Source organism: Limobrevibacterium gyesilva, assembly GCF_025989185.1.
In the GTDB taxonomy this organism is placed as follows: Bacteria; Pseudomonadota; Alphaproteobacteria; order Acetobacterales; family Acetobacteraceae; genus Limobrevibacterium; species Limobrevibacterium gyesilva.
In genome coordinates this window covers 230687-341920 of sequence record NZ_JAPDNT010000002.1, presented here as the reverse complement: position 1 = coordinate 341920, position 111234 = coordinate 230687, and the positions used below count along the sequence as shown (strand labels likewise).

Sequence of the window (111234 nt, the reverse complement as noted above, 5' to 3'; positions counted from 1 at the left end):
CGGCGAGCAGAACGACGGCAGCGGCGAATTGCAGCAGCAGATGCGGCAGGCCGGTGCCAAGTGCGTTGACGATGCCGCCGAACAGGCTCGGATCAGAGGGGTTCATGTGTACTCCGCGTATGTCAGGAGAGGGCGACCGAAGGCAGGGTCAGGGCGGCAGGATTGATGTCGATGCCCGCATGGATGTCGACCCAGGCCTGGCCGCCCTCGTCGACGGCGCTGACCAGGATGTATTCGCGCGCCGGCGCCGGGCTCGCGACCCCTGTCGGACCCATGTAGAGCATCGAGTCCAGCTCGCGGCTGGACGTGCCCTTGAGATCCTGAATCGTCTCCTTCAGCGCGCGCGGCTCGATCCGCCCGCCGCCGGGTACCCAGGCACGATCGTAGAGCTTGCCGTCCTTGGTCTGGAATTGCGGCCAGCCGATCATGCCCTGTGCCGGGTCGAGCCAGGCGCCCCATTCTTCCTGGCTGGCCGGCGTGACCTGATCGATGCGGGAGAAATAGCGGCACTCGTCGGGCTTGCCGTCGGCGCCGAGATGGAGCTGGAAAAACGCGTCGCGGCCCGGCAGATAGAGCCGGTTGAGCGGAATGGTGCCGTCCATCAGCACGCCCACTGCCTCCACGCTGATCATGCCACCGCCGTCGAGCGGCCGGATCTTGGTCGCACCAGCCGCCAATACGAATGGGGTGGGGTCAACGGGAATGGTCATGCCGACGCGAAAGCGTGTCAGCGTGCTGCCTGCCAGGGCCGCGGGGACGGGCGGGATCGCAGCGGTCGCACTGGCCTGGCGGCGCCAATACCAGAGTGTCGCAAACGTCGCGCCCAGCAACAGCACGACGATAATCGGCGTGATTCCTCCACTGCCCGATCGTGCGGCCGGGGGCGGTGGGGCGCCGGGTTGGCGTGGCTGCCCCTGCATCTGCGCCAACCGCTGGTCGAGTTCCGCCAGCCGCGCCTGCACTGCGGGGTCAGTGCTGGCGGCGCGTTGCGCCTCGGCGCGCCATTGCTGGTACGCCGGGCTGTTCTGGTTGTTGTAGAAGAAGTCGGCATGGCCGGGCGCCGAGAGCGAATTGAGCAGGCTCCAGAGCATGAGTCCGTCCCAGACGCCGAAGCTGCGGCCCTGCTGGGCCCAGCCGTAAGCGGGCGGCGCGTAAACCGGGGCCCAGGAACGCGGTTGGGCATAGCCGCCATAGCCGCCGCCGGGGCCACCCGAACCGTTATAGCCATAGGTCGACGGCCGCCGGTCCTGTGTACCGCCGTAGCCAGCCTGTGGCGCGGCGGGTGACGGGGCCTGGCCGGCGCGGTAGCTCCTGAGCGCCTGGCCGGAGGATTGCCGCGAGATCGCGGCGTCGCCGCCAGAGCTTGGCGCCGAGCTGTATCCTGTCGAGGGCCGCCGCGTTGGCGCCGCATAGCCGCCCGAACTGCCCCTGGCGGAGGGGGCAGCATACGAGGGGCTGGACGATGGCCGGCTGTAGCCGCCGCTCGATGGGGCGCGCGCCGAGGCTGTGTCGAGCCCGGGGGCGCAAGCGAGCACGAGGGCCAGCAGCAGGCTCGGCAAGGGCCGGAACATCGTCACTCCTGGAAGCTTCGATTTGGGCCAGGCAATATACCGTAGTTCCGTAGTGGGGCGCATTCCGGGACACCGGAGTCAACTCTACGGGCGCAGGTCATGGATCGAACGTCAGAACGGCTCCAGCCCGGTCAGGCAGCCGATCGCGTCCGCCGCCTCAACGATCGTGTCCAGGAACGGCATGTCCGCCCTGATGCCGGAACTCCCGCCGGTGACGATCGCCACCTTGTCCCGCAGCCGCATCATCGCAGGAACCCGGTGGAGAACCAGGGAACGGCGGCAACGGCCAGCAGCCCCACCAGTAACGCCCCGAGATAGGGCCAGATGCGCTTCATGCCCATGTCGGGGTCCACCCGGCCGATGACACAGGCGGCGTAATAGCCCACGCCCAAAGGCGGCGCGAACAGCCCGATGCCCATGGCGAGGACGACGACCATGGCATAGTGCACCTCGTTGATCCCCACGGTGTGGGCGATCGGGAACAGCAACGGGCCGAACAGCACGATGGCGGGAATGCCCTCCAGCACGCTGCCCAGCACCACGAAGGCCGCGATGGAGATCAGCAGGAAGCCGAAACCGCCACCCGGCACGCTGGCCATGGCGTGGGCCAACTGGCGCGAAAAGCCGGACTGCGTCAGCGCCCAGCCCATGGCGGTGGCCGTGCCGATGATCAGCAGGATCGCCCCGGACAGCGCCGCCGTCTCCAGCAGCATCGGATAGATCCGCCGCAGATCGAACTGCCGGTAGACAACGATGCCCACCACCACGGCATAGGCGATGCCGATGGTCGAAACCTCCGTGGCGGTGGCGATGCCTTCCACGACCGCGGTGCGGATGACGAAAGGCAGCAGCAGCGCGGGCAGGGCGATGACCAGCGTGCGCCGTATCTCCTTGCCGCTGGCGCGGCTGCCCACCGCCTCGTGCCGGGAACGGTGCCACGCCACCAGCGCCAGCGCCAATGCCAGCACCAGCCCCGGTACCAGCCCGCCGGTGAACAGCGCCGCGATGGACACGCCGGTGACCGAGCCGATGGTGATCAGCACCAGGCTGGGCGGGATCGTCTCGCTCATGGCGCCCGAGGCCGACAGGATCGCCACCAGCTCGCCTTCGTGCGCGCCGCGCCGCTTCATCTCCGGGAACAGCACCGGCGCCACCGCCGCCATGTCGGCGGCCTTCGAGCCGGAGATGCCGCTCACCAGGTACATCGCTCCCAGCAGCACGTAGTACAGCCCGCCGCGCACATGCCCGAGCAGCCCGGCCAGGAACGCCACCATGGCGCGCGCCATGCCGGTCATCTCGATCAGCAGCCCCAGGAACACGAACAGCGGCACCGCCAGCAGCACCAGCGTGCTCATGCCCTCGTCCATGCGCGAGACCACGATGGTCAGCGGCGCATTGGTCACGCAGATCAGGAACGCCACAGTGGCGGCGCCGAAGGCGAAGCCGATCGGCACGCCCAGCAGCACGCCGGCCGCCAGCAGCAGCACGAAGAAGAAGCAGAGGTTCCAGTTGCCGAGCGCCTTCAGCGCCGGTGCGGCCAGATGCAGCGCCACCACCAGCACCGCCAGCACCGCCGCCACCTCGATCAGTTCGCGCAGGCGAAAGCGCAGCAGCCGCAGGACGCAGCCCGCCAGCATGATGGCGCAGCCCACCGGAATGGCGCCGGCGCGCACGATGTTCGACCAGCCGAGGGCCGGGGTCTCGATGAACCACTCGTCCTCGGCATAGTCGCGGGCGTAGGGAAGCACGATCAGCAGGAACAGCGCCGGCACCGCGACGGCCAGCACCTGCGCGCGCTCCCGCCACGGCGCGCCCATGCCGGCGACGATGGCGGTCATGCGCATGTGCTGGCCGCGCTGCAGCGCCACCACTGCGCCCAGCATGGCCAGCCACAGGAACAGGATCGAGGCGAGTTCGTCGCTCCACACGAACGGGTGGTGGAACACGAAGCGGCTCACCACGCCGGCCAGCAGCACGCCGATCTCCACCAGCACCAGTATGGCGGTCGGCAGCTCAACGGCATGGCGCAGCACGGTCTCGATGCGCGCGATGACGCCACCGCCGTCCTGCGGCCGCACGGCGGCGTCCATCGCGGCGCCCGTCAGGCCAGGCTGCCGACGGCGGCTTCCAGCGCGCCCCACGCCTCGGCGCCGAACTTCTCGCGCCACTCGGCGTAGAATCCGGCTTTCTTCAGGGCGGCGCGGAAGGCGGTGGCGTCTGTGTCGATGAACTCCATGCCTCTCGCCTTCAGCGATCCTTGCAACGTGGCGTTCAACTTCGCCACGTCCTCGCGCTCGGCCAGGGCGGAGGCGTTGAACTCGGCCTCGACGGTCTGGCGGATATCGGCCGGCAGCGCCTCGAAGGCGCGGCGGTTGGCCAGGAACCAGAACCCGTCCCACATGTGGTTGGTGACCGAGAGGTATTTCTGCACCTCGTACAACTTCGCCGTGTCGATGATCGCCAGCGGATTTTCCTGGCCGTCGACGATACGGGTCTGCAACGCGGAGTAGGTCTCGCTGAAATTGATGCTGGTGGGCGAGGCGCCGAACGCCTTGAACAGGCTGGTCCAGAGCGGGCTGGGCGGAACCCGGATCTTGAAGCCGTTAAGGTCCTCGGGCGTGCGGATCGGCCTGGTGGAGCTGGTGATCTGCCGGTAGCCGTTGTCCCATTGCCTGGCGAAGGCATAGAGGCCGCGCTTGGCGACCTCGCCGCGCACATGCGCGCCCAGCGGCCCGTCCATGGCCGGCCACACCTGGCCGTAATCCTTGAAGGCAAAGCCCACGCCGTTGATGGACGCCGTCGGCACCAGGGTGGACAGGATCAGCCCGGACAGGGTGAAGAATTCCACGGCCCCCGAGCGCAGCTGGCTCAGCGTGTCGGTGTCGGAGCCGAGCTGGTTGTTGGGGAAGATCTGGATCTCCAGCCGCCCGCCGGTCTTCTCCTTGACCCGTGACGCGGCCTCAGCGGCACGGGCGTTCATGGGGTGGGACAGTGGCAGGTTGTTGGCATATTTGTAGCTGAACTCGGCGGCATGGGCCGGCCGGGTGCGGATGGCGAACAGCGGCACGGCGGCGCCGGCGGCCAGCATGCTGCGGCGGGTCAGGCGGGTCATCGCTGCATATCCTCCGGGGTGCGGGCCCGTCCTGATGGTATCTTGGGCCGTCTTGTTGCGTCTTGCGCAGACCGGATTGTCGCGATCCTCGGCGATCGTGCAACGGTCTTTATCGGCGATGTTTGAGGGAGGGGCCTGATGGCGGAAGACGGGCGGCCGGTGGCGGTGCTGCTGGCGGGGGGGCTCGCACGGCGGATGGGGGGCGGCGACAAGCCGCTGCGCCTGCTGCACGGGCGGCCGCTGCTGGACCATGTGATCGACCGCATCACCCCGCAGGTGTGCGCTGTTGTGCTGAACGCCAACGGCGACCCCGAGCGTTTCCGCCCCTGGGGCCTGCCGGTGGTGGCCGATCCGCTGCCGGATTTTCCCGGTCCCCTGGCCGGCGTGCTCGCCGGCATGCGCTGGGCTCGCGCGCAGTATCCCGGCGCGCGCGACGTGCTTTCCGTGCCGACCGACACGCCGTTCCTGCCGGCAGACCTGGTGACGCGTCTGCAGGCGGCGCGGGTCGCCTCGGGCCAGCCGATCGCCTGCGCCGCCTCCGCCGGGCGGACGCATCCGGTGGTGGCGCTGTGGCCGGTGGCGCTGGCCGACGCGCTGGAGGCGTCGCTCCTGGCGGGGATGCGCCGGATCGACGCCTGGACCGCTCAGCACGGCGTGGCCGAGGCGGCGTTCGATGACGCGCCTTACGACCCGTTCTTCAACGTCAACCGGCCTGAGGAACTAGAGGAAGCCGACCGCCTGCTCGGTTCATGATGTCAGCGACCACCGGGCGGCTTCGCTGCTCATCCATCGTCGTCCCGCGATCCCTTGCGGCTGGCGCCCTCGGCCACATGCTCGGCCGGATCGGCATCGAAGCGCAGCCGCCCGGCGCCGGAGACGCAGATGAAGCGCTTGCCTTTCGCCCGGCCGATCAGCGTCAGCCCGGCCTGCTGGGCAAGCTCCACGCCCCAGGCGGTGAAGCCGCTGCGGCTGACCAGGATGGGGATTTCCATCTGCACGCATTTGATGACCATTTCGGAGGTCAGCCGTCCCGTCGTGTAGAACAGCTTGTCCGCCGGCCCCACGCCGTTCAGGTGCATCCAGCCGGCGATCTTGTCGATCGCGTTGTGCCGGCCGACATCCTCCATATAGACGAGCGGCCGATCCGCCTCGCACAGCACGCAGCCATGGATGGCGCCGGCCGCCAGATACAGGCTCGGCTGCGTATTGATCTTGCGCGACAGCGCATACAGCCAGGAGGTGCGAAGTTGCGCATCTTCATCAAGCCGCACGCCCTCGAACCGCTCCAGCATATTGCCGAACGCCGTGCCCTGCGCGCAGCCGGAGGTGAGCGTGCGCCGCTTCAGCTTCTCCTCGTAGTTCGTTCGCCGCGGCGTGCGCACCACCACCACGTCCAGCTCCGCATCGAACTCCACCGCGTCGATCGCGTCGTCGCGGCTCAGCATGTTCTGGTTCAGCAGATAGCCCACCGCCAGGCAGTCCGGCCGGTCGCCGATCGTCATCATGGTGACGATTTCCTGGCTGTTGAGGAACAGCGTCAGCGGCCGTTCCACCGGCACGCGCGTGGCCACCGTGGCGCCCGTGTGGTCGATGCCCACGACCTCCCGCGACAACGCGGGATCATCCGGGTCCGGCGCGACCAGGAACTCATCCATGCAGCAGCCCCATGGGAATGCACGGCGCCACATCGCCTGGCGCCAACTCGGTCATGTCCTCGGGCAGTTCCATCAGCGCGTCGCTCTCGGTCAGCGAGGTGATGATCCCGGCCCCTTCCTTCGGATAGCGCCTGGCGATGCCGTCCGCGCCGATCTGCACGCGCACATATTCGCGTCGCCCCGCCTTCTTGCGATAGGCGAAACCACTGGCGACGGCGAAGCGGGACGGAGGCGCATAGACCGCGCCCGCCAGCCGGTCGAGCAGCGGCCGGCCCAGCGCCGCGAACGTGACCAGCGCTGCCACCGGATTGCCGGGCAGGCCCAGCAGCGGCGTGCCCGCGACCTCGCCCAGCGCCACCGGCCGCCCGGGCTTGATGGCCACGCGCCAGAAGGCGAGGGACCCGGCCGCCGCGATCGCGGCACGCACATGGTCCTCCTCGCCGGTCGATACGCCGCCCGAGGTCAGCATCAGATCCGCCCGTCCGGCCGCCGCCGCCAACGCCTCCTGCGTGGCGCGCCTGTCGTCCGGCAGGATGCCGCCGTCCAGCACGCTGGCGCCCAGGCGGCGCAGCAGGGCGGCGAGCATGAAGCGGTTGGCGTCGTAGACCCGGCCGGGCGCGAGCGGCGCCGGCGGGTCGATGATCTCGTCCCCGGTCGAGAACAGCGCCACGCGCAACGGCGTCCGCACCGTCACGCGGCCCATCCCCAAGGCGGCGAGCAGGCCGATATCCGGCGGCATCAATCTCCGCCCGCCCGGCAGCGCCATGGCGCCGCGCGCCACATCCTCCCCGGCCGGGCGACGATTGGCGCCACGGCGGATGCCAGGCTGCACCACCACGCCAGCATCGGTGGCCTCGCAATCCTCCTGCATCATCACGGTGTCCGGTCCCTCGGGCATCACCGCGCCGGTGAAGATGCGGCTGGCATGGCCGCGCGGCACCGGACCGGCGGGTGCGTGGCCGGCCGCGGTGCGCCCGAACAGCGGCAGCAGGGTCGGGCGGTCCGCCAGCAGGTCGGCGTGGGTGACCGCATAGCCGTCCACCGCCGAGTTGGTCTGCGGCGGCAGGTCGATCGGGGCGATGAAATCCGCCGCCAGGATGCGGCCTGTCGCCGCTTCAAGGGCGACTTCCTCGCGGCCGGCCACACAGGCATGCAGGGCTGCGACCCGCGCCTGCGCGTCATCAAGCGGCAGAAGGGCACCGCCGAAGGCGAAGCAGTCGTCGCTCAACTGCGCCATAAGGGCCTCGCGCGTGCCGTCATCGCCTCTGAGTCGTGCGTCGGGCCGCGGCTGTCAAGCGCCACCGGACCCGCCTACGGGTCGATCGCGTCGGCGCAGGCATCGGTCGGCGCGGCGGCGGTGTGGCCGACATAGGGAAAGATCTTCAACACCGCCGAGCCGACCCGGCACGGTGCGGCGGCCAGACCGCAGCCGGACAACAAGGGCAGCGCCGCCACCAGCGTCGCCCGCAGCAGCGCCGTCATCGACTCTCGACCTCCTCGCGCAGAAGCTCCAGCTCCAGCCAGCGTTCTTCCGCCTGCGCCAGTTCCGTCTCGGCGTTGGCCAGCGCGTCGGTGGCGCGCTGGAATATCTTCGGGTCGCGTGCGTACAGATCCGGGTCGGCCAGCGCGCCGCGCAGTTTCGCGATGGTCGCCTGCAGCTTGTCGATCTGCGCCGGCAGCGTGTCCAGCGCGTGCTTCTCCTTGAACGACAGTTTCCGTGCGGGGCCGGCCGGCGCCGATGCCGACCCCTGGGCCGGACGCGGCCGGCCGGGCGCGGCCGGCACAGCCGCCGGCACATTCACGATCGGGCCGCGCTGCGCCAGCATGTCCGAATAGCCGCCGGCATAGTCGATCCAGCGCCCGTTGCCCTCGGCGTTGATCACGCTGGTGCACACGCGGTCCAGGAAGTCGCGGTCGTGGCTGACCAGCAGCACGGTTCCGGCATAGTCCGCCAGCAGTTCCTGCAGCAGTTCCAGCGTCTCCAGGTCGAGGTCGTTGGTCGGCTCGTCCAGCACCAGCAGGTTGCTCGGTCGCGCCAACGCCACCGCCAGCGCCAGCCGCCCGCGCTCGCCGCCGGACAGAACGCCGACCGGCGTGCGCGCCTGCTCGGGCGCGAACAGGAAGTCCTTCATGTAGCCGATGACATGCCGGGACTGGCCATTCACCACCACGCTGTCGCCATGCCCGCCGGTCAGCGTGTCCGCCAGCGTGGCGCCGGGGTCCAGGCTTTCCCGCCGCTGATCCAGCGCCACCATCTGCAGCCCCGCGCCCAGCCTGATCTCGCCCTCGTCCGCCGCGAGCTGCCCGGTCAGCAGCGACAGCAGCGTGGTCTTGCCGGCGCCGTTCGGCCCGACGATGCCGACGCGGTCGCCGCGCAGCACCCGCGTGGTCAGGTCGCGGATGACCGGCCTGCCGCCGAACGCCTTCCCGACGCCTTTGGCCACCACCACCAGCTTGCCGGACAGCTCCCCCTCGGCGGCCGCCAGCTTCAGCCCGCCGGTGTTGCCGCGCTGCTGGCGGCGCTGGACCCGCAGCGCGTGCAGATTGGCCAGCCGCTTCACGTTGCGCTTGCGCCGCGCGGTCACGCCATAGCGAAGCCAGTCCTCCTCCATCGCCAGCTTGCGGCCCAGCTTGTGCTGCTCGCGCTCCTCCTGCTCCAGCGTCTCGTCGCGCCAGGCCTCGAAATGCGCGAAGCCGCGGTCGAGTCTGCGCGTGATGCCGCGGTCGAGCCAGACGATCGTGCGCGACAGCGCTTCCAGCAGGCGGCGGTCATGGCTGATCAGCACCATGGCCGAGCGCAGCGACGCCAGCTCCGCCTCCAGCCAGGCGATGGCAGGCAGGTCGAGGTGGTTGGTGGGCTCGTCCAGCAGCAGGATATCGGGCGACGGCGCCAGCGCACGGGCCAGTGCGGCGCGGCGGGCCTCGCCGCCGGACAGGACGGCCGGGTTCTCGCCGCCGGTCAACCCCAGCTCGCCGAGCAGATAGGCCGCCCGGTGCGCGTCGTCTCCCGGACCGAGTCCCGCTTCGACATAGGCAAGCGTCGTCGGGAATCCTGTCAAGTCCGGCTCCTGCGGCAGGTAGCGTACGGTGACACCGGGTTGCAGGAAGCGCACGCCGGCATCGGGCTGCAGTGTGCCTGCCGCAATCCTGAGCAATGTTGATTTTCCCGAGCCGTTCCGCCCGACCAGACACAGCCTGTCGCCAGGGCTGACTGCCAATTCGGCACCTTCCAGAAGCGGTGCGGTGCCAAGGGTGAGCCGGATATCTTGCAGGGTGAGCAGAGGAGGTGCCATGGCCGCGCTTCTAGCACGCGGCGCCGCCGCTGCACGTCGCACGCCGATGATGTCTCCCCTTGCCTCTGCGCCGGGCGAGATGCAGGCTTGCCTTGGCGGCATGACACATTCATGGTTCGCCTCAGTGGTACAGTCCGTTACACGCCTGCGCCACCAAGACTGCAAAACAGGGAGATAAGAAACACATGCTAACGCGTCGTTCCGCCTTTAAGGCCGCCGCCGGCATCGCGGCCACCGCTACCTTCGGCGTCACCCAGGGCGCGTATGCGGCCGACATGGTCGTCAAGGTCGGTATCAACCTGTCTTACACCGGTGCGGATTCGGAGTCCGCGACCCGCGTCGCCAATGGCGGCATCCTGGCCTTCGAGGAGGCCAACAAATACAAGGAAGTCAAAGGTGTCACCTTCGAGCCGGTGAAGCTCGACGACGGCACCGCCACCGCCGGCCAGTACGACCCCGCCCAGGCCGCCACCAACGCCCGCAAGATGGTGTCGGACAAGGGCTACATCGCGGCACTCGGCCCGCAGATGTCGGGCGCCGGCAAAGCGATGTCGCCGATCCTCAGCGCCGGCAACCTCGCCACGATCACCCCGTCCTCGACGAACCCGGACATCACCGATCCGAAGTTCGCCGCCCAGTACCGCCCGAACGGCAAGGCGATCTACTTCCGCACGGTCGCGACGGACGCCTATCAGGGCCCGAACATGGCCAACTACATGGCCGATGTGCTGAAGGTGAAGTCGGTCTTCGTCCTCGACGACTCAGGCGCCTACGGCGTTGGCATCGCCGATTCCTTCCAGGCCCAGGCGGAGAAGAAGGGGATCAAGGTGCTCGGCCGCGACCGGCTGGATCCGAAGGCCGTCGACTACGCGACCATCCTGACCAAGATCAAGTCGATGAACCCGGATGCGCTGTACTATGGCGGCGTGGGCCAGGCCGGCGTGAAACTGGCGAAGCAGGCCTACGAAATCATCCCGAACGTGATCAAGGCCGGCGGCGACGGCATGCAGAGCGCCGACCTGCTGAAGGGCGCCGGCTTCCCGGCGGTCGAGGGCTGGTATGCCACCGTGGCCTCGCCGCATGTCACCGACGACCCGAAGACCAAGGACTTCAGTGACCGCTACTTCGCCCGCTTCAATCTTCGTCCCGACGACTACACGGTCACTTGCTACACCGGTGCCCGGGTCATCATTGAGGCGGTGAAGATGCTGGTGAACGCCGGCAAGCCGGTGAACCGCGACACCGTGCGCGACGCCATCCAGGCGACCAAGATCTCGAACACCCTGCAGGGCCCCGTGGAGTTCGACGAGAACGGCGACCTGAAGAACAAGGTCATCAGCGTCTTCCAGATCAAGAAGGACACGACGAAGCCGCTGGACGATCCGGACGCCCAATACAAGTACGTCGGCGTGGCGCCCATGGCCTGATGCGATCGAGCTAGGGACCGGGGGACAGGGCATGACGACAGCCGATCTCTTCCTGCAACAGGCGATCAATGGCCTGAGTCTGGGCGCCATGTATTCATTGCTGGCGCTCGGATTCACCCTCGTCTATGGCATCATGGAGCTCATCAACTTCTCGCACTTCAACGTGTTCATGGTCGGCTCGTTCGTCGCCATGGTCACGTTGCAGATGTTCGGCCTGTCCGGTCAGGACACCATCCTGACCGGATTGCCGCTGGTGGGAGTTATGCTGGTGGCCTTTCTGGCCTCCATGACGCTCTGTGGCGCCATAGGCGTGGCGATCGAGCGCTTCCTGCTGCGTCCGTTGCGCGCAGTGAAGGGTCCGGCCGCGATGATCACCACGATCGGCGTGTCGTATGTCCTGTTCAACGCCGTCCTGCTGTCGATCGGCGCGGATTCGAAGAATTTCCCGAATCCGCTGCCGCCGCTCACGTTTGCCATCGGCGGCGCGGTGCTGCGCCTGCGCGAGATCCTGATCTGGATCATCTCGCTCGTGCTGATGGGCGGGCTGACCTATTTCGTGCAGTTCACCCGGCTGGGCAAGGCCATGCGCGCCACCGCCCAGGACCCCGAAGCCGCCAGGATGATGGGCGTCGAGGTCGATCGGGTGGTGATGACCGCGTTCTTCGTCGGCTCCGCGCTCGCCGGCGCGTCCGGGATGATCTTCGGCCTCTACTACAACCTCAGCAAGGTCGATATCGGCTTTGCTGCGGGCCTGCGCGCCTTCACCGCCGCGGTGCTGGGCGGGATCGGCAACGTGCCGGGCGCCATGGTGGGCGGGGTGCTGATCGGTCTGATCGAGGCGCTCAGCGGGCAGGTCGTCGGCACCGCCTGGACCGACGTGATCATCTTCGGAATTCTCGTGCTGGTTCTCGTGTTCAAGCCGGTCGGCCTGATGGGCCGCGTGGCCCCGAACAAGTCCTGAAGGGAGCCGAGCCATGTATGCCACTGCCGTGAACCTGCTCGGCCGCCCCTTCGCAAGCCTCCCGCCGGAGCGCCGCCGCCTGCTGGCCCTGCTCGTGCTGGCCGCCGCCTTCGCGCTGTTGCCCCTGGTGATGGACAACGACGCGAACACCGACGCCATGGCCAATGCCATGTCGTATGCGACGCTGGCGCTGGGCCTCAACATCGTGGTCGGTTTCGCCGGCCTGCTCGACCTCGGCTACGCCGCGTTCTTCGCCATCGGCGCCTACTACTACGGCATCTTCACCAGCTTCCAGGTGATGCCGCTCTGGAGCGACGCCTGGGCCCCCTTCGCCTTCCTGGGGCTGGTGCAGAAGATCAACCAGGGCGGTCCCGACCTGGTGCACTTCACCTTGTCGTTCTGGCTCGCGCTGCCCACGGCAGCACTGGTGACCGCATTCTTCGGCGTGCTGTTCGGCGCGCCCACGTTGCGGCTGCGCGGCGACTACCTGGCCATCGTAACCCTCGGCTTCGGCGAGATCGTGCCGATCGTGGCACGCAACGTGGACTCGGTCACCAACGGCGCGGCCGGGCTGAACGGCGTGCAGGCGCCGCGGATCCTGGGCTACAGCTTCGGCGTCGATGCGTTGCCCTACTACTATGTCGGCATGCTGCTGGTGGCGTTCCTGATCTTCGTCTCGATCCGGCTGCGTGATTCCCGAATAGGCCGGGCCTGGATGGCGATCCGCGAGGACGAGACGGCGGCCAGCGCGATGGGCGTGAATCTCGTCCACTTCAAGCTGCTGGCATTCGCCATCGGCGCCGCCTTCGCCGGCATGACCGGCGTTTACTATATCGCCAAGCTGCAGACCGCGACGCCGGAGATGTTCAGCTTCTCGGTTTCCTCCATGCTGCTGGTCATGGTGGTGCTGGGCGGCATGGGCAGTGTCTGGGGCGTGGTGGTGGGCGCCTGCCTGCTGCAGCTCATGCAGTCTTGGTTCCTGCCGGAGTCCACCAACGTGGTGCGCGCGTTCGGCGAGATGGTCGGCAGCCCGTGGCTGATGAGCGTCGATCTCGTGCATTGGACGCAGATGCTGTTCGGCCTCATCCTGGTGCTGATGATGCTGTTCCGCCGCGACGGCCTGATCCCGGCCACGCGCGCCATCCCCGCCCTGTCGTTCGAGGCGCAGCACGCCGAGGTGCGGCGTGGCGGCTTCGTCAATCTCGACCGCATCCCGCACTGGGAGTCCACCCCCGGCAATGCGCTGGAGATCCGCGGCGTCACCGTGAAGTTCGGCGGCCTGACGGCCCTGAACAACGTGGACCTGACGGTGCCCGCCGGCGGCGTGGTTGCGGTGATCGGGCCCAACGGCTCGGGGAAGTCGACGCTGTTCAATGCGATCACCGGCCTGGTGCAGGCCCACAGCGGCAGCATCAAGTTCCACGGCGCCGAGCTGCTGGGGCTGGCGCCGCACGAGGTGCTGGAGCGCGGGGTGGCCCGCACCTTCCAGAACATCCGCCTGTTTCCCAACCTCACGGTGCTGGAAAACGTGCTGATCGGCCAGCATTCCCGGCTGCGCACCGGCCCGTTCGCCGCAGTGTTCCATCCGCCCTGGACGAAAGCCGAGGAGGAAGGGGCGCGCAAATGGGCGCTCGACATCATCGGCCTGTTCGGCAACCGGCTGACGCCACGTGCCAACCAGACGGTGAGCGGCCTGTCCTATGCCAATCGCCGGCGCGTGGAGATCTCGCGCGCACTGGCCTCCAAACCGAAGATCCTGCTGCTCGACGAGCCGACGGCAGGCATGAACCCCAACGAGACGCTGGAACTCGCCGAGCAGATCAAGAGCCTGCACGAAATGGGCCTGACCATCCTGCTGATCGAACACAAGCTGGACGTGGTGACCAAGCTGGCGGACACGGTGGTCGTGCTCGACCACGGCGACAAGATCGCCGAGGGCAGGCCCGACGAAGTCCGCCGCAACGAGGAGGTGTTGACCGCCTATCTCGGGCGTGCCGCGCGCGCAGCCCTTGCGGAGACCGGAAATGTCGCGTGACGGTTCACTGCTGCTGGAATTCACCAACGTCAACACCTACTACGGCGACCTGCACGCCCTGAAGAACGTCAACTACACGATCGGCAAGGGCGAGATCGTCAGCCTGCTGGGCGGCAATGCCTGCGGCAAGTCGACGACCATGAAGACCATCATGGGCATCGTACGACCTGCCACCGGCACCGTGATCTTCGACGGCAAGCCGATCGAGAAGCTGCCGACCAGCGAACGGGTGAAATTGGGCATCGCCCCGGTGCTGGAGGCGCGGCGCCTGTTCCCGCGCATGACCGTCTACGAGAACCTGGAAATGGGCGCCTACACGCAGCCGCGCGGGGCCCGGTTCAGCGAGGACCTCGAGCGTGTCTACAGCCTGTTCCCCCGCGTGAAGGAGCGCCGCAACCAGCTTGGCGGCACGCTGTCGGGCGGCGAGCAGCAGATGGTGGCGATCGGGCGCGCGCTGATGGCGCGCCCCCGGCTGATCTGCATGGACGAGCCGTCGATGGGCCTGTCGCCGCTGTATGTGGAGCAGGTGTTCGACATCATCCAGGAGATCAACAAGCAGGGCACCACCATCTTCATGGTGGAGCAGAACGCCAACATGGCGCTGTCGATCGCGCATCGCGCCTATGTGCTGCAGACCGGAGCGGTGGTGCTGTCGGGCACGGCGGCGGAACTGCGGGTGAACCCGTTGATCCGCGAGGCGTATCTCGGCGAGCTCAAGGTGGACGTCGCCGCCTGACCCACGCCATGACAACGTCGGCGCCGAATGGCGCCGTCACACTGCGCTTCTTCGGACGGGACCGCCGCATCGCCGGCGGTCCTTTCGACTCGTACGCACCGCCGGCCATCGGGGTGTGCCTCGAAGCCGGCTCCGCGAAGGCCCCGCTGGCGGATCTGCGGATCGACATCCCCGATTTCCAGCCGCCCACCGAGGCGCAGCTTCGCCTCGGCCTGGCGCGGCTGCTGGTGCTGATGCGGCAACGTCCGGACGACCCGGTCTATGTCGGCTGCCGCGCGGGCTTCGGCCGCACCGGCACCATCATCGCGGCGCTGGCGAAGCTCGCGGGCATGCCCGACCCCGTCGCGTGGACCCGAGCACAGTACCATCCGCATGCCGTGGAGACGGCGGCCCAGGAACAGGCGGTCAGGCAATCCGATACGGATGCGGTCTGGCGCATGTATGATGCGTTGCGAACGAACAATGAGGAGCGTGATGCTTAGCCTGTACTACTACCCCGGCAATGCCAGCCTGTTCCCGCACATGCTGCTGCGCGAGCTCGGCGCGGCGTTCGAGCTGCGGCTGGTCGACCGTACGCGCGACGCGCAGAAAAGCCCCGAGTACCTCAAGCTCAATCCGCACGGACGCATTCCCGTGCTGGTGGACGGCGACCTCGTGCTGTACGAGACGGCGGCGATCGCGCTGTATCTGGTGGACCGCCATCCCGAAGCCGGCCTGGCGCCGCCGGTGGGCACGCCCGAGCGGGCGCAGTTCTACAAATGGATGGTCCACCTCACCAACACGCCCCAGGCCGAATATCACGCCTGGTTCTACCCGCACGAGCACGTTCTCGATCCCGCAGCCGCCGCCACGGTGCAGGCCGCCGCCGGGCAGCGCCTGAACGGCATGTTCGACCGGATCGCGGGCGCGCTGGGCGACGGCCCGTTCCTGCTGGGCCGGACTTTCTCCGCCGCTGACCTGTTTCTGCTGATGCTGCTCCGCTGGGGCCGGGGCATGCCGCGGCCACCGCGCACGCTGCCGGCGCTGGGCGCCTTCGCCGAACGGGTGCTGGCACGCCCCGCGGTGCAGGCCACTTTTGCCGCCGAAGGGTTGGCCGCACCGCTCGTCTGATACCAACGGCCTTCTGGCCGGGCGCCGGGAACTGTGGCAAGTGGACGCGATCGATGCGGGGGAGGGATATCATGCATTTGGGCAGACGGGCCTGTCTGGGCCTGATGGCGGCGGCGCTCACGGCAAGAGGCGCACGTGCCGCGGAGACGATTCGCCTTGGCCTGCTGCACACGGTCTCCCCGGCGCCGTTCTACCTCGCGCAGGAGCGTGGCTACTTCACCCAGGCGGGGCTCGACGTCCAGTTCCGTTTCTTCGAGGCCGCCCAGCCGATCGCCGCGGCGGCGGTCGCGGGCGACATCGACGTCGGCATCACCGCGCTCACCGGCGGCTTCTTCAGCCTGGCCGGCAAGGGCGCGCTGAAGGTGATCGGCGGCGGCCTGCACGAGCAGAAGGGCTATGACCTCACCGCCGTACTGGTCTCGAAGAAAGCCTACGACGCCGGGCTGACTTCGCTCGACAAGCTGGCCGGGCACAGCTTCGCCATCACCCAGTACGGCAGCTCGTTCCACTACATGATCGGCCGCCTCGCCGACGTCGCGGGCTTCGACCTCAAGACCGTCACGCTGCGGCCGTTGCAGCAGATCAGCAACATGGTCGCGGCCGTCCGCACCGGCCAGGTGGACGCCACCATGGCCATCGCCTCCATGGCCCGCCCGGCCGCCGCCAGCGGCGAGGCGCACATCATCGGCTGGGTCGGCGACCACGTGCCCTATCAGATTACCGCGCTGTTCACCACGCGCGCGGTCATCGCCGAACGCGCCGCCGCATTGAAGGCTTTCTGCGGCGCCTACCAGCGCGGCGTCGCCGACTACCGCGAGGCCTTCCTGCGCTTCGACGCCCAGCACAAGCCGATCGTCGACGCCAAGACCGACGCCGCGATCCCGGCCATCGCGAAATACGTCTTCATCGGCGACCCGAATGCCGCCGAGAAGATCAAGGCCGGCATCGGCTGGTACGACGAGGGCGCGGCGCTCGATGTGCAGGACGTGCGGGCCCAGATCGCCTGGTTCCAGGCACAGGGCATGGTGAAGGGCCCGATCGACCCCGCCGACATCGTCGACACCGGCTTTCTGCCGACGCGATGACGGCCTCGTCCATCCGGCTGGAGGCGCGGGGCATTCGCCACGCCTATCGCGGCCTGTCGGTGCTGGAAGGGATCGACCTCAGCGTGCCGCCCGGCGAGGTGCTGGTGCTGGTCGGCCCTTCCGGCTGCGGCAAGTCCACGCTGCTCGGCATCCTCGGCGGCATGCTCGCCCCGGATGGCGGCAGCGTGCGGTTGGACGGCGAGGTGGCGCCGGACTGCCTCAACCCGCTGACCTACGTGTTCCAGGATTTCGCGCTGCTGCCGTGGCGCACCGTCGCGGGCAACATTTCGCTCGCGCTGGAAGACACCGCCTTGCCGCCGGCCGCGCGCCGCGCCCGGGTGGCGGAGATGCTGGAGCTGACCGGGCTGTCCCGGTTCGCCGATGCCTGGCCGAAGCAGCTGTCCGGCGGCATGCGCCAGCGCGTCGGCATCGCCCGGGCGCTCGCGGTGCGCCCTGCCGTGCTGTTGATGGACGAACCGCTCTCCGCGCTCGACGCGCAGACGCGCGGGTTGCTGCAGGACGAGCTGGCCGCGATCATCGCCCGCTCCGGCGTCACCGTCGCCTACGTCACCCACAACCTCGCGGAAGCAGCTCTGCTCGGCCAGCAGATCGTGGTGCTGTCGCGCCGCCCCGGCCGCGTGCGCGAGATCCTGCGCATCGATCGCCCGATCGCCGGCCGCACTGCCACCGATCCCGACCTGCTGGCCGTCGAGACACGACTGTGGGACCTGATCCGCGCCGATGCCGCCGAAGCCGACCGGGAGCTGGAGCGTGCCTAGGCTGTCCGGACCGATCCCCTTCCGGGCCCGCGGCTTCGCCCCGCGCGACGTGCCCGCGGCCGGCGTGGCGACGCTGGTCGCGCTGCTGGCGCTGTGGCAGCTGGCGGCCTCGCTGGGCTGGATCTCCACGATCTTCCTGTCCACGCCTGCGGGAATCGCCGGCGCCATCCGCGACCTCGCGCTCAGCGGCGAGCTGTGGATGCATCTCGGTGCATCCTTGCAACGGCTGGCGATCGGCTGGCTGGCGGGAACCGTCGCCGGGCTGGTCGTGGGCTTCGCCATCGGCCTGTTCACGCTGGCGCGGTCCCCGGGGATGGCGGTGGTATCGGCATTCTTCCCGATTCCCAAGATCGCACTGGTGCCGCTGTTCATCATCTGGTTCGGCATCGGCGAGGGATCGAAGATCGCCACGCTGGCCTTCGGCGTGTTCTTTCCCACCGTCATCAACACCATGGCCGGGGTGGACGGCGTGCCGCGCGGGCTGATCCGCATGGGCCAGTCCTTCGGCCTGCCCTGGCGCTCCATCGTCCGCAAGATCGTGCTGCCCGGCGCGCTGCCGGCGATCCTGTCGGGCTTCCGCATCACCACCTCGATCGCCATCGTCCTGCTGGTGGCCGCCGAGATGATCGGCGCGGAAAAGGGCATCGGCGCCTTCGTCCTTTCGGCCGGCAACCTCTACGACGTGGACAATCTGATGGCCGGCATCGTCGTGCTCAGCGCGATCGGCCTCGCCGCATCCTGGCTGATCGGCCGCATCGAGCGGGCGCTGCTGGGCTGGCGGTAGGCCGGTCCGCGGCCCCCGTCACCCCGCGAGATTGATGCCGCGGATCGCCTCGCACATCGCCCGCGTCACCTCCTTGGTCGTCGCCTTGCCGCCGAGGTCCGGCGTCAGGATGCCGGCCGCGCAGACCTGCTCGACGGCGGTCATCAGCGCGGCGGCGGCGCGGGCCTCGCCCAGATGCTCCAGCATCATCGACGCCGTCCAGAAGCTCGCCACCGGATTGGCGATGCCCTTGCCGGTGATGTCGAAGGCCGAGCCATGGATCGGCTCGAACATCGAGGGATAACGGCGCTGCGGATCGACATTGCCGGTCGGCGCCACGCCCAGGCTGCCGGCCAGTGCCGCGGCAAGGTCGGACAGGATGTCCGCATGCAGGTTGGTCGCCACCACCGTGTCGATCGTCTGTGGCTTGCGCACCATGCGCATGGTCATGGCGTCCACCAGTTCCTTGTCCCAGGTCACGTCCGGATAATCCGCCGCGACCAGGGCCGCGATCTCGTCCCAGAACACCATGCCGTGGCGCTGCGCGTTCGACTTCGTCACCACGGTCAGCAATTTGCGCGGCCGCTTGCGGGCGCAGTCGAAGGCGAAGCGCATGATCCGCTCCACGCCGACGCGGGTGAAGATCGCGACCTCGGTGGCCACTTCCTCCGGCAGGCCGCGATGGGCGCGCCCGCCATGGCCGGCGTACTCGCCCTCGCTGTTCTCGCGCACGATCAGCCAGTCGAGATCCTCGGGCCCGGCATCGCGCAACGGCGACGTCACGCCGGGCAGGATGCGGGTGGGCCGCACATTGGCGTACTGATCGAAGCCCTGGCAGATCGGCAGGCGCAGGCCCCACAGCGTCACGTGATCGGGGATGTCGGGCGCGCCGACCGCCCCGAAATAGATCGCGTCCGCGCCCTTCAGCCGCTCCAGCCCGTCCGCCGGCATCAGCACGCCGTGCTTGCGGTAGTAGTCCGACCCCCAATCGTAATGATCGACCGCCAGCGAGAACCCGCCATCGCGCGCCGCCAGCGCATCCAGCACCTCCAGCCCGGCGCCGATCACCTCCGGCCCGATGCCGTCGGCGGGAATGGAGGCGATCCGGTACTGGCGCATGCGGGAGATCCTGTGGAGGGGGCGAGGGCGGCAGAGTGCCCCCGCCCACGCGCGACCGTCCAGCCCCGGCCGCCTATCGCAGTTCTGCCAACAGGATGCAGGTCTCGGAATGGGTCACCGCCGGGATCGTGCGGATGTGCGTCAGCACCTGGTCCAGCGCCGCCAGGTCGTGGGCCTGGATCTCCACCACCAGGTCCCAGCGCCCGCTGGTCGAGTGGATCCGGCTCACCTCGGGATTGCGCTTCAGCGCAGCGACCACGTTGCGGTTGTCGGTCGAGCGGACTTCCAGCGAGGTGATGGCACGCACCATCCCGGTCTCGACGTCGCCGCGCAGCCGCACCGTGAAGCCCACCAGGATGCCGCTTGCCACCAGCCGGTCGATCCGGTTCTGCACCGTACCACGCGACACGCCGAGCTGCCGGGCGAGCGTGGCCGTCGGGATGCGGCTGTTGTCGCGCAGCCTGGCGATCAACGCGCGGTCGGTCTCGTCGAGTTCGGCTTCGGTCTGCTGTTTCGCCATTTATGCCTGACGCTTTGCCCGGTTCCTGCCGGAAATATAGCATATCGCTGCCTTTTTGTTAGCAGCGCCATCCGTCATCCTCTCGGGCGACCCGCACCCGAAGGACCACCCCGCATGACCCCTGGCCGCCCCACGCACCTGTCCTTGCTGGGCATCCCGCTGGAGCTCGGCGCCGGGGAGCCGGGCGCGATCATGGGCCCGGCCGCCTTGCGCACCGCCGGCCTGCCGGGCCTGCTCGCCGGGCTCGGCCACCATGTGGTCGACCATGGCGACATGGCGCCGCCGGCGCCGGTCGCGGCCAGCCTGCCCGCGGCCGCCGCCGCCTGCCGCAATGCCGGCGGCATCGCCGCCTGGACCCGCGCCATCCACGACCGCGCGTTCGCGCTCGCACAGGGCGGCGGCGTGCCGATCTTCCTCGGCGGCGACCACAGCCTGTCCATGGGCACCGTCAGCGGCATCGCCCGGCATTGCCGCGCCGCCGGCCGCAAGCTGGTCGTGCTCTGGATCGACGCTCATGCCGACTTCAACACGCCGGCGACCAGCCCTTCCGGCAACATGCACGGGATGTCCACGGCCTTCCTCTGCGGCGACCCCACCCTCCGCCCGCTGCTCGGCGACCGTCCGTTCGTGCCGGTCGCCCCCGTCGACATCCACCTGCTCGGCCTGCGCTCCGTCGACGCCGGCGAGCGCCAGGCGCTGGCGGCGCACGGCGTCAACCGCATCGACATGCGCCTGATCGACGCGTTCGGCGTGCCCGCGCTGCTGCAGCGCATCCTGGCTGACATCGACGGCCCGGACACCCATCTGCATGTCAGCCTGGACGTCGATTTCCTCGACCCGTCGCTGGCCCCCGGCGTCGGCACCACCGTTCCCGGCGGTGCCAGCGACCGCGAGGCGCATCTGGTGATGGAGATGCTGCACGACAGCGGCCTCGTCGGCTCGCTCGACGTGGTCGAGCTCAACCCCTTCCTCGACGAACGCGGCAAAAGCGCCCGCCTGCTCACCGAACTCACCGGCAGCCTGTTCGGCAGCTCGGTCGTCGAGCGCCCGGCCCGCACGCCCCATTTGCAGGAGACCGCAGCATGAACGCTCCCGTCCTGAACGCACCCGTCGCGAACGCGCCCGCCATGAGCAGCGCCGGCGCCGACCTGATCGCCATCGAGCATTCCCTCGGCGCCCACAACTACAAGCCGCTCGACGTCGTGCTCACGCGCGGGGAGGGGGTGTGGGTATGGGACGTGGAGGGCAGGCGCTACCTCGATTGCCTGTCCGCCTATTCGGCGGTGAACCAGGGCCACTGCCACCCGAAGATCCTGGCCGCCATGATCGCGCAGGCGCAGAAACTCACGCTCACCTCGCGCGCCTTCCGCAACGACCAGCTCGCCTTGTTCTACGAGGAGCTCGCCGCCCTCACCAACACCCACAAGATCCTGCCGATGAACAGCGGCGCCGAAGCGGTGGAATCCGCCATCAAGGCGGTGCGCAAATGGGGCTACGAGGTGAAGGGCGTGCCGGAGGGACAGGCGGAGATCATCGTCTGCGCCGACAATTTCCACGGCCGCACCATCGGCATCGTCGGCTTCAGCACGGACCCGGATGCACGCGGCGGCTTCGGCCCCTTCGCCCCCGGCTTCAAGGTGATCCCGTTCGGTGATGCCGCGGCGCTGGCGGCGGCGATCACCCCCAACACGGTCGCCTTCCTGGTCGAGCCGATCCAGGGCGAGGCCGGCGTGATCATCCCGCCCGCCGGCTATTTCCGGAAGGTTCGCGATCTGTGCACCGCCAACAACGTGACCCTGATCCTCGACGAGATCCAGACCGGCCTGGGCCGCACCGGCGCGCTGCTGGCCGAGGCGCATGAGGGCATCGAGGCCGACGTCACGCTGATCGGCAAGGCGCTGTCCGGCGGGTTCTATCCCGTCTCCGCCGTGCTCTCGAACTCCGAGGTGCTCGGCGTGCTCAAGCCCGGCCAGCACGGCAGCACCTTCGGCGGCAACCCGCTGGCCTGCGCCGTCGCCCGCGCCGCCCTGCGCGTGCTGACCGAGGAGGGCATGATCGAGAACGCCGCCAACATCGGCGGCTATTTCAAGGAGCTGCTCCAGGGCATGCGCAGCAACCTCGTGCGCGAGGTGCGCGGGCGTGGCCTGATGCTGGCCGTGGAACTGCACCCCGAGGCCGGCGGCGCGCGCCGCTTCTGCGAGGCGTTGCGCCAGCGCGGCCTGCTCGCCAAGGACACGCACGGCCACACCATCCGCCTCGCCCCGCCGCTGGTGATCACGCGCGACCAGATCGACTGGGCCATGGAGCGGATCGAGCCGGTGCTGACCGGCCGCGCCGCCTGACCACGCTCACCCGTCGCCAGCCGGCCGCAGCCGCTGATACAGCGCCATCCAGCGCCGATCGATCCGGTCCTTCCACAGCCAGGCCAGCCGGCCGTTCAGCGTCCAGCGGCCCCGCCACGCCACCGCCCGCGCGCCCCCGAGCCCGAGGATCACCAAGGCGTCGTGCTGCGGCCGCCACGGGCGCAGCTTCCGCCCTGCCGCGGCCCGGCGGAGATTCGCGGCCAGCAGCGGCCCGGCCCGCACCGCCCAGACCCCGGCTTTCGGGCGCCGATTGCCCTCGATCGCCGCGCAGTCGCCGGCCGCGAACACCCGGGCGTCGCTGACGCTGCGCAAGGTCGCGTCCACCCGGATGCACCCGGCTGCGTCGCAGGCCAGGCCCGACTTCGCCAGGAAAGGCTGCGCCACGGCGCCGATCGCCCATAACGCGCCGGCCGCCTTCAGCCCGCTGCCGTCGGACAGCGCCAGCGTGCCGTCGGCGAACACCCCGGCCGAGACATTGCCAAGGAACGCGACCCCCAGCTCCGCCAGCGCCCGGCGCACCACGCGCTGCGCAGAAGCCGGGGCGGACGCGATCGGCTCGGCGTCGCGGCTCACCAGGGCGATGCGCGCCCGCCCGGCGAAGCGGTGGGCCAGGGCCAGCGCCAGTTCGGTTCCGCCCGCGCCGCCACCCACCACGGCGACCCGGTCGCCGGGCGCCAGCCGCGCCTCCAGCGCCGCCAACTGATCGAGGAACCGCCCGATCGGCTTCACCGCAATGCCGCCGCCCGCCGGCATGTCCGGCACCCCGCCCACATCGACCGACAGCAGATCGAACGCGACCCGTGACCCTCCCATCAGCGCCACCTGCCCGGCGGCCAAGTCGATGCCGGCGGCCTCGGCCAGGATCAGCCGCGCGCCGGCGGCGGCAGCAAGCTTCGCACAGGCGATATGCGCGTCCTCGAAACGGTATTCGCCGCGGATCAGTCCCGGCAGCATGCCGGAATACGGCGTGTCCGCCTCGCGCGCGACCAGCGTGTAGCGAATGCCGGGCCGGGGGCGCATGGCCGCCTGACGCAGCACCTCCACATGCGCATGGCCGGCGCCGAGCAGAACGATATCGGTGATGGCGGGCGGGCGCGGGGGCATGCGGGCAGCCTGGTGCTTGCGAAAGCGCGTTCGGCGGGGTTGCCGCCGGCCGACAGACCGGCTGTGATCGCGCCATGACATGGTCCATCCTCGTGCGCGATCCCGCAACCGGCGCCCTCGGTGCCGCCGTTGCCACCCGTTTCTTCGCCGTCGGCGCCCTCTGCATCCATGTGGAGGGCGAGGTGGCGGCGCTGGCCACCCAGGCGCTGATCAACCCGATGTACGGCCTGAATGGCATGGCCCGGCTGCGCGGCGGCGAGGCCCCCGCCGCCGTCGCCGCCGCCCTGCTGGCCGAGGATGCCGGGCGAGGGCACCGGCAGTTGCACATCCTGGATGCCCAGGGCCGCATGGCCCAGCACACCGGCGCGGACTGCGTCGCCTGGTGCGGCCATGCCGCCGGCCACGACGTCTCGGTTGCCGGCAACATGCTGGCCGGGCCGGCGGTGGTCGAACGCACGCTCGCGGCCTGGACCGCCGGCACGGGCGACATGGCCGAGCGCCTGCTCACCGCGCTGGAAGCCGGCGAGGCGGCGGGCGGCGACTGGCGCGGCAAGCAGTCGGCGGCGCTGAAGATCTGCACCAGGGACCCGTACCCGGACCTGGACATCCGCACCGACGACCATCCCGACCCGCTGGCCGAGCTGCGCCGCCTCCTCGCCGTCAGCCGCGAGCGTTATGCTATCTTCCGCCGCTTCCTGCCGGGGCGGGACAACGCCAGCGGCGTATTCGACCGCGCCGAGATCGAAGCCGCCATCGCCCGCGCCGAGGCCGAGCGGAGCGGCTGACATCGGGCGCAAACATGCCGGCGGCCTTGTCAAACCGACCCGCCGGCGGCAGAAACATGACATAACAGCAACACCCGGGGGTTTCAGCCGATGCGTCATATCCTGCTCGTCGCCACGGCCACGGCGGCGATCCTGTCCCCCGCCATGGCGCCGCGCGCGATGGCCGAGGAGCTGCCGACCCTGCGCATCGGCCTCGCCGACGATGCCGACCTGCTGGACCCCACCGTGGCGCGCACCTTCGTCGGCCGCATCGTCTTTGCCGGGTTGTGCGACAAGCTGTTCGACATCAACGAAAAGCTGGAAATCGTCCCCCAGCTCGCCACCGGCTATGAATGGGCGGACAGCAAGACCCTGATCATCAACCTGCGCAGCGGCGTGACGTTCCACGACGGCACGCCGATGGACGCCGCCGCGGTGAAGTACAGCCTGGAGCGGCACCTGACCATGCAAGGCAGCAGCCGCCGCGGCGAGATCGCGGGCATGGAGCGCGTGGAGGTCGTCAACCCCACCACCGTGCGCATCGTCTTGAAGGCGCCGAGTGCGCCCTTCCTGTCCCAGCTGACCGACCGCGCCGGCATGATCGTCTCGCCGAAGGCCGCCGAGGCCGCCGGCAAGGATTTCGCCCTGCACCCGGTCTGCGCCGGCCCGTTCAAGTTCACCGAGCGCGTGCCGCAGGATCGGATCGTGCTCGACCGCTTCCCCGGCTACTGGAACGCGCCGGCCATCCAGCTGGGCCGCATCGTCTACCGCCCGATTCCCGACAGCTCGGTGCGGCTGGCCAATCTGCAGGCCGGCGCGCTCGACATGGCCGAGCGCATCGCGCCGAACGACGTCGAGACCGTCCGCAAGGACCCGAAGCTGAAAATCACGATGTACGACGGCCTCGGCTACCAGAGCATCAACCTCAACATCGCCCACGGCCCCCGTGCGCAGACGCCGCTCGGTCAGGATGCGCGCGTGCGCAAGGCGTTCGAGCTGTCGATCGACCGCGAGGCGCTGGTGCAGGTCGTCTACAACGGCATGTTCACGCCGGTCGCCCAGGCGGTCCCGCCGGCCAGCCCGTTCTATGCGCCCGACGTGAAGCCGCGGCCGCGCGACGTGGCCGAGGCGAAGCGGCTGCTGAAAGAGGCCGGCGTGAAGCTGCCGGTGACGGTCACGCTCACCGTGGCCAACATGCCCGACACGCGCCAGACCGGCGAGGTGATCCAGTCGATGGCCACCGAGGCCGGCTTCGACGTGAAGATCCAGTCGGTCGAATTCGCCTCCGGCCTCGACGCCGCGGACCGCGGCGACTTCGAGGCCTATCTGGTCGGCTGGTCCGGCCGTGCCGACGCCGACGGCAATCTCTGGAACTTCCTGCATACCGGCGCGCCGCTGAACTATCCCGGCTACAGCAACAAGGATGTCGACACGTGGCTGGAACAGGCGCGTGGCGTGACCGACGTCGCCGCCCGGCGCGCGCTTTATGCCAAGGTCGCCGCGCAGTCCGCGCAGGACCTGTCGATCATGTATCTGTACATTCCCAAGACCATCGTGGGCATGAGCGCGAAGCTGGCGGGCTTCAAGCCGGTGCCTGACGGCATCCTGCGTCCGCAGGGCATGACCCTGCAGAAGTGATGACAGGAGTCGAAAGCGCCGTGTCCACCGCAGCGGAGGGCCTGGCTTCGTGAAGAGCCATCTGGGGACGCGCATCCTGCAGGTCGTGCCGACATTGCTGCTGGTCAGCATCATCGTGTTCGGCCTGCAGCAGCTCATGCCCGGCGATCCCGCGCTGGTGCTGGCCGGCGAGGAGCGCGACCCCGCCGTGCTGGCGCAGATCCGTGCCGAGCTGTGGCTCGACCGGCCGTTGCCGGTCCAGTATTTCCACTGGATCGGCAACGTGCTGCACGGCGATCTCGGCTTCTCCTGGCGCATCCGCCAGCCGGTGGCGCAGCTGGTGCTGGAGAAGCTGCCGGTCACCCTGCAGCTCGGCCTGATGGCCTTCGTGATCGCGCTGTCCATCGGCATTCCGATGGGCATCCTGTCGGCGGTGAAGAAGAATACGTTCTGGGACTACGTTGCCAACGGCGTCGGGCTGGCCGGCCTGTCCACGCCGAATTTCTGGCTCGGCATCATGCTGATCCTGCTGGTGTCGGTGAAGCTCGGCTGGCTGCCGCCCTCGGGCTACGTGTCGCTGTTCGAGGACTGGCGGCAATCCCTGGCCACCACGATCATGCCGGCCTTCGTGCTGGGCAACGCCATCGCGGCGGTGCTGATGCGCCACACCCGCAGCGCCATGCTGACGGCGCTGGAGCAGGACTATGTGCGCACCGCCCGGGCCAAGGGCCTGCGGGAATATATCGTGGTGCTGCGCCATGCGCTGCGCAACGCGCTGGTGCCGGTGGTCACGCTCGGCGCGCTGGAGCTGGGCACGCTGCTGTCCGGCGCGGTGCTGACCGAGCAGGTGTTCAGCATCCCCGGTTTCGGCAAGCTGATCGTCGACGCCGTGTTCAACCGCGACTATCCGGTGGTGCAGGGTGTCGTCCTGGTGACCGCCACCGTCTACGTCGCGCTGAACCTGCTGGCGGATGTGCTCTACGTCCTCATCAACCCGAAACTGAGAAGCGCATGAGTGCGACCACCGCCGCCCCGTCGGCCCGCGCGGCCGTCGCCGTCGTCTCGCAGAGTCCGGCGCGCCTGGCCTGGCGCCGCTTCTGCCGCCGCCCCGCTGCTGTGGCGGGGCTCGTGGTGGTGATGCTGTTCATTGTCGTTGCCGCGTTCGCGCCGCTGATCGCGCCGGTCGATCCGGTGAAGACCAGCTGGTCGCTGATCCGCAAGGCGCCGAGCTGGGCCAACTGGATGGGCACCGACGAGAACGGCCGCGACGTGCTCAGCCGCGTCATCTTCGGCGCCCGCGCCAGCATGCTGGCCGGCGTGATCTCGGTCACCATCGCTGCCGGCATCGGCGTGCCCGTGGGCCTGCTGGCCGGTTTCGCCGGCGGCAAGGTCGACGCGGTGATCAGCCGCATCGTCGATGCGATGCTGGCCTGCCCGTTCCTGATCCTTGCCATCGCGCTGGCGGCCTTTCTTGGCCCGAGCCTGCAGAACGCGATGATCGCCATCGGCGTCACCGCGGCCCCGGTGTTCATGCGCATCTCCCGCGGCGCCACGATGGATGCCGCCACCAACGAGTATGTCGAGGCCGCCCGCGCCCTCGGCAACCCGCCCTGGCGCGTGGCCGTCCGCCACATTCTGCCGAACATCGTCCCGCCGGTGATGGTGCAGGCGACCCTGGCCATCGCGACGGCCATCATCGCCGAGGCCAGCCTGTCCTTTCTCGGCCTGGGCCAGCAGCCCCCGGCCCCGTCCTGGGGCAGCATGCTGAACTCGGCCCAGCGGTTCCTGACCCAGGCGCCGTGGCTCGCGGTGTTCCCGGGCGCGGCGATCTTCCTCGCGGTGCTGAGCTTCAACCTCGTCGGCGACGGCCTGCGCGACGCGCTGGACCCGCGCGCGAAATAGTGCGCGGCAACGGCGCCGGCGGCATCGCAACGATGCGCCGGGCCATTCCCATGGCAGTCGGCGGTTGCCAATCATATTGCGGTCCCGTATTGCTTGGGCCGTAGGCGGCTCGGGCGCGCCCGGTACGCGGAAGAATTCAGGTCACACGCAGCACTTGCATGTCCGCAGCCGATCTCGCCCCCTGGAATGGTGCTGCCGGCGCTGATTTCGACTCGTGCCCGAAAGTCCCCGCGCTCTCGATCGTCGCCCCCTGTTTCAACGAAGAAGCATGCCTGGCCGAGTTCGTCAGGCGGGTGACCGCCGCGGCGCAGGCCGTCGTCGGCACGGACTTCGAGATCGTGCTCGTGGACGACGGTTCGCGCGATCGGACCTGGGCACTGATGGCCGGTTTGGCGGCGGCGGACTCGCGGCTGACCGCCATCCGGCTGGCGCGCAACTTCGGCCACCAGCGCGCGCTCGCGGCAGGCTTGTACTCCTGTCGCGGCGATCGTGTCCTGGTCATCGACGCCGATCTGCAGGACCCGCCGGAATTGCTGGCGGACATGATGGCACTGATGGATGCCGGCGCCGATGTCGTCTACGGCCAAAGGCGCCATCGGGCCGGCGAGAGCCGGTTCAAGAGCATCTCGGCGCGGCTGTTCTACCGGCTGCTCACCCGCCTGGCCGATGTCGATATCCCCGTCGATACCGGCGACTTCCGGCTGATGAACCGCCGCGTGCTCGACGTGTTCCGATCGATGCCCGAGGAGTTCCAGTTCATACGGGGAATGATCAGCTGGATCGGCATGACGCAGGTGCCGTTGCAGTATGATCGTGAACCGCGCCTGGCCGGCGAAACCGGCTACTCGCTTATGCAGATGCTGCGGCTGGCGCTGGATGCCCTGACCGGCTTCTCCGTCCTGCCGCTGCGCATTGCCTCCTATGTGGGCATGCTGACCGGCATCACCAGCGTCATGCTGCTGGCCTACAGCATCGGCAGCTGGCTGCTCGGAAAGACGGTCGACGGATGGACCAGCCTCGCGTCGATCGTGCTGATACTCGGCAGCGTCCAGTTGCTGGTGCTCGGCGTTCTCGGCGAGTATCTCGGCCGCCTGTTCATGGCAAGCAAGCGCCGCCCCCGCTTCGTCGTGCAAGAGGTCTGCCGCGTGCCGGAGCCCCGGCCCGGTTCAACTGCGCCCGCCGCTACGCAGAATGTCGGCTGAGTTGCGCCGGGCCTCGCGGCTCATGCTGCCGGCCCTGGTCATCATCCTTCTGATCCCGCTGGCAGTGACCGAAATTCCGCCGCTGGTCGACTATCCCAATCATCTCGCGCGCATGTTCGTGCTGGCCTCCGGCGCCAGCGACCCGTTCCTGTCGCGCGTGTACGCGCAACACTGGAGCATCATCCCCAACATCGCCATCGACGTCGTCGTGCCGCCTCTGCTGGCGGTGATGCCCCTGGATGTCGCCGGGCGGGCCATGCTCGCAGCCGCCCTGCTGCTGCCGGTATTCGGCACCATCGCCTACAGCCGCGCCACGCTGCGCGCCCCGTCGCCATGGCCGCTGGCCTCCGGATTGGTTGCGTACAACTTCGCCTTCCTCATGGGCTTCGTGAATTTCCTGGCCGGGATCGGCGCCGCCTTGCTGGCAGCCGCCTGCTGGATCAGATGGCGCGGGTCCCGTCCGGTTGCCGCGTGGGTGCTGCTGGCGTGCCTGGCGCTCGTGATCTTCTTCGTCCACATCTTCGGCGTCCTGTTCCTCGGGCTGTTGATCGCAGCACATGAACTGGTTGCACTCTGGGGCGAATGGCGGTCCGGTGCGCCGGTCCTGCGGCGCGCCGCCCGTCGTGCGGCGTTCTCGGCATCGGTGTTTGCCGCCCCGGCGGCGCTGTTCCTGCAGTCCCGGTTGGCGAGTATCGCCGAACAGTCGACCGCCACGGATCCCTATTGGAAGCTGGTTCGCCTGTTCGGGCCATTCCTGAACTACGACCTGACCTTCGATCGTGCCACCGCCGCACTCGTGGCCGTCTTCGTCATCGCCTGCATTCTCGGCCGCCGCGCCGCCGTGTCGGCGGAGGCCGTGATCGCCGGGGGCGTGCTGCTCGCCCTGTATCCGTTCACGCCGGGCATCGTCAAAGGCACCGCCTTCATCGATGCGCGCCTTCCGGTCATGGCCGGATTCCTGCTGTTCGGCGGATTCGCCCCACGCGGCCTGCCGCCGGGACTGCGTGTCGGCGCGACGGCGGCATTCTGCGCCCTCTTCCTGGCCCGCATGGCGTTCCTGACCCAGGTCTGGCTCGGCCAGGGCAGCGACCTCGCGGATTTCCGCCGCGTCATCGCGCGCATCGAACCAGGCAGCCGCGTGTTGGAGACGATGGTCACCAGACGGGACAACCCGGCCTTCTGGAACGCGATGCCGTATCGTCGGGTGATATCGGGCGGCGATCCCACGTTCACCCATCTCGCCGCCCTCGTGGTGACGGAGCGCGGCTCGATGTGGCCGCTGCTGTTCACCAACCCGACGAAGCAGCCCCTCACGGTCCGACCGGCCTACCTGCCGATGACCGAGCCTGAGGGCGTCGTGCCGGATTACCGCCTCCTCGCCAGCGACCGGCCGCCGGAGGCCGGGCGAAGGGTGGGCGCCTATCTCGAGGACTGGCCGGCGAAATTCGACTACGTGCTGGTGATGGCAGCCGGCGGCGCCAAGGACCTCGCGACCTTCCGGACCGACCGGCTGGAACTGGTGGAACAGACCGAATTCGCCGCCCTGATGCGCGTCCGCCGTCCGGCTGCGCAAGGCGCACCACCCTGAGGCATCCCGCGCTACGCCGTGAAGCGGCGCCGCCTCGGCAACACCAGCACGCTCGCCGCCACCTGCAGCGCCACGCATAGCAGCAGCGCCGGTCCATACCCGCCGGCAGCGTCGTGCACCACGCCGGCCAACGACGGCGCGAAGGCATAGGCGACCTGGCCCACCGCCGTCGACAGTCCCACCAGCAGGCCGAAGCTGGCGGCCGCGAACTCGCGCTGCACGATCAGCGAGGGCAGGGTGATGACATTGCCCACCGACAGCCCGAAGCCGATGCAGCCGGCATATTGCGCGGCCGGCACGTCCGGCAGCGCCAGCAGCAGCAGGATCGCCGCCGCCTGGCTGGCGAAGCTCGCAGCCGAAACCCGCCGCTGATCCAGTCGGTCGATCGTCAGCCCCAGCCCGATCCGTCCCAGCACGGCCATGACGCTGACCAGCGCGAGCGCCACCGCGGCGCCCTTCGGCCCCACCCGCGGCACCATCACGGCCACCAGATGCACCAGGATCGCCACCTGCGCCATCAGCGCCAGCGCGAACGGGGCGGCGACGTGCCAGAACCGCGCATCGCGCAGGGCCTCGGCCCGGGTCGCCAGCACCGGCCGCGCATCCGCAGCGTCGAGGCGGGGCAGGGTGGCCGGCAGGCTCCGCCGCGGCCGCGCCATGCCGAGCAGCACGATCGGCGCCTGCAGCAGGAACAGGCCCAGCGCCACCGCGGGAACGGCGGCCGGCAGGCCCACCGCCTGGCCCAGCCCGACCAGCACCGGCGCCACCGTGAAGCCGCCGGCGCTGGCGCCGTTCAAAGCGAGGCTGATCGCCAGCCCGCGCTGATGGTCGAACCACAGCGCCAGGGTGGTGGCGATGGCCGTGGTGCTGGTGCAGGCCCAGCCCAGCGCCATCACGACACTGCCCGCGAACAACTGCCACGGCGCCGCCGCGTTCGCGACCACGGACGCCCCGGCCCCCATCACCGCGGCCCCACCGATCAGCACCGCGCGAGGCCCCAGCCGCGTCACCGCGCGCGGCGTGCAGGTAAGCAGCACCGCGCCCACGAGGTAGTACAGCGTGCTGGCGGACGACACCAAGGTGGCCGACCAGCCCCGTGTGGCCTGCAGGTCCGCGACATAGACCGCCTGGCCATACAGCCCGAAGCCCCAGCCGAACACCGCGGTCACGAAGCAGGCCAGCACCGCCGGCCAGCCCTGCCGCAGCTCCTGTTCCGGTTCGGCGCGCACCTAGTCCGGCTGCGTCGCCTTGTGCGCGAGCAAGGCCATCAGGCGCCGGTCGCGCCATTCCAGCCGCGCCGCGTGATCCTCCATCGGCAGGATGTCACGCCGCGCCCGGTCGACGTCGTCCACCAGCTCGGGCGTCAGGTCGCACGGCGTCATCTCCCGCTGCACCTCGGCATACAGGCCGCCATAGCGGTCGCAGTAGTCCGACAGCCCGCCCGGGGCGTTCAGGTCGATGGTCTCGAACGGCCCCATGAACGACCAGCGCAGCCCCAGCCCATGCTTCACCGTGGCGTCGACATCCTCCACCGTGATCACGCCATCAGCCACCAGCCGGAACGCCTCGGACACCAGCGCCACCTGCAGCCGGTTCAGCACGAAGCCCGCGACCTCGCGCTTCACGGTCGCCGGCACCTGGCCCGCCCGCTGCATCAGCGCCCGCGTCCGCGCCACCGTCTCCGCCGACGTCCAGGACGCCGGGCACAATTCCACCACCGGCACCAGGTAAGGCGGGTTCACCGGATGGGCCACCAGGCAGCGGGCCCGGCCGCGCAACGGCTCGGTGAAGGCGCTGGCGGGAATGCCGCTGGTGGAGCTGGCGAGCACCGCGGATTTCGGCGCGATCTCGTCCATCTCCGCGAACAGGGCGGTCTTGGCATCCAGCCGCTCCGGCCCGTTCTCCTGGACATGCGCCGCGCCCTCCAGCGCCTGCGCCAGCGTGTCCACCGGGGTGATGCGCGCCAGCACCGCCTCCGGCGCATCGGCCAGCAACCCGGCGTCGCGCAGCTCCGGCAGCCGCTCTGCGATGTAGCCGCGCGCGGCGGCGGTCGCCGCCGGGTCCTTGTCCCAGATGGCGACCGGGAAGCCCGCGCGGGCGAACACAATCGCCCAGGCGCGGCCAATGAATCCCGCGCCCACGATGCCGATCCTGTCCATCCCGCGTCCCTCCCTGATGGCCGGGCCGATCAGACCATCCGCGCGCGGCCGCAGCAACCTTGCGCATGCGCGCGCGCCGCCGCACCTTGCCGGCCAGCAAACGAGGGGAATGCGCATGACACGGGTTGCAGTGCTCGACGACTGGCAGGGTGTGGCGGAAAGCCTGGTGGACTGGTCGGCGCTGACGGCGAAGGCCGAGGTGACCTTCTTCCGCGCCGCCTTTGCCAACGCCGACGAAGTGGTCGCGCAGCTGGCCGGCTACGACGTCATCCTGGCGATGCGCGAGCGCACGCCGCTGAGCAAGCAGGTGATCGACCGGCTGCCGAAGCTGCGCCTGATCAGCTTCACCGGCCCGCGCAACGCCGCGGTGGACGCGGCCGCCTGCACCGCCCGCGGCATCCTGGTCTGCAACACCGTGGCCACCCGCTCGTCGCACGACACGGCCGAGCTCGCCTTGGGCCTGCTGCTGGCCGCCGCCCGCCACCTGCCGCTGGGCGACGCCGAGATGCGCGCCGGCCGCTTCCAGGACCACGTGCCGCCGGGCCTCGGCCTGTTCAAGCGCACTTTGGGCCTCATCGGCCTCGGCCGCATCGGCGCCCAGGTCGCCAGCTACGGCCGGGCGCTCGGCATGGAGGTCCTGGCCTGGAGCCAGAACCTGACCGAGGAGCGCGCCCTCGAAGCCGGCGCGACCCGCGTCGGCAAGGACGAGCTGCTGGCTCGCGCCGACGCCATCAGCCTGCACCTGGTCTTGTCCGATCGCTCGCGCGGCATCATCGGCGCCGCCGACATCGCGAAGATGAAGCCGGGTGCGATCCTCGTGAACACCTCGCGCGGCCCGCTCATCGACCAGGCGGCGCTGCTGGAGGCCCTGCAGGCGCGCCGCATCGTCGCCGCCCTCGACGTCTACGACCAGGAACCCCTGCCACCGGCCCATCCGCTGCGCCGCGCGCCCAACACCGTGCTGTCGCCGCATCTCGGCTACGTCACCCGTGACAACATGGTGGATTTCTATACGGCCGCCGTCGAGAACATCGTCGCCTGGATCCAGGGCGCGCCGGTCCGTGTGGTCAACCAGGAGGTCCTCACTGCTTGACCGGAGGGGCGGGCCGGGCTCCCATTCCCCCCAACAGAAATGCTGACCGGAGGAACTGACATGCGCGCCTGGGCCGTTGTCGAGAACGAAGCGCCTTTGCAGGAGATCGAGCTGCCCACCCCGGAGCCGACCGGCACGCAGGTCCTGCTGGAGACCACCTATTGCGGCGTCTGCCATTCCGACCTGCATATCTGGGAAGGACGCTACGACCTCGGCGGCGGCAAGGTGATGAACCTCCGGGATCGCGGCCTGACCCTGCCGATCGCCATGGGGCACGAGATCGTGGGCCGCGTCGTCAAGCTCGGCCCCGATGCCACTGGCGTGAAGCCCGGCGACATCCGCATCGTCTTCCCCTGGGTCGGCTGCGGCACTTGCAGCGCCTGCCTTGCCGAAGAGGACAACATGTGCCTCGCGCCGAAAAGCCTCGGCGTCTACCAGCATGGCGGCTACGCGACCCACGTGGTCGCGCCGCATCCGCGCCATCTCGTCGATCCCGGCACGCTCGACCCGGCGGTGGCGGCGACCTATGCCTGCTCGGGCATCACCGTCTATTCCGCCATCAAGAAGGTGATGCCGCTGCCACCCGACGAGCCGGTGGTGGTGGTCGGCGCCGGCGGCCTCGGGCTGAACGCCATCGCCGTGCTGAAGGCGCTGCACCACCGCAACATCGTGGTCGTGGACATCAGCGCCGAGAAGCGCGCCGCCGCCGAGAAGGCCGGCGCCAGCAAGACCGTGGACGGGTCGGGCGAGGGGGTCACCAGGCGCATCATCGAGGCCTGCGGCGGCCAGCCCATCGCGGTCATCGACCTGGTGAACGGCACCGCCTCCGCCCGCTTCGCCTTCGACAGCCTGCGCAAGGGCGGCAAGCTGGTCCAGGTCGGCCTGTTCGGCGGCGAGCTGGCACTGCCGCTGCCGCTGATGGCGATCCGCGCGCTCACCGTCCAGGGCAGCTATGTCGGCAACCCGAAGGAGTTGCGCGAGCTGGTGCAGCTGGCGCAGCAGGGCGACCTGCAGCCGCTGCCGGTCACCACCGTGCCGCAGCACCAGGCCAACGAAGCGCTGATGCGCCTGCGCGACGGCAAGGTCACCGGCCGCCTCGTGCTCAAAGCGGAGGCGGCGTGATGGCCGACAACGTCCGCCGCTCCGTCGTGCTCCGCCGCCGCCCCGGCGGCGAGCCGCGGCACGACGATTTCGAGCTCGTCGACGACGAGGTGCCCACGCCGCAGCCGGGCCAAGTGGTCACGCGCACCATCTGGCTGTCGATCGACCCCTATATGCGCGGGCGCCTGTGGGACCGGAAATCCTATGCCCCGCCGGTGCAGATCGGCGAGCCGATGACCGGCGAGACGGTGGGCGAGGTGGTCGCTTCCGCCGATCCGGCGTTCCAGCCCGGCGACGTGGTGGCGGGCGCGCGCGGCTGGCAGTCGCACTGCGTCAGCAGGGGCACGGCGCTGACCAAGCTCACGCGCGGCGACGCCCCGTTGTCAGCCTATCTCGGCGTCCTCGGCATGCCCGGCACCACCGCCTATTCCGGCATGAAGGACATCGGCCAGCCCAAGGCCGGCGAGACCGTGGTGGTCTCCGCCGCCTCCGGCGCGGTCGGCTCGGTGGCCGGCCAGCTCGCCAAGCGGGCCGGCGCGCGCGTGGTCGGCATCGCCGGCGGGCCCGACAAGTGCCTGTGGGTGCAGGAAACGCTGCGCTTCGACGATTGCGTCGACCACCGCGTGCCGCATCTGCGCGAGGCCCTGGCCGATGCCTGCCCGAACGGCGTCGACGTCTATTTCGAGAATGTCGGCGGCGCGGTGCAGGAAGCGGCGTTCTCGCTGCTCAACCCGTTCGCCCGCGTGGTCATGTGCGGCATGGTCGCGCAGTACAACGAAAGCGAGCCGCCGCCCGGCCCGAATCTGGGCTTCGTGGTGGGCAAGCGCATCCGCATCGAGGGCATGATCGTCTCCGACAAGCCCGAGCGCTTCGCCGAATGGCGGGCGCTGGCCAGCCCCTGGGTCAGCGAGGGCAGCCTGCATTACCGCGAGACCGTGATCGAAGGCCTCGAGAACGCGCCCGGCGCTTTGCAGCTGCTGCTGCGCGGCGGCAATTTCGGCAAGATGCTGGTGCGCGTGGGGCCGGATCACGCCTGACCGCAGGCGCGGCCCGGCCCTTCAGCCGTCAGTTCAGCCGGCGCGGATCGGTCGCCGGCTCCAGCTCGGCGTGCTCCAGCGTGATCCGCTGCGGCGCCAGCGCGTGCGGCACAAGCTGCTCGGCCGCCGGGAAGCTGGCCGGCGTGCGCCGGGCGCGGGCTTCCGGATCGGTGGCGCGCAGCAGCGTCGCCACGAACGAACGGCCCCAGATCACCGGCGAGCGGTGCTCGATCGCCGCCCACAATGCCCGCCACCGCGCCTGGCGCTCGGCGAGGTCCATGCGCAGCGCGGTGTCCAGGGCGTCCGCCATGGCGTCGGCGTCGTGCGGGTTCACCAGCAGCGCCGCGTCCATCTGCCGCGCCGCCCCGGCGAAGCGCGACAGCACCAGCACGCCCGGGTCCTGCGGGTTCTGCGCGGCCACGTATTCCTTCGCCACCAGATTCATGCCGTCACGCAGCGGCGTCACCAGCCCCACCCGGGCGAGGCGCATATAGCCGGCGACGGCCGGGCGCACCGTGGCCCGCGAGATCATGCGCAGCGGCACCCAGTCAGCCTCGCCCAGATCGGCATTCAGCTCGCCGGCGTCGTGGTCCAGCGTGCCGCGCAACTTCTGATAGCTGCCGACATCCTTGCGCGACACCGGCGCGATCTGCAGCATCGTCACCCGTCGGCGCAGGTCCTCGTGCTTCTCCAGCAGCCGGCGGTATCCGGCCAGCCGCTGGATCAGCCCCTTGGTCGGGTCCAGCCGGTCGATGCCCAGGATCAGCCTCTGCCCCTGCAGGCTGCGCCGCAGCCGCTCGCACCCCTCGGCACGCTCCATCTCGGCGGCCATGCGGGCGAAGGCATGCGCCTCGATCTCCACCGGGAACACACCCAGCCGCACCCGCCGGCCGGAGACCATCAGCGCGGACGAAGATACCCGCACCGCCCCGGCCAGGCACTGCGCCGCGGCGGCGAAATTGGCCATGTCGTTGTCGGTCTGGAAGCCGATCAGGTCGGCGGCCAACAGGTCGCGCACCAGCCCGGCCACCTCCGGCGCGGCGCCCAGCACGTCCGGCGAGGCGAAGGGGATGTGCAGGAAGAAGCCGATCGGGTTCTTCACCCCGCGCGCCCGCAGCGCCGCCGGCAGCAGCAGCAGGTGGTAGTCGTGCACCCAGATCAGGTCGGACGGGCGCAGCAGCGGCTGCAGCGACGCCGCCAGCCGGCTGTTGACGTCCTGGTAGACGCGCGCGTCGCGCCGGTCGAACCGCATCAGCTCGGGCATGGTGTGCAGCAACGGCCACAGCACGCCGTTGGAGAAGTTGTTGTAGTAGCGGTCGTGCTCTTCCTGCGTCAGGTCCACGGTGGCGTAATCGACCGCCCCCGCGCTCTCGACCCGGGCCAGCGCCGCCGTCGGGCCGTCCGAGATCGAACCGCTCCAGCCGAACCACAGCCCGCCGCGCTTCTCCATCAGCCCGTCCAGGGCAACGGCCAGTCCCCCGGCCTGCTGGCCGGACGAAGGCAGCGGAACCCGGTTCGAGACGACAACCAGGCGATTCATGGGACCTCCAACGACACTCGAAGCGTTGATGGCGGCACCATGCGGGGAAGAAGTGGCGAGATAACGGCAAACCGGGGCGGACTTCGCCATAACGTGAAAAATCTTCGCTTGCCCCGATCACGACACCGCGTGCAGGCCTTCGCGTTCCCGTTCCGCCCCACTGGCCATCGCCCCGGTTCGGTGGAATGCTGCCGGCCATGGACGCATCCCTAGCCGAAACTCTTGCCGGGTGGCGCCGGCATTTGCACGCCCACCCCGAATTGTCGTTGCAGGAGAAAAGCACCGCCGCCTTCGTCTGCGCCAAGCTCACGGAGCTGGGCATCCCCTTCGTCGCGGGCGTCGGCGGCCACGGCGTGGTCGCCACCATCGCGCGCGGCCAGTCCAACCGCAGCGTCGGCCTGCGCGCCGACATGGACGCATTGCCGATCACCGAGACCACGGGGCTGCCCTATGCCAGCACCAATCCCGGGGCCATGCATGCCTGCGGCCATGACGGCCACACCACCAGCCTGCTGGGCGCCGCCGCCCTGCTGGCGCGCGACACCTCCTGGACCGGCACCGTGCAGCTCGTGTTCCAGCCGGCCGAAGAGGGCTATGGCGGCGCCAGGTCGATGATCGACGACGGCCTGTTCACCCGATTCCCGATGGAGCGCATCTTCGGCTACCACAACTGGCCGGGGCTCGATGCCGGCACCGTCGCCGTGCATGACAGCGCCGTGATGGCCGGCGGCACGCGGCTGGCGATCACCCTGGAGGGCCATTCCGGCCACGCCGCCATGCCGCATCTGGCCCGCGACCCCATGCTCGCGGCCGGGCACCTGCTGGTGGCGCTGCAATCCGTGGTCTCGCGCAACATCGACCCGCTGCAATCCGCGGTCGTCTCGGTGTGCATGGTCGAGGGCGGAGTCGCCGCCAACCAGATCCCGTCGCAGGTGACTCTGCGCGGCACCTGCCGCACCTTCAACCAGCAGACCCGCGACGCCCTCGACGCGGCCATCCATCGCGTCACCCACGGCATTGCCGCGACCTTCGGCATGAAGGCCACGATCGACCTCCCGCCCGGCATCGGCGCCACCGTGAACAGCCGCGCCGAGGCCGATCTCGCCGCCGAGGCCTGTGCCGAGGCCGCCATCCCGGTGCGCCGCGACCTGCAGCCGGCCATGACCAGCGAGGATTTCGGCTGGTTCCTGCAGGAACGCCCGGGCGCCTTCGTGTGGATCGGCAACGGCCCGGCCGAGCCGGGGCGTGAGCTGCACAACGACGGCTACGACTTCAACGACGCCATCCTGCCGAACGCCGCGACCTACCTCGCCAGCATCGCCAGGCGTTCCCTGCGCGGCTGAGGCACCTCAGCCCGGCAGGGCGCCGAAGGCCGCCTGCAACTCCGCCGTGACCGCAAGGCACGGCGGATCGAGCAGCGCGGCCGCGCGCGCCCGCATCGCCGCCAGCCGCGCCTGCCAGCTTCCGGGCGCACCCGGCCGCACCGGCGAATCGGCGAGCGGCGCCCGGTCGCGCCACGCCAGCAGGTCGGTCCACGTCTCCCAGACCTTCGGCGCGCCGACTTTCGGTGCCCCGGGCCGCGGCATGGCCGCAACCCGCTGCACCCGCAGCCGCGTCCGGTCGCCCACGCCGGCGAACCGGCTGGACAGCGAGGACCCGTCGGCGCCGGCCCAGCCCAGCACCTCCATGCCGAGAATCCGCAGCCGCGCGCCGTCCCATCCCGCCAGCGCCATCAGGTCGAGCCGCCCGGCAATGCCGTCGGCGGCGAAGGCGATGCCGGCGATGTCGCGCCCGGCGACCGGCAGCAGCATGGCGATGCGGGCGCGTGCACCGGGCACCGTCACGGCGTCGTCGATCCCCTCGCAGCGCAACGCCATCCGGCCGGATTCGGCCGGCAGCAGCACCACCGGGCCGGGGCGGTCCGGCCGCAGCCGCGCCGCCGCCGCCGGCCGGGCCAGCAGCAGCGCGGGGGCGGTCAGGATCAGGCGCCGGGCGAGCTTCATGCGGCCCAGCATGCGCAAGTCGGGTGAATCGCGGGTTACGCACCCGGATCGGCCGTGCCAAGCTGCCCGCATCCCCATCCAGGAGCGGAACATGGCGAAACTCTCGATCGCGCTTACCTGTGCCGACTACGCCCGCATCATGCCGCTGGCCACCGGCGACGTGGTGCCGGAGGGGATCGACCTCACGATGATCCTGGGCAGCCGCGGCGCCTGGCCGGCGCGGGCCGAGATGCTGCGCCGCGCCGTGCAGGACCCGGACGTGCAGGGCGGCGAGTGGTCGATGGCGCAATATCTCTACCGCATCGACAAGGGCGACCGCAGCCATGTCGGCCTGCCGGTGTTCCCGCTGCGCAACTTCACCGCGCGCGACCTGTATGTCCGCCAGGGCAGCCCGATTCGCGCGGCGGCCGATCTCGCGGGCAAGCGCATCGGCATGTACAGCTACGCCGCCAGCGGCTCGATCTGGTACCGGCACTTCCTGCGCTTCATCGGCGTCGATCCGGGCACGGTGCAATGGTGGATCGGCGACATCGACACGCCCTGGTCGGCGCCGATGGACCTGAAGCTGCCCGCGGGCGTGAACGCGCCGCCGCAGGGAATGTCGCTGGCGCAGATGCTGATCGCGGGTGAGCTTGACGCCATCTACAGCCCGCCGCGGCCGCAGGACTACCATCCGGTCAACGGCCCGATCGCCCGGCTGTTCCCGCAATTCCGCGGCATCGAGCAGGCCTATTTCCGCGCCACCGGCGCCTTCCCGCCGCAGCACCTCATCGTGATCCGCCGCGCAGCGTGGGAGGCGAACAAATGGATCGCCCAGGCGCTGACCGACGCGTTCATCCGCTGCAACGACAATTTCACCGCGGCCCAGCGCAGCCTCCCCTACGCCTCGCCCTGGCAGGAGGCGGAACTGGAGGACACGGTCACGGTGATGGGCGAGGATTTCCATCCGTACGGCCTGGAGCGCAACCGCGCCCAGATCAACATGTTCGCCGAGGAAGCCTTCCGCCTTGGCCTGACCAGCCGGCGGATCACGGTCGAGGAGTATTTCGCCGACTTCCTGGCGTCCTGATCCGTCCGTCAGTGCCGTAGCAGCACGGGCAGCGCCACGCCGGCCAGGATGTCGTGCGTGGCGCCGCCGAGCAGCAGCTCGCGCATCCGGCTGTGGCCGAACGCGCCCATGACCAGCAGGTCCGCGCCCAGCGCCGCCGCCTCGCGCGCCAGGGCCACGCCGAGGCTGCCTTCCGGTTCGAAGCGGTGCACGACATGCGGGATGCCGGCGTGGTCCAGGTCGCGCAGCAGGATGCCGGGCGGGTGCGACGCTTCGCCATGGATGGTCGCGATCAGCACGAACACCCGCGCCGCCCGCTCCAGCAGCGGCAGGGCGGCCTCGGCGGCATGCTCGGCAGGCGGGCCGGGCCTCCAGGCGAGGGCGACATGCTCGCCCAGCGTCGCCGGGGCATGGTCCGGCACCATCAGCACAGGGGCGGCGGCATCCAGCAGCGCGCCGCGCAGCGCGTCGGGCGCATCCTCGTAGAAGGTCGGCGGGGCGTGGCCGAGCACGACGAAATCGGCCAGCAGCGCCGCCTCGGCCACCGCGGCGCGGGTCGGGCCGGCGCATTCCCGCCACACCGCATGCGGCACTCGCGCCGCGACGAAGGCGGCGTGCAGCGCCGCGGAGCGCCGCGCCGCCTCATGCGCCCGGCGTGCCCGTTCCGCCCCGGGCATCAGTTCCTCGCCGGGCACATGCGCATTGGCCCACTGCACATGCAGGGCCTCCACCGCGCCGCCCAGCCGCGCCGCCAGCAGCCCCGCCGCCCGCAACACCGCCTCGGCCGAAGCCGGACGGTTCAGCACGGCGAGGATGCGGGTCACGCCGGCGCCGTCCCCAGCCGCGCCGCGAGCATGTGCCCGGCGGTGACCGCCGCCAGGCACAGCAGCACCGACAACGCCATGTTCGCCATCGCCCCGGGCCAGTCGCCGGCGCGGACCAGCGTCAGTGTCTGCAGGCTGAACGACGAGAAGGTGGTGTAGCCGCCGCAGAACCCGACCATCACCAGCACCCGCAGATTGGCCGAGGCCGGCATCGGCCCGTCCGGCAGGGTGAGGGTCGCGAAGAAGCCGATGATGAAGCTGCCGAGCACGTTGATCGTGAGCGTGCCCCAGGGGAAGGCCTCGCCCCAGGCCCGCGCGGCCGCAAGCCCGGTCCAGTAGCGGGCGACGCTGCCGACGGCGCCGCCCAGGGCCACCCAGAGAGTCGGAATCATGCCGTAACCTCCGTGCGCCGGGATACCGCGCCCGCGCACGGCCGTCGACAGGCTTCCATTGCGGCGGCGATGCTGCTATTCGTTGTGACATGTCACAAGGTATTCCACGCGCATGTCGGTGATCGCCCGCGTCCCCGCGCCATCCAGCCTGTCCGACCAGGCGGTCGAGGCGCTGCGCGAAGAAATCCTGTCCTGCCGCCTGCCGCCGGGGGCTGCGGTCAGCGAGACGCTGATGACCGAGCGGCTGACCATGGGCCGCGCCCCCGTCCGCGCCGCGCTGGCCCGCCTGGCCGACGAGGGGCTGGTGCAGGCGGTGCCGCGCCGCGGCTGGATGGTCTCGCTGGTCACCGTGCGCGACATCCACGAAGTGTTCGACCTGCGCCTGATCCTGGAGCCGGAAGCGGCGCGCCGGGCGGCGGGGAAGGGCGACCCGGCCCGGCTGCGCCAGCTGGATGCGGTGTGCCAGCAGGGCCACCGCCCCGACGATCCCGACAGCGCGCTGCGCTTCCTGTGCGCCAACCGCGCCTTCCACGTCACCGTGGCCGAGCTCGCCGGCAACCAGCGCCTGGCCCGTCAGGTCGGCCGTCTGCTCGATGAGTCCACCCGCATGCTGGTGCTCGGCCTGTCGCAACGCGACCGCAGCGGCGAGATGGCGCATGAGCACCGTGCCCTGATCGCGGCCCTCGCCGAGGGCGACGGGCCGCGCGCCGCTGCCATCATGCACGAACAGGTTTCCGCCAGCCGCGACATGGTGCTGGCGGCGTTGACCGGTCCCCATTCATCCCTCGTGGTCTCGGAGGTCGCATGAACGCGCTCGCACCCATCGCCGTGCCGACGCCGCTGGCGCGCCTGCTGGCAGACGTAGCCGACGCCGCCCGCGTCCCGCTCGCTGCCCGCGACCGCGCGATGGCGGCGGCGCTGGCGCCTTATCTCGGCGATCCCGGCCTGCTGGAAGGGCGGGACTGTCCGTGCAACCCGGATCGCTACACCCGCCATCTGCTGCACAACGACCCCGCGTCCGGCTATGCCGTCGTCGCCATCGTCTGGGCGCCCGGGCAGATGTCGCCGGTGCATGGCCACCGCACCTGGTGCGCGTTCGGGGTGCAGCGCGGCTGGCTCACCGAGACCTTCTTTCGCCCGGACGGCGACATTGCCCTGCCGACCACCTGCCTGGCGCGGCGCCCCGGCGACGTGTGCCACGCCCCGGCCGACCCGCGCGCCATCCACCGCCTCGCCAATCTCGGCACCCAGGAGGCGGTGTCGGTGCATGTCTACGGGGTGGCGTTCGACCGCTTCGGCGACGGGGTCAATCACGTCTGGGCGGCGTGATATCATCGGATAATTATATGTGGTTATTATGATATGAAATCATACTGATGCTCCATGGTCAGATCGCTCTCGTCACCGGCGGCTCGCGTGGCATCGGGCGCGCCACGGCGCTCGCGTTCGCGCGCGAAGGGGCAGACATCGCCTTCTGCCACCTGCACGACGACGCCAAGGCCGCCGAGACCGCAGCCGAGATCGCCGCACTCGGCCGCCGCGTGCGCCAGCGCGCGGTGGACGTCGCGGACATCGCCGCCGGACGCGTCTTCGCAGACTGGGCGGCGGCGGAACTGGGGCCGGCGGACATCCTGTTCAACAACGCCGGCAGCAATGTCCGTAAACCCTTTGAAGATATGACAGAGGCGGACTTCGACGGTGTGATGGACGTGCATGTGAAGGGCATGTTCTTCATGGCCCAGGCGGTCTATCCCGCCATGCTCGCCCGTGGCCGCGGCTGCATCATCAACGTCGCCAGCCAGCTCGGCCTCAAAGGTGGCCCGAACATCGCGCCGTACTGCACTGCGAAAGCAGGAATTATCGGCTTCACCCGCGCCTTGGCGTGGGAGGCGGCGCCGAAAGGCGTGCGGGTGAATGCCATCGCCCCCGGCCCGATCGACACCGACCTGGTGCGCCGCAACAGCGCCGAATGGCGCCGCGCCTTCGAGGCCAGGTTGCCGGCCGGGCGCTTCGGCACCGCCGAGGAGATCGCTGCCACCGCCCTGCTGCTGGCGGGCCCGCATGGCGGCTTCTATGTCGGCGCCACGCTGTCCCCGAATGGCGGCGACATCATGTACTGACCGGCTCCGGGTAGTTGGTCTTACATTCCGGTAATGTTCTTGCAATGTTAGCGTTAGGTGCCGTGAACATTTCGCGTGCCGATCGCCGGTTTGGCAATGACCGGGGCGGGCCAGGAACAGGACGCGAACGTCAGCCCGGCTGCCGGCGGCCGGCGCCGACCATGACAGGCCGTCCGGCGAGCCAGCCGGCGATCCCCGAAGCCACGCAGATCACGACGGCCATGACTCCGACCATGGACCAGTCGCCGGTGAGGTCGTGCAGCGCCCCCGCCACCAGCGGCCCGGCGGCCGCGATCACGTAGCCCACGCTCTGCGACATGCTGGAGAGCTGGCTGGCGACATGGCTGTCCGCCGCGCGCTGCACGATGAACATCACCGCCTGCGCGAACGACGCGCCCATGCCCAGGCCCAGGGCGACTGCGAATCCCCATTGCCAGGACAGCGGTGCGAACAGCAGGCCGATGAAGCCGATGCCGGTCACCAGCATCGCCAGCGTCGCGGGCACGCTTTGGCTGCGCAGGCGTCCGACCAGCATCGGCACCGGAAGCGTCGCGGCAACCTGCGTCAGCACCGACACCGACGTGACCAGCCCGGCCTCGACCGCGCTGTCGCCGCGGCTGCGCAGGATCGGCGCCAGCCAGCCGAACACCACATAGGCCAGCGCCGATTGCAGCCCCATGTACAAGGTCACCTGCCACGCCACGGGGTCGCGCCACAGCCCGCGCACACGCTGCAGCGGACGCGGCGGCGCACCGGCGGAGCTGGGGCCGATGCGCGCCGCCCAGACCACCGACGCGAACCCGGCCGCGAGCGCCGCCGGCACGGCCCAGGCGGCCAGCGCCCAGGCCCAGGACTCGCCGAAGGCGTCGCGCAACGGTGCGGTCAGGCCCGCCGCCGCGGCGGCGCCCAGGCACAGCGCCATGGTGTAGCAGCCGGTCATCAGCAGCGCCCGGTCGGCGAAGTCGCGCTTCAGCAGGGCGGGGATCAGGACGTTGCCGATACCGATGCCGATGCCCGCGAGCAGCGAGCCGGCGAGCAGGGCGGGCACCGTCGCGGCCCCGCGCCACGCGGTGCCGGCGGCGACGGCGGCCAGCACCAGCAGCGCGGTTCGCTCCGGGCCGATTCGCCGCGCCAGCCACGGCGCCACCGACCCGAACAGCCCCATGCAGAACACCGGCGCGGTGGTCATGATGCTGGCCCCGGCGGCCGACAGCCCGGTGTCGCGCATGACCTCGTCGAGCACCGGCGCCAGGCTGGACAGGGCAGGGCGCAGATTGAACGCAATCAATATGATGGCGCACGCCACGGCGAACCGGCCGGGGATCGCCCGCGCCACATACCCTGTCATCCCCGGTTCCCCCGCGCTGCGCCGGCGGCTTGCGCCAGGGCCCCGTCGGCACGGGCAACAGGGCTGCCAATCCTGGGGCCTGTCAATCCGGGCGGCGTACGCTAATCCTCTGGCCGATGGACGAGACCAAGATCGCCGCCCGGGGCTGGCTGCGGCAGCAAGGCCGGCTGGCGCGCCGTGGCGGTACGCCGGTGGTGGCGTGCGGTCTGGCCGGAACGGTATTGGCGGTGGGCCAGGCCGCCTGTGCCGCCGCCGTGCTGGACGCGGCCCTGGCCCGGCAGGCGTTGCCGCTGCTCCCGCTGATCGCCTTCGCCCTGTTCGCGCTGCTGCGGGCCGGGCTCGGGGTGCTGTCCGAACGCGCCGCCTTCGATGCCGGCGCCGCCGCCCGCCGCCGGCTGCGCACCGACGCGCTGACCCGATTGCTGGCGGCCGGTCCCGCCTTGCTGCGCCGCTATCATTCCGCCGAGCTGACCACCGTGATCGTCGACCGGATCGAGGCGGTGGACGGGCTGTTCAGCCGCTGGATACCCGCCGCGGCCCTGGCGATCGCGGGCCCTGTGCTGGTGGCGCTGGCGGTGCTGCTGGCCGATCCCCTGGCCGCCGCCATCCTGGCCGGCGCCGGCGTGCTGGTGCCGGTGGCGATGGCGCTGTCCGGCATCGGCGCCGCCGCGGCTTCGCGCCGGCAGTTCGCCGCCCTGACGCATTTGCAGGCCCGCTTCCTCGACCGCGTGCGCGGCATCGCCACCATCGTGCTGGCGGGCCGGGCCGAGGACGAGGCGCGCGCGCTGGGCGGGGCCGCGGACGAGCTGCGCCGGCGCACCATGCGGGTGCTGCGCGTGGCCTTCCTGTCCTCGGCGGCGCTGGACTGCGCGGCTGCGCTGGCGCTGGTGGTGCTGGCGATCCGCTACGGCGCCCAACTCGCCGCCGGCACCCTGGAGCGGCCCGGCGAAGCATTGTTCGTGCTGCTGCTGGTGCCCGAATTCTTCGTGCCGCTGCGGGCCTTCTCCGCCGCCTACCAGGACCGCATGCACGCCTTGGGCGCGGCCGAGGCGCTGACCGGGCTGCCGCTGCCGCCGCCACCCGCGCCGGTGCTGCCGGTGCGCACAGTGGCGGCGCGTGGCGTCTCGGTGGCGTTCGACGATGTGCGGCTGACCTGGGACCCCACGCGCGGGCCGGCGCTGGACGGGCTGACCTTCCGCGTACCTGCCGGCGAAACCGTGGTGTTCGCGGGGCCGTCGGGCGCCGGCAAGTCGACCGTGATCGAGATCCTGCTGGGCTTCGTCCGCCCCGAGTCCGGCCGCGTGACCCTGAATGGCGCCGACATCGCCACCCTGGTGCCGCAGGCGCTGACGCGGCTGATCGCCTGGATCGGCCAGCGCCCGGTGCTGTTCGCCGGCAGCATCCGCGACAACATCCGCTTCGCCCGCCCGGAGGCGACCGATGCCGAAGTGACGGAGGCGGCCCGTTTCGCCCGCGTCGATGCCTTCGCCGCCGACCTGCCGCAGGGCCTGGACACGGCGGTGGGCGAGGGCGGCTATGGCCTGTCCGGCGGCCAGGCGCAGCGCGTGGCGATCGCCCGCGCCTTCCTCAAGAACGCGCCGTTGCTGCTGCTGGACGAACCGACCGCGCATCTGGACCCCGCGACCGAGGCGGAGGTGCTGGACAGCCTGCGTCGCCTGACCATCGGCCGGACGGTGATCCTGGCCAGCCACTCCGCGGCCGCGCATGCCTTCGGCGGGCGGCGCATCGACATCCGCGCCGGCCGTGTCGTGCCGGCCCGGGGGGTGGCGTGAGATGAGACCGCTGCTGCGAATCGTCGCGCTCTGGCGCGGCCGTGCCGCCCGGCTGGCGGTGGGCGCGCTGGTGTCGGTGGCGGCCCTCGGCGCGGCGGTCGCGCTGATGACCCTGTCGGCGGCGCTGGTGGCGGGGCTTGCCGCCGGCGTGGTGCTGACCGGCGCCGCCGCGCTGCAGGCGTTGGGGCCGGCGCGCGTGGTGCTGCGCTATCTCGAACGGCTGGCGACCCACGACGCCATGTTCCGCGCGCTCACCGACCTGCGGGTGTGGTTCTTCCGCGGCCTGTCCGCGCGCGCTGCCGGCGGGCTGGGCTTCCGGCGGGCCGGCGACGTGCTGGCCCGGCTGGTCAACGACGTGGAGGCGTTGGACGGGATCTATCTGCGCATCCTGGTGCCGCTGGCCGGCGCCGCGGTGCTGCTGCCGGCGTTGCTGTGGCTGATCGGGCGCGAAGACCCGCTGCTGGCGCTGGCGGTGGGGGCGCTGTTCGCGCTTGCCGCCTTCGTGCTGCCGCTGCTGGCCGCACGCACCACCGCCGCCGCCGGCGCGCGGCTGTCCGCCGCCGTCGCGGCCCTGCGCGTGGCCGCGCTGGACACGCTGACCGGCCTGCGCGAGGTGCGCGCCTTCGGGGCCGAGGGGCGCATGCTCTCTCTGGTCCAGGCGCGCGAGGCCGCCTTGCTGGCGGCCCAGCACGAGCTGTCTGGCCGCGCCGCATGGGCGGGGGCGGGGGCGTTCCTGTGCGGGCAGGCGGCGATCCTGGCAGTGCTGCTCGCGGCCGGGGTCTCGCCCGCGGGCGCTGCCATCGCCTTTCTGGCTGTCTCCGCCTTCGAGGCCGTCGCGTTGTTGCCGCGGGCCGGGGTGCTGGCGGGCCACGCCGCGGCCGCGGCGGCGCGCGTGCTGGAGGCGGCCGAAGGCCCGGTGGACCTGCCCGACCCGCCGGCGCCGGCACCGCTGCCGCGCGGCAGCGCGCTGCGCTTCGAGGGCGTGCATTTCCGCTGGCAGCCGGACCGCCCGCCGGTGTTCGACGGCCTGACCCTGGAGATCCCGGAGCGCAGCCGGGTGGCGCTGATCGGTCCCTCGGGCATCGGCAAATCGACGTTGGCGGCGCTGGCGCTGAAGGTGGTGGCGCCGCAACAGGGCTGCGTGCGGCTGGGCGGCACCGACCTCGCCGAGCTCGCCGCCGCCGACGTGCGCCAGAGGATCGGCTGGCTGAGCCAGGCCACGCACCTGTTCGACGACACCATCCGTGCCAACCTGGCGCTGGCCCGGCCCGACGCCGACGAAGCGGCGATGTGGGCGGCGCTGGAGGCGGCGCGGATCGCCGACGTGGTGCGGACGCTGCCGGACGGCCTGGACAGCTGGGTCGGCGAGGGCGGCGCGCGCTTCTCGGGCGGGCAGGGGCGGCGCCTGGCGCTGGCGCGGACGCTGCTGTCGCCGGCGCCGGTGCTGATCCTGGACGAGCCCTGCGCCGGCCTCGATGCGGACACCGAGCGGGCGTTCTTCCAGACGCTGAACGACGCGGCGGCCGACCGCACGATCGTCCTGATCGCGCACCGGCTGACCGGCGTGGAACGGCTTGACCGCATCTGGCGGCTTTCGGCCGGCCGCGCGGTCGCGGCCGCGGGGTAGCAGAGGGAGCCGCAGGAGCCGGGCGACGGGCAGGCCGCTCACGATTACGTTCTGGTGAAGTTACGACATGACGAACCCGTGAATTTCGGGACGCTTTCAACAAGATGTTATTGATTCGGTGCTTGGACGGTCCAGTCATCACGGGTTTGCAAGGGATGAGTGTAAAAGATTTCCTGGGGAATCAGGCCGGGATACCGGTGATTCGGGCCCGCAGTGTCAACTGCGCTTGACAGAGACGGCTCGGCTCTCCCCGTCATATTTCGTAACATATTGAACTGACGAAGAAACATTCCGTGGCATCAAAGCTGCACGGCGCGAGGGGCGGCGCGTGCTGCCCGAAACGCGGTCAGGCGGCCGGCGACAGACACGGGAGAGACCGACACATGACCCCTCGCAGGACGACAGGACGTCTGCTCGCGGCCGCCGGGCTCGGTGCCCTGGTGGTCGGGTTCGCGGCCCCGGCGCACGCCCAGTTGGCGGTGACCCCGGCCGGCGCGGCGCTCGGCTTCACGCTGACGAGCTTCGTCACCGGCTTTCCCAACAACGGCGTCGGGCCGCTGGGCATGGCGGTCAACAGCGACGGCAACGTGATCGTCAACTCCAGCACCGAGAACAGGAACTACGTGTTCAGCAATGTCACCAACCAGACATTGGCCAACGCGCTGAGCTCGACCGCCTTCAATGCCTTCCCGCCCGCCTATGCGGCAAGCGGCGGCGTGGTCTACGGCAGCGGCGGGTTCAGCGGCGCGAACGCGAACCAGTTCATCAGGTTCAACAACAACGGCACGGTCAACACGGTCTTCTCGAACATCGCCTCGCATAACGGCATGTGGACCAATCCGGTCGATGGCCACATCGTCTCCACCGGCAATGGCGGCCAGTTGCTGGATATCAATGTCAGCACCGCGATCCCGACCGTGCGGGTGATCAACAGCGTCGGCGGCAATTCGGATGGTCTCACCGTCTCGCCTGACGGCAGGACCGTGTACGGCGCCTTCAACGGCGTGACCGGCTGGGACTACGTCACGGGCGCACAGGTGTTCAATGCCAGCATCGCCGGCTCGGACGGCATGGGCATCATCGCCAGCAGCAACAGCCTCAACGGTGACATCGTCGTCAACACCAATTTCGGGCAAGTCGTCCTGATCGACCCCGCCACCCACGTGCAGACCATCATCGCCAGCGGCGGCAGCCGCGGCGACTACACGGCGCCGAACCCGCTCGACGGGTCGCTGTTCCTGACCCAGTCGGACCGGATCCTCGAACTGGGCTGCGGGTCCGCCTGCGGCATCGGCGTCGCGCCGCCGCCGTCGAGCGTGCCCGAGCCGGCGAGCCTGGCGCTGCTGGGGTTCGGCCTGGTCGGGCTCGGGCTGGTGCGCCGGCGCCGCTGACCCAGACCCGGACGCAGGGCCGGCCCCGTTGGAGCGGCGCCCGAGTGGGCGCCGTTTCCATGTTGCAGCCCTTCCGCCTTTACGCAGCGCAGCCGGGATATGCGCGATCGTCCGCGATGATGGTGGTTACGTCCTGTTTAAGTAAGGAAATAACAAAACAGAGAATGTGAAGTCAGATACAACGAAATGTTATCGCATCCGCCTGCAAGTCACGTAACCATCACAGATTTGTAAAGAAACGGTGTAAAGAAACCTTTACACGATTTGGCTGAAATACCAGGAAGATTGCGCAAAACTGTCAATTCTATTTGACAGTGAACTACTCATGTCCGTTTGTTGCATGTGTAACATATTGAATAGATACGCAAAACCTCTGTGGCATTGAAGATGCTTGGCGGGAGCAACGGACACTGCCCCCGGATTCCCGGACAGATGGCGGCAGGCGACCGGTGGCGTCGGCTTCACCGTTAAGCGGAACCGAAAGAGAGGACGTGATGAGAACAGTATTGTTCGGGGCGGTCGCCCTGCTTGGCCTCGCTGCGGGCCGGGCGGATGCGGCGGTGACCACCATTCCGGATTCGGCGCTGATTCCCTCGAATTTCCTGTACACCGACATCATCGGCGGCGGGATCGGCAACGTCGTCGTGACCACCGGCGGCGGCAACGCCGCCAACGTGGGCAACCCGTCCGGCCGCAATGACGACGGCTTCAGCGGGCCGATCAGTCTCGGCTTCACGCTGACTTTCTTCGGCCAGAACTACACGACGATGTTCATCAACAACAACGGCAGTGTCAGCTTCGGCAGCGGCATCTCGGCCTTCATTCCGACGGGGCCGCAGGGCGCCACCCAGCCCATCATTTCGCCCTTCTTCGGCGACGTGGACACCCGTGGCGCCGCCAGCGGCGTGGTTCACATGCGCAACGACATCCCCAACGAGCTGATCGTCACATGGGACCATGTCGGCTTCTTCAGCGAGCACACGAGCGCGCTCAATACCTTCCAGCTGGTGCTGCGCGGCCCGGACTACGTCGTTCCCTTCGGTGAGGGCGACATCGGGTTCTTCTATGGAACGATGGGGTGGAGTGCGACCGATACGAATCAGGTCGCCGCGATCGGCTTCGGCGATGGCAACGCCAACGGCGAGGTGTTGCAGGGATCGCTGGACCCCGGGCTGAACCGGATTGTCGACCACAAGAAGATCTGGTTCGACCCGAACCTGGTGGTGGTGCCGCCGACGGATGTGCCGGAACCGGCGACGCTCGCGCTGCTCGGCGCCGGGCTGGTCGGCCTCGGTGCCGTGCGCCGCCGCCGCTGACGCCTGGGCCGGCCGCCGCACCTTTGCGCAACGGCGCCCGAACGGGCGCCGTTTGCGTGCCCGGGCCCATCCAGTCGTTACGGCGTGCAACCGGGACATGCGCGATGGTCATTGACGCCACCGGGCCGGGGCGGGCACCTAGGTGCCAGGCGATGTGGTTGGGAGACTCGGCGATGCGTCGGATGGTGGTGGTGGGGCTGCTGCTCGCCCTCGGGGCCTGCACGGTCATGGAACCCGACAGCCAGCGTTACGTCGTGTTCTTCCAGGAATGGTCCGCCGACATGGACGCCACCGCCAGCGGTTCCGTTACGGCCGCGGCGGCGTGGGCGAAGCAGCACCCGAGCGCGCCGGTGATCGTATCCGGCTATGCCGATCCCGAAGGCAGCCCGCAGGCCAACAAGGACCTGTCGCGCCTGCGGGCCCAGGTGGTCGCCGACGCGCTGGTGGCCGATGGCGTCGCTCTGGCGCGCATCCAGCGTCAGGCCGTGGGCTCGGTCGATTACGTCATGAACTCGCTGGAAAGCCGCCGGGTGGAGATCGTCGTCGGCCGACGGTAAGCCGCGGGCTGACCCGATGACGATGGCCGAGGCCATGGCGATCGCGGGCGAGGCGCCCCGCGCCGTGCTGCGGCGGGTGTTCGGCTTCCCCGCCTTCCGCGGCCTTCAGGAGGAGGTGGTCGAGCACGTCGTGGCCGGCGGCGACGCGCTGGTGCTGATGCCGACCGGCGGCGGCAAGAGCGTCTGCTACCAGGTGCCGGCCCTGTGCCGCCCGGGTACGGCGATCGTGATCTCGCCGCTGATCGCGCTGATGGACGACCAGGTGGCGGCGTTGCGCCAGTTGGGCGTGGCCGCCGGCGCGTTGCATTCCGATCTTGACCCCGAGGAGCAGCGGCGCATCGGCCGCGAGCTCGATGCCGGGCACCTCGACCTCGTCTATGTCTCGCCCGAGCGGCTGCTGAGCCACGGCACGATGGAGCGGCTGCAGCGGCGCGAGATCTCGTTGCTGGCGATCGACGAGGCGCATTGCGTCAGCCAGTGGGGGCACGAGTTCCGCCCGGAATATCGCGAGCTCGCCTGCCTGCCGCAGCGCTTTCCCGGCGTGCCGCGGGTGGCGCTGACCGCGACCGCCGATCCGCGCACCCGCGCCGACATCCTGCACGCGCTGGACATGGGCGACGCGCGCATGTTCGCGGCGAGCTTCCACCGCCCGAACCTGAACATCGCCGCCGAGCCCAAGGCCGGCGAGACGGCGCAGCTGCTGGCCCTGCTGAAGCGCCATGCGGGCGATGCCGGCATCGTCTATTGCGGCAGCCGCAACAAGACCGAGCGCATCGCCGCCTGGCTGGGCGGCAAGGGCGTCTCGGCCGTCGCTTTCCATGCCGGGCTGCCCGCCGAGGAGAAGCGGGCGGCGGCGGCGCGGTTCCGCTCCGGCGAGCCGGTGGTGGTGGTGGCGACGATCGCTTTCGGCATGGGCATCGACCGGCCGGACGTGCGCTTCGTCGTGCACCTGGACATGCCCGACAGCCCCGAGGCGTATTACCAGCAGATCGGCCGCGCCGGGCGCGACGGCGACGCCAGCGAGACGCTGCTGCTGTATGGCGGGGAGGACATCGCGCGCGCCCGCTATTTCCTGCAGAGCTCGGCGGCCCCCGAGGCGCAGAAGCGTGCCATGCGCGGCCGGCTGGAGGCGATGATCTCGCTGACCGAGACGGTGGAATGCCGCACCAGGGCGCTGCTGGCCTGCTTCGGCGAGGAGCTGGCGGGGCCGTGCGGGCATTGCGACAACTGCGTCGCCCCGGTGGGCACCTTCGACGGCAGCACGGAGGCGCAGAAGGTGCTGTCGGCGGTGTATCGGACCGGGCAGCGCTTCGGGGCGATGCACGTGATCAGCGTGCTGATGGGCAAGGCAACCGATGCGATTCTGCAGCGGTCGCATGACACGCTGCCGACCTTCGGCGTCGGCGCGGATCGCAGCCAGGGCTTCTGGCGCGGGGTGATCCGCCAGCTGATCGCCAAGGGCGCGCTGAACGTCGAGACCGGCGAGTTCGCCACGCTGAGCCTGATCATGGACCGCGCCCGCCCGATCCTGCGCGGCGAGGAGAAGGTGATGCTGCGGGCGGATGCGCCGGTGGAGAAGGATCGCCGCCGCGGCTCGCCCGATCGCAACGGCCGGGTGAAGCCGGCCGCCGCCGAGGGATTGTCGGCCGAGGCCGGGTCGTTGTTCGACGCGCTGCGGCTGTGGCGCTCGTCGGAGGCGAAGGCGCAGGGGGTGCCGCCCTATGTGATCTTCCACGACGCGACGCTGCGCGAGATCGCCGCGGTGCGGCCGGCGACGCTGGACGAGCTCGGCCTGGTGAAGGGCGTGGGGGCGTCGAAGCTGGCGCGTTATGGCGCGGGGGTCCTGGAGGTGCTGCGGCAGGGGTGAGGGCCGGGGATCGTATGCCAGGGCAAACGGGCGTCCTGCCCCTGGAGCCCGCCGCGATGGCTGCATGAGCGCCTTGGCTTCGCGATCACGCGCGAGGACCGGTTCAAATTCGACATGCGGCTCGACCGTGGGCCGACGTCGTGAATGATACCAACGGCCCTTGACGATGACCCTTCCATCGTCAAGGGCCGTTGGTATCGCGCGCCGATCCGCTTGCGGCACGCAAGCGCGTGCCTGTCGCGGGCTTGGTGGGCGGCGGCGCACAAAATAACGACTCATACCAGCGGTCATTCTTCATGGCCGCTGGTATGGTTCAACGCGTTCTCCGGTCATCGGAAGAGTCTGTTTCGGCCCGGCGCTGCGCCGACAGATGAGCAGCCGGCAGATGCCAGCCATATCTGATCGCCATGAAGCGAAGGCCGAAGCACAGAACCGCTCCGGCCGGAGCCGAGACACCATAAGAAAGATCGAGTGCATCGCCGATCACGACGACAGATGCGCCAGCCAGGGCTGCGACGGCGTAAAGGTCTGAACGCAATACCTGCGGGATCTCCGCGAGAAGAACGTCGCGCGTCAGGCCGCCGCCGATGCCGGTCAACATGCCCAGAAGGGCGGCCGCCACCGGGTTAAGCCCGAACTCGATCGCCTTTTGCGCACCGGCGGCGGCGAAGAGCGACAGTCCCGCCGCGTCGAACAGGAGCACGGGGCTGCGCAGCCTGTCGACGCCAGCATACCAGAAGAAGGTGATGAGTCCGGCCAGGGCCGAAACCAACAGATATTGCCCATCGGCGAGGGCAGCCGGCGGCACCGCGCCGATCAACAGATCTCGGGTAATCCCGCCAAAATTTCCGGCAACGAAGGACAGGACGAGAATGCCGAAAATGTCGAGGCGGCGGTTGACTGCCGCCACGGCTCCGCTGATTGCAAAGACGAAGGTCCCGACCAGGTCGAGAACGTGCAAGAAGCTTTCAATGGCGATCATGTCGGCCCGCCCCGTGCAGGCTTGGCGCATCCGTCCGCAACACGTGGCGCGCCAACGGAAATGCCTGATGCGTACGCCGGAAGGGGAAGCGCTCAGGTAATTCCACGCAACACGTCCGCTCCAGGTGTTATTCAGCTCCGGCAAAAGGCGTCAGCTCGCTGCCACATCAAGCCATGCCAGCGCGCCGACGACCAGCGCCTCGACGCCTGTTTCCAGGGTCGGATGCACGACCGGCGCGAATTGCGGGCTATGATTGACCGGCAGTTCATTCAGCCTGCCCGCTGCCTTGGCCTTGGCATAAATCCCAGGATCATTGCCGCCCACGAACCAGAACACCGAAGGCACCTGCCATGCGGTGCCGAAGCACCCGAAATCCTCGCTCGCCGGCGCGGGGCCCGTGTGCTTCACCCGGTCGGCGGAAAAATAGCCGCGAAACGCCTCGGCGATGCGGTTGCTCGCGGTTTCATCATTCACATTGAGCGGGTAGCGGTCGAGCGGCGTGATCTCCGGCTTGCGCGGGGCGCCCGAGGCTTCGGCCTCGGCATTGACGATCCGCTCGATCGCAGCAAGCACATGTGTGCGCACGCCGGCGTCGAACGTCCGCACATTGAGCTTGATGACGGCATCGTCGGGAATGACGTTCTCCTTCGTGCCGGCCTGCAGCACGCCGACCGTAACCACCGCCGCGTCGGTTGCCGCAACTTCACGGGAGACGATGGTCTGGAGCCGCAGGACGATGGCTGCCGCCATGACGACAGGATCGATGCTTGCCTGCGGCATCGAGCCATGCGCGCCGCGCCCGAAAAGGCGGATTTGCAGGCTATCCGCCGCAGAGGTGATCGGCCCGGCGCTTCCGGCGACAGTGCCGGCGGGGCCGACCATGACGTGCTGGCCAAGCACAACATTTGGCGTCGGAAAGCGCTGGAGCAGGCCGTCATCGATCATGGCCCGGGCGCCTTGCGCGGTTTCCTCGCCCGGCTGGAAGACGGCCATCAAAGTGCCCTTCCAGGCATGGCGCGCCTGCGACAGCAACGTCGCCGCACCGACCAGCCAGGCGACATGCATGTCGTGGCCGCACATATGCCCCACCGGCACAACGTTCCCGCCGGCATCGGTCGCCGTGATTTTGCTGGCATAGGCAAGGCCGGTGCTCTCTGCGATGGGCAGCGCATCCATATCGGCGCGCAACATCACTGTCGGCCCCTCGCCGTTGCGAAGCAGTCCAACCACACCCGTCTGGCCTACCTCTGTCGTCACCTCGTAGCCGGCCTTACTGAGCCTGTCGGCGGCGATGCCGGCCGTTCGCTTCTCCTGCATCGATAGTTCAGGATGGGCGTGGATGTCCTTGTAAAGCGCCTCAAGATCGGGCAGCAACGGGCCCAGATTCCTCAGGATGGCGGAAGCGCCTTTGGCGGAGATGTGTTCGGCCATGATCAGCTCCTGCGCGTGCTCTGCGGATGACCTCACGGCGATGCGCTTACCATCTGAAGGCAGGGCGCTGCGCCGCCCGCAGCTGGTGAGGCATCTTGGTTGAGGCTACGCGGTGAGAGCGGCGGTTGAAAGCTGATCGTGTCTGGCTTGTGCCGGAGTGCAATATCCGAGCAGCGCGGGCCTGAGAGCCTGACCGCATAAGGGTTGAGTGATTTCAGAGGGTTGTGATTCCGTAATGCGTGCAATGCTGTCCAGCAGGCCAACTGCACCCGTCTTTTTTCAGATGCGCCGCTGGTGCTGCCTGCCGCCCGCTTCTTTGCCGCGCGCCGCATCCTCGGCAGCCTGGCATTCCGCCGCTGGCTCCAGCGGGTAGAGCGGCACGCGTCGGCGGCGGTAGGTGAACGTCGACAGGTCGGCCGTGGTGACGCCGGGGGTCGCGACCCAGATCAGCTCGCGCGCGATCGGCTCCATCGCCGGGCGGGGCGAGTGAACGCCCTTGGCGACGATGATCTTCGCGTCGCGCGGCTCGATACCCAGCGTGCGGAACTGCTGCAGGCTGGCTGAACCGCCACCATGCGTGGTCAGCACCAGCGTGTAGCCGTCGTCGGTCCGCACCGCGGCGCTCGGCCCGTCGTTGAAGAAGCGGAAGCCGCCATGCGTGGGGCCGGTCTCCTCGTAACGCCCGTCGGACAGCGCGGTGACGGCGCCGCTGATCGCGAAGGGCGCCCCGTGCCGGTCGTCCGTCTTGCCGCCCATCGCCAGCGCGATGCGTCCGCCCACGCCCGCTTCCGCGCAGGCGCGCACCGCCGCCGGGTCGCCGAGCGCCTGCAGCAGGCCGGCGATCCCCAGGCGCCGGGCCGCGTGCAGGATCAGTGTCGAATCGCCGGGACTGCCGCCGCCGACATTGTCGCCGACATCGAACAGCACCACCGGCCCGGCCGGCGCTGCCCTGGCCCGCATGAGCGCCGCATCGATCGGCGTGCCGCCGGTGTTGAGCGCGGCCCGCATCGCCCAGGCGGCCTCGGCGAGCGTGCCCGCGACATCGTCGGCCAGCGCCATGTCGTCATCGGTCACCGCAATGAACGACATGCCCATTTCGGCCACGTCGGCGTAGGGATAGCCCTCCACCACGCTGACCGACAGCACGCCGGGCCGCCGGCGCTGCTGGTCCGCGATCCGCAGCAGGTCCGACATCGGCGCGTCGCTCGTGCCCTGGCAAAGAATGTTGACCAGCAAAGGCGGCGTTCGCAGCGCGGTGCGCGGCCGGATCTCGCCGCGCACCATGCGCAGCACCAGCCGCGCGCAGAGCAGCGCCTGCTCGAACGCGTCGATGTGTGGATTGGTCTGGTACACGGTGGTGACATCGGCGTTCTCGACCATCTGCCGGGACACGTTGGCGTGCATGTCCAGGGCGAGGCCGATCGGCACGCCGGGGCCCACCGTCTCGCGCACGCGGCGCACCAGCTCCCCATCGGCATCCGGCCAGGTTTCCGAAACCGCGGCGCCATGCTGCGGCAGCAGCACGGCGTCCCAAGGCCCCTGGTCGCGGATCGCGGCAACGACGCGGTCCATGATGTGCCCGATCGCCTCGTGCGTGATCGCGCCCATCGGCGTCAGGCGCGTAAAGACCAGCGGCGTGAGCTCGACCTCCGGATCCTCGGCGGCCGCGGCGAAGAACCCGGCCAGCGTCGTCTGCGACGTCGCATATTCATTCCGGATCGCGTCGCCCTCCAGGATGCCGGAGCGCCTGAACTTGTCGAGGCTGGCCGGAACCGACGAGAAGGTGTTGGACTCGTGCTGGAAGCCGGCGGTGGCAATACGGATCATCGCGGTAGACCTCCCGGGCGAAGGGCAACATGTTGCCGCACGCCGGCCGCCTGTCCAAGCGGCCCCGTGGCCCGCGCTGCGGATGCATTTGTCGAAAGGCGGCGCGCTCCGCGCCTTGATGGCGCGGAAGGATGCAGGCTACCGTTCGCAGGGATCAGGGGGAACAGGCCATCATGTCGGACAGCAAATCCGTGGCTCCGGCGTTTGCCGCTGGACTGCCGGCCAGCGAGCACGATCTCGCGCGACGCAGTCTGCTGCGCCTCGCGCTCGCAGGCGTGGCGGTGGGCGCCAGCCCGCTTGCCTTCGCCCAGTCGGGCGGTGCGACACCCAGGCGCGGCGGCCGGCTGACGATCGGCGCGGATGCAGACCCGATCGGGCTCGATCCGAACACCCTGGCGGCGTTCTCGTCCTACGACTTCACGTCGCTGATGTATTCCGGTTTGTTGCGCTGGAACGCCGACATGAAGGTGGAGCCGGATCTGGCCACCGGCTACGAACAGCCCGACGACACCACCTATGTGTTCCGCCTGCGCAGCGGCGTGACGTTCCACAACGGGCAGGCCTTCGATGCCGAGGACGTCAAATACACCTTCGACCGCATCCTGAACCCGGCCACGGCGAGCCCGAGCGCCACGATCTTCTCCAGCATCAAGTCGGTCACCGTGATCGATCCGGCGACCGTGCGCTTCGAGCTCAAGGCGCCGAACGCCGCCTTCCTCAGCTACATGGCGACCAATCCGCTCGGCGTCATCGTGCCCCGCGGCGTCGGCGAGCTGAACACGAAGCCGGTCGGCACCGGGCCGTTCGTGTTCGAGTCCTACCAGCCGAACCAGCAGTTCACGCTGAAGGCCAATCCTGATTATTACGAGAAGGGCCAGCCTTACCTCGATTCGGTCGTGTTCCGGTTCTTCAAGGACCAGGCGTCGCTGACCTCGGCGTTGCGCTCGAAGGCGATCGACATGACCTGGTTCAAGGACCCGAAGGTCTCGGCGCAGATCGTCAGGACCTCGCCCGACCTGGTGTCCGCGCCGGGCAAGACCACCCGCACCTTCCCCGTGTGGATGAACATGAAGGCGAAGCCGCTGGACGATGTGCGCGTGCGCCGCGCGCTGAGCCTGGCGACCGACCGGCAGGCCTGCCTGCAGACCGTGCTTGGCGGCTCGGGCAAGGTCGCCGCGATGATCCCCGAGAGCCATGTCGGCGGCTACGACGGCGCCGGCGAGATGCCGTACTACAAGACCGACGTGGCCGCGGCGAAGAAGCTGCTCGCCGAGGCTGGGTATCCGAACGGCATCGACCTGGGCGACTACAACGTGGTCGCGGCCAACCCGCTGGACGTGAGCTGCGCGCAGATCCTGCAGCAGCAATGGGCCGAAGCCGGCATCAAGGTCGCGATCAAGCCGATGGAGACCGCGCCGCTGCTCGCGATGTGGGTCAAGGGCGAGTACCCGACACTGCTCTCGGTGGCGCTGAGCTGGAGCCCGGACCCGGACGCGATCGTTTCGCGCATGACCTCCACCAACCAGTACGGCAAGTCGATGGGCATGGCCGACGCGCAGCTCGATGCGATGATCGCGGAGGCCCGCACCCTGCTCGATCCCGCGAAGCGGGCCGCCGGCTACATGCAGATCCAGCGGCGGATCACCGACCAGGCCTATGTGCTCGACATCTATCAGTACCCGCTGCGCTGGGAAGCGTGGTGGAGCTACGCCAAGGGCTACGTGCCGCTGGCAGCGAACATCCGCAGCTTCGTGCGGACGACCTGGATCGACAAGTAGCAAGGTGCGAAGGCAGGGCGCGCGCGACGGCGGAGGCTGGCCGTGATCCGCATGGTGGCCGTCCGCCTCGCGCTGACACTGCCCATCCTTCTCGGCGTGTCGATCGTCGCCTTCGTGCTGATGCGCGCATTGCCGGGCGACTTCGCGCAGGCCTCGGCCGGTACCACCGCCATCTCCGCCGAGGCGCTCGACACGATCCGGCGCAATCTCGGGCTCGACCAGCCGGTCTGGCAGCAATATCTGGTCTGGCTGGACGGCGCGTTGACCGGGGATCTGGGCCGCTCCTTCGCCACCAGGCAGCCGGTGACGGGCGAGCTCCTGCCGCGGCTGACGGTGACCGCCGAACTGACGCTGATTGCGGGGCTGATGGCGCTCACGATGGGCGCATGCACCGGGCTCGCCTCCGCCCGGCTGCGCGGCACCACGGACTGGGCGGTGCGGGGGCTGAACAGCCTGCTGCTGGCAGTGCCGAATTTCGTGGTCGCCACGCTGATCGTGCTGCTGGCCGGCCTGTATTTCCCGACGGTCGGGATCTTCAACTACGTTGCCTTCGCGAGCGACCCGCTCGGCAATATCGCGAGCCTGCTGCTGCCGGCGCTGTCGCTCGCGCTGACGGTGTCGGTCACGATCTCCGAGAACACGAGGGCCGCGGTGCTCGAGGTGTCGAGCCAGGACTATGTCATGGTCGCCAGGGCCAAGGGCCTGCGTGCGTGGACCATTCTCGGCAACTACCTCGTGCGCAATGCGCTGACGCCGGTGATCACGGTGACCGGCCTGCAACTCGCGGCGCTGCTGGGCGGCAGCATCCTGATCGAGACGATCTTCACGATCCCGGGCATGGGGCAGTATCTGTTCGATTCGATCGCCAACCGCGACTATCCGGCGATCCAGGCGATCGTCCTCGTCGCCGCGACGATCGTGCTGCTGATGAACGTGGTGGTCGACATCGCCTATGCGCGGGTGGATGCGCGGGTGTCCTATGACTGACGCGCCACGACGCCTGTGGACAAAAGGGCAGGTGATGGTGGCGATCGGGTTCGTGATGCTGGCCGCACTGCTGGCGATCGTCATTCTCGGGCCGGTGATCGCGCCGTACAGTCCGTCGAAGACCTCGCCGGGCTCGCTGGCCGGGCCGAGTGCCGCGCACTGGCTCGGCACCGATTCCATCGGGCGCGACGTGCTGAGCCGGCTGATCATCGGCGGACGCGGCACGCTGCTGATCACCGTCGTCGCGGTGGCGATCGCGCTGGCGGCGGGGCTGGTCCTTGGCCTGGTGTCCGGCTATGTCGGCGGCCGCGTCGACCAGGCGATCATGCGCGTGCTGGACGTCGTGTTCGCGTTCCCCGTCTTCCTGCTGGCGATCGCCGTGGTCGCGGCGCTGGGGCCAACGCTGCAGAACCTGATCCTGACCATCGCCATCGTCTACACGCCCACGCTCGCCCGGGTGGTGCGCGGGCCGGTGCTCAGCGTCAAGCGCTGGGACCATGTCGAGGCCGCCCGCAGCGTCGGCGTCGGCGAATTCGCGATCGCCATCCGCCACGTGCTGCCGCTGGTCGTGTCGCCGATCCTGGTGCAGACCAGCCTGACGCTCGCGAACACGATCTTCACGGTGACCGCGCTGTCGTTCCTCGGCCTCGGGCCGCCGCCGCCCGATCCGAACTGGGGCAGCATGCTCGCCGAGGCGCGGCAGTTCATGGAACTCGCGCCGCTGACCGTGATCGGTCCGGCCGCGGCGATCGTGTTCGCGTCGCTGACCTTCATCGTGCTGGCCAACGGCCTGCGCGAGATGCTCGATGTCGGGAGCCGGTGATGGATGATCCCCGCGCGCTGCTGCAGGTGCGCGACCTTACCGCCCAGTTCAATCGCGATGGCGTGCCGTCGCGCGTCGTGAACGGGATCTCCTTCGACATCGCACCGGGCGAGGCCGTCGGCTTCGTCGGCGAGTCGGGCTGCGGCAAGAGCGTCACCGCGCGTGCGATCATGCGCCTCGCCCCCGAGGGCTCGTCGGTCGCGTGGGGCGGGCGCATCCTTTTCCGCGGCCGGGACCTGCTGCGGATCGAGGAGCGCGAGATGCGCGACATGCGCGGGCGGCGCATCGCGATGGTGTTCCAGGACCCGATGACCTCGCTCAACCCGGTGATGACCGTCGGCGCGCAGATCGACGACATGCTGTGCCGCCACGCCGGCCTCTCACGCCGGGCGGCGCGGCGCCGCACGGTGGAGCTGCTCGGCCTGGTCGGCATCCGCGATCCCGCGCTGCGCGCCGACGACCATCCGCACCAGTTCTCCGGCGGCATGCGCCAGCGGGTGCTGATCGCGATCGCGGTGTCGTGCCAGCCGGACCTCCTGATCGCCGACGAGCCGACAACGGCGCTGGACGTCACCGTCCAGGCGCAGATCCTGCGCCTGCTGATGCGGCTGGGCCGGGAACTCGGCATGGCGCTCATGCTGATCACCCATGATTTCGGCGTGATCGCCGGAATGGTGGAGCGGGTCTACGTCATGCATGGCGGCGACATCGTCGAATCCGGCGAGGTCGACGCGCTGTTCGCCGGGCCGCAGCATCCCTACACGCGCGCGCTGCTGGCCGCGGTGCCGCGCATCGAGACTGCGGGGCGGACCACATGAGCGCCCCTGGGCCGCTGCTGCGGGTCCGCGATCTCTGCGTGACCTTCCCGGCACGGCGCGGCCGTCCGCCGGTCCGTGCGGTGGACCACGTGTCCTTCGACATCGAGCCCGGCCAGACGCTCGGGCTGGTCGGCGAGTCGGGGTCGGGCAAGACGACCACCGGGCGCGCCATCCTGCAGCTGCAGCCGGCAAGCGGCGGCTCCGTGCGACTGCTCGGGCAGGAGCTGACCGCGATGCGGCGCGCCGATCTGCGCGCGATGCGCCGGCACATGCAGTTCGTGCTGCAGAACCCCTATTCCAGCCTGCACCCCCGCATGACGGTCGCGCAGATCCTCGCCGAGCCGCTGACCGTGCACCGCTCGGTGCCGCGAGAGCGGATCCCCGAGCGGGTGGCCGAGCTGATGACGCTTGTCGGCATGGACCCGAAGGTCGTGCACCGCTATCCGCACGAATTCTCCGGCGGGCAGCGGCAGCGGGTCGTCATCGCGCGCGCGCTGGCGGTGAATCCGGACTTCGTGGTCTGCGACGAGCCGGTCTCGGCGCTCGACGTGCGGACACAGGCCCAGATCGTCGACCTGCTGCACAGCCTGCAGGAGAAGCTGCGTCTGTCCTACCTGTTCATCGCGCATGACCTGGCGATCGTGCGCGCGGTCGCCCACCGCGTGGCGGTGATGTATGGCGGGCGCCTCGTCGAGCTCGGCGATGCCGCCCGCGTCTACGACAGCCCGGCGCATCCCTATACGCGCAACCTGTTGGACGCGGTGCCGATCCCCGATCCGGCCCGCCAGCGCGCCAAGCTCGCCGAGGCCGCGCCTGAGCCGCAATTCCGCGGGCGCGACGGCGAGACCGGCCCGTGCGTCTTCGGCGAGGATCACGCGGCGAGCGGAACGCCCGCCTGGCACGAGGTGGCGCCGGGTCACGGCGTGTCGTGCCGCTTCTGGCCGCCCGGCGCGTGCCCGGGGCAGGAACTGCCTCGGATCTGAAATGCCGGGCGTGCGAGGGCGCCGGGCGCAAGCGCTGCGAGGTTCGGTCCAACCGGGGGCGGTGACGATGCGCCGGCGCGGCATGACGATCCGCGCTTCCGTCGGCGCCGCACGATCAGTTGGAGATCCGGTCAACCTTTGGTGTCGGTTGAACGTCCTTATGTTCGGGCAGCCCGGAACCGGTGGAGCGGTACACCGCCTCGTCCTGGTCGCTGCGGTCGCTGTAGAAGACCAGCCCCATGAGCGCCACGCCCAGAGCCGTGGTGAGAACGATGCCCAGGATCAGCGCGATGAGCACGTTCCCGCTGAGGCCCAGACTGCCCAGACTCACGAACCCGTTCATCGCCCAGATCATGAACACCACGACCGCGACGGCGCCGGCGCAAGCCGTCGAGAAGATCACGATCCATCTTGTTCTCGTTGTCACTGATGGCCTCCCGGACCTGTCGGTCCGCCGGACGATCATGGAAAGCTGCGGCGCAAACATGGGCGTAGCAAACGGTATGGAACAGGGCGTCTTGCTCAATCCTGCATGGTCAGCGGCATGGCATCTGGATCGCGACCATCCGCTCATCCCGAAGCCGGGTGCGCCTTGGCGGCGCACCCGTCCGGTTGAAGATACTGAAAAATCAGGCCATTGGCGGTCCTTCAGCCGCCGTAGTTCACCATGATCGTCTTCTTGTGGGTGAAATGCTCCAGCATGGACTCCAGGCTCGCTTCCTTGCCGAGGCCGGAGCTTTTGACGCCGCCATAGGACAGGTTCGCCTGCACCACGAGATTCTGGTTGATCTGCACCAGCCCCGCTTCCAGCCGGTGCGCGAGGTCGAGGCCGCGTTTGAGGTTGTTGGTCCACAGCGACGCCGCCAGCCCGTACTCGCTGTCGTTGGCCGCTTCCAGCACCGCCTCGGCATCGTCGAACGGGAACACGCAGGTAACCGGGCCGAAGATCTCCTCCTGCACCAGGCGCGAGGCGTTCGGCAGGCCGGTGAAGATGTGCGGCTGGATGAACAGGCCCTTCTTCAGCGCGGGATCGGCGGGCAGGGCGGAGCAGGCGCGGCCGGTGGCGCCGGGTGTCGCCTTGCCCTCTTCCACGAAGGCGCGAACCTTGGCGAACTGGTCGGGGCTGATGATGGTGCCGATATCGGTCTTCTCGTCGAGCGGGTCGCCCATGACCATGGCGTCCACGCGGGCGGCGAGGGCGGCCACGAACCTGTCGAAGATCGGCCGCTCGACATAGATGCGGCTGGCCGCCGTGCAGCTCTGGCCCTGGCGGGTGAAGCGCATCGAGGTGACGGCGCCGGTCACCGTCTTGTCGAAGTCGCAGTCGGCGAACACCAGCATCGGGCTCTTGCCGCCCAGCTCCAGCGTCACCGGGATCAGCTTCTCGGCCGCGGCCTTGGAGACGATGCGGCCCACTTCCACGCTGCCGGTGAACGTCACCTTGCGGACCTTCGGGTGCGCCACCAGCGGCGCGCCGCATTCCGGCCCGAAGCCGGACAGCATGTTGAAGCAGCCGGGGGGAAGGATGCGGTTCATGAGCTCGCAGATGCGCAGCACGGTCAGCGGCGCTTCCTCGGCCGACTTCACCACCACCGTGTTGCCCGCCACCAGCGCCGGCGCGATCTTCAGCGCCATCAGCAGCATCGGCACGTTCCAGGGGATGATGGCGCCGACCACGCCCAGCGGCTCGCGCACGGTCACGCTCAGCACGTCCGGCGCGAACGGGACGCTCTCGCCCTTCAGCTCGCTGGCCAGGCCACCGAAGAACTCCAGCACGTCGGCGACGGTGTTGGCCTCCACCCGGCTTTCCGTGCGCAGGGCCTTGCCCGTCTCCAGCGCGATCAGCCGGCTGAGCTCCTCCACATGCTCGCGGATCAGGGCTGCGCACTGCGCAACCATCGCGCCGCGCTTGCGCGCCGGCAGCCTGGCCCATTCCTTCTGGGCGCGGGCGGCATCCTGCACGGCGGCATCGACATCCGCGGCGTCGCCCTCGGCGGCCTGCGCCACCTCGGCGCCGGTCGCCGGATTGACCACGGCGAAGGTCTTGCCGCCGTGCGCGGGCACGAACCTGCCGCCGATGAAGTGCTTCCCGGACAGGGCACGGGCCAGGGCGGCCTCGTCCAGGGTGGGGGCGCCGGGGGTGGGGGAGGCTTCTGGCCGGTCGAGCATCGGGTTTCCCTTCGGAGATAGCGGACCTATAAGCGACGCATATGAACTCCGAATTGTATTCGAGCAACCCAACAGGCAAGACGTAGGAATGAACACGAAAGACGCGACTGGACCCCTGAAAGGCCTGCGGGTGCTGGATCTTACGAGGGTATTGGCCGGTCCCACCTGCACGCAGATGCTGGGCGATCTCGGGGCCGAGGTCATCAAGATCGAGCGCCCGGGCGCCGGGGACGATACCCGCGGGTTTGCGCCGCCGACCATGCCGGGCACTGGCGAGAGCGCCTATTTCATCGGCGTGAACCGCAACAAGCGGTCGGTGACGCTGGACATCGCCGCACCCGAGGGCCAGGCCATTGCCAAGCAGTTGCTGGCCGACTGCGATATCCTGGTCGAGAATTTCAAGGTCGGGGCGCTGGCCAGGTACGGCCTGGGCTACGAACAGCTGCACGCGGAGTTCCCGAGCCTCGTCTACTGCTCCATTACCGGCTTCGGGCAGACCGGGCCGTACGCTCCGCGCCCCGGCTATGACAGCCTGATCCAGGCCATGGGCGGCGTGATGAGCCTGACCGGCGAGCCGGATGGGCTGCCGCAAAAGGTGGGCGTGCCCGTCGCCGACGTGTTCGCCGGCCTGTATGGCTGCATCGGCATCCTCGCGGCGCTGCGCCATCGCGACCGCACCGGGCAGGGGCAGCACATCGATATCGGGATGCTCGACACGCATGTGGCGTGGCTGGCCAACCAGGGGATGAACTACCTGTCCACCGGCGAGAACCCGCCGCGGCTGGGCAACCAGCATCCGAACATCGTTCCCTACCAGGTGTTCCCGACCGCGGACGGCTACATCGTGCTGTCGATCGGCAATGATCCGACGTTCAAGCGCTTCTGCGAGAATTTCGATGTCGCGCATCTGCTGGAGGACCCGCGCTTCGCCACCAACGCGGCGCGGGTGGAGAACCGGCAGCTGGTCACGGACACGCTGACGCCGGTGCTGAAGCAGCACCCGACCGCCTGGTGGGTGGAGCAGCTCGAGGCGCTGAAGATCGGCTGCGGGCCGATCAACACGCTGAAGGAGGTGTTCGCCGACCCGCATGTGCAGGCGCGCGGGGTGGTGGTGGAGATGCCGCACGCCTCGGGCACGCCGGTGAAGATCATCGCCAACCCGGTGCGCCTGTCGGAGACGCCGGCGGATTACCGCATCGCGCCGCCCATGCTGGGCGAGCACACCGAGGAGATCCTGCAGGACCTGCTGGGCATCAGCACCGCCGAGATGGACGCGCTACGGGCCAAAGGGATCGTCTGATGGAGCCCAGGCGGGGCGCCGTCCGCTATCTGCTGGCGGGCGCGTTCCGCCGGATGGCCTGGGTGGAATGGGGCGACCCCGCGGCGCCGGTGGTGCTGTGCGTGCACGGCCTGACCCGCAATGCGCGCGACTTCGACCCGCTGGCCCAGGCGCTGGCGGCCGATTTCCGGGTGGTCTGCCCCGACCTGCCGGGGCGTGGCGCCTCGGACTGGCTGGCGGACCCGCAGCTCTACCAGCCGCCCACCTATGTCGCGGCGCTGTCGCATCTGCTGGCCGCGATCGGCGGGCCGACGGCATGGGTCGGCACCTCGCTGGGCGGCATCTGCGGCATGGCGGTCGCCGCGGCGCAGGGGCATCCGGTCACGCGCATGGTGCTGAACGATATCGGCCCGTTCCTGCCCAAAGGCGCCCTCCAGGGTATCCGGGAGCGCATCGGCCGGGTCGGCGATTTCGCCGATGTCGCTGAGGCCGAGCAGTTCCTGCGGGTGGCGCATGCGCCGTTCGGCCGGCTCACCGACGCGCAATGGGCGCACATGGCCCGGCATTCCGTGCGGATGCTGCCGAACGGGCGGGTGGCGCTGCACTACGACCCCGCCATTGCCACTCCGATCGTCGCGGCCGAGCCGGAGGATGTCGATCTGTGGGAGATGTGGGCGCGGATCGCGATTCCGACCTTGGTGTTGCGCGGCGCGACCAGCGATCTGCTGGATGAGCCGACGCTGGCGCGGATGGTGGAAAGCGGCGCCAAGGCGCTGACTGTGCCGGGCTGCGGCCATGCGCCGGCGATGATGGACGCGCCGACGATTGCCGCGGTGCGGGATTTCCTGCGCGCCGGCTGACGCGCTACCGCTGCGCTTTCAGGAAACGCGAGAACGCCTGCAACGTGGCGTCCGACACGTGGTGCTCGATGCCCTCGGCATCCTGCTCGGCGGCCTCCGCCGGCACCCCCACGGCGCGCAGCAAATCCACCACCAGGCGGTGGCGGGCCTTCACCCGGGCGGCCAGGGTCTCGCCGGCCTCGGTCAGGAACACGCCGCGATAGGGGCGGGCGGTGGCCAGACCCTCGCGCTTCAGCCGGGCGATCGTCTTGATGGCGGTGGCGTGGGACACGCCCAGGCGGCGGGCGATGTCGGTCGGCCGCGCCTCCCCGCCAGTGGCCAGCAGGTCGGCGATCAGTTCGGCATAGTCCTCCAGCAACGCCGTGGATTGCGCCGTCCGCGCCTTGCCGAATCGCTGCGCCTGGGTGGGCTCGGCCGGCAGCTCGACGGTGGAATCCCCGCGGCGGGCGGCCTCCGTGCGTGGCGGCACCCTGTGTCTCCCGATATTGCCAACGGACCATGGCGAAGCGCCCGGCCGATTTCAACCTGCCTTGAATGCCTGACCCGGCGCGAATGCGAGGGTTGACTCGCGGCACGATGCGGCCACATCCTCGGCCCGGAAATGTAGTCGAGGCTACACTTTAGGGCTGATGGGTTACTCCCGCACGAGGCAGGCATGAGCGAGGCTGTACTACAACGAACGACTTTGTCGGAACGCACGGTTGCGGCAGGCCAGGAGGCGCTGGACGGGCGGCGGCGCGGGCTGAGGGCCTTCCTGCCTTTCGCCGGACCCGCCGTGATCGCCTCGGTCGCCTACGTGGACCCCGGCAATTTCGCCACCAACATCCAGGCCGGCGCCAAGTACGGCTATGCGCTGCTGTGGGTGGTGGTGGCCGCCAACCTCATCGCCATGCTGTTCCAGGCGCTGTCGGCCAAGCTGGGCATCGTCACCGGCAAGAGCCTGCCGGCGCAATGCCGCGACCGCTTTCCCCGGCCCGTCGTCATCGCCATGTGGCTGGCCAGCGAGGTCGCGGCCATGGCCACGGATCTCGCGGAGTTCCTGGGCGCGGCCATCGGCCTGTCGCTGCTGTTCGGGCTGCCGCTGTTCACCGGCCTGGTGATCACCGGCGTCGCCACCTACGCCATCCTGGTGCTGGGGCAACACGGCTTCCGGCCCATCGAACTGGTCATCGGCGCGTTCGTGGCGGTGATCGGCGCCTGCTATGCCATCGAGCTGGTGATCTCGCCGCCGGACTGGGGCGCCTTCGCGACCGGCTCCGTGGTGCCCCGTCTGGTCGATGCCGGCGGCATCACGCTGGCGGTGGGCATCATCGGCGCCACGGTGATGCCGCATGCCATCTACCTGCATTCGGCGCTGACCCAGAACCGGGTGCCCGCGGCCAATGATCGTGAGCGCCGGCGTATCCTGCGCTTCTCCAACATCGAGGTGCTGGTGGCGCTGGGCTTCGCCGGCCTCGTGAACATGGCCATGATCGCCATGGCGGCCTCGGCCTTCCATGCCGGCCACCGGGACGTGGCGGAGATCGAGACCGCCTACCGCACGCTGGTGCCGCTGCTGGGGGCCGCCGCGGGAGCGGTGTTCATGGGCTCGCTGCTGGCGTCCGGCTTTTCCAGTTCGGTGGTGGGAACCATGGCCGGGCAGGTGATCATGCAGGATTTCGTGCACTTCCGCACGCCGCTGTGGCTGCGCCGCCTGATCACCATGATCCCGGCCTTCGTCGTCGTCGGCCTGGGCGCCAACGCCACCGACAGCCTGGTAATCAGCCAGGTGATGCTGAGCCTGGCGCTGCCGGTGCCGATGATCGCGCTGCTGATCCTGACCGGACGGCGCGACGTGATGGGGGACTTCGTCAATTCCCGCGTCACGCAAGTCGCCGCCACGGCCGGGTGCATGGTGGTGCTGGCGTTGAATGGCCTGTTGCTGCTGGACGCCGCCGGGATCGAGCTTCCGTTCCTCGGCTGATCCGCGGGCGGCGGCGGGCCGGCCTGCGAGGCCCGCCGCCAGAGCGGATCGATCCCGTGTCGCGGGCGCTCAGCCCGCGCGCAGCAGCCGCGCCGCGTCCGGGGCGAAATAGGTCAGCACCCCCGCCGCGCCGGCACGCTTGAAGGCGACCAGGCTCTCCATCATCGCCTTGTGGTGATCCAGCCAGCCATTGCGCACCGCGGCCATGATCATCGCGTATTCGCCGGACACCTGATAGGCGAAGGTCGGCACGCCGAAACGCTCGTGCACGCGGCGAACCACGTCCAGATAGGGCATGCCGGGCTTGACCATCACCATGTCCGCGCCTTCGCGCAGGTCCATCTCCACCTCGCGCAGCGCCTCGTCGGTGTTGGCCGGGTCCATCTGGTAGGTCTTCTTGTCGCCCTTCAGCGCGCCGCCGGAGCCGACGGCATCGCGGAACGGACCATAGAAGGCGCTCGCGTACTTGGCCGCGTAGCTCATGATGCGGGTGTGGATCAGGCCCTGCGCATCCAGCGCCGCGCGGATCGCGCCGATGCGGCCGTCCATCATGTCGCTGGGGGCGATCACGTCGATGCCGGCCTGGGCCTGGTTCGTCGCCTGCAGTGTCAGGATGGCGAGGGAGTCGTCGTTGTGCACGTAGCCGTCGCGGATCACGCCGTCATGGCCGTGATCCGTGTACGGGTCCAGCGCCACGTCGCCGACCAGCCCGAGATCGGGGAACTCCCGCTTCAGCAGCCGCGCCGCCTGGCACATCAGGTTGTCGGGATTGCCGGATTCCGTGCCCTCCGCGTTCTTCTTTTCGGCGGGCGTGGCCGGGAACAGGGCAATGGCAGGAACGCCCAGCCGCACCGCCGGCTCCACATGCGCGGCCAGGCGGTCCACGGTCACCCGGCTGACCCCGGGCATGGAGGCGACGTCGGTGGTGCGGCCGCTGCCGTCGATCACGAACACCGGCCAGATCAGGTCGTCCACCGACAGGCGGGTTTCCGCCACCAGCCGGCGTGTCCAGGCGTCGTGGCGGTTGCGGCGCATGCGGGTCGTGGGAAAGCTGCCGACGATCATCGTCTCTGCTCCATGGGCGTGGTGCGGCGTGCATATGACCGTTCGGCGGCGGATGCAAAGCATCGCCCTACGCCATGAACATGCGCCATGCGAGGAACCCCAGCCCGAACACGACATACAGCACCAGCGCCGCCACCCCGATCCGGTTGGCGTAGGGCTGCAGCGGCGGAATCACCCTCGGGCCGAACACCAGGGCCAGGGTGAGCAGGCCGAGCATCCGCAGCAGGTTGAATTCGTCGGTCGTGGGCATCCACATCGCCTGGGGAATCCTTGCCGTCAGTGGCGCATGTGCCCATACATAAGGGGTCGCGAGGTGAAGGTCTTATGGACGGGTTGCGGCTGAGCTGGTTCCTCGGCGTGCTCGCCGTCGAATTCTGGGCGGCGGCGTGGCTGATGGCGTTCGCGCCGGAACTCCTGGCGTGGTGGCAGCGGCGCCGGGAGCGCCGGCGCCTCATGCGCGCCCGTCAGTCCGGGGCGCGTGCGGCCTGGTAGGCCTGCAGATGCGCGTAGGCCGCGCGCAGCAGCGTTGCATTCCGCCCCATCGCCTTCGCCCGCGCCAGCATGTCGCCGACGACGTGATCCGCTTCCACCTTCCCGCCGCGCTGGACGTCGCGCAGCATCGAGGCGGCGCCGGTCGACGTCGGGTCGCTGACCGACTTGGTGCTGAACTCCATGAAGCGGGCGCGGGGGGCGTAGCCGGCGGCGGTGGCGACTGCGGCGCAGTCCTCCAGCATCTCCTGCATCAGGCTGATTCCATCTGCGGTGCGCGCGATCGCGCCGATATTGCTGCGCATCAGGCAGCACATGCCGGCGATCGAGCACAGGAAGACGAATTTCTCCCACATGTCCTGCAGGATTTCGTGGCTGTGCCGTGGCTCGAAGCCGCCCTTGGCCAGCACTGCGGCGAGGGCGGCGCAGCGTGACGCCTGGGCCGCGTCGCGCTCGCCGAACACGAAGCCCTGGCCCCGGTTGAGGTGTCGCACGGTGCCGTCGGCGTCGAGCGTGACGCCGATCTGCGCCACGCCGCCAGCCACGTTCCCGGCGCCGAAGGCCGCGTCCAGCGTGTCGAGGTGGCGCATGCCGTTCAGCAGCGGCACGATCAGCGCCCCCGGCGCCGCCGGACGCAGCGACTCGATGGCGTCGTCGAGATCGAAGGCCTTGCAGCTCAGCAGGATCGCGTCGTAGCCGGGTGCGGCGGTCTCGCGCAGCACTGTCTTCACCGGAAGCTGCAGATCGCCCAGTGGGCTCTTGATCACGAGGCCGTCGCGCGCGATCTGTTCGGCGCGCCGCGGCCGCACCTGGAAGGTCACGTCCACGCCGGCCGCCGCCAGACGTCCGCCGAAATAGCCGCCGATGCCGCCGGCGCCGAGCACGAGAATGCGCACGTACTGTCTCCGTCCCTGAACCGGAGCCAGCTTGGCGCTTGCGGCGGCGGTTGCCAACCTGGGGGGCGGCGCGCATGACGGGGATGCGGAAGGGGGGCGGCCGGGCGGCAGATGGACAATTTCGCCAATGTGCCGGCGCATGGTAGAGGGACCGCATGGACAGCATCGCAATTCCCGTCGCAATCGGCTGCGACCACGGTGGATTCCCGCTGAAGGCGGCCCTGGTTGCGGCGTTGCGGCAGGCCGGCCATGGCGTGCTCGACATGGGCACGCACAGCGCGGATCGTGTCGACTATCCCGACCAGGCGCACGCGGTTTGCCGCGCCGTGCAGGACGGTCGTGCCCGCCTCGGCGTGCTGATCTGCGGCAGCGGCGTCGGCATGTCGATCGCCGCCAACCGCCATCCCGGGATCCGCTGCGCCCTGGTCAGCGAGCCGACCACGGCGCGCCTGTGCCGGGCCCACAACGACGCCAATGTCATCGCGATGGGGGCGCGCCTGATCGGCGAGGCGGCGGCGGTGGACATCCTGCACGCCTTCCTGGCCACGCCCTATGAGGGCGGCCGCCACGACCAGCGCCTCGCCAAACTTACCCCGGCCTGAGGGAACCAAGCCATGAACGACCAGCCACTCGCCGCCAGCCTCTCCCGATTCTTCACCGCTCCCCTGACCGAGGTCGACCCCGAGCTGGCTGCCGCCATCGGCCACGAGCTGGGTCGCCAGCAGGATGGCATCGAGCTGATCGCCAGCGAGAACATCGTCTCGGCGGCGGTGCTGGAAGCCCAGGGCTCGGTGCTGACCAACAAATACGCCGAAGGCTATCCCGGGCGCCGCTACTACGGCGGCTGTGCGTATGTGGACGTCGCCGAGCAGCTGGCGATCGACCGGGCGAAGCAGCTGTTCGGCTGCGCGTTTGCCAATGTGCAGCCGCATTCCGGCGCGCAGGCGAACCAGGCGGTGTTCCTCGCACTCCTGAAGCCCGGCGACACCATCCTGGGCATGAGCCTGGCCGCCGGCGGCCACCTGACCCACGGGGCGGCGCCGAACCTGTCGGGCAAGTGGTTCAAGGCCGTGCAGTACGGCGTGCGCCGCGACGACGGGTTGCTGGATTACGAGGAGCTGGAGGCGCTCGCCCGGGCCGAGAAGCCGCGTCTGATCATTGCCGGCGGCTCGGCCTATCCGCGCGCCATCGACTTCGCCCGCATCCGCCGCGTGGCCGACGAGGTGGGCGCTTTCTTCATGGTGGACATGGCGCATTTCGCTGGCCTGTCGGCCGCCGGCGTCTATCCCAACCCGCTGCCGCACGCCCATGTGGTGACGACGACCACGCACAAGACCCTGCGCGGCCCGCGCGGCGGCATGGTGCTGTCCAACGACCTCGACATCGGCAAGAAGATCAACTCTGCGGTGTTCCCCGGCCTGCAGGGCGGCCCGCTGATGCATGTCATCGCCGCCAAGGCCGTTGCCTTCGGCGAGGCGCTGCGGCCGGAGTTCGGCGCCTATCAGCGCGCGGTGGCCGAGAACGCGAGGGCGCTGGCGGCGACGCTGGTCGAGCAGGGACTGGCGATCGTCACCGGCGGCACCGACAGCCATCTGATGCTGGTGGACCTGCGCCCCAAGGGCCTCACCGGCAAGGCCGCCGAGGCCACCCTGGAGCGGGCCCACATGACCGCCAACAAGAACGCCATCCCCTTCGACCCGCAGAAGCCCGCAGTGACCTCGGGCATCCGCCTGGGCACCCCCGCCGCCACCACCCGCGGCTTCGGCGTGGCCGAGTTCCAGGAGGTCGGCCGTCTGATCGGCGAGGTGCTCGACGGGCTTGCGAAGTCCAACGACGGCACCAATGCGGCGGCGGAAGCGGCAGTCGGGGCGCGCGTGCTCGCGCTGTGCTCCCGCTTCCCCATCTACCGCTAAGGCGCGGTTCCTAAAGCATATGCGCTGCCCGTTCTGCGGCCACGACGACACCCAGGTAAAGGACAGCCGTCCCAGCGACGACGGCTCGGCGATCCGTCGGCGGCGGTTCTGCACCGGTTGCAGCCAGCGCTTCACCACCGTGGAGCGGGTGCAGCTGCGGGAGCTGACGGTGGTGAAGGCCGATGGCCGCCGGGTGCCGTTCGACCGGGACAAGCTGTCGCGCTCCATCCGGATCGCGCTGCGCAAGCGGCCGGTGGAGGAGGAGCGGATCGAGCGCATCGTCAACGGCATCGTCCGCCACCTCGAGGCCTCCGGCGAAACCGACATCCCCAGCCAGCAGATCGGCGAGCTGGTGATGGAGACGCTGAAGGAGGTCGATGCCGTCGCGTATGTCCGTTTCGCCTCGGTCTACCGCAATTTCCGTGAGGCCAAGGATTTCGAGGCCTTCCTGGGCGAACTCGGCGAACCCACATAGGCCGCGGCGGAACAGAGCCGGCCGTCGGAACACACCGGATGAGCGATCAAGCACATATGCGGGCAGCGCTGGCCCTGGCGCGGCGGGGGCTCGGCAATGCCTGGCCGAACCCGTCGGTCGGCTGCGTCATCGTGCGCGACGGCCGCGTGGTCGGCCGCGCCGTGACCGCCCCCGGCGGCCGCCCGCATGCCGAGCCGCTGGCATTGGCCATGGCCGGCGCGGCCGCGCGCGGCGCCACCGCCTATGTCACGCTTGAGCCGTGCTGCCATCACGGCCGTACCCCGCCCTGCACCGACGCGCTGATCGCCGCCGGGGTCGCGCGCGTGGTCATCGCTTCGCGCGATGTCGATCCGCGCGTGAACGGGGCCGGTGCGGCCCGCCTGCGCGCCGCCGGGATCGTGGTGGAGGAGGGCGTGCTGGCCGACGAGGCCGATGACGTCAACGCCGGCTTCTTCGCGAGCGTGCGCCGTGGCCGGCCGCTGGTGACGCTGAAGCTCGCGTCCACGCTGGACGGGCGCATTGCCACGCGGACCGGCGAGAGCAAGTGGATCACCGGCGAGGCCGGCCGCCGCGCGGCCCACGCCCTGCGCGGCCGGCATGATGCGGTGATGGTCGGCGTGGGCACGGTGCTGACCGACGACCCCGACCTGACCTGCCGCATTCCCGGCTACAAATCCGTGCCGACCGTGCGCGTGGTCGCCGACAGCCATCTGCGCACCAAGCTGACGGCGCGCCTGGTGGTGGATGCGCGCAAGGCCCCGACCTGGATCGTGGCGCGCAACGGCGCCGATCCCTTGCGCCGCCGTGCCCTGGCCGAGCTGGGCGTGACCCTGGTGGACGTGCCGGGGTCGGAGTCCGGCGTCGACCTGAAGCGGGCGCTGGAGGCCCTGGCCCAGCGCGGCATCACCAGGCTGCTGGTGGAAGGCGGCGGGCAGATGGCCGCATCGCTGCTGCGCGCCGACCTGGTGGACCGCATCGCCTGGTTCCATGCGCCGGCGGTGATGGGCGGCGACGGCTGGCCGTCGGCCCAGGCGTTCGGCATCTCCAGGCTTGCCGACATGCCCCGTTTCGTGCGCCATGCCGCCGGTCCGGTCGGCGTGGACTGGCTGACCGAACTGCGGAGGGCTGCCTGATGTTCACCGGCATCGTCACGGGCCTGGGTACCGTGCGCGAGATCGTCCCCAACGGCGACGGCCGCGACATGCGCCTGGTGATCGCCGCGCCCCGGGGGGCGGCGTTCTGGCCTGGGGATGAAACGATCCCGGTCGGCGCGTCGATCGCCTGTTCCGGCTGCTGCCTGACCGCGGTGGAACTCGGCGCCGACTGGTTTGCCGTGGATGCCTCGGCCGAGACGCTGTCGAAGACCACGCTCGGCACCTGGCGCGTCGGCAGCCGGGTGAACCTGGAGCGGCCGCTGCGCGTGGGCGACGAGCTGGGCGGGCACATCGTCGCCGGGCACGTGGACGGGGTGGGTGAGGTGCTGTCCGCCGATGCCGAGCACGGCTCGGTGCGCTGGACCTTCCGCGTGCCCGATCCGCTGGCCCGCTTCATCGCGCCGAAGGGCAGCGTTGCCATCGATGGCGTGTCGCTGACCGTCAACGAGGTGCGCGGGCCCGAGTTCGGGGTCAATATCATTCCCCACACAGCCGCCGTCACCACCTTCGGACAGCTGAAGGTCGGCGACCCCGTCAACATCGAGATCGACACCGTGGCGCGCTATGTGGCCCGGCTGACGGAGTACAAATGAACGAGATCCTTACCCGCAGCCTCTCGGATTACCTGTCCTCGGCCGAGGACCTGATCGAGGAGGCGCGCAACGGCCGCATGTTCATCCTGGTCGATGACGAAGACCGGGAGAATGAGGGCGACCTGGTCATTCCCGCGCAGTTCGCCACCCCCGAGGCGGTGAATTTCATGGCCCGCTACGCGCGCGGCCTGATCTGCCTGGCGATGACCCGCCAGCGCGTCGAGCAGCTCGGCCTGCCGCTGATGAGCCAGTCCAACAGCACCCGCCACCAGACCGCGTTCACGGTCTCCATCGAGGCGCGCGACGGGGTGACGACGGGTATTTCCGCCCATGACCGGGCGCACACGATCGCGGTCGCCATCAACCCGGGCAGCCGGCGTGACGAGATCGTCACCCCCGGCCACGTCTTCCCGCTGATGGCGCGCGAGGGCGGCACGCTGGTGCGGGCGGGGCACACCGAGGCCGCTGTGGACATCGCCCGCCTCGCCGGCCTGACGCCGGCCGGCGTGATCTGCGAGATCATGAACGACGACGGCACCATGGCCCGGCTGCCGGATCTCGTCGCCTTCGCCCAGCACCACAACCTGAAGCTCGGCACCATCGCCGACCTGATCGCCCACCGCCGCCGCACCGAACGGCTGGTCCGGCGCGTGCAGGAGGGAGTGATGGACCTGCCGATCGGCGGCCAGTGGCGGCTGATCGTCTATGCCAACACGGTCGAGTACGCCGAGCACCTGGTGCTGGTGAAGGGCGACCTGACCGCGCCCGGCCCGGTGCCGGTGCGCATGCACGCGGTGGACCTGATGAACGACATTCTCGGCGGCCGGACGCGCGGCACGCTGCAGAGCGCCATGCGCATCATCGCCGAAGCGGGCAGAGGGGCGGTGGTGCTGATCCGCGAGACGCGGCCCGATGGGCTGTCCGAGCGGGTGCGCAAGCTGGCCGGCGCCGAGCGCCAGCGCACCGAGCTGCGCGACTACGGCATCGGCGCGCAGATCCTGCTGGATCTCGGCGTGACGGACATGCTGCTGCTGTCGAACACCCATCGCACCATTGTCGGCATCGAGGGCTATGGCCTGACCGTGGCGGATCAGCGGCATATCGACGAAGGCGCGGCGGAAGGGACTTCCCGTTCATGAGCACTGCCGACGCCCCGCTGCCGGCGGCCCCGAAGATCGAGGGGCCGGCACCGCACATGCTGATCGTGCGGGCGCCGTACTACAATGCGATCGTGGACGGGCTGCGCGACGGCGCTACCCGCATCCTGGCCGATGCCGGCGCCACATTCGACGTGCTCGATGTCGCCGGCGCGCTGGAGCTGGCCGGCGCCGTGCGCCTGGCCGTGCGCGGCAGCCGCCGGTTCGACGGCTATGTGGCGCTGGGCTGCGTGGTGCGCGGGGAGACCGACCATTATGACCATGTCTGCCGCGAGGCGATGGCCGGGCTGACCAATGTGGCGCTGCAGTTCGGCCTGTGCCTGGGCAACGGCCTGCTGACCGTGCACACCGAGCGGCAGGCGCTCGAGCGGGCCTCGCAGGACGGCCACAACAAGGGGGCCGAGGCCGCCGCTGCGGCCCTGGTGCAGCTGCGCGCCGCCCGCTGGCTGGGGGCAGTGTGATGGCGGCCAAATCACGCCCACGCACCGCCAGCCGCGTGGCTGCGGTGCAGGCGCTGTTCCAGGCGGAGCAGGCGCAGACGAACCCGGAGACGGTGATCGACGAGTTCGTCCGCCACCGCCTCGGCGAGCTGCCGGACGCGCAAGGCCGAAGCGGGGGCGGCTTCGAGGACGGGCGGGCGCCGGACGCGCACGTGCCGCTGTTCGCCCGCATCGTCCGGGTGGCGACGGAGCAGCAGGACACGCTGGACGCCATGCTCGCCGGCGTCCTGGCCGAGGACTGGCCGATCGCCCGGCTCGACCCGGTGCTGCGCGCATTGCTGCGCGCCGGTGCGGCCGAGCTGTGGATGCAGGACGGCCCGCCGGCGAAGGTGGTGATCAACGAGTATCTTGACGTCGCCCACGGCTTCTTCGAGGGCGAGGAGCCGCGCCTGGCCAACGGCGTGCTCGACCGTCTGGCGCATCTGCTGCGGCCGAAGGAATTCCCGGGGAGGGGGCTGCCGAAGGCGGCAGCCTTGTGAGCGATCTTCCGGCCGAATTCGCACTGATCGCGCGCCATTTCCGTCCACTCGCCGGCGCGGGCGCGTTCGCCCTGACCGACGATGCGGCGGTCCTGGCGCCGCCGGCCGGGCGCGAGCTGGTGGTGGCCGCCGACGCGATGGTGGCGGGCGTGCATTTCCTGCCCGACGACCCCGCCGACCTCGTTGGCCGCAAGCTGCTGCGCACCAACCTGTCGGACCTCGCTGCCATGGGGGCGGAGCCGCTCGGCTACCTCATGACGGTCTCGGCGCCGCGGGAGACGCCGGATGCGTGGTTCGCGGCCTTCGCGGCCGGACTGGCGCAGGACCAGGCGGCGTTCGGCATCACGCTGCTCGGCGGCGACACCACGTCCACGCCCGGGCCGGTGAGCCTGTCGCTGACCATTCTCGGCACCGTCGCGCGGGGGGCGGCGCTGCGGCGCAACGGGGCCCGTGCCGGCGACGGCATCTGGGTCAGCGGCACCATCGGCGACGGCGCGCTGGGCCTGCTGGCCGCGACCGGAAAGCTTGACGACCCGACCGGCTACCTGCTGGACCGCTATCGCCTGCCGCGGCCGCGCCTGGCGCTGGGGCGGCGCCTGCACGGCATCGCCAGCGCGGCGCTGGATGTCTCGGACGGGCTGGTGCAGGACATCGGCCATCTCTGCCGCGAGAGCGGCGTGGCGGCCGAGATCGATGCCGCCGACGTGCCGCTGTCCGCCCCCGCGCGGGCGGCCGGCATGCTTGAACGCTGCCTGACCGGGGGTGACGACTACGAGCTGGTGCTGGCCGTGCCGCCCGCGCACGAGGCGGCGCTGCACGAGGCCGCCCGCGCTGCGGACATCCCGGTCACGCGGATCGGTGGGTTCCGGCCGGGATCGCCGCATGTCACGGTGCGCGCCGCCGACGGGATGGAAATGCGCCTGGAAAAGGGCGGCTGGAGCCACTTTACGTGAAGTATTCGAAATGAACGCCAATGTCTGGCTGCTGTTCATCTGCCAGGCGCTGGTGAATGCCTCGTCGATCAGCCAGGTCTCCATCAGCGCGCTGGTTGGCCACTCGCTCGCCGCCGACAAGACCCTGGCGACGCTGCCCTACGCGCTGCAGATGGCCGCCACCATGGCGGCCTCGATCCCCGCCGGCATCATCTTCAGCCGGCTCGGGCGCAAGGCCGGTTTCTATCTCGGCACCGTCGGCATGCTGGTCGGCACCGCGACGTTCGGCCTGGGCGTGCTGCAGGGCGATTTCCTGATCTATTGCCTCGGCGCGATTCCCACCGGCCTCGGGTTCGGCATTGGCCAGCATTACCGCTTCGCCGCTGCCGAGGTTGCCGCACCCAATGCCCGCTCGCGCGCCATCGCGCTGGTGATGGCCGGCGGCGTCGTCTCGGCGATCCTGGGCCCCGAACTGGTGAAGCACACCAAGGAGATGGTGTCGCCGCTGCTGTTCCTGGGCACGTATGTCGCGATGTCGCTGCTGCCGGTCATCGGCATGGTGTTGCTGGCGGTGGTGAAGCTGCCGCCGCCGCCGCCGCGCAACGCCTCGCCGACGCCGCTGCGCGTCATCATCGCCCGCCCGGCCTTCGTCGTCGCCGCCGTGGCGGGGCTGGTGTCGTACGGCGCGATGAACCTGATCATGGCCGCGACGCCGCTGGAGATGATGCTGTGTGGCTACGGCGTGAACGACAGCACCGACGTGATCCGCGCCCATGCCATCGCCATGTTCGCGCCCGGCTTCGTCACCGGGCGACTGATCCAGAAATTCGGGGCGCACCGCGTGATCTGTCTTGGCGGGCTGCTGACCATCAGCTGCGCGGCGCTTTCGCTCACCGGCTCGGCCTACATGACCTTCGTCACGGCGCTGATGCTGCTGGGCCTCGGGTGGAACCTGATGTTCGTCGGCGCGACGACGCTGCTGGCCACCGCGCATGACGCGCAGGAGCGGGTGCGGGCGCAGGCGGCCAACGACTTCATCGTGTTCGGCACGGTGGCCATCACCAGCTTCTCGTCGGGCGCGCTGCACAGCAGCAGCGGCTGGGTGGCCGTGAACGCCACGGTGGTGCCGCCGGTGCTGATCGCGCTGGGGCTGGTGCTGTGGCACCAGACGCGGCGGGCGCGCCTTGCCACGGCATAAGCCGCGGGCAGGCGACCGGCGGCTGCTGGCTGTTTGTTTTCGGTGGCCTGCCGGCCGCCTTCGGCGATCGCAGTCTAGTAGTTGCCGGTGCCGCCGCTGCGGTTGCTGCTGTTGCCGCCAGCCGAGCCGCCGGGGCCGAAGCGGCCGATATTGCCGAGGAGCTGCTGCAGGATGGTGGCGTCCGCACCCGGCGAGGGCGTCGTGCGGCTGACCACGCTCACCGGCCTGGAATCGGCCGACGTCCTGGTCTGCACCGACTGCACCACGCCGCCGTCGGAGAAGTTCACCAGCACGACCTGCTGGTCCAGCACTTCCTGGGTGCCGGCGATCACCGGCTTGGTGACTTCGCCGATATAGATCCAGGTGCTGTCGTCGAAGGTCGCCTTGGCGGTCGGTGAGCCGAGCAGCGCCACGACGTCGGCGCGGGTGCTGGTCCCCGGCACCAGTTCCTTGAGCTGTTCGGTGTCCACCTTGTTGCCGCGCACCTGCGGCGGGAACGTCATGAACGACGGCAGGCTGCAAGCCGCGAGCGGGGCCAGCAGGATCAGCGCCAGGGCGCTGCGATGGGCACTGCGGCGGAGCGCGGGGCGTGGAAGCGGGGTGGGCAGGCGCAAGCGGAGCATCCTTCAAACGCGCATCGAGGGGCGCGGCGTTGGTCTGGCGGTCGGCCCGTCTGACCGGTGTGAATGAACGGCATGATCGGCCCGGCACGATTGACCGGCGCGCCGGTGACGCTACGTAGGGGGTGTCATGACCGGCGTCGAGTGTCAATCAGATGTAACAGGCTGCCAGATTGGCATACCGCCTGACGAGGGAAATATGGGGTTCTTGGGCTTCCTGCGGCGCAGCCGCCACGAGCGGACGGGATACGAGCTCTACGGCGCGGCAGTGGCGGCGGCGCGCGATCCGTATTTCTATACCGGCCTCGGCGTGCCGGATACGCTGGACGGGCGCTTCGACCTGGTCGGCCTGCATGCCTTCCTGGTGATCCGTCGCCTGCAGGGCCTGCCGGAACCTGGTCCGGCCCTCGCACAGGCCCTGTTCGACGCCATGTTCAACGACATGGACGTGAACCTGCGCGAAATGGGGGTGGGCGACCTGGCGGTGGGCAAGAAGGTGCGCGCCATGTGGGAAGCGTTCCATGGCCGGGCGGCCGCCTACCAGGCGGCCATGAAAGCCGGCGACTCCGGCGCGCTCGCTGCGGCGCTGGAGCGCAATGTCTGGCGCGGCACGCCCGCCGGCGCCGCCGCGGCCGAGCTTGCCCGGATCGCACTGGCCCAGGACACGCATCTGGCGCGCCAGGATCTGGCGACGCTGGCGCGCGGCGCCGTCGCCTTCCTGCCGGCGGCGCGGGCGGTGGCATGATGCCGACCGATCCGCTTCCACCGGAGCTGCATCGCCCCCTGTCGGTCGACCGCGTGACCGCGTCCGGGCTGGAGGCGGTGGTCGAGGCCAGCGACTCCGAGCGCGCCGCCCTGGCCAGAAGGCTGGGTATCCCCGACGTGCTCGCCTTGACCTGTCGCTTCCGCCTGACGCCTTCCCAAGGCGGCGTGGTCATGGCCGAGGGCGTCTTGCGGGGCCGCCTGGTGCGGGTCTGCGTGGTCTCGCTCGATGCGTTCGAGGCGGATGTGGAGGAACGGTTTCGCGTTCGCTTCGTCCCGGCGGGCACCGAGTCGGACGATCTCGACCCGGAGTCGGATGACGAGATTGGGTATTCGGGCTCCGTCATCGATCTCGGCGAGGCGGCGGCCGAGCAGCTTGCTCTGGGACTCGACCCCTATCCGCGCAAGCCGGACGCGGACCTGCCCGAGGCCGCGCGCGCGCAGGACGAGTCGCCGTTTGCCGCACTCGCGCGCCTGCGGCGCGACAGCTAGTTTCGTGGCGTTGGCGGATCGAACTTGCCGAAATGGTTGCGGCGGACGACGGAAGGCGGGATACGGGGGATAGGAGCCATGAAACGCCGTGGCTTGCGGGGGCAGGGGGCCTCTGCTAGACGGCGCGGCTCGCGTTATTGCCATATTGTGAACGCATCCACCCGCCCGTCAGACGCATCGTCTGGCGGTTTGGACCGGACCGTCACGCAGACCGGAGGGGCATTGTCCCATGGCCGTACCCAAGAAGAAGACCTCGCCCTCACGGCGTGGCATGCGGCGCAGCCACGAGGCGCTGACGGCCGAGGCGCATGCCGAGTGCCCGAATTGCGGCGAGCTGAAGCGCCCGCACCACGTGTGCAGCCATTGCGGCCACTACGACGGCCGCGAAGTGGTGGGCGCCGGCAAGGCCCTTAAGGGCGCCGTTCGCGCCTGACGCGCCGCGGCCCAACGCCACTCCGCGCTATGAAACACGGTCGCACGATCTTCCCGGCACGGGCGCGGCGTTGACCGAGCCGTACACACTGGCCGTCGATGCGATGGGCGGGGACAAGGCCCCCGACATCGTCATCGAAGGCCTCGAGATCGCGTCCGAACGCCATCCGGCGGCCCGGTTCCTGCTTGTCGGCGACGAGACGCGGCTTGCGCCGCTGCTGCTGCGCCATAAGCGGGCCAAGGCAAGCTGTACGGTCCGGCACACGCCCGACGTCATCGGCAACGACATGAAGCCGACGACGGCGTTGCGCGTCCGCGGCGCGTCCATGCGCATGGCGATCGACGCGGTCGCCGCCGGCGAGGCTTCGGGCGTGGTGTCGGCCGGCAACACCGGCGCGCTGCTGGCGCTGGCCAAGATCGTCATGAAGACCCTGCCGGGCATCGGCCGGCCGGCCATGGCGGCCATCGGCCCGTCGGCGCGTGGCGACGTGGTCATGCTCGACCTCGGCGCCAACGTGACCTGCGACAGCCGCAACCTCGTCGAGTTCGCGGTGATGGGCGACGTGTTCGCGCGCACCGTCCTGGGCCTGACCGCACCCACGATCGGCCTGCTGAATGTGGGGTCGGAGGAGCTGAAGGGCGACGACCGGCTGCGCCAGGCGGCCGACGTGCTGCGCGCGAGCCATATCGCGCCGCAGTTCTACGGGTTCGTGGAAGGCCACGACATCGCCGCCGGCACCACCGACGTGATCGTCACCGACGGCTTCACCGGCAATGTCGCGCTGAAGACCGGCGAGGGCGCGCTGAAGCTGATGGGCGGGCTGCTGCGCCAGGTGTTCTCCGCTTCGTGGACGGCCAGGCTGGGCTATCTGCTGGCCCGGCCGGGGCTGGAGCGGCTGCGCGAGTGGCTGGACCCGCGCCGCTACAACGGGGCGGTGATGCTGGGGCTGAACGGCGTGGTGGTGAAGTCGCATGGCGGGACCGACGCGCTGGGTTTCGCCCACGCTGTCGACGTCGCCATGGACATGGTGGTGCATCGCTTCAACGAGCGTATACGCGAAGGGCTGGGTCGGATCACCGAGCTGCAGCCCAGGATGGGACCGAAGGATGGATCAGGTGACGCCAGGAACGGCGAAGGCAACGGCGGCGACCATCTTGCGGCCGCCCGCTGACGCAGGCAGGACGACGCCGCTGATTCGTGCGACCCTGGCCGGAATCGGCGCGTATCTGCCTGAGACGGTGGTGACCAACGACGAGCTGGCGAAGACCATCGACACGTCGGATGCCTGGATTCGCGAGCGCACCGGCATCCGCCAGCGCTACATCGCCCAGCGGCACGAAACCTGCGCCTACATGGGCACCCAGGCGGCCCGCGCCGCTCTGGCCGATGCCGGGGTCGATGCGCGCGAGGTGGATGCCATCATCCTGGCCACGTCCACGCCCGACCAGGCCTTTCCCGCGACGGCGTTGCGCGTTCAGGCCGAACTGGGCGCCGGTGGCTTCGGCTTCGACCTGTCGGCCGCCTGCAGCGGCTTCATCTATGCCCTGTCCATGGCCGACGCGATGATCCGCGTGGGCCAGGTTCGCACCGTCCTGGTGATCGGATCGGAGGTCTACTCGCGCATCCTGAACTGGCGGGACCGCGGCACCTGCGTGCTGTTCGGCGATGGCGCCGGCGCCGTGCTGCTGCGCGCCGGCGCCGAGATGGCCGAGGGCAGCGGCGCCGGCAAGCCGCGCGGCATTCTGTCCACCCATCTGCACGCCCAGGGCAACCTGGGCGACATCCTGTATGTCGACGGCGCCGTCGGTCGTCCCGACAAGCCCGGCCACCTGGTGATGAACGGGCGCGAGGTGTTCCGCCATGCCGTCGGCCGCATGACCGAGGTGGTGGACGAGGCGCTGGCCGCCAATGGCGTGAGCCGCGCCGAGATCGACTGGCTGGTGCCGCATCAGGCCAACCTGCGCATCATCGAGGGCATCGGCCGCAAGCTCGGGCTGCCGGCCTCGCGCGTGGTGGTGACGGTGGACCGTCACGCCAACACCTCGGCTGCCTCCATCCCGCTGGCATTGGCCGAAGCCTATGCCGATGGGCGCATCCGCCGTGGCCAGCTGATCCTGATGGAGGCGCTGGGCGGCGGGCTGACCTGGGGCTCTGCGCTGGTACGGTTCTGACGCCGCCGGCAAGGCTCGCGTTCCCGTCAGGGCACGGTTGCGACCCGCCTGGATCGGCCGGTCGCAACCGCTTGATATTATGATTTCTTGACGAGTCGTTTCCGGCTGCCTAGCGTTCATCCATGAACACCGTCACCCGCGCGCACCTGACAGAGACGATCTATACGCAGGTCGGCCTGTCCCGCAATGAATCCGCCGATCTGCTGGAGACGGTGCTGGAGCGCATGTCCTCCGCACTCGAAAGTGGTGAATCCGTCAAGATCAGTGGCTTCGGGACCTTCTCGGTGCGCCAGAAGGGGCGCCGGATCGGCCGCAATCCGAAGACGGGGGTCGAGGTTCCGATCCTGCCGCGGCGCGTCCTGGTGTTCCGGCCCAGCCAGGTGCTGAAGGCCCATGTCAACCACATGACCCCGCCAGCCGGAGATGAGGAATGAGCAGCGGTGTGCGCGCCCTCGGAATGAGCGGCGATGCAGACGGCCTGAGAATGAGCGGGTCCGACCCGGATGCCGGGACAGAGCACGGAGATGCCGGACGGGCCAGGCTGAAGAAGGCGCCGAACGCCTTCCGCACGATCAGCGAGGTGGCCGATGAACTTCATATCCCACAGCACGTGCTGCGGTTCTGGGAGACGAAGTTTCCGCAAGTGAAGCCGCTGAAGCGGGGGGGCGGACGGCGGTATTACCGGCCAGACGACATCCTGCTGCTGCGGCGCATCTCGGATCTGTTGTATATTCAAGGATATACGATCAAGGGGGTGCAGCGCCTGCTGCGCGAGGGCGGCGGCAAGCTGTCCGACGACATTCCCCCGGCAACGCCGGACGAGCAGGCCGAGGCCGAGGCGGAGCGTGGCGGGCCCGGCGCGCTGGACGTTGAGCCGCAACTGCCGATGCCCGGCCTGACACCGCCCCACCCCGCCAGCCCGCAACCGCCGCACGTCGCCCAGCCGGCACCCGCGCCGGCACCCGCCGTGTCTCCCGGCGAGGCCGAGGCGGCGGACAGCGAGGCGGCGCGCCTGCGCGCCGTGCTGACCGCGACATTGCACGAATTGGAGGCGCTGCGGGCCTTGCTGCCCCGTTCCGCCTGATCTCCCCTGGGCGAACGTCAAATGAGCAAGGCAATGCGGCGTTTCCTGCGTTGCGGCTCGGCGCGACCGCTGCTACATGGAGCGCCCCCGCGGTCGGAGCGTAGCGCAGCCTGGTAGCGCATCAGTCTGGGGGACTGGGGGTCGTGGGTTCAAATCCCGCCGCTCCGACCAATAAACCAATGGCGCGTCGGCAGCGGCGGACGCTTCTTCGGCGGCTGGATATCAACCGGCTGCCATGTGCCGCGTATTGCTGGCGATCCCCGATACTCCGCACAGTGTCACCAGGCGTGTCGCGCATCGGCCGAACCTGGCCGTAAACTGCGGCGGCGGCCGTGATGCTGATTGGTACCCCTGGCTATCGGATGATGTCGCCAAGACGTCCGCCCCGTGACCGAGCGAAGTTGGTTCTGGGTACCGCGCGGCGCATGGTGTTACCGTGTCGACAGAGGACAGTACGGCGGGGGGCCGTTGTCGCGTGGTGTCATGAACTTGCCGGAGGATGTCGCCACAGTGGCCGATCCTGCTGGCGAGGCCGCGCGCGCGCTGGTGACGGTGGCACCCTGTCCGATGGGCGTATTCGATGACGAAGGCGCCTGCCTGTTCGCCAATCACGGCTTCATCCTGCGGGCCGCCCAGAATGCCGGCGCGGCGGGAGCCGCCTGCGCCGGCGGAGAAGTGCGGGCGCGCTTCAGCCCGGACGGGGTGCGGAACTGGACGCTGATCTCGATGCCGGCGGAGGCTGCGGCCCATCCGGTCGCCGACTTCATCGATACGCTCGCCAATGCGCTGCCGGTGATGTTCAGCGCCAAGGACATCCAGTCACGCTATTTGTTCATGAACCGCTACCAGGCCGACCTGTACGGCGTCACGCCGGAGGAGGCGGTCGGGAAGACGCCGTCGGACCTGCTGGGCGAGGAATACGGCCGCTATACGTGTCGTATCGATGCGGAGGTGATCCGCTCCGGCCAGGCCACACCGTTCTTCGAGGAGACCTATTCCACTGCCGACGGTGCCGAGCATCACTGGCTGACCAGCAAGGTCCCGCTCGCCAACGCGGACGGCACGATCTGGGGAGTCGCCAGGGTCGCCATCGACATCACCGAGCGGACGCAGCTGGAGGACGGGCTCCGCCAGGCCAAGGAGCAGGCCGAGGCGGCAAGTCGCGCCAAGTCCGGCTTCCTGGCGGCGATGAGTCACGAGTTGCGCACGCCGCTGAACGCGGTGATCGGCTTTGCCGAGATCATGCACCAGCAGGTGCTGGGGCCGATCGGGTCGACGGAATATTGCGACTATGCCGGGCATATCCTGGGCAGCGGCCAGCACCTGCTGTCGTTGATCAACGACATTCTCGACTATGCCCGCATCGAGAGCGGCAGCCTGCGGCTGAACATTGCCGCGGTGGATGTGGGCGCGATGCTGCGCGGCACGCTGGAGATGTTGGCCCAGACCGCGACGGCGGCGGGCGTCCGGCTGGCCGCGGACGTGGCCAAGCAGCCCATCCTGATCCACGCCGACGAGCAGCGGCTGCGCCAGGTGCTGCTGTATGTGGCGGGGAACGCGGTGAAGTTCACGCCCGCCGGCGGCCAGGTGACGGTGACGCTCAGGCCGGACGTCCAGGGCGGCGCCGTGATGACGGTGGCCGACAGCGGAATCGGCATCGCCGAATCCAATATTCCCCATGTGTTCGAGCCGTTCTGGCAGGCGGATAGCGGCCTGGACCGACTGCGGGATGGGGCCGGGATCGGATTGCCGCTGGCACGCCAGCTGGTCGCAATGCATGGCGGCCGGCTGGAGCTGGACAGCCGGCTCGGCGAGGGCACCCTGGTTTCGATTCATCTGCCCGAGCGGCCCGACGAGGTGCCGGCGGCCTGACCCCGACCGGCGAGGATGGGATGTTGTCGAAATAATTATTAGTTATAATAATTATATTGAAGAATGCCCTAGCAGCACTGGCCACCGCACCATGCCTGGCGCCACGCCGCCACCTCCTCGGCCGCCAGCGGGCGGCTGACGAGAAAGCCTTGCACATGCTCGACACCGAGCAGTTCCATATAGGCCCAGGTGGCGGCATCCTCGACGCCCTCGGCAGTGACGCTGAGACCGGCTTCGTGGGCGGCGGCGACCGCCGAGGTCAGGAAGCGGGTGGCGGCCGGGTCGGCGGCGGCCCGTTGCACCAGGTCCTTGTCCAGCTTCATCGACGTGAAGGAAAGGCCGAGCAGGGCGCTGTGGTCGCGGATGGCCGGGCCCACGTCATCGATGGCGAGTCCGTAACCGATGGCACGCAGGCGGCGCGCGGCCTCGCCCAGCCTGTGCAGGCAGGCGAGGGGCCGGCTCTCGGTGAGTTCGATGACTACGCGCTCGGCGGGAATGCCGGCATCGTTGCGGGCGGCATCCAGGCGCGTCAAGGCGTCCGGCGTCAGCAATACGTCGAGCGGGAGGTTCAGGGCGAGTGTGAGGTCCATCTGGCCGAACTGCCCGCTGCCCCAATCGGCGAAGGCCCGGCGCATCACGGCCTGGGTCAGACTCCAGGACAGGCCGGCGTCCTCCATCGACGGAACGAACAGGCCGGGCTGCAGCATGCCGCGTGAGGGATGGTCGAGCCGGGCCAGCACCTCGACGCCGATGGGCCGGCGATCGGCCATGCGGACGATCGGCTGGTAGAGGGTGTGGATCCAGGCATCGGCCAGGGCGATATGGAGATCGGTCTCGCCCAGATGATCGGCGGCAATCGGATCGGTTTCGGCCGGTTCGGTGTTGCCCGCGTTGGCCAGAGGCAGCCCCATGGTTTGCATGGCTGCAGCCCGGGCGGTTCTGGTTGCCGTGCCGGCCGGCGCCGGTTCACACTCGGCCGGACGTTTCTCATCCACCGTCATTCGGCCGCCAACCTCCATGTGCCAGCTCGGTCCCGGCGCGAGATGGGCGTATCAGCGACGATCCACCGTGCCGATTCTGCGCTGGATCACGCTTTTTTAGCCACAACGCGTGGGGTGGATTGTTAAATAGTCTGTGATCGTCGCACAAGCTGGGAATGAATGCGCTATGGGAAAGAGATGTTTCGCAACATGGCCGGCGGGCGGAGCCGCGCTGGCAGTCGCCCTGATCGCCGCAATGCCGCAGGCGCGGGCCATGGATGCGCGGCTGGGCGTTCAGACCGAAACCAGTTCGATCGATCCGCACTACGCCCTGGTCGGCGCCAACCAGACCGTGGCCCAGCATATTTTCGAGACGCTTCTCACTGCGGACGCTGCCATGCGGCCGGCGGCGGGGCTGGCCGCGAGCTGGCGGGCGGTGGGCGACGATGCGTGGGAGTTCCGCCTGCGGCCGGGCGCGCGCTTCCACGACGGCACGCCGGTGACGGCCGAGGATGTGCGCTTCAGCCTGGAACGGATGCCGCACGTACCCGGCAGCCCGGCGCCGTTCGTGCGGCTCGCCGGCATCACCACGGCGATCGAGGTCGAGGGCAGCGATATCGTGCGGCTGCGCACCAAGGGCTTCGACCCGTCTGTGCCGTTGAATGCGATGAGCGCCTGGATCGTCTCCGGGAAGGCCGCGCGCGATGCGACAACGGCGGACTTCAACAGCGGCCGCGCCGCCATCGGTTCCGGTCCATGGCGGTTCGTGGAGTGGAAGCCGGGTGAGCGGCTGGTGCTGGAGCGCTTCGATCCGTCGCTGCCGTTCGAACGCGCGGTGATCCGCCCGATGAGCAACGACGCGGCGCGGCTGGCGGCGCTGCTTGCCGGCGATGTCGACCTGATCGACAGCGTGCCGCCAGGCGATATCGAGAAGCTGCGCGGCAACCCGGCGGTGAAGCTGTGGACGGCGCCGTCGGCGCGGCTGATCTATCTGGCGCTGGACCAGGAACACGACACATCGCCGCAGCTTCGCGGCATGGACGGCAAGCCGCTGGCGGCGAATCCGCTGAAGGATGCGCGGGTGCGGCGCGCGCTGTCCCTGGCGATCAACCGGACGCTGATCGTCGACCGGCTGTTGCACGGGGCCGGCCACTCCACCGGGCAGATGGTGCCCGAGGGGTTCATCGGCCATGACCCGTCGATCGTGGCGCCGGACTTCGATCCGGCGGCGGCGAAGCAGTTGCTGGCCGAAGCCGGGTGGGGGCAGGGGTTCCGGCTGACCCTGACCTCGCCCAACAACCGCTATGTCGAGGATGCCAAGACGGCGCAGGCGGTGGCGCAGCAATGGACGCGCGCGGGCATCGGCACCGAGGTGGACGTGCTGCCCTCCAACGCCTTCTTCTCGCGCGCGGCGAAGCGGGAGTTTGCCGCGTTCCTGATCGGCTTCGGTTCGACCGCGGGCGACGCCTACACCGCCATGTCGCAGGTGCTGAACAGCTACGATGCCGAGCGCGGGCTGGGGGCGCTGAACCGGTTCCGCTTCTCCGATCCTGCGGTGGACGCGGCGCTGGAGCGCAGCCAGGGGGAGCGCGATCCGGCGGCGCGGACGGCGGCATTGCAGGCGGCGGCACGGATCGCATTGGTGCAGGACACCGCGATCATTCCGCTGCATTTCCCTGACAATGCCTGGGCGACCCGGGCCGGGTTCAGCTATCGGCCGACCATGGCCGAGGGGGCGCAGGCGGCCTTGCTGCGTCCGGCGCCCTGACGGCGGCCCGCTGATCCGGGCGGCGCCGTTGCGGGTTCGGTAACCATCGGCGCCTACCATCGCGGTCAGATCCGATCGCGAAGGGTACTGCCGTGCCGGAAACCAGCGCTGACGATGCCGGGGCGGGCGAGGTGCTGATCGGCGGTGCGTTCGCCGTCGATGTGGCGCGGCCGCTCGCCGGTGCCGGCGGCGGCTTGCCGGCTTTCGTGGCACATGACCGCAAGGGCGGGCGGACCGGGCTGATGGCCGTGCAGGTGCAGCCGGATGCGCCGGCGCGGGCCCAGGCTCTGAACATGCTGCCGCAGACGCAAGTGGACGGCGTGCTGTCGCCGCTGGCGCATGGCCCGGCGCCGGATGCGTCCGGGGTGCCGGCCTGGTTCGTGATCTGCCAGGCGCCGCCGGGCCCGCCGCTGGCGGCGGCTGGCGACGCACCGGCCCGGCCCTGGGGCGAGGCCGAACTGCTCGACCGCCTGCTGCGCCCGGCGGCGCATGCACTGGAACAGTTGCAGGCGTGCCACGCCACGCATCGCGCCATCCGGCCCGACAACCTGTTCCGCGCCGGTGCGGGCGAGCCGGTGATGCTCGGCAGCGCCTGGGCGGCCCCGCCGGCGAGTCTGCAACCGGCACTGTACGAGCCGCCCTATGCGGCCATGTGCCTGCCATGCGGGCGCGGCGACGGCAGCATCGCCGACGACGTGTATGCGCTGGGGGTGACGCTGCTGGTGCTGGCGCTGGGGCGGCTGCCGATGGCCGGCCTGGACGACGCAGCGATCATCCGCCGCAAGCTGGAAATGGGCAGTTTCGCGGCGCTGGCGGGCGATGAGCGGCTGCCGCCGGCGATCGCTGACCTGGTGCGGGGCATGCTCGCGGAGGACCCGGAGCACCGGCCGCCGCCGGCGCTGCTGGCCGATCCCGCGACCGCGCGTGCCCGCCGGGTGGCGGCGCGGCCGCCGCGGCGCGCCCAACGGCCGCTGGAGATGGGGCCGCAGGCGGCATGGACGGCGCGCACCCTGGCCTATGCCCTGGCGACCGATCCCGACCGGGGCGGACGGCTGCTGCGCTCCGGCAGCGTCGATCGCTGGATCCGCCGCAGCCTGGGGGACAGCCAGCTTGCGGCCCGGCTGGAAGAGGCAGTGCGGCTGCGTGCCACCGATCCGGACGCTGAGGACCAGCGGGCGGACGGATTGCTGACCGCGCGCGCAGTGGCCGCTCTGGACCCGCTGGCACCGCTGTGCTGGCGCGGCATCGCCGTGTGGCCGGACGGGCTCGGTCCGGCCATCGTGGCGGCTGGCACTGCCGGCGGCGGCGAGGCCGGCACCGAGGTCGCCGATGCTTTGCAGCAGGTGGTCGCAGCCGAGGCCGTGGCGGCCTGGGCTGCGGCACGGCCGGATCGGTGCGATCCGCTGATCCTGCGGGCGGACGCGCATCAGCACCGCATGCTGCAGCGGCTGCGTGGCTGGGGCGGCGGGATGACGCGGTTGCGCTACACGCTCAATCCGCTGCTGGCGTGCCGCAGCCGGATGCTCGACGGGCGGATGGTGGTCCGGCTGCCGGAGCTGCTGCCGGCACTGGAGGCGGCGGCGGCACGGCAGGAGTTGCACGGACAGCTGCCGGTCGATCGTGAGATCGCCGCCTTCGTCGCCGCGCGGGGCGAGCTGCGGGCGGAAGGCGATCTGGTGGCGCTGGCCGAGCCGCCGCGCCCGGAGATTGCGGCCGTTGTCGCGTTGCGCGTGCTGGCCAGGCTGCAACTGCGGCTGAATGGCGAGGCCGTGCCTGCGCTGGCGGCGTGGCTGGCGGCGCTGGCGGCGCCGGCGCTGGCGGTGTGGCGCAACCGTGACGGACGCGAACGGCGCGAGCGCGCGCTGGCCGAGGCTGCCCAAACCGGCCATCTGACGGCGATGCTGGAAGTGCTCGACGATCCGCCGGCACGTGCGGCCGATGAGCGCGCGTTGCAGGAGGCCCTGGCGGCGGTGCAGCGGATCGACGCGCAGCTGGCGCAGATCGCGGCGGGGGGACCGGCGCGGGCCGACGCAGCGCGGCGGATCGGGCAGGAAGCGGTAGCCTGCGCCGGCGCGGTCGCACTCACCATCGCGACCGTGGCGGCGGTGCTGGGCTGATGGGGCGGGCCCGCGCCATGGCCGCGGCATCGGCCCCGAAGGCTGCACGGAAGCGCGGATCGATGCTGTGGCTGCAGGGGCTGGCCTGCGGTGCATTGGCGACGCTGGCGACGCCGACCGCGGTGCTGGCAGGCTTGCTGCTGGGGCCGGGACTGCTGGCGCTGGCCTTGGACCAGACGCCTGGCCGGCCGACGGCACGGCCGATCCTGCTGCTGGGGCTGGCGACGACGCTGCAGCCCGTGGCCGAGCTCTGGCAGGCCGGGCACCGGATCGGCAGCGCGCTGGATCTGATCGCCGATCCCCGGGTGCTGGCCACCGCCTGGCTGGCGCAGGTGGGCGGGTGGGTGTTGGTGGAGCTGGGACCGCTGCTGCTCGCGCTGGCGTTGGAGGCCGGGGCGCAGGCCCGCATGGTGCGGCTGCGGGCCATCCGGGCGCGCTATGAGGCGCTGTGGGACATTCCGCCGGTCGACGCGCCGATGGCGCAGGACGCCCCCGGCGAGTCGCCATCGCCGGGCTGAGGTCTGTTTACGGTTGTGGGGCCGGTATCCGCTTCCGGCGCGGCGAAGGCGCCGCGCCGGAAGCGGCTTTGGTCAGGCGCCGCTATGCGCCGCGGCCTGCGGCGGCTGCGCGGCCGATCCTGGGGCCTGCGGCCGGGCCGCGCGGCGCTGCTCGGCCACCTGCGTGTGCATGGCCTTCTGCAGCTTCTCGAACGCGCGGACCTCGATCTGGCGGACACGCTCGCGGGAGATGCCGTATTGCTGCGACAACTCCTCGAGCGTGGTCGGGTTGTCCTTCAGCCGCCGCTCGATGAGGATGTGGCGCTCGCGCTCGTTCAGCGTCTTCAGCGCGCCGGCGAGCAGGGCCTTGCGGCCCGACATCTCCTCGTGCTCGGCGATCGCGGTCTCCTGGCTGTCGCTCTCGTCCACCAGCCAGTCCTGCCATTCGCCCTCGCTGTCCGCCCGCACGGGGGCGTTGAGGCTGTGGTCGGGGGCCGACAGGCGGCGGTTCATGCTGATCACGTCCTGTTCGGGCACGGCCAGCACATGGGCGATCTTCGCCACCTGCTCGGGCTTCAGGTCGCCGTCGTCGATGGCCTGCATCTGGCCCTTCAGCCGGCGCAGGTTGAAGAACAGCTTCTTCTGGGCGGCGGTGGTGCCCATCTTCACCAGGGACCAGCTATGCAGGATGTATTCCTGGATGGCCGCGCGAATCCACCACATGGCGTAGGTGGCCAGGCGGAAGCCGCGGTCCGGGTCGAACCGCTTCACCGCCTGCATCATGCCGACATTGCCTTCGCTGATCAGCTCGCCGACCGGCAAGCCGTAGCCGCGATAGCCCATGGCGATTTTTGCGACCAGGCGCAGATGGGAGGTGACAAGCTTGTGCGCCGCCTCCATATCCTGGTGGTCGCGCCAACGCTTGGAGAGTGCCAGCTCCTCCTCGGGGGAGAGCATGGGGAATTTGCGGATCTCCTGGAGATACCGCGTGAGATTGCCCTCGGGGGCAACGTTGGTGACGGCAGAGACCACGCTAGGCTCCTTTCGTCTTTGCGATCGCGGCCCTGCCCGGTTCGGCGCGAGGCGGCAATCGGCTGCTGGATCTGTGACCCGGGACACTGGGCCCCGGGGCTGGGTTGACTGTGACATCGGGAACCCGGAAGCGGATGTCAGGCGCGATGGGACCATTTCACCCCGGGAAGCGCCCCTTCCGCGGCAGCGTCTCCCCGGATGGCCATACGATGTGAGCGCCTGTTACGCATCGTTTCCTCGCGACTTTATACCGGACGAATTTAGTCCAGTCAACATTCTGGACTCATGTAGTCGGGATTAAGTTTCAGACAGGTCAAGCAGATCGAGCAGGGCCTGCATGTCCGCGGGCGGGGGCGTCGTGAACGACAAGGGCTGGCCGGTGCGGGGGTGCGTGAAGCCGAGATGGGCGGCGTGCAGCGCCTGGCGCGGGAAGTCGAGCAATGCGCGCCGGACCGCATCCGGCAAGGCGCGGGCGGCGGCGGGGACGCGGCGGAGATAGACCGGGTCGCCGACGATGGGGTGGCCGCGGCTGGCCAGGTGGACGCGGATCTGGTGGGTGCGGCCGGTGGCCAGCCGGCATTCCAGGAGGGAGACGGCGGTGTTGCGATGGGCCAGGGTGCGGTAGCGGGTGAGCGCCAGCTTGCCGCCGCGGGCGACCACCGCCATGCGCTTGCGGTCGCGCGGATCGCGGCCGATGGCGCCCTCGATCTCGCCGGTGGCGGGGTTGGGCAGGCCCCAGCACAGCGCCAGGTAGGCGCGGTCGAGGTCGCGGGCGGCAAAGGCGGCGGACAGGGCGGCAAGGGCGGACTCCGTCTTGGCCACGACCATGACGCCCGAGGTATCCTTGTCGAGCCGGTGCACGATGCCTGGGCGGCGCTCGCCGCCAATTCCCGGCAGGCGGTCGCCGCAGTGGGCGAGCAGGGCGTTGACCAGGGTGCCGTCCTGGTTGCCGGGGGCGGGGTGCACGACCAGGCCCGCGGGCTTGTCCAGCACCAGCAGGTCCGCGTCCTCGTACAGAATCGGGAAGGGGATGGGCTGGGCTTGCGGCGTGGCCGGGACCGGGGCGGGCGGCACGAGGGTGTAGCGGCTGCCGGCATGTACGGACTCGGCCGGCTGGGTGAGGCGGGCGCCGTCGCGGGTGGCGTGGCCGGCCTCGATCAGCGCCTTCACGCGTGAGCGGGAGAGGGCGGCGAAGCTGTCCGCCAGGAACCGGTCGACGCGCTGGCCCTCGGCCTCCGGCGCCGCCGTGACGGCATAGACGGCGGTTGCGTCGGGTGGGGTTTCGTTGGACATGGCCCGGGATACCCCGGATGGGGGCGATGTGGGAGTGCAGGCGTGATGCGAATGCTGAAAGTCGCCGTGGTGGTGATGGGCGTGATGATCGTCGCCGGGGTGGCAACGCTTGCGGTCGTGCTGGCGCAACGGGTGCTCGCGGTGCCCGGCCCCGCCGCGCAGGCGGTGCTGGACGAGCCCGAGGGGACGCGGATCGTGGGCGTCTCGGCGTTGCCGGATCGGCTTGCGCTGCAGTTGCAGGGCGGCGGGCCGGACCGGGTGGTGGTGGTGGATCTGCGGTCCGGGCGCGTGCTCGGCCGGGCGGCGCTGGCGCGATGAGCGGTGGGCGGGGCACCCATGCGGGCAGCGCGAACGGGTGCGTGTTCATGACGGCTTGATGTCCGCGCGCAGAGGCCCTAGAAGGCGCCGGTCCGCAGTCCCGTTCGTCTAGAGGCCCAGGACACCGCCCTCTCACGGCGGTAACAGGGGTTCGAATCCCCTACGGGACGCCACCTTGCCGCACAGCCTGGAACGCCAGACGTCTTCGCGCCGGTCGCCGGAGGCGGGGGCTGATTGGCGCTGGTCGCCCCCTGAACCGGCATTGCCCGGAGCGAAGCAGGATCGGTCGTCCGTTCTGCGTCAGCCCTGGTTGTGGGATCAATGCGGCAAGGCGCCCGAGGCCTTCGCGGTATGGGTTGCGATCGCATCCATCAGCGGTGGCGACAGGGCGTCGTACGGCTCAAGACCCAGTCCCTTCAGCCGATCCCGGATCGCGCCCATCCGCGATGGATCGACTCCCGATTCGATGACGGAGGAGACGAAAGCGGCAAACTCCGGCGGGGCCCAGCCGGATTCCTGGAACAGTTCCGGATGGACGAAATCGAGCCCATAGAACGGATGGCTCTTGTTCTCGATCCGGCCATACATGTGAACGCCGCAACCCGTGCAGGCATAACGCTGGATGGTTGCATTGGGGTCGACGATCGCGAGCTTGTTTTCGTTTTCCGTCACGCGGAGGTTGTCGCGCGGGACGACGGCGACCACCGAGAACGTGGCGCCTGCCGGCTTCCAGCATTTGGTGCAGCCGCAGGCGTGGTCATGGGCGATTTGTCCCGTCACCGTTACTTTGACGGGATTTTGGGCGCATTTGCAGACGAGCGTGCCGCCGGAGAACTCTTTTGCTGCCGGCATCAAGCCATGATCCACGGCAGGATGAATCAGAATCGCGCCTGACATCGTTTCCTCCCCATCTTGCATTCGCCAGACAGCCCGGGATTTCGACCGCGCCTCCGCCAATTCTGCAAATTCGGACGACAGCGGTCAGAACACCCTTGGGCACGCAGCAGAGTAGCGCAGACCAGATGACTTCGGTAGAATTTGCAGTTACCCGAATTGGCGTGGCCTCGGCCGCCGAGCATTACGCTTATGTGAACGTATTCTTCGCGCGCGCACCTGCCTGATCCGGTCAACCGGCAGCGGCGCGCCGATGCTGTGTTGCCCGGGCGCGCAATCGGGCCAGGAGTGCGGCGTGGCGCGGCCCGTGCCGCAATTGCGGTGCGCAGGCCTCGGCTTCCCACACCTGCTGCGCGGAACCCCGGTGCAAGCGCCTGACCTTGCCTCCGTTCTCGAACGCGTCGCGGTTGCCGGTGTCGAGGAAGCTCTCCGCCGGCAGGCCCTCGGCGAGGATCACGTCATGCACTGGCAGTTCCACGTGGTAATAGGTCACGGTATCGACGCGTTCCTGCACGATGCTGGTGCCGTTGATCAGCGTGCAGATCGGGATCAGCACGTCGTCTGCATACACCGCATGATCCGGCGAGAGCAGCAGGTCGCGTACCGGAAGCCCCGGTCCGAACGCACCGGCGCGGACGCGCACGGGCATCACGTCTTTCGGGCGCGGATGCGCGCGGCAATCGACATGGCGATGGCCGATCCATACGATCGGCACAGTGCCGCCGAAGAAAGAGATGATGCGCATGCCTGGCTGCAGCATCTCGACCGCGACCGCGCATGACGGCGTGGCGATGCGCGTGCCGGCGGCGTAGCAGGCCACCTCGAACGGATGGCTGGTGTCCAGCGGCGGCGGGGATGTGACGGGGAACGCGTTCCCCGAAATGTTTGCAGCGCCCGATGCGAGATCGGCGACCCCGATGCCGTAGACCGTATTGCCGATGATGCTTGCCGGGAAATTGTTGCCCTGCGTATCGGTGGATTGGTTGAGCAGCAGATGCGGCACGCCGCCGGGGCGGTCGTTGATGACGGTGTTGCCGCTGATGTCGATGGTGGAATTCGCGTGGGATGGGTTCAGCTCGCCGCCAAAATGGATCGCCGATGTGTTCGGCGAGTTAGGGCCTTTCTGGATGACGTTGCCGGTGATGGTCACCGCGCCGCCGTCTGGAATATCGATGCTGTAGCTCGTGTCGGCGGTGGGGCCGTCCTGGATGCGGTTGTCGATGATCACCGTGTTGTCGGCACGGCTTTTGATCTCGTGCCCGCCGAGCGCGTCATGGATATAGCTGTTCGTGATGGTGAGCAGGCCGATCTCGTTGACGTAGATGTTGTGCGTCAGGCCGTCGTTGTTGCCGTTGTTGTTGAACTCGCTGTGATCGATGGTGATCGTCGCGCCGGCGACGGCGTTGGCGAGCAGGCCTTCCTGATTGTCATGGATCCAGCTGTTGGTCACGGTCAGGCTGCCGGCCTCGAACCGGATGCCGGCGCCATTGCCGTCGGGCACGCTGGCGCCCGACAATTCGATGTGATCGAGCGTGACGTTGGCGTCGATGACCAGGATGGCCTTGCCGTTCGAGGGTTGGCCCGCGGGCGTCAGATGCGCCATGCCGCCCACGCCCTCGATGGTGATGTCGGCATATATCGTCGGGAAGTTCTCGGTGTAGTTGCCGGCCGGGATCTCGATGGTGTCGCCGTTGACCGCGACGTTGATGGCGGCGGAAACGCTCGCGATGCCAGGCGTGGTGCCGACGATGAGTACTGCCATGACGATCGCTCCTGTTCAAAAACGCCCGATGCAAGGCGAAGCATTGCGTCTTGCGCAAATCACGAACGCAGGAGCGCACTCACCTTTGATGCTGGCGGAGCTGGACATGGCAGTTCGGGGTGACTCAGCGACAGTCCAACGAGCATGCGGCCAGGGTGGCGCGACTGGTGTCGGGCCTGACGGGAGCGTAAGGCGAGCCGGCCCCGGTGGATGACGGCCGGTTGCGTACCGGGCCGGTCTGCGGCGGGCCTTGCAGGTGCGGCCCGGATCTTTATTGTCGAGCGCATGACAGAGCCAGTTCCCGCAGGCTACCGGCCGACCGAGAACGAACCGTACATGAACCCGCGGCAGATCGCGTATTTCCGCCAGAAGCTGCTGGACATGCGCGCCGATCTGGTGCGCGAGATCGAACGGATCGATGCCCTGGTGTCGGACGAAGGAATCCGGGAGCCCGATATCGGCGATCAGGCCAGCGCCGAGTTCGATCGTGAGCTCAACCTGCTCAATCGCGAGCGGACCCGCCAGATCGTCGCCCGGGTCGATCGTGCGCTCAACCGGATCGCGGACGACGTCTATGGCTACTGCGAGGAGACGGGCGAGCCGATCGGGCTCAAGCGGCTGGAGGCGGAGCCCACCGCCGCGCTGTCGGTCGAGGCCCAGGAACGCCAGGAGCGGGCGCGGCGATAGGCGGCGACGGTCGGTTGCGCAGGCGCCGGTCGCTGCCATGCCGAACCATGTCGCCTCTCAGGGTTATAAGGCTGTGTTGCCCTGGTTCTTTCCCGGGCAAGATGCGCCGGATGCCGGGCGGTGAGGGGGGTGATGGCGGCGGGCGCGAAGCCGGGGTAGTTTGGCGTCGGCGGCGCCTCGCGTCCGGGTCAAGGCGGCGGGGGCCGATGTTGGTTTTCTCTTTCCGGGTACACGTTGCGACCATGGGCTTCGCGTCTCAACCCGCTGTTCTGGTTCGGATTTGCGACGGGTTGGGCGGGCCATGAGCGGCGGCGGCCGGTGGACACGGCGGGCGCTTGGGGCCTTGGCGCTGAGCGGCCTGCTTGGGGGATGCGGGTTCCGGCCGATCTATGCGCCGCGGGGGGACGGGGCGATGGGGCCGGCCGAAGCCGGCCTGGCAGCGGTCGATGTCGGGCTCATTCCCGAGCGCAGCGGGCAGCAACTGCGCCAGGCGCTGCAGGAGCGGCTGGACCGGTCCGGTGCTGCGTTGGCGAGGCGCTATGACCTGACCGTCAGGCTTGCGTGGAATGTCGAGCTTCTGGCGATCGAGCAGGATTCAAGTGTAACGCGCGTACGGCTGGTCGGGGTGGCCAACTGGACGCTGACCGGCCGCGATCCGCAGCGGCGGACGTTGACGAGCGGCACATCGCGCTCGCTGGATGCTTTCAACATCATCAATGAACAATATTTTACCGCCGACTTGAACAACCAGATGGTTCAGGGCCGGGTTGCCGACGCGCTGGCCGAGCAGATCACGCTGCAGCTGGCCGCCTATTTCAACAAGGTTGCCGCATCCGGTTGATTTCGGTGGCGTTTCTTCCCGGCGGAGTATGACAATTACGCTAGCGACACCCTCTTGGGGGTAGGCGTTCCGTCGCGAACAGATTAAACAGGATTCCACGCCCTCGCCCGACATGTCCCGATGACCATGGCTTTGAATACCGTTGCAATTTGGATTGAGCCGCCGGACGGAGCGCGACCTTAGAATGCCTAAAGTGACTGTTGGTATCCCGGTCTATAATGGCGCCCGGACGATCGGGCGGGCGCTGGATAGCCTCCTTGCACAGAGCTTTACCGATTTCGAGCTGATCATTTCTGACAATGCGTCGACCGATGGGACCGGCGACATCTGCCAGGCCTATGCGGCGCGCGACAAGCGGGTGCGTTATGTCCGCCAGCCGACAAACCTCGGCGCCGGGCTGAACTTCCGGTTCGTGCTGGTCGAGGCGCGGACACCGTATTTCATGTGGGCGGCGGCGGACGACCTGTGGGCGCCCTCGTTCATCGAGCGGCAGCTCGCGGTGCTGGAGGCCGATCCGGGCATCGTGCTGAGCCAGTCGCGCGTCCTGTTCACGGTCGACGGGCGGCCCACCAACCTGTCCACCGGCACCTTCGCGCTTCCGCACGACGAGGAGCACAACGTCGCGGCCTACCTCACCAATCCCGCTGACAACAGCCGCTATTACGGCCTGTTCCGCACCGCGGCGCTGCAATCCGTGTTCCCCAGCCGGAATTTCTTCGCGCTGGACTGGGCGGTCGCGGCGGCGACGCTGCGGTTCGGCCGGCATCACGAAATCCCGGACATTCTCATGATCCGGGACACCAGCGACACGGTGGCCTATGAGCGCGGCCTCCAGCGCGACCATCGCTTCTGGCTGTGGCGCATCTTCCCCATGCTCTACATGACCATCTGGCTGCTGGCCGGGCGGCGCGTTCCGGTCACGTCCGCCGTGCTGTACCGGCTGGCGAAGCTGAACCTCTACATGCATCTGCGCTTCGGCATGTACCGCTGGAACCGGGCCGCGGAGCTTTACCTGTCCAACAACAGCGCGCGCCACTCACTGCGCATCCTTCTCGGGCCGTGGGTTGGGTGGCTGTGCGCGCCGGGCCTGGGGCGCCGCCTCGCGGCAGCCAAGCGACGGATCCGGCAGGGCGTGATCGGCGCGGCCTATGTGCCGTGGCGGATCTTGCCGCTGACGCTGGCGCAGCGCCAGGCCTTCAAGCGGGTGGTGCTGAACGCGGCGTTCAGGCTCGGCTATGGCCGCGCCCCGCAGCAGGAACGTGTCGAGGTGGAGGAGGCAGCGGCATCCGGCGCCACACTGCCGAGCATGCCGGACCTGCCGGTGGCGGACTGGAAGATGCCCCGGCACGCCGCGGACCAGCCTGCGTGCCTGTCCGTCGTCGTGGCGCCGACCGAGGGGGACGGGGTGCTGGGCATGCTCGCCCTTGTCGACTCGATCGCGTCCGCACAGGGCGACCTGCCGATCGAAGTCGTGGTGGTCGACAACGGCTGCACCGACATCAGCGGGGTCGCGTTCCGCTTCCTGCCCGGCTTCACCTATCGCCGGTTCGACCGGCCGGTGCCGTTCGGCGTCGCGGCGAATGCCGCGAGCCGCGCGGCTTCGGCCGAGGCCCTGGTGTTTGTCGAATCCACGCTGCGGCTGGACGCCGACTTCCTGCGCCAGTGCCGCGCCAGCCTGGCGCCGCGCACATTGGTGGGGGCGCAACTGCGCAGCTGGGACGGCTTCCTGGATGCGGCCGGCGGCATCGCCGACGCGGGCGGGCTGCGCGGCTATGGCGCCGGGCGGAGGACGGAGGAACCGGCCTATCTGTTCGCGCGCGCCGTGGATTACTGCCCCGGCGCTTTTGCCATCCTGCGGACGACGCTGTCCGAACTTGGCGAATTCAGCGCCGAGTATGCGTCGTTCGAGATTTCGGCCCTGGACCTCGCCACGCGGCTGCAATCGGCCGGTGGACAAGCGCTGTACTGGCCCGCGGCGATCGTCAGCGACTGGTCGGCTGCGGCGCGGCGCCGCAAGGACGCCCGCATCCCGGTCGATGCGCATGCCCTTTCGGCGGAATGGGAGCGGTTCGCCGTGTGCAATGCCGCCCTGCTGCGCCGCCGTGCAGAGGCCGCACGCGCCGGGCAGAGGCCGCATGACCGCAGCCGTCGCCACCGTCTGCTGTTCGTCGACGCCGACACGCCGCGACCCGACCAGAGCGCCGGCGCCCTGCTGGCGCTCAACCTCATCCGCATGTTGGGGGAGCTGGCGTTCCGGGTGACGTTCGTGCCCGAGAGCAACATGGCCTTTGCCGAGGGATACACCGACTCGCTGCGCGCGCTGGGCGTGGATGTCGTGCATTTCCCGTATTGCGCGTCCGTGAACGATATCCTGGAGACGCGCGGCGACGAGTTCGATGTGGTGGTGCTATGCCGGGCCTATATCGCCGACCGGTATATCGACAGGGTGCGTAAGCTGGCGCCGCAGGCGCGCATCATCTTCAACACGATCGACCTGCATTTCGTGCGGGAGATGCGCGAGGCGGAGTTGCTCAACGATGCCAGGATGATCGCGGAGGCGGAAGCGAGCCGCAGCTCCGAGCTGGCCTCCATCGCCAAGGCTGACGCCACCATCGTCGTCAGCACCCATGAGGCGGCGATCGTGCGCGCGGCCGTGCCTTCGGCGCGGGTGCATGTCGTGCCGCTGCTGTTCGAGATGCCCGAGCGCCTGGAGGCGGGCGGGCCGGACGGGCGGCAGGACATCATGTTCGTCGGCACCTACCAGCACCCGCCCAATCGCGATGCCGCCATCTATTTTGCCAGGGAGATCTGGCCGCTGGTGCGCGAGCGCCTGCCGCAGGCGCGCTTCCTGGTGGTCGGCAGCAACCTGACGCCGGACGTGCAGGCGCTGGCCGGCGACGGGGTCGAGGTGCTGGGCTTCGTGGAGGACCTGGACGCGGTGCTGGCGACCTGTCGCGTGACTGTGGCGCCGCTGCGCTTCGGTGCCGGGTTGAAGGGGAAGGTCGCCTCCAGCCTGCTCGCGGGCGTTCCGGTGGTGGCCTCGTCGATCGCGGTGGAGGGAACGCCGCTGCGCGATGGCGTCGATGTCGTGATCGCCGACGCGCCCGCGGCGTTTGCGGATGCGGTGGTGCGGGTCTACGAGGACCCGGTGCTGTGGCGGCAACTGGCGGTGGCCGGCTTCGACTTCGTGCGGCGTGAGTATTCCATTGCAGCCAATGTGCCCCGCCTGCGCGGGGTGCTGGAGGATGCGGGCATGAGCTTGCAGGGCCGGCCGGCGGCGGATCGCGCGTCGATCGTCGCGTGAGCCGGCCGTTCCCGGGCGACATGACAGAAACGTCATGAAGACCGGTGCTAAATCTTGCGTGCGAGACGCGTACAATAAAACAAATGCTCCCGCCGCTGACGCCAGCGACGGTCAAGGCATGGAAGCGGATTGTTCAGGTGGGACCGTTTGATCTGGCGTGGCGGCCGTGCGATCTATGCGGCCCCGGGGGCGCGGTGCAGTGCCGGAGGCCATGAGCGGGATTCGTCTCCCGGACCGTGGCGATTTCCGGGCGCATCGGTGCTTCGAGAGATGTGTGTTTGTTCCCGACCGACGCGGCCCTTGCTTCGCCGGCGGCTGTAAGGCGAGGTAGGAATGCGTCTGATTGTGGACACGGCAAGCCGGTCGTTGAAAGTCACCGACGGTGACAAGGACTCCAGCCTCGACCTGTATGGCAAGGAAGCGTTCGAGCTGATCTCGGACCTGTGGATGAAGCTGAGCTGGCAGCAGAAATACTCCTACACCTTTACCTGGTTCGGCCGTCCGATCATCCAGCACCCCGAGGACATGGTGCGGATGCAGGAGGTGATCCACCAGCTCAAGCCCGACGTGATCGTGGAGACGGGGGTCGCGCATGGCGGCTCCCTGATCTTCAACGCCAGCCTGTTGCAGAACATCGGCAAGGGGCGGGTGGTCGGTGTCGACATCGAGATCCGCCCGCACAACCGGGCGGCGATCGAGGCGCATCCGCTGGCGCCGATGATCACGCTGATCGAGGGCGATTCGGTGGCTCCGGACATCGTCGGCCGCGTGCGGGCGCTGATCAAGCCCGGCGACACCGTGCTGGTGATCCTGGATTCCGACCACAGCCGCCGCCACGTGCGGGCGGAGCTGGAAGCCTATCACCCGCTGGTCTCCGTGGGTTCCTACATCGTCGCGACCGACGGCATCATGCGCGAGGTCTACGACACGCCGCGCGGCAAGCCGGACTGGCTGACCGACAATCCCGCCACCGCGGCGCGGGAGTTCCTGGCCGAGCACCCGGATTTCGAGCTGTCGGTGCCGAAATGGATGTTCAACGAGAGTGATCTCGACAAGGTCATCACCGGGCATCCGGATGCATGGCTGAAGCGCGTGCGCTGATCCTGCGCGGCCGCAGCCGCGGCCTGTGGGTGATGCTGGCGGAAAGATACGGGTCCGGCGATTGTCCCGAGTGCCGCGGCTCGGGCAATATCGCGATTCCGGGCGGGGTCCTGCCGATCCGCCGTGCGGTCGCAACTGGCGCTAATATGGAGCGTGGCGAAGAATGAAGGCTGTCATACTTGCAGGTGGCTTCGGCACGCGCCTGTCCGAAGAAACCGACCTGCGGCCCAAGCCGATGGTGGAAATCGGTGGCCGGCCGATCATCTGGCATATCATGAGCATCATGGCCCATCACGGGCTGAAGGATTTCTATGTCGCCCTGGGCTACAAGGGCGATTACATCAAGCGCTACTTCCTTGAGCAGTACAACGTCTCGTCGGACATCACGATCGATCTCGGGACCGGGGCGACGGAGGTCATCTCGCCGTCGCCGATCGACTGGCGGGTGCACCTGATCGAGACCGGGCAGGCCACGCTGACGGGCGGGCGCATCAAGCGCCTGCAGCCGCAGATCGGCGACGCGACGTTCATGGTGACGTATGGCGACGGGGTCAGCGACGTGCCGCTGGACCGGGTGATCGCGCACCATCGGCGCAGCGGCAAGCTCGCGACCGTGACGGCGGTGCGGCCGCCGGCACGCTTCGGCGGCCTCATCCTCAACGACGAGGAGACGGCGGTGGACCGGTTCGGCGAGAAATCCCAGGTCGATGCCGGCTGGATCAATGGCGGGTTCATCGTGCTGGAGCCGGGCATCTTCGACTACCTGAAGGGCGACTCGTCGGTGCTGGAGGTCGACCTGCTGGAGCGCCTGGCCGCCGAGGGGCAACTGGCGGCGTACTGCCATCACGGCTTCTGGCAGTGCATGGATACGTTGAGGGAAAAGCGGATGCTGGAGCAGTTGTGGGACAGCGGCAATCCGCCGTGGCGGGTGTGGTAGGCCGATGACGTCGTTCTCTGGAAATCCCGATTTCTGGCGCTACCGCCCGACGCTGGTGACCGGCGCCACCGGGCTGCTGGGCAACTGGATCGTGCGCGCGCTGGTGGAGCTGAAGGCTGACGTGGTCTGCCTGGTGCGCGACTGGGTGCCGCAGAGCGAGTTGGTGCGCTCCGGCACGCTGGACCAGGTGAAGGTGGTGCGCGGCGACGTGCGCGACGCGGCGGTGGTGACGCGCGTGCTGGCGGAATACGAAGTCGACACGGTGCTGCATTTGGCCGCCCAGACCATCGTGGGCACCGCCAACCGCAGCCCGACGGATACCCTCGAGGTCAACATCGCCGGCACCTGGGTGCTGCTCGAAGCGGTGCGCCAGCTGGGTTCCGTGAAGCAGGTGGTGCTGGCCTCCTCCGACAAGGCCTACGGCGACCAGGAGGTGCTGCCCTATACCGAGGACATGCCGTTGCAGGGCATGCATGTCTATGACGTCAGCAAGTCCTGCGCGGACCTGATCGCGCAGGCCTATGCGAAATCCTACAAGACGCCGGTCGCGATCACCCGTTGCGGCAATTTCTATGGTGGCGGCGATCTCAACTGGAACCGGTTGGTGCCGGGGACGATCCGCTCGCTGCTGGATGGCAAGCGACCGCTGATCCGCTCCGACGGGACGCTGATCCGCGACTACGTGTATGCCGAGGACGCGGTGGGCGCCTATCTGCTGCTCGCCGAGAAGCTTGCGGAGAATCCGGAACTGCGTGGCGAGGCCTTCAACTTCTCCAACGAGAACCAGATCACCGTGCTCGACATGGTGGGGCGGATCACCAGGCTGATGGGGCTCGACATCGAGCCGGACGTCCGCAACGAGGCCTCGAACGAGATTCTGCATCAGTATCTGAGCGCCGAGAAGGCGCGGCGCCTGCTCGACTGGTCGCCGCGCTTCACGACCGAGGAAGGGCTGACGCGAACGATCGACTGGTACCGAAGCTTCTTGACTGCGAGCGTGTGATGACAAAACCCTCTCCGACATGCCGTTCCTGCGGGCATGTGCCGCTGTCCCCGATCCTGTCGCTCGGCGAGACGCCGCTGGCCAACGCGCTGCTGAGCCGCGCGCAGCTCGCCACGACCGAGCCGCGCTTCCCGCTCGATCTCGCGTTCTGCCCCGAATGCACGCTGGTGCAGATTACGCAATCCGTGCCGCCGGAGATGATGTTCCGGGAATACATGTATTTCTCGTCGTTCTCCGACACGATGCTGGAGCACGCGCGGACGATCGCCGAGCGGATGATCGCCGAGCGCAAGCTGGGTCCCGGGTCGCTGGTGATCGAGATCGCCAGCAATGACGGCTATCTGCTGAAGAACTACCTGCAGCACGGCGTGCCTGTGCTGGGCGTGGAGCCCGCGAGCAACATCGCCAAGGTGGCACGCGAGCAGCACGGCATCGACACCATCGAGGAGTTCTTCGGCACCGAAATCGCCCGGAGCCTGGCGACGGAAGGCCGGCAGGCGGATGTGCTGCACGCCAACAACGTGCTGGCGCATGTGCCGGACCTGAACGGCTTCATCGGCGGCATCGCGACCGTGTTGAAGCTGAATGGCATCGCGGTGATCGAGGTGCCGTTCCTGCTCGACATGTTCGACAAGCTTGAGTTCGACACGATCTACCATGAGCATCTGTGCTATTTCTCGCTGACCGCGCTGGATGCGCTGTTCCGCCGGCACGGCCTGTCCGTCGTCGATGTCGAGCGGCACAAGATCCACGGCGGCAGCCTTCGCCTGTTCGCAGCAAAGGCCGCGTCCGGCCAGGCAGCATCGCCGGCGGTCGCCGCCCTGCTGGCGGAGGAGGCGGCGTGGCATGTGCGCGACTACAAGCGCTACCAGGATTTCGGTGCGCGTGTGGGGGTGCTGAAGGCGGACCTCGTCGGATTGCTCACGCGGCTGAAGGGTGAAGGCAAGACGGTCGCCGCCTATGGCGCCTCGGCCAAGGGTGCGACGTTGCTGAACACCTTCGGCATCGGCAGCCAGTTCCTCGACTACATCGTCGACCGCAGCACGGTGAAACAGGGACATTTCGCGCCGGGCACACATCTGGAGATCCTGTCGCCTGACGTGCTGGCGCGCCGCAAGCCCGACTATCTGCTGCTGCTGGCCTGGAATTTCGCGGACGAGATCCTGCGGCAGCAGAACGCCTATCGCGAGGCCGGTGGCAGGTTCATCATTCCCATTCCGACCGTCGCCGTCGTCTGACCGGGCCCGGAAGGATGCGCGCCGCGCCATGAACTTCACAGAGACACCGCTGCCGGGCGCGTTCGTGGTTGCGCTTGCCCCGATCGCGGACGAGCGCGGGTCGTTCGCACGCACTTACTGCCGCCGCACCTTCGCGGCGCACGGCATCGACTTGCCGGTGGCGCAATGCAACCGCTCGCACAACGCCCGCCGCCGCACGCTACGCGGCATGCATTTCCAGCGCGCGCCATACGAGGAGGCGAAGCTGGTGCGGTGCTCGCGCGGCGCGCTGTGGGACGTGATCATCGATCTGCGGCAGGACTCGCCGACGCGCGGGCGCTGGTTCGGGGTCGAGCTGAGCGAGCGCAACGACACGTCGCTGTACGTGCCGGCGGGATTTGCGCACGGCTTCCAGACGCTCGCCGACGATACCGTGGTCGAATACACGATGTCGGCGTTCTACGAACCGGGTGCCGCGTCCGGCGTGCGCTGGAACGACCCGGCCTTCGGCATCACCTGGCCGGTCGCCGACCCGATCCTGTCGGACCGCGACCGGCGCTATGAGGACTGGTGCCCATGAAGCGTGTCCTGCTGACCGGCGCGAGCGGGTTCATCGGCCGCGCCTGCGTGGCGCCATTGTTGGCACGCGGATACGAGATCCACACCATCGCGCGCACGCCTGCGAACGTGCCGGGAGGTGTCATCGCGCATCGCGGCGATCTGCTGGACCGGTACACGATGCGCAAGATCGTGGCCGAGATCGCGCCGAGCCATCTGCTGCACGCGGCATGGGACGTGTCGCATGCGGGCTACTGGACATCGCCCGACAACCTGACCTGGCTGTCCGCCAGCATCGATCTGCTGAAAGCCTTCGTGGCGGCGGGCGGGAAGCGGGCGGTTGGTGTAGGCAGTTGCGCGGAATACGAGTGGGAGCATACCCCGGCGCCGGGCGGCGGCACGCGCATCGCCCCCGTGACCCCGTATGGCGGCGCCAAGCTGGCGCTGTGCGACGCCTTCGTGGCCGCGCAAGGCATGGGACTGGATACGGCCTGGGGGCGGGTATTCTATCCCTACGGGCCGGGCGAGCGCAGCGGCCGGCTGCTACCTTCGGTGATCGCAGCGCTGCAGGAAGGCAGGAGCTTCGACTGCTCCGAGGGTCTGCAGGTCCGCGATTTCATCCATGTCGACGATGTCGGCGCGGCGTTCGCGCAGCTGCTGGATGGGACGGTGACCGGAGCAGTCGATATCGGGACCGGCAAGGGCGTCGCCCTGCGCGACGTGTTGGGCGAGGTGATCGCCCGGCTGGGCCATGGCGAGCTGGTCCGCTTCGGCGCCTTGCCGACCCGCCAGACCGAGCCGCCGACGCTGGTCGCCAATCCGCTGCGGTTGGTCGAGGAGGTCGGCTTCACGCCGTCCATCGCATTGACTGACGGGATCTGCGGGATGATCGCGCAGGCGCCGACGGCCCGCTCGGCGCAGCTGGGCGGCGCCGGCGAGCCTGACCTGGTGGCCGAGATCGACGCCGAGATCGCCAGGGCCGCGCCGATCTATCACCCGTCGGAATTCTGGGTGATGCTGCAGCAGCGCAATCGCGAGCAGGTTCGCCACGATGCGCTGCTGCGCTTCAAGCGGACAATCAACAACAACTATTTCAACTGGCTGCCGGGAGATTATCGCGACAACCAGATGCGCAACCTCATGCGCTTCTGGATGGAGTACCAGAGCAACGTGCCGCTTGCCGCCGTGGCGGGGTCGAGCACGGCGGATCTGTGGTCGGGCGTCGAGTCCTTCGGCGGCGACAACCCCTTCGCCAATCCGCATTACCGTTCGTTCTATGCGCTGTTCGTCGGCCTGCTGTGGCATTTCGCGTCCTGTCACGACCCGATCCGGCTGTTCGAGCGGATCGAGGAACCGACGCTTGGCGCACCCTTGCCCGTGTACGCGGACGGCAAGCTGATTTCCCAGGACCTCGCCAACTCCATTCATGAATGGTCACGGGTGCGCCAGATGGTGCAGGGGCTTCCATTGCCCAGGGTTCCACGGGTGATGGAACTCGGGGCGGGGTATGGAAGGCTGGCCTATGTGTTCGCGAAGGCGGCGCCGTGCAAATACGTGATCGTCGATATCGCGCCGGCGCTTGCGGTGGCGCAATGGTACCTGACCGAGGCGCTGCCGGGCCGGACATTCTTCAAATTCCGTCACTTCGACAGCTATGCCGACATCATGGACGAGTTCGAGGCCGCGGATATCTGCTTCCTGTCGGCCAACCAGCTTGAGCTGCTGCCCGACGACGTGATCGACATCTCGGTATCGATCAGCAGCCTGCATGAGATGCGGCGCGACCAGATCGCGCATTTCAAGACGCTGATCGAGGCGAAGACGCGGTTCGCCGTCTATTTCAAGCAGTGGAACCTCTGGAAGAACCCGGTGGACCAGATCGTGGTGCGGCGCGAAGATTTCCTGTTGGGCGGCAGCTGGCGTCTGGTGATGGACAGTCTGCACGCGGTGCATGACGCGTTCTGCGAGCTTGGGTTCATCAACGACAACCACTCGGGACCGCAAGGGCCGTTGCAGAGCCTCAGGACGCTGCTCTCGAACGACAGGGGCGTAGATTGACAAGCCTGGCCGTTCCCGCGCGGGCGGCAACCGTCGACGACGATCGCGTTTCTCGAAGACCGGAGGCAGCTTGCGCCGCAGCATGACGATACCCGTGTCCCTGACGCCCGCCTGCCTCGCATCGCTGCGCCCGGTGGCGCAGTTGGCGTGGCGGCTGGCGACCTTGCAGCTGCGCGATCGCTATGTCTCGACCATGTTCGGTGGGCTATGGGCCGTGTTGCAGCCCGCGGCACTGATCGCGGTCTACTGGTTCGTCTTCTCCTACGGCCTGCGGCTGCCCACCCCCGCCAGCGGCGTGCCGTTCTTCCTGGTGCTGATCGTCGGCCTCAGTGTCTGGTTCTTCGTCTCGGACGCGCTGACCGGCGGATCGAACGCGATCATCAGCAACAGCTACATGGTCAAGAAGATCGCATTCCCCGTCGCCATCCTGCCGATTGTCCCGGTTCTGACCGGACTCATGATCCACGGCGCGATGCTTGGCCTGATCGCCGTGATCCTGGTGCTGAACGGGTTCTGGCCGGACTGGAGCTGGCTGCTGCTCGGCTATTACGGCGTGGCCCTGATCTGCTTCCTGACCGGGTGGTCCTTGCTGCTGTCGGCGTTGTCGGTGTTCCAGCGCGACCTCGCGCAGATGCTGGGGATCCTGCTGCAGATATGGTTCTGGCTGACCCCGATCGTGTGGTCGCCGGACCTGTTTCCGGCGTCGGTCGGGCGCTGGCTGGGGCTCAATCCGCTCTATTACATCGTCATGGGCTATCGG

The 111234-nt window shown here is 69.3% G+C and carries 109 protein-coding genes and 2 tRNA genes (2 of these 111 only partly in view); 77 read left to right on the top strand and 34 right to left on the bottom strand.

The window, feature by feature from the left end:
* From OL599_RS05530 to OL599_RS05510, 5 genes are all read right to left on the bottom strand, one after another.
* A protein-coding gene (locus tag OL599_RS05530; protein ID WP_264712651.1) for a DUF350 domain-containing protein crosses the window boundary here: on the bottom strand, positions 1 to 106 show its 5' end (the start). Its footprint begins 335 nt before the window's first position; only the first 106 of its 441 coding nucleotides appear in the window; the start codon lies at positions 104 to 106; its stop codon lies beyond the left edge, outside the window.
* A 16-nt stretch (positions 107 to 122) separates the two neighbouring features.
* Positions 123 to 1571, bottom strand: a complete 1449-nt coding sequence (locus OL599_RS05525) for a YjfK family protein (RefSeq protein ID WP_264712650.1) — start codon at positions 1569 to 1571, stop codon at positions 123 to 125.
* A 111-nt stretch (positions 1572 to 1682) separates the two neighbouring features.
* The gene (locus tag OL599_RS05520; protein ID WP_264712649.1) at positions 1683 to 1817 is read right to left on the bottom strand and encodes a hypothetical protein; all 135 of its coding nucleotides are present in this window, start codon (positions 1815 to 1817) and stop codon (positions 1683 to 1685) included.
* Complete coding sequence (locus tag OL599_RS05515; protein ID WP_264712648.1) at positions 1814 to 3661, bottom strand: TRAP transporter large permease; 1848 nt, start codon at positions 3659 to 3661, stop codon at positions 1814 to 1816. The genes OL599_RS05520 and OL599_RS05515 overlap by 4 nt, the downstream gene beginning before the upstream one ends.
* A gap of 11 nt (positions 3662 to 3672) precedes the next feature.
* Entirely contained in the window at positions 3673 to 4683 is a 1011-nt protein-coding gene (locus OL599_RS05510; protein WP_264712647.1) for a TRAP transporter substrate-binding protein, read from the bottom strand.
* A gap of 138 nt (positions 4684 to 4821) precedes the next feature.
* Between OL599_RS05510 and mobA the strand changes: the two genes are divergently transcribed.
* Entirely contained in the window at positions 4822 to 5436 is a 615-nt protein-coding gene (gene mobA / locus OL599_RS05505; protein WP_264712646.1) for a molybdenum cofactor guanylyltransferase MobA, read from the top strand.
* A 29-nt stretch (positions 5437 to 5465) separates the two neighbouring features.
* Here mobA and OL599_RS05500 read toward each other — a convergent pair whose 3' ends face one another.
* From OL599_RS05500 to OL599_RS05485, 4 genes are all read right to left on the bottom strand, one after another.
* Complete coding sequence (locus OL599_RS05500) at positions 5466 to 6338, bottom strand: formate dehydrogenase accessory sulfurtransferase FdhD (RefSeq protein ID WP_264712645.1); 873 nt, start codon at positions 6336 to 6338, stop codon at positions 5466 to 5468.
* A complete protein-coding gene (locus OL599_RS05495; RefSeq protein ID WP_264712644.1) occupies positions 6331 to 7575 on the bottom strand; it encodes a molybdopterin molybdotransferase MoeA in 1245 nt (414 codons plus the stop codon). The genes OL599_RS05500 and OL599_RS05495 overlap by 8 nt, the downstream gene beginning before the upstream one ends.
* A gap of 74 nt (positions 7576 to 7649) precedes the next feature.
* The gene (locus OL599_RS05490; protein ID WP_264712643.1) at positions 7650 to 7820 is read right to left on the bottom strand and encodes a DUF6726 family protein; all 171 of its coding nucleotides are present in this window, start codon (positions 7818 to 7820) and stop codon (positions 7650 to 7652) included.
* A complete protein-coding gene (locus OL599_RS05485) occupies positions 7817 to 9631 on the bottom strand; it encodes an ABC-F family ATP-binding cassette domain-containing protein (protein WP_264712642.1) in 1815 nt (604 codons plus the stop codon). Before OL599_RS05485 ends, OL599_RS05490 begins: the two co-directional genes overlap by 4 nt.
* A 185-nt stretch (positions 9632 to 9816) precedes the next feature.
* Here OL599_RS05485 and OL599_RS05480 point away from each other — a divergent pair, with 185 nt between their 5' ends.
* From OL599_RS05480 to OL599_RS05440, 9 genes are all read left to right on the top strand, one after another.
* Positions 9817 to 11058 (top strand): branched-chain amino acid ABC transporter substrate-binding protein, encoded by a 1242-nt coding sequence (locus tag OL599_RS05480; protein WP_264712641.1) that lies wholly within the window; start codon positions 9817 to 9819, stop codon positions 11056 to 11058.
* Positions 11059 to 11089: 31 nt separating this feature from the next.
* Positions 11090 to 12019: a branched-chain amino acid ABC transporter permease gene (locus OL599_RS05475; RefSeq protein ID WP_264712640.1), complete on the top strand. Its 930-nt coding sequence runs from the start codon at positions 11090 to 11092 to the stop codon at positions 12017 to 12019.
* A 13-nt stretch (positions 12020 to 12032) separates the two neighbouring features.
* A complete protein-coding gene (locus OL599_RS05470) occupies positions 12033 to 14054 on the top strand; it encodes a branched-chain amino acid ABC transporter ATP-binding protein/permease (protein ID WP_264712639.1) in 2022 nt (673 codons plus the stop codon).
* Positions 14044 to 14790: an ABC transporter ATP-binding protein gene (locus OL599_RS05465; RefSeq protein ID WP_264712638.1), complete on the top strand. Its 747-nt coding sequence runs from the start codon at positions 14044 to 14046 to the stop codon at positions 14788 to 14790. Before OL599_RS05470 ends, OL599_RS05465 begins: the two co-directional genes overlap by 11 nt.
* Positions 14791 to 14798: 8 nt before the next feature.
* The gene (locus OL599_RS05460; protein ID WP_264712637.1) at positions 14799 to 15272 is read left to right on the top strand and encodes a protein-tyrosine phosphatase family protein; all 474 of its coding nucleotides are present in this window, start codon (positions 14799 to 14801) and stop codon (positions 15270 to 15272) included.
* On the top strand, positions 15265 to 15900 hold the full coding sequence (locus OL599_RS05455) for a glutathione S-transferase family protein (RefSeq protein ID WP_264712636.1): 636 nt from the start codon (positions 15265 to 15267) through the stop codon (positions 15898 to 15900). Before OL599_RS05460 ends, OL599_RS05455 begins: the two co-directional genes overlap by 8 nt.
* 71 nt (positions 15901 to 15971) lie before the next feature.
* Entirely contained in the window at positions 15972 to 16985 is a 1014-nt protein-coding gene (locus tag OL599_RS05450; RefSeq protein WP_264712635.1) for an ABC transporter substrate-binding protein, read from the top strand.
* Complete coding sequence (locus tag OL599_RS05445; protein ID WP_264712634.1) at positions 16982 to 17764, top strand: ABC transporter ATP-binding protein; 783 nt, start codon at positions 16982 to 16984, stop codon at positions 17762 to 17764. The genes OL599_RS05450 and OL599_RS05445 overlap by 4 nt, the downstream gene beginning before the upstream one ends.
* Positions 17757 to 18548, top strand: a complete 792-nt coding sequence (locus tag OL599_RS05440) for an ABC transporter permease (RefSeq protein WP_264712633.1) — start codon at positions 17757 to 17759, stop codon at positions 18546 to 18548. Before OL599_RS05445 ends, OL599_RS05440 begins: the two co-directional genes overlap by 8 nt.
* Before the next feature lie 18 nt (positions 18549 to 18566).
* On the opposite strand, the gene OL599_RS05435 is transcribed toward OL599_RS05440, so the two are convergent.
* Together OL599_RS05435 and OL599_RS05430 are read right to left on the bottom strand one after the other, a co-directional pair.
* Positions 18567 to 19646 carry a tartrate dehydrogenase gene (locus tag OL599_RS05435; protein WP_264712632.1) on the bottom strand — a complete coding sequence of 360 codons (1080 nt, stop codon included), beginning with the start codon at positions 19644 to 19646 and terminating at the stop codon, positions 18567 to 18569.
* Between the two features lie 73 nt (positions 19647 to 19719).
* Positions 19720 to 20166, bottom strand: a complete 447-nt coding sequence (locus OL599_RS05430) for an Lrp/AsnC family transcriptional regulator (RefSeq protein ID WP_264712631.1) — start codon at positions 20164 to 20166, stop codon at positions 19720 to 19722.
* 114 nt (positions 20167 to 20280) lie between these two features.
* Here OL599_RS05430 and rocF point away from each other — a divergent pair, with 114 nt between their 5' ends.
* Complete coding sequence (gene rocF / locus OL599_RS05425; RefSeq protein ID WP_264712630.1) at positions 20281 to 21252, top strand: arginase; 972 nt, start codon at positions 20281 to 20283, stop codon at positions 21250 to 21252.
* A complete protein-coding gene (gene rocD, locus OL599_RS05420; RefSeq protein WP_456306681.1) occupies positions 21249 to 22508 on the top strand; it encodes an ornithine--oxo-acid transaminase in 1260 nt (419 codons plus the stop codon). Before rocF ends, rocD begins: the two co-directional genes overlap by 4 nt.
* A gap of 6 nt (positions 22509 to 22514) precedes the next feature.
* Here rocD and OL599_RS05415 read toward each other — a convergent pair whose 3' ends face one another.
* Positions 22515 to 23633, bottom strand: a complete 1119-nt coding sequence (locus tag OL599_RS05415) for an FAD-dependent oxidoreductase (protein ID WP_264712629.1) — start codon at positions 23631 to 23633, stop codon at positions 22515 to 22517.
* Positions 23634 to 23707: 74 nt separating this feature from the next.
* Between OL599_RS05415 and OL599_RS05410 the strand changes: the two genes are divergently transcribed.
* The 6 genes from OL599_RS05410 (at position 23708) to OL599_RS05385 (ending at position 30706) form a co-directional block, all read left to right on the top strand.
* Positions 23708 to 24418 (top strand): DUF1028 domain-containing protein, encoded by a 711-nt coding sequence (locus OL599_RS05410; RefSeq protein WP_264712628.1) that lies wholly within the window; start codon positions 23708 to 23710, stop codon positions 24416 to 24418.
* Positions 24419 to 24508: 90 nt separating this feature from the next.
* Positions 24509 to 26035: an ABC transporter substrate-binding protein gene (locus OL599_RS05405; RefSeq protein ID WP_264712627.1), complete on the top strand. Its 1527-nt coding sequence runs from the start codon at positions 24509 to 24511 to the stop codon at positions 26033 to 26035.
* A 49-nt stretch (positions 26036 to 26084) separates the two neighbouring features.
* Complete coding sequence (locus tag OL599_RS05400; RefSeq protein ID WP_264712626.1) at positions 26085 to 27029, top strand: ABC transporter permease; 945 nt, start codon at positions 26085 to 26087, stop codon at positions 27027 to 27029.
* Positions 27026 to 27916 (top strand): ABC transporter permease, encoded by an 891-nt coding sequence (locus OL599_RS05395; RefSeq protein WP_264712625.1) that lies wholly within the window; start codon positions 27026 to 27028, stop codon positions 27914 to 27916. The genes OL599_RS05400 and OL599_RS05395 overlap by 4 nt, the downstream gene beginning before the upstream one ends.
* A gap of 158 nt (positions 27917 to 28074) precedes the next feature.
* Positions 28075 to 29118: a glycosyltransferase family 2 protein gene (locus OL599_RS05390; protein WP_264712624.1), complete on the top strand. Its 1044-nt coding sequence runs from the start codon at positions 28075 to 28077 to the stop codon at positions 29116 to 29118.
* A 22-nt stretch (positions 29119 to 29140) separates the two neighbouring features.
* Positions 29141 to 30706 carry a hypothetical protein gene (locus tag OL599_RS05385; RefSeq protein WP_264712623.1) on the top strand — a complete coding sequence of 522 codons (1566 nt, stop codon included), beginning with the start codon at positions 29141 to 29143 and terminating at the stop codon, positions 30704 to 30706.
* Positions 30707 to 30717: 11 nt separating this feature from the next.
* On the opposite strand, the gene OL599_RS05380 is transcribed toward OL599_RS05385, so the two are convergent.
* Positions 30718 to 31935: an MFS transporter gene (locus OL599_RS05380; RefSeq protein WP_264712622.1), complete on the bottom strand. Its 1218-nt coding sequence runs from the start codon at positions 31933 to 31935 to the stop codon at positions 30718 to 30720.
* The gene (locus tag OL599_RS05375; RefSeq protein ID WP_264712621.1) at positions 31936 to 32865 is read right to left on the bottom strand and encodes a 3-hydroxyacyl-CoA dehydrogenase; all 930 of its coding nucleotides are present in this window, start codon (positions 32863 to 32865) and stop codon (positions 31936 to 31938) included.
* A gap of 115 nt (positions 32866 to 32980) precedes the next feature.
* On the opposite strand from OL599_RS05375, the gene OL599_RS05370 reads away from it, so the two are divergent.
* Genes OL599_RS05370 through OL599_RS05360 form a run of 3 tightly spaced genes read left to right on the top strand, consistent with a single transcriptional unit; the run spans position 32981 to position 36096 of the window.
* Positions 32981 to 33958: a D-2-hydroxyacid dehydrogenase family protein gene (locus tag OL599_RS05370; protein ID WP_264712620.1), complete on the top strand. Its 978-nt coding sequence runs from the start codon at positions 32981 to 32983 to the stop codon at positions 33956 to 33958.
* A 60-nt stretch (positions 33959 to 34018) separates the two neighbouring features.
* A complete protein-coding gene (locus tag OL599_RS05365) occupies positions 34019 to 35080 on the top strand; it encodes an alcohol dehydrogenase (RefSeq protein WP_264712619.1) in 1062 nt (353 codons plus the stop codon).
* Positions 35080 to 36096, top strand: coding sequence for an NADP-dependent oxidoreductase (locus OL599_RS05360; protein WP_264712618.1), 1017 nt, complete (start codon positions 35080 to 35082; stop codon positions 36094 to 36096). The genes OL599_RS05365 and OL599_RS05360 overlap by 1 nt, the downstream gene beginning before the upstream one ends.
* A gap of 28 nt (positions 36097 to 36124) precedes the next feature.
* Here the strand turns inward: OL599_RS05360 and OL599_RS05355 are convergent, their stop codons facing one another.
* The gene (locus OL599_RS05355) at positions 36125 to 37636 is read right to left on the bottom strand and encodes an alpha,alpha-trehalose-phosphate synthase (UDP-forming) (RefSeq protein WP_264712617.1); all 1512 of its coding nucleotides are present in this window, start codon (positions 37634 to 37636) and stop codon (positions 36125 to 36127) included.
* Positions 37637 to 37833: 197 nt separating this feature from the next.
* Between OL599_RS05355 and OL599_RS05350 the strand changes: the two genes are divergently transcribed.
* Positions 37834 to 38979 carry an amidohydrolase gene (locus tag OL599_RS05350; RefSeq protein ID WP_264712616.1) on the top strand — a complete coding sequence of 382 codons (1146 nt, stop codon included), beginning with the start codon at positions 37834 to 37836 and terminating at the stop codon, positions 38977 to 38979.
* 6 nt (positions 38980 to 38985) lie between these two features.
* Here OL599_RS05350 and OL599_RS05345 read toward each other — a convergent pair whose 3' ends face one another.
* Positions 38986 to 39639, bottom strand: coding sequence for a hypothetical protein (locus OL599_RS05345; RefSeq protein ID WP_264712615.1), 654 nt, complete (start codon positions 39637 to 39639; stop codon positions 38986 to 38988).
* A 91-nt stretch (positions 39640 to 39730) separates the two neighbouring features.
* Here OL599_RS05345 and OL599_RS05340 point away from each other — a divergent pair, with 91 nt between their 5' ends.
* On the top strand, positions 39731 to 40708 hold the full coding sequence (locus OL599_RS05340) for a substrate-binding domain-containing protein (RefSeq protein WP_264712614.1): 978 nt from the start codon (positions 39731 to 39733) through the stop codon (positions 40706 to 40708).
* An 8-nt stretch (positions 40709 to 40716) separates the two neighbouring features.
* Here OL599_RS05340 and OL599_RS26005 read toward each other — a convergent pair whose 3' ends face one another.
* The gene (locus tag OL599_RS26005) at positions 40717 to 41511 is read right to left on the bottom strand and encodes a universal stress protein (protein ID WP_264712613.1); all 795 of its coding nucleotides are present in this window, start codon (positions 41509 to 41511) and stop codon (positions 40717 to 40719) included.
* The gene (gene crcB / locus OL599_RS05330; protein ID WP_283949534.1) at positions 41508 to 41903 is read right to left on the bottom strand and encodes a fluoride efflux transporter CrcB; all 396 of its coding nucleotides are present in this window, start codon (positions 41901 to 41903) and stop codon (positions 41508 to 41510) included. The genes OL599_RS26005 and crcB overlap by 4 nt, the downstream gene beginning before the upstream one ends.
* Before the next feature lie 112 nt (positions 41904 to 42015).
* Between crcB and OL599_RS05325 the strand changes: the two genes are divergently transcribed.
* From OL599_RS05325 to OL599_RS05315, 3 genes are read left to right on the top strand one after another with little or no spacing between them, the layout of a single operon-like run.
* On the top strand, positions 42016 to 42711 hold the full coding sequence (locus tag OL599_RS05325; protein ID WP_264712612.1) for a GntR family transcriptional regulator: 696 nt from the start codon (positions 42016 to 42018) through the stop codon (positions 42709 to 42711).
* A complete protein-coding gene (locus OL599_RS05320; protein ID WP_264712611.1) occupies positions 42708 to 43232 on the top strand; it encodes a cysteine dioxygenase family protein in 525 nt (174 codons plus the stop codon). The genes OL599_RS05325 and OL599_RS05320 overlap by 4 nt, the downstream gene beginning before the upstream one ends.
* 47 nt (positions 43233 to 43279) lie before the next feature.
* Positions 43280 to 44023, top strand: a complete 744-nt coding sequence (locus OL599_RS05315; protein WP_264712610.1) for an SDR family NAD(P)-dependent oxidoreductase — start codon at positions 43280 to 43282, stop codon at positions 44021 to 44023.
* A 130-nt stretch (positions 44024 to 44153) separates the two neighbouring features.
* Here OL599_RS05315 and OL599_RS05310 read toward each other — a convergent pair whose 3' ends face one another.
* On the bottom strand, positions 44154 to 45371 hold the full coding sequence (locus OL599_RS05310; RefSeq protein ID WP_264712609.1) for a CynX/NimT family MFS transporter: 1218 nt from the start codon (positions 45369 to 45371) through the stop codon (positions 44154 to 44156).
* Between the two features lie 116 nt (positions 45372 to 45487).
* On the opposite strand from OL599_RS05310, the gene cydD reads away from it, so the two are divergent.
* From cydD to recQ, 6 genes are all read left to right on the top strand, one after another.
* Positions 45488 to 47164, top strand: coding sequence for a thiol reductant ABC exporter subunit CydD (gene cydD, locus OL599_RS05305; protein WP_264712608.1), 1677 nt, complete (start codon positions 45488 to 45490; stop codon positions 47162 to 47164).
* 1 nt (position 47165) lies between these two features.
* Entirely contained in the window at positions 47166 to 48791 is a 1626-nt protein-coding gene (gene cydC / locus OL599_RS05300; protein WP_264712607.1) for a thiol reductant ABC exporter subunit CydC, read from the top strand.
* A gap of 383 nt (positions 48792 to 49174) precedes the next feature.
* Positions 49175 to 50182 (top strand): SPASM domain-containing protein, encoded by a 1008-nt coding sequence (locus tag OL599_RS05295; RefSeq protein ID WP_264712606.1) that lies wholly within the window; start codon positions 49175 to 49177, stop codon positions 50180 to 50182.
* Positions 50183 to 50676: 494 nt separating this feature from the next.
* Complete coding sequence (locus tag OL599_RS05290) at positions 50677 to 51498, top strand: nidogen-like domain-containing protein (protein ID WP_264712605.1); 822 nt, start codon at positions 50677 to 50679, stop codon at positions 51496 to 51498.
* A gap of 173 nt (positions 51499 to 51671) precedes the next feature.
* On the top strand, positions 51672 to 52055 hold the full coding sequence (locus tag OL599_RS05285; protein WP_264712604.1) for an OmpA family protein: 384 nt from the start codon (positions 51672 to 51674) through the stop codon (positions 52053 to 52055).
* A 16-nt stretch (positions 52056 to 52071) separates the two neighbouring features.
* Complete coding sequence (gene recQ, locus OL599_RS05280) at positions 52072 to 53922, top strand: DNA helicase RecQ (protein WP_264712603.1); 1851 nt, start codon at positions 52072 to 52074, stop codon at positions 53920 to 53922.
* Positions 53923 to 54235: 313 nt separating this feature from the next.
* Here the strand turns inward: recQ and OL599_RS05275 are convergent, their stop codons facing one another.
* From OL599_RS05275 to OL599_RS05265, 3 genes are all read right to left on the bottom strand, one after another.
* Positions 54236 to 54904: a trimeric intracellular cation channel family protein gene (locus OL599_RS05275; RefSeq protein WP_264712602.1), complete on the bottom strand. Its 669-nt coding sequence runs from the start codon at positions 54902 to 54904 to the stop codon at positions 54236 to 54238.
* Between the two features lie 150 nt (positions 54905 to 55054).
* Entirely contained in the window at positions 55055 to 56335 is a 1281-nt protein-coding gene (locus OL599_RS05270) for a M20 family metallopeptidase (RefSeq protein WP_264712601.1), read from the bottom strand.
* Between the two features lie 279 nt (positions 56336 to 56614).
* Positions 56615 to 58162 (bottom strand): M81 family metallopeptidase, encoded by a 1548-nt coding sequence (locus tag OL599_RS05265; RefSeq protein WP_264712600.1) that lies wholly within the window; start codon positions 58160 to 58162, stop codon positions 56615 to 56617.
* 173 nt (positions 58163 to 58335) lie between these two features.
* On the opposite strand from OL599_RS05265, the gene OL599_RS05260 reads away from it, so the two are divergent.
* Genes OL599_RS05260 through OL599_RS05240 form a run of 5 tightly spaced genes read left to right on the top strand, consistent with a single transcriptional unit; the run spans position 58336 to position 63551 of the window.
* Entirely contained in the window at positions 58336 to 59940 is a 1605-nt protein-coding gene (locus OL599_RS05260; RefSeq protein ID WP_264712599.1) for an ABC transporter substrate-binding protein, read from the top strand.
* Positions 59941 to 59991: 51 nt separating this feature from the next.
* Positions 59992 to 60927 (top strand): ABC transporter permease, encoded by a 936-nt coding sequence (locus OL599_RS05255; RefSeq protein WP_264712746.1) that lies wholly within the window; start codon positions 59992 to 59994, stop codon positions 60925 to 60927.
* Positions 60920 to 61750, top strand: coding sequence for an ABC transporter permease (locus tag OL599_RS05250; protein ID WP_264712598.1), 831 nt, complete (start codon positions 60920 to 60922; stop codon positions 61748 to 61750). Before OL599_RS05255 ends, OL599_RS05250 begins: the two co-directional genes overlap by 8 nt.
* Positions 61750 to 62568 (top strand): ABC transporter ATP-binding protein, encoded by an 819-nt coding sequence (locus OL599_RS05245; protein ID WP_264712597.1) that lies wholly within the window; start codon positions 61750 to 61752, stop codon positions 62566 to 62568. The genes OL599_RS05250 and OL599_RS05245 overlap by 1 nt, the downstream gene beginning before the upstream one ends.
* Positions 62565 to 63551 carry an ABC transporter ATP-binding protein gene (locus OL599_RS05240; RefSeq protein WP_264712596.1) on the top strand — a complete coding sequence of 329 codons (987 nt, stop codon included), beginning with the start codon at positions 62565 to 62567 and terminating at the stop codon, positions 63549 to 63551. Before OL599_RS05245 ends, OL599_RS05240 begins: the two co-directional genes overlap by 4 nt.
* 115 nt (positions 63552 to 63666) lie before the next feature.
* Here the strand turns inward: OL599_RS05240 and OL599_RS05235 are convergent, their stop codons facing one another.
* Positions 63667 to 63882 (bottom strand): hypothetical protein, encoded by a 216-nt coding sequence (locus OL599_RS05235; RefSeq protein ID WP_264712595.1) that lies wholly within the window; start codon positions 63880 to 63882, stop codon positions 63667 to 63669.
* 22 nt (positions 63883 to 63904) lie between these two features.
* On the opposite strand from OL599_RS05235, the gene OL599_RS05230 reads away from it, so the two are divergent.
* The gene (locus OL599_RS05230; protein WP_264712594.1) at positions 63905 to 64222 is read left to right on the top strand and encodes a hypothetical protein; all 318 of its coding nucleotides are present in this window, start codon (positions 63905 to 63907) and stop codon (positions 64220 to 64222) included.
* Here the strand turns inward: OL599_RS05230 and OL599_RS05225 are convergent.
* A complete protein-coding gene (locus tag OL599_RS05225) occupies positions 64200 to 65720 on the bottom strand; it encodes an aldehyde dehydrogenase family protein (protein ID WP_264712593.1) in 1521 nt (506 codons plus the stop codon). The two genes, OL599_RS05230 and OL599_RS05225, sit on opposite strands and share 23 nt — an antisense overlap.
* Before the next feature lie 88 nt (positions 65721 to 65808).
* Here OL599_RS05225 and OL599_RS05220 point away from each other — a divergent pair, with 88 nt between their 5' ends.
* A complete protein-coding gene (locus OL599_RS05220; protein ID WP_264712592.1) occupies positions 65809 to 67020 on the top strand; it encodes a CaiB/BaiF CoA transferase family protein in 1212 nt (403 codons plus the stop codon).
* Positions 67020 to 67859: an alpha/beta fold hydrolase gene (locus tag OL599_RS05215; protein WP_264712591.1), complete on the top strand. Its 840-nt coding sequence runs from the start codon at positions 67020 to 67022 to the stop codon at positions 67857 to 67859. Before OL599_RS05220 ends, OL599_RS05215 begins: the two co-directional genes overlap by 1 nt.
* Positions 67860 to 67863: 4 nt before the next feature.
* Here the strand turns inward: OL599_RS05215 and mntR are convergent, their stop codons facing one another.
* A complete protein-coding gene (mntR, locus tag OL599_RS05210) occupies positions 67864 to 68328 on the bottom strand; it encodes a manganese-binding transcriptional regulator MntR (protein WP_264712590.1) in 465 nt (154 codons plus the stop codon).
* Positions 68329 to 68514: 186 nt separating this feature from the next.
* On the opposite strand from mntR, the gene OL599_RS05205 reads away from it, so the two are divergent.
* Positions 68515 to 69822 carry an Nramp family divalent metal transporter gene (locus tag OL599_RS05205; RefSeq protein WP_264712589.1) on the top strand — a complete coding sequence of 436 codons (1308 nt, stop codon included), beginning with the start codon at positions 68515 to 68517 and terminating at the stop codon, positions 69820 to 69822.
* Between the two features lie 69 nt (positions 69823 to 69891).
* Here the strand turns inward: OL599_RS05205 and hemB are convergent, their stop codons facing one another.
* Positions 69892 to 70887 (bottom strand): porphobilinogen synthase, encoded by a 996-nt coding sequence (gene hemB / locus OL599_RS05200; RefSeq protein WP_264712588.1) that lies wholly within the window; start codon positions 70885 to 70887, stop codon positions 69892 to 69894.
* A 67-nt stretch (positions 70888 to 70954) separates the two neighbouring features.
* Positions 70955 to 71137 carry a hypothetical protein gene (locus tag OL599_RS05195; protein WP_264712587.1) on the bottom strand — a complete coding sequence of 61 codons (183 nt, stop codon included), beginning with the start codon at positions 71135 to 71137 and terminating at the stop codon, positions 70955 to 70957.
* A gap of 74 nt (positions 71138 to 71211) precedes the next feature.
* On the opposite strand from OL599_RS05195, the gene OL599_RS05190 reads away from it, so the two are divergent.
* The gene (locus OL599_RS05190) at positions 71212 to 71379 is read left to right on the top strand and encodes a hypothetical protein (protein ID WP_264712586.1); all 168 of its coding nucleotides are present in this window, start codon (positions 71212 to 71214) and stop codon (positions 71377 to 71379) included.
* On the opposite strand, the gene panE is transcribed toward OL599_RS05190, so the two are convergent.
* Positions 71352 to 72272, bottom strand: a complete 921-nt coding sequence (gene panE, locus OL599_RS05185) for a 2-dehydropantoate 2-reductase (protein ID WP_264712585.1) — start codon at positions 72270 to 72272, stop codon at positions 71352 to 71354. The two genes, OL599_RS05190 and panE, sit on opposite strands and share 28 nt — an antisense overlap.
* 155 nt (positions 72273 to 72427) lie before the next feature.
* On the opposite strand from panE, the gene rpiB reads away from it, so the two are divergent.
* Genes rpiB through OL599_RS05135 form a run of 10 tightly spaced genes read left to right on the top strand, consistent with a single transcriptional unit; the run spans position 72428 to position 80673 of the window.
* Positions 72428 to 72874, top strand: a complete 447-nt coding sequence (rpiB, locus tag OL599_RS05180) for a ribose 5-phosphate isomerase B (RefSeq protein WP_264712584.1) — start codon at positions 72428 to 72430, stop codon at positions 72872 to 72874.
* 12 nt (positions 72875 to 72886) lie between these two features.
* Complete coding sequence (glyA, locus tag OL599_RS05175) at positions 72887 to 74185, top strand: serine hydroxymethyltransferase (RefSeq protein ID WP_264712583.1); 1299 nt, start codon at positions 72887 to 72889, stop codon at positions 74183 to 74185.
* A 19-nt stretch (positions 74186 to 74204) separates the two neighbouring features.
* Positions 74205 to 74660: a transcriptional regulator NrdR gene (gene nrdR / locus OL599_RS05170; protein ID WP_264712581.1), complete on the top strand. Its 456-nt coding sequence runs from the start codon at positions 74205 to 74207 to the stop codon at positions 74658 to 74660.
* 38 nt (positions 74661 to 74698) lie between these two features.
* Positions 74699 to 75793 carry a bifunctional diaminohydroxyphosphoribosylaminopyrimidine deaminase/5-amino-6-(5-phosphoribosylamino)uracil reductase RibD gene (ribD, locus tag OL599_RS05165; RefSeq protein WP_264712580.1) on the top strand — a complete coding sequence of 365 codons (1095 nt, stop codon included), beginning with the start codon at positions 74699 to 74701 and terminating at the stop codon, positions 75791 to 75793.
* Positions 75793 to 76407, top strand: coding sequence for a riboflavin synthase (locus OL599_RS05160; RefSeq protein WP_264712578.1), 615 nt, complete (start codon positions 75793 to 75795; stop codon positions 76405 to 76407). Before ribD ends, OL599_RS05160 begins: the two co-directional genes overlap by 1 nt.
* Complete coding sequence (gene ribB, locus OL599_RS05155) at positions 76404 to 77546, top strand: 3,4-dihydroxy-2-butanone-4-phosphate synthase (RefSeq protein WP_264712577.1); 1143 nt, start codon at positions 76404 to 76406, stop codon at positions 77544 to 77546. Before OL599_RS05160 ends, ribB begins: the two co-directional genes overlap by 4 nt.
* Positions 77543 to 78025 carry a 6,7-dimethyl-8-ribityllumazine synthase gene (gene ribH / locus OL599_RS05150; protein ID WP_264712576.1) on the top strand — a complete coding sequence of 161 codons (483 nt, stop codon included), beginning with the start codon at positions 77543 to 77545 and terminating at the stop codon, positions 78023 to 78025. Before ribB ends, ribH begins: the two co-directional genes overlap by 4 nt.
* Positions 78025 to 78543 (top strand): transcription antitermination factor NusB, encoded by a 519-nt coding sequence (gene nusB / locus OL599_RS05145; RefSeq protein ID WP_264712575.1) that lies wholly within the window; start codon positions 78025 to 78027, stop codon positions 78541 to 78543. Before ribH ends, nusB begins: the two co-directional genes overlap by 1 nt.
* Positions 78540 to 79496, top strand: coding sequence for a thiamine-phosphate kinase (thiL, locus tag OL599_RS05140; RefSeq protein WP_264712573.1), 957 nt, complete (start codon positions 78540 to 78542; stop codon positions 79494 to 79496). The genes nusB and thiL overlap by 4 nt, the downstream gene beginning before the upstream one ends.
* Before the next feature lie 10 nt (positions 79497 to 79506).
* Entirely contained in the window at positions 79507 to 80673 is a 1167-nt protein-coding gene (locus OL599_RS05135) for an MFS transporter (protein ID WP_264712572.1), read from the top strand.
* 74 nt (positions 80674 to 80747) lie between these two features.
* Here the strand turns inward: OL599_RS05135 and OL599_RS05130 are convergent, their stop codons facing one another.
* Positions 80748 to 81287, bottom strand: coding sequence for an outer membrane protein assembly factor BamE (locus tag OL599_RS05130; RefSeq protein WP_264712571.1), 540 nt, complete (start codon positions 81285 to 81287; stop codon positions 80748 to 80750).
* A gap of 205 nt (positions 81288 to 81492) precedes the next feature.
* On the opposite strand from OL599_RS05130, the gene OL599_RS05125 reads away from it, so the two are divergent.
* From OL599_RS05125 to OL599_RS05085, 9 genes are all read left to right on the top strand, one after another.
* Positions 81493 to 82038 (top strand): ubiquinol-cytochrome C chaperone family protein, encoded by a 546-nt coding sequence (locus tag OL599_RS05125; RefSeq protein ID WP_264712570.1) that lies wholly within the window; start codon positions 81493 to 81495, stop codon positions 82036 to 82038.
* A complete protein-coding gene (locus OL599_RS05120) occupies positions 82035 to 82547 on the top strand; it encodes a YceD family protein (protein ID WP_264712569.1) in 513 nt (170 codons plus the stop codon). The genes OL599_RS05125 and OL599_RS05120 overlap by 4 nt, the downstream gene beginning before the upstream one ends.
* A gap of 229 nt (positions 82548 to 82776) precedes the next feature.
* Positions 82777 to 82980 (top strand): 50S ribosomal protein L32, encoded by a 204-nt coding sequence (rpmF, locus tag OL599_RS05115; protein ID WP_264712568.1) that lies wholly within the window; start codon positions 82777 to 82779, stop codon positions 82978 to 82980.
* A gap of 70 nt (positions 82981 to 83050) precedes the next feature.
* Complete coding sequence (gene plsX / locus OL599_RS05110) at positions 83051 to 84151, top strand: phosphate acyltransferase PlsX (protein ID WP_264712567.1); 1101 nt, start codon at positions 83051 to 83053, stop codon at positions 84149 to 84151.
* Positions 84152 to 84170: 19 nt separating this feature from the next.
* Positions 84171 to 85151 (top strand): beta-ketoacyl-ACP synthase III, encoded by a 981-nt coding sequence (locus tag OL599_RS05105; protein WP_283949553.1) that lies wholly within the window; start codon positions 84171 to 84173, stop codon positions 85149 to 85151.
* 122 nt (positions 85152 to 85273) lie between these two features.
* Positions 85274 to 85585: an integration host factor subunit alpha gene (locus OL599_RS05100; protein ID WP_264712566.1), complete on the top strand. Its 312-nt coding sequence runs from the start codon at positions 85274 to 85276 to the stop codon at positions 85583 to 85585.
* Positions 85582 to 86235, top strand: coding sequence for a MerR family transcriptional regulator (locus OL599_RS05095; RefSeq protein WP_408886914.1), 654 nt, complete (start codon positions 85582 to 85584; stop codon positions 86233 to 86235). Before OL599_RS05100 ends, OL599_RS05095 begins: the two co-directional genes overlap by 4 nt.
* A gap of 94 nt (positions 86236 to 86329) precedes the next feature.
* Positions 86330 to 86406: transfer RNA gene (locus OL599_RS05090), tRNA-Pro, on the top strand.
* 312 nt (positions 86407 to 86718) lie between these two features.
* The gene (locus tag OL599_RS05085; RefSeq protein WP_264712564.1) at positions 86719 to 88107 is read left to right on the top strand and encodes a PAS domain-containing sensor histidine kinase; all 1389 of its coding nucleotides are present in this window, start codon (positions 86719 to 86721) and stop codon (positions 88105 to 88107) included.
* Positions 88108 to 88175: 68 nt separating this feature from the next.
* Here the strand turns inward: OL599_RS05085 and OL599_RS05080 are convergent, their stop codons facing one another.
* Positions 88176 to 89108, bottom strand: a complete 933-nt coding sequence (locus OL599_RS05080) for an EAL domain-containing protein (RefSeq protein WP_264712563.1) — start codon at positions 89106 to 89108, stop codon at positions 88176 to 88178.
* A 253-nt stretch (positions 89109 to 89361) separates the two neighbouring features.
* On the opposite strand from OL599_RS05080, the gene OL599_RS05075 reads away from it, so the two are divergent.
* From OL599_RS05075 to OL599_RS05065, 3 genes are all read left to right on the top strand, one after another.
* Positions 89362 to 90855, top strand: a complete 1494-nt coding sequence (locus OL599_RS05075; protein WP_264712561.1) for an ABC transporter substrate-binding protein — start codon at positions 89362 to 89364, stop codon at positions 90853 to 90855.
* A gap of 92 nt (positions 90856 to 90947) precedes the next feature.
* Positions 90948 to 92972, top strand: coding sequence for a protein kinase family protein (locus tag OL599_RS05070; RefSeq protein ID WP_264712560.1), 2025 nt, complete (start codon positions 90948 to 90950; stop codon positions 92970 to 92972).
* Positions 92973 to 93034: 62 nt separating this feature from the next.
* Positions 93035 to 93490, top strand: coding sequence for a hypothetical protein (locus OL599_RS05065; RefSeq protein ID WP_264712559.1), 456 nt, complete (start codon positions 93035 to 93037; stop codon positions 93488 to 93490).
* Positions 93491 to 93562: 72 nt separating this feature from the next.
* Here OL599_RS05065 and rpoH read toward each other — a convergent pair whose 3' ends face one another.
* Positions 93563 to 94501 (bottom strand): RNA polymerase sigma factor RpoH, encoded by a 939-nt coding sequence (rpoH, locus tag OL599_RS05060; RefSeq protein ID WP_264712558.1) that lies wholly within the window; start codon positions 94499 to 94501, stop codon positions 93563 to 93565.
* A 297-nt stretch (positions 94502 to 94798) separates the two neighbouring features.
* Positions 94799 to 95794 (bottom strand): RluA family pseudouridine synthase, encoded by a 996-nt coding sequence (locus tag OL599_RS05055; protein ID WP_264712557.1) that lies wholly within the window; start codon positions 95792 to 95794, stop codon positions 94799 to 94801.
* A gap of 51 nt (positions 95795 to 95845) precedes the next feature.
* On the opposite strand from OL599_RS05055, the gene OL599_RS05050 reads away from it, so the two are divergent.
* Both OL599_RS05050 and OL599_RS05045 read left to right on the top strand, forming a co-directional pair.
* Positions 95846 to 96112, top strand: coding sequence for a hypothetical protein (locus tag OL599_RS05050; protein WP_264712556.1), 267 nt, complete (start codon positions 95846 to 95848; stop codon positions 96110 to 96112).
* Between the two features lie 97 nt (positions 96113 to 96209).
* Positions 96210 to 96285: transfer RNA gene (locus OL599_RS05045), tRNA-Glu, on the top strand.
* Between the two features lie 145 nt (positions 96286 to 96430).
* Here the strand turns inward: OL599_RS05045 and gfa are convergent.
* Both gfa and OL599_RS05035 read right to left on the bottom strand, forming a co-directional pair.
* Positions 96431 to 97009, bottom strand: a complete 579-nt coding sequence (gene gfa, locus OL599_RS05040; protein WP_264712555.1) for an S-(hydroxymethyl)glutathione synthase — start codon at positions 97007 to 97009, stop codon at positions 96431 to 96433.
* Between the two features lie 229 nt (positions 97010 to 97238).
* A complete protein-coding gene (locus OL599_RS05035; RefSeq protein ID WP_264712554.1) occupies positions 97239 to 98768 on the bottom strand; it encodes a Hint domain-containing protein in 1530 nt (509 codons plus the stop codon).
* A gap of 285 nt (positions 98769 to 99053) precedes the next feature.
* Between OL599_RS05035 and OL599_RS05030 the strand changes: the two genes are divergently transcribed.
* The 11 genes from OL599_RS05030 to OL599_RS04980 all read left to right on the top strand — a co-directional run.
* The gene (locus OL599_RS05030) at positions 99054 to 99455 is read left to right on the top strand and encodes a TraR/DksA family transcriptional regulator (protein ID WP_264712553.1); all 402 of its coding nucleotides are present in this window, start codon (positions 99054 to 99056) and stop codon (positions 99453 to 99455) included.
* Between the two features lie 301 nt (positions 99456 to 99756).
* The gene (gene lptE / locus OL599_RS05025; RefSeq protein ID WP_264712552.1) at positions 99757 to 100296 is read left to right on the top strand and encodes an LPS assembly lipoprotein LptE; all 540 of its coding nucleotides are present in this window, start codon (positions 99757 to 99759) and stop codon (positions 100294 to 100296) included.
* A gap of 193 nt (positions 100297 to 100489) precedes the next feature.
* Entirely contained in the window at positions 100490 to 103600 is a 3111-nt protein-coding gene (locus tag OL599_RS05020) for a glycosyltransferase (protein WP_264712551.1), read from the top strand.
* A 333-nt stretch (positions 103601 to 103933) separates the two neighbouring features.
* Complete coding sequence (locus OL599_RS05015; protein ID WP_264712550.1) at positions 103934 to 104701, top strand: cephalosporin hydroxylase family protein; 768 nt, start codon at positions 103934 to 103936, stop codon at positions 104699 to 104701.
* The gene (locus OL599_RS05010) at positions 104680 to 104868 is read left to right on the top strand and encodes a hypothetical protein (RefSeq protein ID WP_264712549.1); all 189 of its coding nucleotides are present in this window, start codon (positions 104680 to 104682) and stop codon (positions 104866 to 104868) included. Before OL599_RS05015 ends, OL599_RS05010 begins: the two co-directional genes overlap by 22 nt.
* Positions 104865 to 105638, top strand: a complete 774-nt coding sequence (rfbF, locus tag OL599_RS05005; protein WP_264712548.1) for a glucose-1-phosphate cytidylyltransferase — start codon at positions 104865 to 104867, stop codon at positions 105636 to 105638. Before OL599_RS05010 ends, rfbF begins: the two co-directional genes overlap by 4 nt.
* A 4-nt stretch (positions 105639 to 105642) precedes the next feature.
* On the top strand, positions 105643 to 106641 hold the full coding sequence (locus OL599_RS05000) for an NAD-dependent epimerase/dehydratase family protein (RefSeq protein WP_264712547.1): 999 nt from the start codon (positions 105643 to 105645) through the stop codon (positions 106639 to 106641).
* Positions 106641 to 107879, top strand: a complete 1239-nt coding sequence (locus OL599_RS04995; RefSeq protein WP_264712546.1) for a class I SAM-dependent methyltransferase — start codon at positions 106641 to 106643, stop codon at positions 107877 to 107879. The genes OL599_RS05000 and OL599_RS04995 overlap by 1 nt, the downstream gene beginning before the upstream one ends.
* A gap of 28 nt (positions 107880 to 107907) precedes the next feature.
* Complete coding sequence (gene rfbC, locus OL599_RS04990; protein WP_264712545.1) at positions 107908 to 108438, top strand: dTDP-4-dehydrorhamnose 3,5-epimerase; 531 nt, start codon at positions 107908 to 107910, stop codon at positions 108436 to 108438.
* Positions 108435 to 110474: a putative sugar O-methyltransferase gene (locus OL599_RS04985; RefSeq protein ID WP_264712544.1), complete on the top strand. Its 2040-nt coding sequence runs from the start codon at positions 108435 to 108437 to the stop codon at positions 110472 to 110474. The genes rfbC and OL599_RS04985 overlap by 4 nt, the downstream gene beginning before the upstream one ends.
* Before the next feature lie 82 nt (positions 110475 to 110556).
* Positions 110557 to 111234, top strand: the 5' portion of a protein-coding gene (locus OL599_RS04980) for an ABC transporter permease (protein WP_264712543.1). The gene runs 138 nt beyond the window's last position; 678 of the gene's 816 nt are visible here — the first part of the coding sequence; its start codon is at positions 110557 to 110559; its stop codon lies beyond the right edge, outside the window.

What these genes read in the sequence shown, in the direction of transcription:
- OL599_RS05525 (WP_264712650.1), bottom strand. Translation starts at nt 1,571, where the DNA reads ATGTTCCGGCCCTTGCCGAGCCTGCTGCTGGCCCTCGTGCTCGCTTGC.
- OL599_RS05520 (WP_264712649.1), bottom strand. Translation starts at nt 1,817, where the DNA reads ATGATGCGGCTGCGGGACAAGGTGGCGATCGTCACCGGCGGGAGTTCC.
- OL599_RS05515 (WP_264712648.1), bottom strand. Translation starts at nt 3,661, where the DNA reads ATGGACGCCGCCGTGCGGCCGCAGGACGGCGGTGGCGTCATCGCGCGC.
- OL599_RS05510 (WP_264712647.1), bottom strand. Translation starts at nt 4,683, where the DNA reads ATGACCCGCCTGACCCGCCGCAGCATGCTGGCCGCCGGCGCCGCCGTG.
- mobA (WP_264712646.1), top strand. Translation starts at nt 4,822, where the DNA reads ATGGCGGAAGACGGGCGGCCGGTGGCGGTGCTGCTGGCGGGGGGGCTC.
- OL599_RS05500 (WP_264712645.1), bottom strand. Translation starts at nt 6,338, where the DNA reads ATGGATGAGTTCCTGGTCGCGCCGGACCCGGATGATCCCGCGTTGTCG.
- OL599_RS05495 (WP_264712644.1), bottom strand. Translation starts at nt 7,575, where the DNA reads ATGGCGCAGTTGAGCGACGACTGCTTCGCCTTCGGCGGTGCCCTTCTG.
- OL599_RS05490 (WP_264712643.1), bottom strand. Translation starts at nt 7,820, where the DNA reads ATGACGGCGCTGCTGCGGGCGACGCTGGTGGCGGCGCTGCCCTTGTTG.
- OL599_RS05485 (WP_264712642.1), bottom strand. Translation starts at nt 9,631, where the DNA reads ATGGCACCTCCTCTGCTCACCCTGCAAGATATCCGGCTCACCCTTGGC.
- OL599_RS05480 (WP_264712641.1), top strand. Translation starts at nt 9,817, where the DNA reads ATGCTAACGCGTCGTTCCGCCTTTAAGGCCGCCGCCGGCATCGCGGCC.
- OL599_RS05475 (WP_264712640.1), top strand. Translation starts at nt 11,090, where the DNA reads ATGACGACAGCCGATCTCTTCCTGCAACAGGCGATCAATGGCCTGAGT.
- OL599_RS05470 (WP_264712639.1), top strand. Translation starts at nt 12,033, where the DNA reads ATGTATGCCACTGCCGTGAACCTGCTCGGCCGCCCCTTCGCAAGCCTC.
- OL599_RS05465 (WP_264712638.1), top strand. Translation starts at nt 14,044, where the DNA reads ATGTCGCGTGACGGTTCACTGCTGCTGGAATTCACCAACGTCAACACC.
- OL599_RS05460 (WP_264712637.1), top strand. Translation starts at nt 14,799, where the DNA reads ATGACAACGTCGGCGCCGAATGGCGCCGTCACACTGCGCTTCTTCGGA.
- OL599_RS05455 (WP_264712636.1), top strand. Translation starts at nt 15,265, where the DNA reads ATGCTTAGCCTGTACTACTACCCCGGCAATGCCAGCCTGTTCCCGCAC.
- OL599_RS05450 (WP_264712635.1), top strand. Translation starts at nt 15,972, where the DNA reads ATGCATTTGGGCAGACGGGCCTGTCTGGGCCTGATGGCGGCGGCGCTC.
- OL599_RS05445 (WP_264712634.1), top strand. Translation starts at nt 16,982, where the DNA reads ATGACGGCCTCGTCCATCCGGCTGGAGGCGCGGGGCATTCGCCACGCC.
- OL599_RS05435 (WP_264712632.1), bottom strand. Translation starts at nt 19,646, where the DNA reads ATGCGCCAGTACCGGATCGCCTCCATTCCCGCCGACGGCATCGGGCCG.
- OL599_RS05430 (WP_264712631.1), bottom strand. Translation starts at nt 20,166, where the DNA reads ATGGCGAAACAGCAGACCGAAGCCGAACTCGACGAGACCGACCGCGCG.
- rocF (WP_264712630.1), top strand. Translation starts at nt 20,281, where the DNA reads ATGACCCCTGGCCGCCCCACGCACCTGTCCTTGCTGGGCATCCCGCTG.
- rocD (WP_456306681.1), top strand. Translation starts at nt 21,249, where the DNA reads ATGAACGCTCCCGTCCTGAACGCACCCGTCGCGAACGCGCCCGCCATG.
- OL599_RS05415 (WP_264712629.1), bottom strand. Translation starts at nt 23,633, where the DNA reads ATGCCCCCGCGCCCGCCCGCCATCACCGATATCGTTCTGCTCGGCGCC.
- OL599_RS05410 (WP_264712628.1), top strand. Translation starts at nt 23,708, where the DNA reads ATGACATGGTCCATCCTCGTGCGCGATCCCGCAACCGGCGCCCTCGGT.
- OL599_RS05405 (WP_264712627.1), top strand. Translation starts at nt 24,509, where the DNA reads ATGCGTCATATCCTGCTCGTCGCCACGGCCACGGCGGCGATCCTGTCC.
- OL599_RS05395 (WP_264712625.1), top strand. Translation starts at nt 27,026, where the DNA reads ATGAGTGCGACCACCGCCGCCCCGTCGGCCCGCGCGGCCGTCGCCGTC.
- OL599_RS05390 (WP_264712624.1), top strand. Translation starts at nt 28,075, where the DNA reads ATGTCCGCAGCCGATCTCGCCCCCTGGAATGGTGCTGCCGGCGCTGAT.
- OL599_RS05385 (WP_264712623.1), top strand. Translation starts at nt 29,141, where the DNA reads ATGCTGCCGGCCCTGGTCATCATCCTTCTGATCCCGCTGGCAGTGACC.
- OL599_RS05375 (WP_264712621.1), bottom strand. Translation starts at nt 32,865, where the DNA reads ATGGACAGGATCGGCATCGTGGGCGCGGGATTCATTGGCCGCGCCTGG.
- OL599_RS05370 (WP_264712620.1), top strand. Translation starts at nt 32,981, where the DNA reads ATGACACGGGTTGCAGTGCTCGACGACTGGCAGGGTGTGGCGGAAAGC.
- OL599_RS05365 (WP_264712619.1), top strand. Translation starts at nt 34,019, where the DNA reads ATGCGCGCCTGGGCCGTTGTCGAGAACGAAGCGCCTTTGCAGGAGATC.
- OL599_RS05360 (WP_264712618.1), top strand. Translation starts at nt 35,080, where the DNA reads ATGGCCGACAACGTCCGCCGCTCCGTCGTGCTCCGCCGCCGCCCCGGC.
- OL599_RS05355 (WP_264712617.1), bottom strand. Translation starts at nt 37,636, where the DNA reads ATGAATCGCCTGGTTGTCGTCTCGAACCGGGTTCCGCTGCCTTCGTCC.
- OL599_RS05350 (WP_264712616.1), top strand. Translation starts at nt 37,834, where the DNA reads ATGGACGCATCCCTAGCCGAAACTCTTGCCGGGTGGCGCCGGCATTTG.
- OL599_RS05345 (WP_264712615.1), bottom strand. Translation starts at nt 39,639, where the DNA reads ATGAAGCTCGCCCGGCGCCTGATCCTGACCGCCCCCGCGCTGCTGCTG.
- OL599_RS05340 (WP_264712614.1), top strand. Translation starts at nt 39,731, where the DNA reads ATGGCGAAACTCTCGATCGCGCTTACCTGTGCCGACTACGCCCGCATC.
- crcB (WP_283949534.1), bottom strand. Translation starts at nt 41,903, where the DNA reads ATGATTCCGACTCTCTGGGTGGCCCTGGGCGGCGCCGTCGGCAGCGTC.
- OL599_RS05325 (WP_264712612.1), top strand. Translation starts at nt 42,016, where the DNA reads ATGTCGGTGATCGCCCGCGTCCCCGCGCCATCCAGCCTGTCCGACCAG.
- OL599_RS05320 (WP_264712611.1), top strand. Translation starts at nt 42,708, where the DNA reads ATGAACGCGCTCGCACCCATCGCCGTGCCGACGCCGCTGGCGCGCCTG.
- OL599_RS05315 (WP_264712610.1), top strand. Translation starts at nt 43,280, where the DNA reads ATGCTCCATGGTCAGATCGCTCTCGTCACCGGCGGCTCGCGTGGCATC.
- OL599_RS05310 (WP_264712609.1), bottom strand. Translation starts at nt 45,371, where the DNA reads ATGACAGGGTATGTGGCGCGGGCGATCCCCGGCCGGTTCGCCGTGGCG.
- cydD (WP_264712608.1), top strand. Translation starts at nt 45,488, where the DNA reads ATGGACGAGACCAAGATCGCCGCCCGGGGCTGGCTGCGGCAGCAAGGC.
- cydC (WP_264712607.1), top strand. Translation starts at nt 47,166, where the DNA reads ATGAGACCGCTGCTGCGAATCGTCGCGCTCTGGCGCGGCCGTGCCGCC.
- OL599_RS05295 (WP_264712606.1), top strand. Translation starts at nt 49,175, where the DNA reads ATGACCCCTCGCAGGACGACAGGACGTCTGCTCGCGGCCGCCGGGCTC.
- OL599_RS05290 (WP_264712605.1), top strand. Translation starts at nt 50,677, where the DNA reads ATGAGAACAGTATTGTTCGGGGCGGTCGCCCTGCTTGGCCTCGCTGCG.
- OL599_RS05285 (WP_264712604.1), top strand. Translation starts at nt 51,672, where the DNA reads ATGCGTCGGATGGTGGTGGTGGGGCTGCTGCTCGCCCTCGGGGCCTGC.
- recQ (WP_264712603.1), top strand. Translation starts at nt 52,072, where the DNA reads ATGACGATGGCCGAGGCCATGGCGATCGCGGGCGAGGCGCCCCGCGCC.
- OL599_RS05275 (WP_264712602.1), bottom strand. Translation starts at nt 54,904, where the DNA reads ATGATCGCCATTGAAAGCTTCTTGCACGTTCTCGACCTGGTCGGGACC.
- OL599_RS05270 (WP_264712601.1), bottom strand. Translation starts at nt 56,335, where the DNA reads ATGGCCGAACACATCTCCGCCAAAGGCGCTTCCGCCATCCTGAGGAAT.
- OL599_RS05265 (WP_264712600.1), bottom strand. Translation starts at nt 58,162, where the DNA reads ATGATCCGTATTGCCACCGCCGGCTTCCAGCACGAGTCCAACACCTTC.
- OL599_RS05260 (WP_264712599.1), top strand. Translation starts at nt 58,336, where the DNA reads ATGTCGGACAGCAAATCCGTGGCTCCGGCGTTTGCCGCTGGACTGCCG.
- OL599_RS05255 (WP_264712746.1), top strand. Translation starts at nt 59,992, where the DNA reads ATGGTGGCCGTCCGCCTCGCGCTGACACTGCCCATCCTTCTCGGCGTG.
- OL599_RS05250 (WP_264712598.1), top strand. Translation starts at nt 60,920, where the DNA reads ATGACTGACGCGCCACGACGCCTGTGGACAAAAGGGCAGGTGATGGTG.
- OL599_RS05245 (WP_264712597.1), top strand. Translation starts at nt 61,750, where the DNA reads ATGGATGATCCCCGCGCGCTGCTGCAGGTGCGCGACCTTACCGCCCAG.
- OL599_RS05240 (WP_264712596.1), top strand. Translation starts at nt 62,565, where the DNA reads ATGAGCGCCCCTGGGCCGCTGCTGCGGGTCCGCGATCTCTGCGTGACC.
- OL599_RS05230 (WP_264712594.1), top strand. Translation starts at nt 63,905, where the DNA reads ATGAACACCACGACCGCGACGGCGCCGGCGCAAGCCGTCGAGAAGATC.
- OL599_RS05225 (WP_264712593.1), bottom strand. Translation starts at nt 65,720, where the DNA reads ATGCTCGACCGGCCAGAAGCCTCCCCCACCCCCGGCGCCCCCACCCTG.
- OL599_RS05220 (WP_264712592.1), top strand. Translation starts at nt 65,809, where the DNA reads ATGAACACGAAAGACGCGACTGGACCCCTGAAAGGCCTGCGGGTGCTG.
- OL599_RS05215 (WP_264712591.1), top strand. Translation starts at nt 67,020, where the DNA reads ATGGAGCCCAGGCGGGGCGCCGTCCGCTATCTGCTGGCGGGCGCGTTC.
- OL599_RS05205 (WP_264712589.1), top strand. Translation starts at nt 68,515, where the DNA reads ATGAGCGAGGCTGTACTACAACGAACGACTTTGTCGGAACGCACGGTT.
- hemB (WP_264712588.1), bottom strand. Translation starts at nt 70,887, where the DNA reads ATGATCGTCGGCAGCTTTCCCACGACCCGCATGCGCCGCAACCGCCAC.
- OL599_RS05195 (WP_264712587.1), bottom strand. Translation starts at nt 71,137, where the DNA reads ATGCCCACGACCGACGAATTCAACCTGCTGCGGATGCTCGGCCTGCTC.
- OL599_RS05190 (WP_264712586.1), top strand. Translation starts at nt 71,212, where the DNA reads ATGGACGGGTTGCGGCTGAGCTGGTTCCTCGGCGTGCTCGCCGTCGAA.
- rpiB (WP_264712584.1), top strand. Translation starts at nt 72,428, where the DNA reads ATGGACAGCATCGCAATTCCCGTCGCAATCGGCTGCGACCACGGTGGA.
- glyA (WP_264712583.1), top strand. Translation starts at nt 72,887, where the DNA reads ATGAACGACCAGCCACTCGCCGCCAGCCTCTCCCGATTCTTCACCGCT.
- nrdR (WP_264712581.1), top strand. Translation starts at nt 74,205, where the DNA reads ATGCGCTGCCCGTTCTGCGGCCACGACGACACCCAGGTAAAGGACAGC.
- ribD (WP_264712580.1), top strand. Translation starts at nt 74,699, where the DNA reads ATGAGCGATCAAGCACATATGCGGGCAGCGCTGGCCCTGGCGCGGCGG.
- OL599_RS05160 (WP_264712578.1), top strand. Translation starts at nt 75,793, where the DNA reads ATGTTCACCGGCATCGTCACGGGCCTGGGTACCGTGCGCGAGATCGTC.
- ribB (WP_264712577.1), top strand. Translation starts at nt 76,404, where the DNA reads ATGAACGAGATCCTTACCCGCAGCCTCTCGGATTACCTGTCCTCGGCC.
- ribH (WP_264712576.1), top strand. Translation starts at nt 77,543, where the DNA reads ATGAGCACTGCCGACGCCCCGCTGCCGGCGGCCCCGAAGATCGAGGGG.
- nusB (WP_264712575.1), top strand. Translation starts at nt 78,025, where the DNA reads ATGGCGGCCAAATCACGCCCACGCACCGCCAGCCGCGTGGCTGCGGTG.
- OL599_RS05135 (WP_264712572.1), top strand. Translation starts at nt 79,507, where the DNA reads ATGAACGCCAATGTCTGGCTGCTGTTCATCTGCCAGGCGCTGGTGAAT.
- OL599_RS05125 (WP_264712570.1), top strand. Translation starts at nt 81,493, where the DNA reads ATGGGGTTCTTGGGCTTCCTGCGGCGCAGCCGCCACGAGCGGACGGGA.
- OL599_RS05120 (WP_264712569.1), top strand. Translation starts at nt 82,035, where the DNA reads ATGATGCCGACCGATCCGCTTCCACCGGAGCTGCATCGCCCCCTGTCG.
- rpmF (WP_264712568.1), top strand. Translation starts at nt 82,777, where the DNA reads ATGGCCGTACCCAAGAAGAAGACCTCGCCCTCACGGCGTGGCATGCGG.
- OL599_RS05100 (WP_264712566.1), top strand. Translation starts at nt 85,274, where the DNA reads ATGAACACCGTCACCCGCGCGCACCTGACAGAGACGATCTATACGCAG.
- OL599_RS05095 (WP_408886914.1), top strand. Translation starts at nt 85,582, where the DNA reads ATGAGCAGCGGTGTGCGCGCCCTCGGAATGAGCGGCGATGCAGACGGC.
- OL599_RS05085 (WP_264712564.1), top strand. Translation starts at nt 86,719, where the DNA reads ATGAACTTGCCGGAGGATGTCGCCACAGTGGCCGATCCTGCTGGCGAG.
- OL599_RS05080 (WP_264712563.1), bottom strand. Translation starts at nt 89,108, where the DNA reads ATGACGGTGGATGAGAAACGTCCGGCCGAGTGTGAACCGGCGCCGGCC.
- OL599_RS05075 (WP_264712561.1), top strand. Translation starts at nt 89,362, where the DNA reads ATGGATGCGCGGCTGGGCGTTCAGACCGAAACCAGTTCGATCGATCCG.
- OL599_RS05065 (WP_264712559.1), top strand. Translation starts at nt 93,035, where the DNA reads ATGCTGTGGCTGCAGGGGCTGGCCTGCGGTGCATTGGCGACGCTGGCG.
- OL599_RS05055 (WP_264712557.1), bottom strand. Translation starts at nt 95,794, where the DNA reads ATGTCCAACGAAACCCCACCCGACGCAACCGCCGTCTATGCCGTCACG.
- OL599_RS05050 (WP_264712556.1), top strand. Translation starts at nt 95,846, where the DNA reads ATGCTGAAAGTCGCCGTGGTGGTGATGGGCGTGATGATCGTCGCCGGG.
- gfa (WP_264712555.1), bottom strand. Translation starts at nt 97,009, where the DNA reads ATGTCAGGCGCGATTCTGATTCATCCTGCCGTGGATCATGGCTTGATG.
- OL599_RS05035 (WP_264712554.1), bottom strand. Translation starts at nt 98,768, where the DNA reads ATGGCAGTACTCATCGTCGGCACCACGCCTGGCATCGCGAGCGTTTCC.
- OL599_RS05030 (WP_264712553.1), top strand. Translation starts at nt 99,054, where the DNA reads ATGACAGAGCCAGTTCCCGCAGGCTACCGGCCGACCGAGAACGAACCG.
- lptE (WP_264712552.1), top strand. Translation starts at nt 99,757, where the DNA reads ATGAGCGGCGGCGGCCGGTGGACACGGCGGGCGCTTGGGGCCTTGGCG.
- OL599_RS05015 (WP_264712550.1), top strand. Translation starts at nt 103,934, where the DNA reads ATGCGTCTGATTGTGGACACGGCAAGCCGGTCGTTGAAAGTCACCGAC.
- OL599_RS05010 (WP_264712549.1), top strand. Translation starts at nt 104,680, where the DNA reads ATGGCTGAAGCGCGTGCGCTGATCCTGCGCGGCCGCAGCCGCGGCCTG.
- rfbF (WP_264712548.1), top strand. Translation starts at nt 104,865, where the DNA reads ATGAAGGCTGTCATACTTGCAGGTGGCTTCGGCACGCGCCTGTCCGAA.
- OL599_RS05000 (WP_264712547.1), top strand. Translation starts at nt 105,643, where the DNA reads ATGACGTCGTTCTCTGGAAATCCCGATTTCTGGCGCTACCGCCCGACG.
- OL599_RS04995 (WP_264712546.1), top strand. Translation starts at nt 106,641, where the DNA reads ATGACAAAACCCTCTCCGACATGCCGTTCCTGCGGGCATGTGCCGCTG.
- rfbC (WP_264712545.1), top strand. Translation starts at nt 107,908, where the DNA reads ATGAACTTCACAGAGACACCGCTGCCGGGCGCGTTCGTGGTTGCGCTT.
- OL599_RS04985 (WP_264712544.1), top strand. Translation starts at nt 108,435, where the DNA reads ATGAAGCGTGTCCTGCTGACCGGCGCGAGCGGGTTCATCGGCCGCGCC.